Source organism: Amycolatopsis sp. (assembly GCF_035546795.1).
GTDB lineage: Bacteria > Actinomycetota > Actinomycetes > Mycobacteriales > Pseudonocardiaceae > Amycolatopsis_E.
The window spans coordinates 1-98,175 of sequence record NZ_DASZWC010000045.1 but is presented as its reverse complement, the minus strand read 5'-3'; the positions used below and the strand labels follow the sequence as shown (position 1 = coordinate 98,175).

Annotated in this window: 95 protein-coding genes, 2 tRNA genes, 2 pseudogenes and 1 riboswitch; of the genes and pseudogenes, 66 read left to right on the top strand and 33 right to left on the bottom strand. The window is 66.9% G+C overall.

What is annotated here, in order from left to right:
• The first annotated feature begins 6 nt into the window (after nt 1-6).
• Nucleotides 7-1,113, top strand: coding sequence for a 23S rRNA (adenine(2503)-C(2))-methyltransferase RlmN (gene rlmN, locus VHD82_RS25055; protein ID WP_325708719.1), 1,107 nt, complete (start codon nt 7-9; stop codon nt 1,111-1,113).
• A 126-nt stretch (nt 1,114-1,239) separates the two neighbouring features.
• Here rlmN and VHD82_RS25050 read toward each other — a convergent pair whose 3' ends face one another.
• On the bottom strand, nt 1,240-1,500 hold the full coding sequence (locus VHD82_RS25050; RefSeq protein ID WP_325708692.1) for a DUF2631 domain-containing protein: 261 nt from the start codon (nt 1,498-1,500) through the stop codon (nt 1,240-1,242).
• A 93-nt stretch (nt 1,501-1,593) separates the two neighbouring features.
• Between VHD82_RS25050 and dxr the strand changes: the two genes are divergently transcribed.
• Genes dxr through map form a run of 6 tightly spaced genes read left to right on the top strand, consistent with a single transcriptional unit; the run spans nt 1,594 to nt 7,425 of the window.
• Nucleotides 1,594-2,805 (top strand): 1-deoxy-D-xylulose-5-phosphate reductoisomerase, encoded by a 1,212-nt coding sequence (dxr, locus tag VHD82_RS25045; protein ID WP_325708689.1) that lies wholly within the window; start codon nt 1,594-1,596, stop codon nt 2,803-2,805.
• A gap of 3 nt (nt 2,806-2,808) precedes the next feature.
• Nucleotides 2,809-4,035, top strand: a complete 1,227-nt coding sequence (locus VHD82_RS25040) for a site-2 protease family protein (RefSeq protein WP_325708686.1) — start codon at nt 2,809-2,811, stop codon at nt 4,033-4,035.
• 13 nt (nt 4,036-4,048) lie between these two features.
• Complete coding sequence (ispG, locus tag VHD82_RS25035) at nt 4,049-5,200, top strand: flavodoxin-dependent (E)-4-hydroxy-3-methylbut-2-enyl-diphosphate synthase (RefSeq protein ID WP_325708683.1); 1,152 nt, start codon at nt 4,049-4,051, stop codon at nt 5,198-5,200.
• A gap of 9 nt (nt 5,201-5,209) precedes the next feature.
• Nucleotides 5,210-5,638 carry a hypothetical protein gene (locus VHD82_RS25030; RefSeq protein ID WP_325708681.1) on the top strand — a complete coding sequence of 143 codons (429 nt, stop codon included), beginning with the start codon at nt 5,210-5,212 and terminating at the stop codon, nt 5,636-5,638.
• Nucleotides 5,639-5,684: 46 nt separating this feature from the next.
• Nucleotides 5,685-6,539: a GNAT family N-acetyltransferase gene (locus VHD82_RS25025; protein WP_325708678.1), complete on the top strand. Its 855-nt coding sequence runs from the start codon at nt 5,685-5,687 to the stop codon at nt 6,537-6,539.
• A 28-nt stretch (nt 6,540-6,567) separates the two neighbouring features.
• Complete coding sequence (gene map, locus VHD82_RS25020; protein WP_325708676.1) at nt 6,568-7,425, top strand: type I methionyl aminopeptidase; 858 nt, start codon at nt 6,568-6,570, stop codon at nt 7,423-7,425.
• On the opposite strand, the gene VHD82_RS25015 is transcribed toward map, so the two are convergent.
• The gene (locus VHD82_RS25015) at nt 7,394-8,080 is read right to left on the bottom strand and encodes a FadR/GntR family transcriptional regulator (RefSeq protein WP_325708673.1); all 687 of its coding nucleotides are present in this window, start codon (nt 8,078-8,080) and stop codon (nt 7,394-7,396) included. The genes map and VHD82_RS25015 overlap by 32 nt on opposite strands.
• Before the next feature lie 27 nt (nt 8,081-8,107).
• Here VHD82_RS25015 and VHD82_RS25010 point away from each other — a divergent pair, with 27 nt between their 5' ends.
• The gene (locus VHD82_RS25010; protein WP_325708670.1) at nt 8,108-9,322 is read left to right on the top strand and encodes an MFS transporter; all 1,215 of its coding nucleotides are present in this window, start codon (nt 8,108-8,110) and stop codon (nt 9,320-9,322) included.
• On the opposite strand, the gene VHD82_RS25005 is transcribed toward VHD82_RS25010, so the two are convergent.
• Together VHD82_RS25005 and VHD82_RS25000 are read right to left on the bottom strand one after the other, a co-directional pair.
• Nucleotides 9,319-10,743 (bottom strand): mycothione reductase, encoded by a 1,425-nt coding sequence (locus tag VHD82_RS25005; protein WP_325708716.1) that lies wholly within the window; start codon nt 10,741-10,743, stop codon nt 9,319-9,321. The genes VHD82_RS25010 and VHD82_RS25005 overlap by 4 nt on opposite strands.
• A gap of 66 nt (nt 10,744-10,809) precedes the next feature.
• Nucleotides 10,810-11,664, bottom strand: coding sequence for a M15 family metallopeptidase (locus VHD82_RS25000; RefSeq protein WP_414637576.1), 855 nt, complete (start codon nt 11,662-11,664; stop codon nt 10,810-10,812).
• Between the two features lie 153 nt (nt 11,665-11,817).
• On the opposite strand from VHD82_RS25000, the gene VHD82_RS24995 reads away from it, so the two are divergent.
• A complete protein-coding gene (locus VHD82_RS24995; protein WP_325708667.1) occupies nt 11,818-12,657 on the top strand; it encodes a serine protease in 840 nt (279 codons plus the stop codon).
• 9 nt (nt 12,658-12,666) lie between these two features.
• On the top strand, nt 12,667-13,098 hold the full coding sequence (locus VHD82_RS24990; protein WP_325708664.1) for a GNAT family N-acetyltransferase: 432 nt from the start codon (nt 12,667-12,669) through the stop codon (nt 13,096-13,098).
• Here the strand turns inward: VHD82_RS24990 and VHD82_RS24985 are convergent.
• The 3 genes from VHD82_RS24985 to VHD82_RS24975 form a co-directional block, all read right to left on the bottom strand.
• Nucleotides 13,064-14,239, bottom strand: a complete 1,176-nt coding sequence (locus VHD82_RS24985) for an 8-amino-7-oxononanoate synthase (RefSeq protein ID WP_325708661.1) — start codon at nt 14,237-14,239, stop codon at nt 13,064-13,066. The two genes, VHD82_RS24990 and VHD82_RS24985, sit on opposite strands and share 35 nt — an antisense overlap.
• A gap of 85 nt (nt 14,240-14,324) precedes the next feature.
• Nucleotides 14,325-15,701, bottom strand: coding sequence for a DEAD/DEAH box helicase (locus VHD82_RS24980; RefSeq protein WP_325708657.1), 1,377 nt, complete (start codon nt 15,699-15,701; stop codon nt 14,325-14,327).
• 218 nt (nt 15,702-15,919) lie between these two features.
• The gene (locus VHD82_RS24975; RefSeq protein WP_325708654.1) at nt 15,920-16,819 is read right to left on the bottom strand and encodes a serine protein kinase RIO; all 900 of its coding nucleotides are present in this window, start codon (nt 16,817-16,819) and stop codon (nt 15,920-15,922) included.
• 187 nt (nt 16,820-17,006) lie between these two features.
• On the opposite strand from VHD82_RS24975, the gene VHD82_RS24970 reads away from it, so the two are divergent.
• On the top strand, nt 17,007-18,089 hold the full coding sequence (locus tag VHD82_RS24970) for an FAD-dependent oxidoreductase (RefSeq protein ID WP_325708651.1): 1,083 nt from the start codon (nt 17,007-17,009) through the stop codon (nt 18,087-18,089).
• Here VHD82_RS24970 and yaaA read toward each other — a convergent pair.
• Nucleotides 18,076-18,807, bottom strand: coding sequence for a peroxide stress protein YaaA (yaaA, locus tag VHD82_RS24965; RefSeq protein ID WP_325708648.1), 732 nt, complete (start codon nt 18,805-18,807; stop codon nt 18,076-18,078). The genes VHD82_RS24970 and yaaA overlap by 14 nt on opposite strands.
• 17 nt (nt 18,808-18,824) lie before the next feature.
• Here yaaA and VHD82_RS24960 point away from each other — a divergent pair, with 17 nt between their 5' ends.
• The 4 genes and pseudogenes from VHD82_RS24960 to VHD82_RS24945 all read left to right on the top strand — a co-directional run bounded on the left by VHD82_RS24960 (nt 18,825) and on the right by VHD82_RS24945 (nt 22,503).
• Nucleotides 18,825-19,022, top strand: coding sequence for a hypothetical protein (locus VHD82_RS24960; RefSeq protein WP_325708645.1), 198 nt, complete (start codon nt 18,825-18,827; stop codon nt 19,020-19,022).
• Nucleotides 19,023-19,322: 300 nt separating this feature from the next.
• Nucleotides 19,323-20,312, top strand: coding sequence for a PP2C family protein-serine/threonine phosphatase (locus VHD82_RS24955; protein WP_325708642.1), 990 nt, complete (start codon nt 19,323-19,325; stop codon nt 20,310-20,312).
• A 148-nt stretch (nt 20,313-20,460) separates the two neighbouring features.
• Nucleotides 20,461-21,132: pseudogene (locus VHD82_RS24950) on the top strand (sugar-binding domain-containing protein); the annotation flags it as partial.
• A gap of 57 nt (nt 21,133-21,189) precedes the next feature.
• Nucleotides 21,190-22,503: a glycoside hydrolase family 2 TIM barrel-domain containing protein gene (locus tag VHD82_RS24945; RefSeq protein WP_325708710.1), complete on the top strand. Its 1,314-nt coding sequence runs from the start codon at nt 21,190-21,192 to the stop codon at nt 22,501-22,503.
• A 163-nt stretch (nt 22,504-22,666) separates the two neighbouring features.
• Here VHD82_RS24945 and VHD82_RS24940 read toward each other — a convergent pair whose 3' ends face one another.
• Both VHD82_RS24940 and VHD82_RS24935 read right to left on the bottom strand, forming a co-directional pair.
• Entirely contained in the window at nt 22,667-23,047 is a 381-nt protein-coding gene (locus VHD82_RS24940; RefSeq protein WP_325708639.1) for a peptidase inhibitor family I36 protein, read from the bottom strand.
• 184 nt (nt 23,048-23,231) lie between these two features.
• A complete protein-coding gene (locus VHD82_RS24935) occupies nt 23,232-24,305 on the bottom strand; it encodes a LacI family DNA-binding transcriptional regulator (RefSeq protein WP_325708636.1) in 1,074 nt (357 codons plus the stop codon).
• A 70-nt stretch (nt 24,306-24,375) separates the two neighbouring features.
• On the opposite strand from VHD82_RS24935, the gene VHD82_RS24930 reads away from it, so the two are divergent.
• The 8 genes from VHD82_RS24930 to VHD82_RS24895 all read left to right on the top strand — a co-directional run bounded on the left by VHD82_RS24930 (nt 24,376) and on the right by VHD82_RS24895 (nt 39,897).
• Complete coding sequence (locus tag VHD82_RS24930) at nt 24,376-25,551, top strand: MFS transporter (RefSeq protein ID WP_325708707.1); 1,176 nt, start codon at nt 24,376-24,378, stop codon at nt 25,549-25,551.
• A gap of 24 nt (nt 25,552-25,575) precedes the next feature.
• Nucleotides 25,576-27,579 (top strand): bifunctional copper resistance protein CopD/cytochrome c oxidase assembly protein, encoded by a 2,004-nt coding sequence (locus VHD82_RS24925; RefSeq protein ID WP_325708633.1) that lies wholly within the window; start codon nt 25,576-25,578, stop codon nt 27,577-27,579.
• Between the two features lie 119 nt (nt 27,580-27,698).
• On the top strand, nt 27,699-28,163 hold the full coding sequence (locus tag VHD82_RS24920; protein WP_325708630.1) for a single-stranded DNA-binding protein: 465 nt from the start codon (nt 27,699-27,701) through the stop codon (nt 28,161-28,163).
• 119 nt (nt 28,164-28,282) lie between these two features.
• A complete protein-coding gene (ettA, locus tag VHD82_RS24915; RefSeq protein ID WP_325708627.1) occupies nt 28,283-29,959 on the top strand; it encodes an energy-dependent translational throttle protein EttA in 1,677 nt (558 codons plus the stop codon).
• 142 nt (nt 29,960-30,101) lie between these two features.
• Entirely contained in the window at nt 30,102-33,302 is a 3,201-nt protein-coding gene (locus VHD82_RS24910) for a hypothetical protein (protein ID WP_414637575.1), read from the top strand.
• 546 nt (nt 33,303-33,848) lie between these two features.
• Complete coding sequence (locus tag VHD82_RS24905; RefSeq protein ID WP_325708624.1) at nt 33,849-38,825, top strand: NAD-glutamate dehydrogenase; 4,977 nt, start codon at nt 33,849-33,851, stop codon at nt 38,823-38,825.
• 15 nt (nt 38,826-38,840) lie between these two features.
• Nucleotides 38,841-39,248 (top strand): thioesterase family protein, encoded by a 408-nt coding sequence (locus tag VHD82_RS24900; protein WP_325708621.1) that lies wholly within the window; start codon nt 38,841-38,843, stop codon nt 39,246-39,248.
• On the top strand, nt 39,241-39,897 hold the full coding sequence (locus tag VHD82_RS24895; protein WP_325708618.1) for a hypothetical protein: 657 nt from the start codon (nt 39,241-39,243) through the stop codon (nt 39,895-39,897). Before VHD82_RS24900 ends, VHD82_RS24895 begins: the two co-directional genes overlap by 8 nt.
• Here VHD82_RS24895 and VHD82_RS24890 read toward each other — a convergent pair.
• On the bottom strand, nt 39,870-40,847 hold the full coding sequence (locus VHD82_RS24890) for a zinc-binding dehydrogenase (RefSeq protein ID WP_325708615.1): 978 nt from the start codon (nt 40,845-40,847) through the stop codon (nt 39,870-39,872). The two genes, VHD82_RS24895 and VHD82_RS24890, sit on opposite strands and share 28 nt — an antisense overlap.
• 49 nt (nt 40,848-40,896) lie before the next feature.
• Between VHD82_RS24890 and VHD82_RS24885 the strand changes: the two genes are divergently transcribed.
• Nucleotides 40,897-41,508, top strand: coding sequence for a helix-turn-helix domain-containing protein (locus VHD82_RS24885; protein ID WP_325708613.1), 612 nt, complete (start codon nt 40,897-40,899; stop codon nt 41,506-41,508).
• Here VHD82_RS24885 and VHD82_RS24880 read toward each other — a convergent pair.
• From VHD82_RS24880 to VHD82_RS24870, 3 genes are read right to left on the bottom strand one after another with little or no spacing between them, the layout of a single operon-like run.
• Entirely contained in the window at nt 41,505-42,788 is a 1,284-nt protein-coding gene (locus VHD82_RS24880; RefSeq protein WP_325708611.1) for a carboxylesterase/lipase family protein, read from the bottom strand. The two genes, VHD82_RS24885 and VHD82_RS24880, sit on opposite strands and share 4 nt — an antisense overlap.
• Nucleotides 42,785-43,168, bottom strand: a complete 384-nt coding sequence (locus VHD82_RS24875) for a globin (protein ID WP_325708701.1) — start codon at nt 43,166-43,168, stop codon at nt 42,785-42,787. Before VHD82_RS24875 ends, VHD82_RS24880 begins: the two co-directional genes overlap by 4 nt.
• A gap of 25 nt (nt 43,169-43,193) precedes the next feature.
• Nucleotides 43,194-44,180 carry a mechanosensitive ion channel family protein gene (locus tag VHD82_RS24870; RefSeq protein ID WP_325708608.1) on the bottom strand — a complete coding sequence of 329 codons (987 nt, stop codon included), beginning with the start codon at nt 44,178-44,180 and terminating at the stop codon, nt 43,194-43,196.
• A gap of 367 nt (nt 44,181-44,547) precedes the next feature.
• Between VHD82_RS24870 and VHD82_RS24865 the strand changes: the two genes are divergently transcribed.
• The 3 genes from VHD82_RS24865 (at nt 44,548) to VHD82_RS24855 (ending at nt 46,346) form a co-directional block, all read left to right on the top strand.
• Nucleotides 44,548-45,045, top strand: a complete 498-nt coding sequence (locus VHD82_RS24865; protein WP_325708605.1) for an HNH endonuclease — start codon at nt 44,548-44,550, stop codon at nt 45,043-45,045.
• Between the two features lie 595 nt (nt 45,046-45,640).
• Nucleotides 45,641-45,880: a hypothetical protein gene (locus VHD82_RS24860; RefSeq protein WP_325708603.1), complete on the top strand. Its 240-nt coding sequence runs from the start codon at nt 45,641-45,643 to the stop codon at nt 45,878-45,880.
• The gene (locus tag VHD82_RS24855; protein WP_414637574.1) at nt 45,867-46,346 is read left to right on the top strand and encodes a DUF5130 family protein; all 480 of its coding nucleotides are present in this window, start codon (nt 45,867-45,869) and stop codon (nt 46,344-46,346) included. Before VHD82_RS24860 ends, VHD82_RS24855 begins: the two co-directional genes overlap by 14 nt.
• Nucleotides 46,347-46,401: 55 nt before the next feature.
• Here the strand turns inward: VHD82_RS24855 and pepN are convergent, their stop codons facing one another.
• Nucleotides 46,402-48,969 (bottom strand): aminopeptidase N, encoded by a 2,568-nt coding sequence (gene pepN / locus VHD82_RS24850; protein WP_325708600.1) that lies wholly within the window; start codon nt 48,967-48,969, stop codon nt 46,402-46,404.
• A 150-nt stretch (nt 48,970-49,119) separates the two neighbouring features.
• Between pepN and VHD82_RS24845 the strand changes: the two genes are divergently transcribed.
• Nucleotides 49,120-49,731 (top strand): DsbA family protein, encoded by a 612-nt coding sequence (locus VHD82_RS24845; RefSeq protein ID WP_325708598.1) that lies wholly within the window; start codon nt 49,120-49,122, stop codon nt 49,729-49,731.
• On the opposite strand, the gene VHD82_RS24840 is transcribed toward VHD82_RS24845, so the two are convergent.
• Nucleotides 49,724-50,404, bottom strand: coding sequence for an MBL fold metallo-hydrolase (locus VHD82_RS24840; RefSeq protein WP_325708595.1), 681 nt, complete (start codon nt 50,402-50,404; stop codon nt 49,724-49,726). The two genes, VHD82_RS24845 and VHD82_RS24840, sit on opposite strands and share 8 nt — an antisense overlap.
• 27 nt (nt 50,405-50,431) lie before the next feature.
• Here VHD82_RS24840 and VHD82_RS24835 point away from each other — a divergent pair, with 27 nt between their 5' ends.
• Nucleotides 50,432-50,902, top strand: a complete 471-nt coding sequence (locus VHD82_RS24835; RefSeq protein WP_325708592.1) for a ribose-5-phosphate isomerase — start codon at nt 50,432-50,434, stop codon at nt 50,900-50,902.
• The gene (locus VHD82_RS24830) at nt 50,902-51,708 is read left to right on the top strand and encodes an Fpg/Nei family DNA glycosylase (RefSeq protein ID WP_325708588.1); all 807 of its coding nucleotides are present in this window, start codon (nt 50,902-50,904) and stop codon (nt 51,706-51,708) included. The genes VHD82_RS24835 and VHD82_RS24830 overlap by 1 nt, the downstream gene beginning before the upstream one ends.
• Nucleotides 51,709-51,713: 5 nt before the next feature.
• On the opposite strand, the gene VHD82_RS24825 is transcribed toward VHD82_RS24830, so the two are convergent.
• Nucleotides 51,714-52,520, bottom strand: a complete 807-nt coding sequence (locus VHD82_RS24825; protein WP_325708585.1) for a hypothetical protein — start codon at nt 52,518-52,520, stop codon at nt 51,714-51,716.
• 227 nt (nt 52,521-52,747) lie between these two features.
• Here VHD82_RS24825 and VHD82_RS24820 point away from each other — a divergent pair, with 227 nt between their 5' ends.
• The 3 genes from VHD82_RS24820 (at nt 52,748) to VHD82_RS24810 (ending at nt 55,030) form a co-directional block, all read left to right on the top strand.
• Nucleotides 52,748-53,614 (top strand): TIGR03619 family F420-dependent LLM class oxidoreductase, encoded by an 867-nt coding sequence (locus VHD82_RS24820; protein ID WP_325708582.1) that lies wholly within the window; start codon nt 52,748-52,750, stop codon nt 53,612-53,614.
• 10 nt (nt 53,615-53,624) lie between these two features.
• Entirely contained in the window at nt 53,625-54,071 is a 447-nt protein-coding gene (locus VHD82_RS24815; protein ID WP_325708579.1) for a nuclear transport factor 2 family protein, read from the top strand.
• A 659-nt stretch (nt 54,072-54,730) separates the two neighbouring features.
• Entirely contained in the window at nt 54,731-55,030 is a 300-nt protein-coding gene (locus VHD82_RS24810) for a hypothetical protein (RefSeq protein WP_325708576.1), read from the top strand.
• A gap of 24 nt (nt 55,031-55,054) precedes the next feature.
• Here VHD82_RS24810 and VHD82_RS24805 read toward each other — a convergent pair whose 3' ends face one another.
• From VHD82_RS24805 to VHD82_RS24790, 4 genes are all read right to left on the bottom strand, one after another.
• Nucleotides 55,055-55,507, bottom strand: coding sequence for a hypothetical protein (locus tag VHD82_RS24805; RefSeq protein ID WP_325708573.1), 453 nt, complete (start codon nt 55,505-55,507; stop codon nt 55,055-55,057).
• A gap of 118 nt (nt 55,508-55,625) precedes the next feature.
• Nucleotides 55,626-57,935 (bottom strand): AAA family ATPase, encoded by a 2,310-nt coding sequence (locus tag VHD82_RS24800; protein WP_325708570.1) that lies wholly within the window; start codon nt 57,933-57,935, stop codon nt 55,626-55,628.
• A gap of 49 nt (nt 57,936-57,984) precedes the next feature.
• A complete protein-coding gene (locus tag VHD82_RS24795; RefSeq protein WP_325708567.1) occupies nt 57,985-58,284 on the bottom strand; it encodes a hypothetical protein in 300 nt (99 codons plus the stop codon).
• A gap of 121 nt (nt 58,285-58,405) precedes the next feature.
• The gene (locus VHD82_RS24790; RefSeq protein ID WP_325708564.1) at nt 58,406-58,702 is read right to left on the bottom strand and encodes a hypothetical protein; all 297 of its coding nucleotides are present in this window, start codon (nt 58,700-58,702) and stop codon (nt 58,406-58,408) included.
• Nucleotides 58,703-59,023: 321 nt separating this feature from the next.
• On the opposite strand from VHD82_RS24790, the gene VHD82_RS24785 reads away from it, so the two are divergent.
• The 11 genes from VHD82_RS24785 (at nt 59,024) to VHD82_RS24735 (ending at nt 65,968) form a co-directional block, all read left to right on the top strand.
• Nucleotides 59,024-59,413: a DUF2510 domain-containing protein gene (locus VHD82_RS24785; protein WP_325708561.1), complete on the top strand. Its 390-nt coding sequence runs from the start codon at nt 59,024-59,026 to the stop codon at nt 59,411-59,413.
• A 242-nt stretch (nt 59,414-59,655) separates the two neighbouring features.
• Nucleotides 59,656-60,513, top strand: coding sequence for a hypothetical protein (locus tag VHD82_RS24780; RefSeq protein WP_325708559.1), 858 nt, complete (start codon nt 59,656-59,658; stop codon nt 60,511-60,513).
• 38 nt (nt 60,514-60,551) lie between these two features.
• Nucleotides 60,552-61,478, top strand: coding sequence for a toll/interleukin-1 receptor domain-containing protein (locus VHD82_RS24775; protein WP_325708556.1), 927 nt, complete (start codon nt 60,552-60,554; stop codon nt 61,476-61,478).
• 129 nt (nt 61,479-61,607) lie between these two features.
• Nucleotides 61,608-62,534 (top strand): hypothetical protein, encoded by a 927-nt coding sequence (locus tag VHD82_RS24770; RefSeq protein ID WP_325708553.1) that lies wholly within the window; start codon nt 61,608-61,610, stop codon nt 62,532-62,534.
• A gap of 8 nt (nt 62,535-62,542) precedes the next feature.
• Entirely contained in the window at nt 62,543-62,845 is a 303-nt protein-coding gene (locus VHD82_RS24765) for a 4-fold beta flower protein (protein ID WP_325708549.1), read from the top strand.
• Between the two features lie 239 nt (nt 62,846-63,084).
• The gene (locus VHD82_RS24760; protein WP_325708547.1) at nt 63,085-63,321 is read left to right on the top strand and encodes a hypothetical protein; all 237 of its coding nucleotides are present in this window, start codon (nt 63,085-63,087) and stop codon (nt 63,319-63,321) included.
• A 74-nt stretch (nt 63,322-63,395) separates the two neighbouring features.
• Nucleotides 63,396-63,848 (top strand): DUF6879 family protein, encoded by a 453-nt coding sequence (locus VHD82_RS24755; protein WP_325708545.1) that lies wholly within the window; start codon nt 63,396-63,398, stop codon nt 63,846-63,848.
• Nucleotides 63,817-64,701 carry a helix-turn-helix transcriptional regulator gene (locus VHD82_RS24750; protein WP_325708543.1) on the top strand — a complete coding sequence of 295 codons (885 nt, stop codon included), beginning with the start codon at nt 63,817-63,819 and terminating at the stop codon, nt 64,699-64,701. The genes VHD82_RS24755 and VHD82_RS24750 overlap by 32 nt, the downstream gene beginning before the upstream one ends.
• Before the next feature lie 141 nt (nt 64,702-64,842).
• The gene (locus VHD82_RS24745; protein WP_325708540.1) at nt 64,843-65,088 is read left to right on the top strand and encodes a hypothetical protein; all 246 of its coding nucleotides are present in this window, start codon (nt 64,843-64,845) and stop codon (nt 65,086-65,088) included.
• 302 nt (nt 65,089-65,390) lie between these two features.
• Nucleotides 65,391-65,705 carry a winged helix-turn-helix domain-containing protein gene (locus VHD82_RS24740; protein ID WP_325708537.1) on the top strand — a complete coding sequence of 105 codons (315 nt, stop codon included), beginning with the start codon at nt 65,391-65,393 and terminating at the stop codon, nt 65,703-65,705.
• Nucleotides 65,645-65,968: a hypothetical protein gene (locus VHD82_RS24735; RefSeq protein ID WP_325708534.1), complete on the top strand. Its 324-nt coding sequence runs from the start codon at nt 65,645-65,647 to the stop codon at nt 65,966-65,968. Before VHD82_RS24740 ends, VHD82_RS24735 begins: the two co-directional genes overlap by 61 nt.
• Nucleotides 65,969-66,111: 143 nt before the next feature.
• On the opposite strand, the gene VHD82_RS24730 is transcribed toward VHD82_RS24735, so the two are convergent.
• Nucleotides 66,112-67,140 carry a hypothetical protein gene (locus VHD82_RS24730; protein ID WP_325708531.1) on the bottom strand — a complete coding sequence of 343 codons (1,029 nt, stop codon included), beginning with the start codon at nt 67,138-67,140 and terminating at the stop codon, nt 66,112-66,114.
• Between the two features lie 53 nt (nt 67,141-67,193).
• On the bottom strand, nt 67,194-68,747 hold the full coding sequence (locus tag VHD82_RS24725) for a hypothetical protein (protein WP_325708528.1): 1,554 nt from the start codon (nt 68,745-68,747) through the stop codon (nt 67,194-67,196).
• 124 nt (nt 68,748-68,871) lie between these two features.
• Between VHD82_RS24725 and VHD82_RS24720 the strand changes: the two genes are divergently transcribed.
• The 8 genes from VHD82_RS24720 to VHD82_RS24685 all read left to right on the top strand — a co-directional run bounded on the left by VHD82_RS24720 (nt 68,872) and on the right by VHD82_RS24685 (nt 75,579).
• Nucleotides 68,872-69,210, top strand: coding sequence for a hypothetical protein (locus VHD82_RS24720; protein WP_325708525.1), 339 nt, complete (start codon nt 68,872-68,874; stop codon nt 69,208-69,210).
• A gap of 297 nt (nt 69,211-69,507) precedes the next feature.
• The gene (locus VHD82_RS24715) at nt 69,508-69,636 is read left to right on the top strand and encodes a hypothetical protein (protein WP_325708522.1); all 129 of its coding nucleotides are present in this window, start codon (nt 69,508-69,510) and stop codon (nt 69,634-69,636) included.
• 129 nt (nt 69,637-69,765) lie between these two features.
• The gene (locus tag VHD82_RS24710) at nt 69,766-70,020 is read left to right on the top strand and encodes a hypothetical protein (protein WP_325708519.1); all 255 of its coding nucleotides are present in this window, start codon (nt 69,766-69,768) and stop codon (nt 70,018-70,020) included.
• A 26-nt stretch (nt 70,021-70,046) separates the two neighbouring features.
• Nucleotides 70,047-70,202, top strand: a complete 156-nt coding sequence (locus tag VHD82_RS24705) for a hypothetical protein (protein ID WP_325708516.1) — start codon at nt 70,047-70,049, stop codon at nt 70,200-70,202.
• A 793-nt stretch (nt 70,203-70,995) separates the two neighbouring features.
• Nucleotides 70,996-73,170, top strand: coding sequence for a type IV secretory system conjugative DNA transfer family protein (locus VHD82_RS24700; protein ID WP_325708513.1), 2,175 nt, complete (start codon nt 70,996-70,998; stop codon nt 73,168-73,170).
• Nucleotides 73,171-73,297: 127 nt separating this feature from the next.
• The gene (locus VHD82_RS24695) at nt 73,298-74,107 is read left to right on the top strand and encodes a replication-relaxation family protein (RefSeq protein WP_325708510.1); all 810 of its coding nucleotides are present in this window, start codon (nt 73,298-73,300) and stop codon (nt 74,105-74,107) included.
• Entirely contained in the window at nt 74,104-75,132 is a 1,029-nt protein-coding gene (locus tag VHD82_RS24690; protein WP_325708507.1) for a site-specific DNA-methyltransferase, read from the top strand. The genes VHD82_RS24695 and VHD82_RS24690 overlap by 4 nt, the downstream gene beginning before the upstream one ends.
• Nucleotides 75,133-75,237: 105 nt before the next feature.
• Nucleotides 75,238-75,579 carry a hypothetical protein gene (locus VHD82_RS24685; RefSeq protein WP_325708504.1) on the top strand — a complete coding sequence of 114 codons (342 nt, stop codon included), beginning with the start codon at nt 75,238-75,240 and terminating at the stop codon, nt 75,577-75,579.
• 97 nt (nt 75,580-75,676) lie between these two features.
• Here the strand turns inward: VHD82_RS24685 and VHD82_RS24680 are convergent, their stop codons facing one another.
• On the bottom strand, nt 75,677-75,943 hold the full coding sequence (locus VHD82_RS24680; protein WP_325708501.1) for a hypothetical protein: 267 nt from the start codon (nt 75,941-75,943) through the stop codon (nt 75,677-75,679).
• A gap of 191 nt (nt 75,944-76,134) precedes the next feature.
• On the opposite strand from VHD82_RS24680, the gene VHD82_RS24675 reads away from it, so the two are divergent.
• Both VHD82_RS24675 and VHD82_RS36890 read left to right on the top strand, forming a co-directional pair.
• The gene (locus tag VHD82_RS24675; protein WP_325708498.1) at nt 76,135-76,557 is read left to right on the top strand and encodes a recombinase family protein; all 423 of its coding nucleotides are present in this window, start codon (nt 76,135-76,137) and stop codon (nt 76,555-76,557) included.
• Nucleotides 76,554-77,642: pseudogene (locus VHD82_RS36890) on the top strand (recombinase family protein); the annotation flags it as partial. The gene VHD82_RS24675 and the pseudogene VHD82_RS36890, both read left to right, overlap by 4 nt.
• A gap of 18 nt (nt 77,643-77,660) precedes the next feature.
• On the opposite strand, the gene VHD82_RS24665 reads toward VHD82_RS36890, so the two are convergent.
• Together VHD82_RS24665 and VHD82_RS24660 are read right to left on the bottom strand one after the other, a co-directional pair.
• Nucleotides 77,661-78,023, bottom strand: a complete 363-nt coding sequence (locus tag VHD82_RS24665) for a hypothetical protein (protein WP_325708492.1) — start codon at nt 78,021-78,023, stop codon at nt 77,661-77,663.
• A gap of 313 nt (nt 78,024-78,336) precedes the next feature.
• Nucleotides 78,337-78,413, bottom strand: a tRNA-Pro gene (locus tag VHD82_RS24660).
• A gap of 79 nt (nt 78,414-78,492) precedes the next feature.
• Between VHD82_RS24660 and VHD82_RS24655 the strand changes: the two genes are divergently transcribed.
• A tRNA-Gly gene (locus VHD82_RS24655) sits at nt 78,493-78,566 on the top strand.
• Between the two features lie 122 nt (nt 78,567-78,688).
• Here VHD82_RS24655 and VHD82_RS24650 read toward each other — a convergent pair.
• Entirely contained in the window at nt 78,689-79,099 is a 411-nt protein-coding gene (locus VHD82_RS24650) for a hypothetical protein (protein ID WP_325708489.1), read from the bottom strand.
• Nucleotides 79,100-79,363: 264 nt separating this feature from the next.
• On the opposite strand from VHD82_RS24650, the gene VHD82_RS24645 reads away from it, so the two are divergent.
• From VHD82_RS24645 to VHD82_RS24630, 4 genes are all read left to right on the top strand, one after another.
• Nucleotides 79,364-80,572: a lysozyme gene (locus tag VHD82_RS24645; protein ID WP_325708486.1), complete on the top strand. Its 1,209-nt coding sequence runs from the start codon at nt 79,364-79,366 to the stop codon at nt 80,570-80,572.
• Between the two features lie 580 nt (nt 80,573-81,152).
• Nucleotides 81,153-82,025, top strand: coding sequence for a S8 family serine peptidase (locus VHD82_RS24640; RefSeq protein ID WP_325708483.1), 873 nt, complete (start codon nt 81,153-81,155; stop codon nt 82,023-82,025).
• Nucleotides 82,026-82,240: 215 nt separating this feature from the next.
• Nucleotides 82,241-83,059 (top strand): hypothetical protein, encoded by an 819-nt coding sequence (locus VHD82_RS24635; RefSeq protein WP_325708480.1) that lies wholly within the window; start codon nt 82,241-82,243, stop codon nt 83,057-83,059.
• Between the two features lie 44 nt (nt 83,060-83,103).
• The gene (locus VHD82_RS24630) at nt 83,104-83,358 is read left to right on the top strand and encodes a hypothetical protein (RefSeq protein WP_325708477.1); all 255 of its coding nucleotides are present in this window, start codon (nt 83,104-83,106) and stop codon (nt 83,356-83,358) included.
• 73 nt (nt 83,359-83,431) lie between these two features.
• On the opposite strand, the gene VHD82_RS24625 is transcribed toward VHD82_RS24630, so the two are convergent.
• Complete coding sequence (locus VHD82_RS24625; RefSeq protein ID WP_325708474.1) at nt 83,432-84,196, bottom strand: GntR family transcriptional regulator; 765 nt, start codon at nt 84,194-84,196, stop codon at nt 83,432-83,434.
• Between the two features lie 99 nt (nt 84,197-84,295).
• Here VHD82_RS24625 and VHD82_RS24620 point away from each other — a divergent pair, with 99 nt between their 5' ends.
• Nucleotides 84,296-85,360: a YeiH family protein gene (locus tag VHD82_RS24620; protein ID WP_325708470.1), complete on the top strand. Its 1,065-nt coding sequence runs from the start codon at nt 84,296-84,298 to the stop codon at nt 85,358-85,360.
• 40 nt (nt 85,361-85,400) lie between these two features.
• Here VHD82_RS24620 and VHD82_RS24615 read toward each other — a convergent pair whose 3' ends face one another.
• Nucleotides 85,401-85,976, bottom strand: coding sequence for a TetR/AcrR family transcriptional regulator (locus tag VHD82_RS24615; protein WP_325708467.1), 576 nt, complete (start codon nt 85,974-85,976; stop codon nt 85,401-85,403).
• Nucleotides 85,977-86,040: 64 nt separating this feature from the next.
• Between VHD82_RS24615 and VHD82_RS24610 the strand changes: the two genes are divergently transcribed.
• Nucleotides 86,041-87,009, top strand: a complete 969-nt coding sequence (locus tag VHD82_RS24610; RefSeq protein ID WP_325708464.1) for an SDR family NAD(P)-dependent oxidoreductase — start codon at nt 86,041-86,043, stop codon at nt 87,007-87,009.
• 13 nt (nt 87,010-87,022) lie between these two features.
• On the opposite strand, the gene VHD82_RS24605 is transcribed toward VHD82_RS24610, so the two are convergent.
• Nucleotides 87,023-87,619 carry a TetR/AcrR family transcriptional regulator gene (locus tag VHD82_RS24605; RefSeq protein ID WP_325708461.1) on the bottom strand — a complete coding sequence of 199 codons (597 nt, stop codon included), beginning with the start codon at nt 87,617-87,619 and terminating at the stop codon, nt 87,023-87,025.
• Between the two features lie 128 nt (nt 87,620-87,747).
• Between VHD82_RS24605 and VHD82_RS24600 the strand changes: the two genes are divergently transcribed.
• Nucleotides 87,748-88,512: a class I SAM-dependent methyltransferase gene (locus VHD82_RS24600; RefSeq protein ID WP_325708695.1), complete on the top strand. Its 765-nt coding sequence runs from the start codon at nt 87,748-87,750 to the stop codon at nt 88,510-88,512.
• A gap of 56 nt (nt 88,513-88,568) precedes the next feature.
• Complete coding sequence (locus tag VHD82_RS24595; RefSeq protein WP_325708458.1) at nt 88,569-89,024, top strand: hypothetical protein; 456 nt, start codon at nt 88,569-88,571, stop codon at nt 89,022-89,024.
• Between the two features lie 6 nt (nt 89,025-89,030).
• On the opposite strand, the gene VHD82_RS24590 is transcribed toward VHD82_RS24595, so the two are convergent.
• On the bottom strand, nt 89,031-89,768 hold the full coding sequence (locus VHD82_RS24590) for a DUF899 domain-containing protein (protein ID WP_325708455.1): 738 nt from the start codon (nt 89,766-89,768) through the stop codon (nt 89,031-89,033).
• A 68-nt stretch (nt 89,769-89,836) separates the two neighbouring features.
• Here VHD82_RS24590 and VHD82_RS24585 point away from each other — a divergent pair, with 68 nt between their 5' ends.
• Both VHD82_RS24585 and metH read left to right on the top strand, forming a co-directional pair.
• Nucleotides 89,837-90,286: a GreA/GreB family elongation factor gene (locus VHD82_RS24585; RefSeq protein WP_325708452.1), complete on the top strand. Its 450-nt coding sequence runs from the start codon at nt 89,837-89,839 to the stop codon at nt 90,284-90,286.
• A gap of 60 nt (nt 90,287-90,346) precedes the next feature.
• A riboswitch (S-adenosyl-L-homocysteine riboswitch) is annotated at nt 90,347-90,424 on the top strand.
• Nucleotides 90,425-90,441: 17 nt separating this feature from the next.
• Nucleotides 90,442-94,050, top strand: a complete 3,609-nt coding sequence (gene metH, locus VHD82_RS24580) for a methionine synthase (RefSeq protein ID WP_325708449.1) — start codon at nt 90,442-90,444, stop codon at nt 94,048-94,050.
• Nucleotides 94,051-94,081: 31 nt separating this feature from the next.
• On the opposite strand, the gene VHD82_RS24575 is transcribed toward metH, so the two are convergent.
• Nucleotides 94,082-95,167 carry an epoxide hydrolase gene (locus VHD82_RS24575; protein ID WP_325708446.1) on the bottom strand — a complete coding sequence of 362 codons (1,086 nt, stop codon included), beginning with the start codon at nt 95,165-95,167 and terminating at the stop codon, nt 94,082-94,084.
• Nucleotides 95,168-95,368: 201 nt separating this feature from the next.
• Between VHD82_RS24575 and VHD82_RS24570 the strand changes: the two genes are divergently transcribed.
• Nucleotides 95,369-96,484 carry an NDMA-dependent alcohol dehydrogenase gene (locus VHD82_RS24570; RefSeq protein WP_325708443.1) on the top strand — a complete coding sequence of 372 codons (1,116 nt, stop codon included), beginning with the start codon at nt 95,369-95,371 and terminating at the stop codon, nt 96,482-96,484.
• 36 nt (nt 96,485-96,520) lie between these two features.
• On the opposite strand, the gene VHD82_RS24565 is transcribed toward VHD82_RS24570, so the two are convergent.
• Nucleotides 96,521-98,041: an MFS transporter gene (locus VHD82_RS24565; protein WP_325708440.1), complete on the bottom strand. Its 1,521-nt coding sequence runs from the start codon at nt 98,039-98,041 to the stop codon at nt 96,521-96,523.
• Between the last annotated feature and the right edge of the window lie 134 nt (nt 98,042-98,175).

Here is a 98,175-nt window from a genome sequence, read left to right as displayed (position 1 = left end):
CGGGCTATGACTGCCCTCCCCCTCGTCTTCGAAGCGCCCCGCCGTGGCCTGCCGCCCCGGCATCTTGCCGACCTCACCGTCGCCGAGCGCGCCGAAGCGGTCGCCGAACTCGGTGAGAAGCCGTTCCGTGCCAAGCAGCTGTCGAACCACTACTTCTCCCGGTTGACCGTCGACCCCGAGGCGATGACCGACATCCCGGCGGCCTCGCGGGAGCGGCTGGTCGGCGGGCTGATGCCGCCGCTGCTCACCGAGGTGCGTGCGGTGGCCGCGGACGGGGGCACGACGCGGAAGACGCTGTGGCGTGCCCACGACGGGACGTTGTTGGAGAGCGTGCTGATGCGCTATCCGGACAGGGCCACGCTGTGCATTTCGAGTCAGGCCGGCTGCGGGATGGCGTGCCCGTTCTGCGCGACCGGCCAGGGTGGGCTGGACAGGAACCTCTCCACGGCGGAGATCGTGGACCAGGTGCGCTCGGCGGCCGCGGTGATGCGTGACGGCGCGATGCCGGGCGGGCCGGGCCGGTTGTCGAACATCGTCTTCATGGGGATGGGCGAGCCGCTGGCGAACTACAAGCGCGTGGTGGCCGCGGTGCGCCGGATCACCGACCCCGCGCCCGGTGGCCTGGGGATTTCGCAGCGTTCGGTCACCGTGTCGACGGTGGGCCTGGCGCCGGCGATCCGGAAGCTGGCGGACGAGAAGATGCACGTGCGGCTGGCGGTCTCGCTGCACACGCCGGACGACGAGCTGCGCGACACACTGGTGCCGGTGAACAACCGCTGGTCGGTGAACGAGGTACTCGAAGCGGCGCGGTACTACGCGGATACGAGCGGGCGCCGGGTGTCGATCGAGTATGCGCTGATCCGGGACGTCAACGACCAGCCGTGGCGGGCGGATCTGCTGGCCAAGCGGCTGCGCAAGCACCTGAGCCAGCTGGTGCACGTGAACGTCATCCCGCTGAACCCCACGCCGGGCTCGGAATGGGACGCGTCGCCGAAGCCGGTCGAGCGGGAGTTCGTGCGCCGCGTCAACGCCGGGGGGGTGGCGTGCACGGTGCGCGACACACGCGGCCAGGACATCGCGGCAGCCTGCGGGCAGCTGGCCGCGGAGGGCTGAACCACCGGCGCGGATCTGTTGCTGGTGAACGGATTCCCGGGCGTGTCTATTGTGGACTCAGTTGTCCGCCGGCAGCGAAAGAGCCGCGGACCGACCCGGGCCCGCGGCTCTTCACAGTCTTGACGCTCAGCGCCGCCAGGCGGTGCGCCGCCGCTTGAGGTCGATCAGCAGCAGGATGATCAGGCCGACGCCGAGGCCGATCAGCCACACGTTTTCGGTGTCGTTCTCGTGGTTGTTGTAGATCATCAGGAACAGCACGATCGCGCTGAACCAGCCCGCGATCCGGGTGGCCTTGGGGAACGAGCCGTGCCAGCCCCATTCGGCCGACGGTTCATCGCGGGGATCCACTTCGGCCTTCTGCCGCTTCTCGACCGCCTTGGTAGCCACGGAACACTCCTCCACGCCCTGTATTCACCTGCACTGGGGATAATCCCACATGCGGCGCGAAGCCGCGCCGGGCGGTTCGCGACAATGGGGGTGATGAACACGACTCGCAGCGTTCTCGTCCTCGGTTCCACCGGCTCCATCGGCACGCAGGCCCTGGACGTGGCCGCGCGCAACACCGACCGGTTCCGGATCGCCGGCCTCGCCGCAGGCGGGTCCGATCCGGCGCTGCTGGCCGCGCAGGCGCTGGCGCATCAGGTGGATGCCATCGCCGTGATCAGGCCGACAGTGGTCGAGGACCTGCAGCTGGCGCTGTACGCCGAGGCGCAGAAGCACGGCTACTCAAGCGGTGATTTCCGCCTGCCGCGCATCTTCGCCGGTGCGGGCGCCGTGACGGAGCTCATCGCCGCGGTCCCGGTCGACGTCGTGCTGAACGGGATGCCGGGCTCGCAGGGCCTGGAGCCGACGCTGCGCGCGCTGGAGACGGGCGCGAAGCTGGCGCTGGCGAACAAGGAGTCGCTGATCGCGGGCGGCCCGCTGGTGCTCAAGGCGGCCAAGCCCGGGCAGCTCATCCCGGTCGACTCCGAGCACTCGGCGATGGCGCAGGCGCTGCGCGCCGGTCGCGCCGACGAGGTGGACAGGCTCGTGCTCACCGCGTCCGGCGGGCCGTTCCGCGGCCGTGCCCGCGAGCAGATGACCGACGTCACGGTGGCGGACGCGCTCGCGCATCCCACCTGGTCGATGGGCAAGCTCGTGACGATCAACTCGGCCACCCTGGTCAACAAGGGGCTGGAGCTGATCGAGGCGCATCTGCTCTTCGACGTGCCCTGTGACCGGATCGACGTGGTGGTGCACCCGCAGTCGATCGTGCACTCGATGGCGACCTTCACCGACGGCTCCACGCTGGCCCAGGCCAGCCCGCCGGACATGCGGCTGCCCATCTCGATGGCGCTCGACTGGCCGAACCGGGTGCCCGGCGCCGCGTCCGCGTGCGCCTGGGACAAGGCCACCTCGTGGACGTTCGAACCGCTGGACAGCGAGGCTTTCCCCGCTGTCGAGCTGGCCCGGCACGCCGGTACCGTCGGCGGCCTGCTCCCGGCGGTCTTCAACGCGGCGAACGAGGTGCTGGTCGCCGCTTTCCTGGCGCAGAACACCGGCTTCACGTCCATCGTGGACACTATTGGTGGGGTGCTTCAGGCTGCGGACGAATGGCGCCGGGACCCCCGCGATCTGGAGGACGTGTTCGCCGCGGAGGAGTGGGCCAGAGCTCGCGCGGCCGAGACCATCGGGACAACCGGAAGGAACTAGGGCGTGCTCGCCTACATTTTCGGAGTCGTGCTCTTCGCGCTGGGCATCTGTGTGTCCGTCGCGTTGCACGAGGCGGGACACATGGTCTCGGCGAAGGCCTTCGGCATGAAGGTGCGCCGGTACTTCATCGGTTTCGGTCCCAAGGTCTTCTCCTTCCGCCGCGGCGAGACCGAGTACGGCGTGAAGTGGATCCCGCTCGGCGGTTTCTGCGACATCGCCGGCATGACCGCGCTCGACGAGGTCACCCCGGACGAGGCGCCGCGCGCGATGTGGCGGTACAAGACCTGGAAGCGCACGATCGTGCTGGCCGCCGGTTCGGTCACGCACTTCATCCTCGGCTTCGTCGTGCTGTACCTGATGGCCGTCTCGATGGGCCTGCCCAACGCGCTGATCGGCAAGGCACAGATCGCCACCGTGGCCGACTGCGTGCACAACGCCACCACAGACCAGCAGGTGCTCAACCCCACCTGTCAGCCCGGCGACCTCGCCCCGGCCAAGCAGGGCGGGCTCCAGCCGGGTGACGAGATCGTCGCGGTCGGCGGCACGGCCACCGCCACGTACGCCGACGTCACGGCCAAGATCCAGCCGATGTCGGGCCCGGTCGATTTCGAGGTCAAGCGCAACGGGCAACTGGTGCACCTGACGATCAACGTGGCGCAGGTCGAGCGCCCGGTGACCGACCCGAACAACCCCCAGGGCGCGCCCAAGATCGTCAAGGTGGGCACGATCGGCGTCGGGTTCCCGAGCTACCTGCACTACAACGCGTGGACCGCCCTCGGCGGCGCCGGGATGTTCACCGGCGACATGTTCGCCCAGACCTGGGACAGGCTGCTGGAGTTCCCGGAGCGGATCCCGGCGGTGGTGCACTCGATCTTCGGCGGCGAGCGTGACCCCAACACCCCGGTCAGCGTCGTCGGCGCGAGCCGGATCGGCGGCGAGGCGGTGGAAGCCGGGCTGTGGCCGCTGTTTCTGATCCTGCTGGCGAGCCTGAACTTCTTCATCGGCGTGTTCAACCTGCTGCCGTTGCTCCCGCTCGACGGCGGGCACATCGCGGTCACCTGGTACGAGCGCGTGCGGGACTGGGTGCGCGGGCTGCGCGGCAAGGCCGCGGGCGGCCCGGTCGACTACACCAAGTTGTCGGCCATCACGATGGTGCTGGTGCTGGTGGGTGGCGCAGTAACGCTGCTCACCGTGACGGCTGACATCGTGAACCCGATCCGTCTGCAGTGAGTACGCTGAGGGCGTGAGTGTCGCGCTTGGTATGCCCGCCCTCCCGCCGCCCGTCCTCGCCGAACGCCGCCAGACCAGGCAGCTGATGGTGGGACCGGTCGGTGTCGGCAGCGAGCACCCGATCTCCGTCCAGTCCATGACCACCACCCTGACCTCGGACGTCAACGCCACGCTGCAGCAGATCGCGGAACTGACCGCGGCCGGCTGCGACATCGTGCGCGTGGCCTGCCCGTCCGCCGACGACGCAGAGGCACTGCCCGCGATCGCGAAGAAATCGCAGATCCCGGTCATCGCCGACATCCACTTCCAGCCGAAGTACGTGTTCGCCGCGATCGAGGCCGGCTGTGCCGCGGTCCGGGTGAACCCGGGCAATATCCGCAAGTTCGACGACCAGGTCAAGGAAATCGCGCAGGCCGCGAAGGACCACGGCACGCCGATCCGGATCGGCGTGAACGCCGGTTCGCTCGACAGGCGGCTGCTCGAGAAGTACGGCAAGGCCACGCCCGAAGCGCTGGCCGAGTCGGCGTTGTGGGAAGCGTCGCTGTTCGCCGAGCACGACTTCCACGACATCAAGATCTCGGTCAAGCACAACGACCCGGTGGTCATGGTGCGGGCCTACGAGCTGCTCGCCGAGCAGTGCGACTACCCGCTGCACCTCGGTGTCACCGAGGCGGGCCCGGCCTTCCAGGGCACCATCAAGTCGGCCGTGGCCTTCGGTGCGCTGCTGCGCCAGGGCATCGGCGACACCATCCGCGTGTCGCTGTCCGCGCCGCCGGTCGAAGAGGTCAAGGTCGGCCAGCAGATCCTGCAGTCGCTGAACCTGCGGCCGCGCAAGCTGGAGATCGTGTCCTGCCCGTCCTGCGGTCGCGCCCAGGTGGACGTGTACAAGCTGGCCGACGAGGTGACGGCGGGCCTGGAGGGCATGGAGGTGCCGCTGCGGGTGGCCGTGATGGGCTGCGTGGTGAACGGTCCCGGCGAGGCGCGTGAGGCCGATCTCGGGGTCGCCAGCGGCAACGGCAAGGGGCAGATCTTCGTCAAGGGCGAGGTCATCAAGACCGTGCCCGAGCACCAGATCGTGGAGACCCTGATCGAAGAGGCCATGCGGATCGCGGAGGAGTCCGGGGACGCGGAAGCGAGCGGCCAGCCCACGGTGACGGTCGGCTAGCGCCGGGCGGTGTCCCAGCCGGCTGACTGTCCATCGTGGACTGCCGTCGCGGTACGTCACGCCGACCCGATCCGGACGCCCGGCCGCGCGGAGTTCGCGGCGCCGGTCGGCGGGATGAACCTGAGCCCGGTGATCGGGCAGGACAGGTTCCGGTACCACGTGGAGCTCGATCATCGAGCGTTTCCGGGCCCTGCTCGGGTTTTCCTCGCCGGGCTGTGGAAAAACGAGCCCGTGCCCGAGGTGGGTTGGGGCCGGCAGCGCATGATCCGTGCCGCGGGCCGGGGCCGGGGGCACGCTCGCCGGGAAGCGCCCGGCGTCAGCAGTGTCTGTGTGGTGACCGAGGACGTGGACGCGGTCCATGATGCGGCGCGTGGCGCGGGTGCGGAGGACCCCGAAGGCAATCTCTGGTCCTTCGGCACCTGTCGCGGCGCGCCCTGACCGGGCGGTTTCTCGTTTCCGGGGGGTATCTGGCAATCTGGACGGTGTGTTGCGGCTTGCCGGTGCACGGCTGCTCGGTGATCGGGACTACCCGGCGGTACGTGCCGTTCTCGCGGCTGATCCCGTAGCGAGCTGCATGGTCAGCGCGCGAGTCGAAGTGGCGGGGCTGGATCCGTGGCGCCTCGGCGGGGAGTTGTGGGCCGCCGACTACCGCGGATCGCGGTCCCCGCGGCTTCCCGGGCTCTGCTTCTCGGGCCCGAACCTGATCCCGCTGCGAGGCAACGCGTCGGCGTTGCGGTCGTTCGCCGATCGCGCGCTGCGCAAGCAGCGGGTCTGCTCCTCGTTGGTCGGCCCCTCCGAGCAGGTGCTGGGGCTGTGGGACGAGCTCGCCGCGGAATGGGGCCCCGCCAGGGAAGTCCGCGCCGACCAGCCGCTGATGGCGCTGCAGGGCCAGCCCGCGGTGCCGGTGGACCCGCTGGTGCGGCCGGTTCGCCCGGACGAGCTGGAGCGCTACCTGCCCGCCGCGATCGCCATGTTCATCGAGGAGGTCGGCGTCGACCCGCGTGCCGGCGACGGCGGCGCGAGCTACCGCGCCCGGGTCGCCGAGCTGATCGCCGGCGGCCGCGCGTTCGCCCGGTTCGAGGGTGGGGAAGTGGTGTTCAAGGCCGAGATCGGGGCGATGTCCCGTGACGTCGGGCAGATCCAGGGCGTGTGGGTACATCCCGATCGCCGCAGTCACGGGCTCGGCACGGCGGGCACCGCGTCGGTGGCAAGCCGCCTCATCAATGCCATGGGCCGCACGGCGAGTCTGTACGTGAACTCCTTCAACAGCCCCGCGCTGGCGGCCTACCGGCGGATCGGTTTCCGCCAGGTGGGCCGCTACGCCACGGTGTTGTTCTGAGTTCCGGCCGGAGTCGTAGGCTGGAGGTATGTCCCAGCGTGCTCCGTTGAAGCCTGGCGTGCAGTCGCCGCGCCGTTCCGTCCCCGCCGGCATTCCGCGTCCCGAGTACGTGGACAAGCCGGCGCCCAAGCGGGACAACGGCAACGGCGTACGCAGCCCGGAAATCATCGAGGCGATGCGGGTGGCGAGCAGGATCGCCGCGCAGGCGCTGGAAGAGGGCGGCAAGGCGGTCAAGCCCGGCAATACCACCGACGACGTGGACAAGGTGGTGCACGAGTTCCTGCTCGACCACCACGCGTACCCGTCCACCCTGGGCTACCGGCATTTCCCGAAGTCGTGCTGCACCTCGCTGAACGAGGTGATCTGCCACGGCATCCCGGACTCGACGCTGATCGAGGACGGCGACATCTGCAACATCGACGTCACGGCGTACATCGGCGGCGTGCACGGCGACACGAACGCGACGTACCTCGCGGGCGATGTCTCCGAGGAGGCGCGCTTGCTCGTCGAGCGAACGCACGAGGCCACCATGCGGGCCATCAAGGCGGTGCGGCCAGGCCGTCAGCTCAACGTGATCGGCCGGGTGATCGAGGCCTACGCCAAGCGGTTCGGCTACGGCGTGGTGCGTGACTTCACCGGGCACGGGGTCGGCCCGTCGTTCCACACCGCGCCGACGGTGCTGCACTACGAGGAGCCGTCGGTGACGACGGTGATCGAGCAGGGGATGACCTTCACCATCGAGCCGATGATCACGCTGGGCACCATCGACTACGACGTCTGGGACGACGACTGGACGGTGACCACAAAGGACAAGAAGTGGACCGCCCAGTTCGAGCACACCCTCGTGGTGACGGCTACCGGCGCGGAGATTCTGACTCTGCCCTGAGCAGCCGATCCAGGAAACCGCCGGCCTCGGCCGCCGCTCGTGCGGGGTCGCGGTCGGCGATCGCGTCGAGCAGCCCCTGGTGGCCGATCTCGACCTTCTCTTCGAGGGTGTCGTGCGAGGTCGCGGCCACGCTCGCGCTGACGGCTTCGGTCAGCCCTCGATACAGCTCGGACAGCAGCTTGTTGTGTCCACAGTGGACGACGCAGGTGTGGAACTCGGTGTCCGCGCGGACGAAATCCTCGTGGTTCTTCTCGAGCTGGGCGCGGTCCCGGTCGGCGAGCAGTCCGGTGAGCTTCGTCAGCTCTTCTTCCGTGCGTTCGGTGGCCGCCAGCCGCGCGCCCTCGATTTCCAGGCCGCGCCGCACCTGAAGCACCTCACGTAGCTCCGAGCCGAACAGCCGCCGGATCGCGCCCGACACCTCGCTGGTCGCGCGCACATACGTGCCGTCGCCCTGCCGTACCTCCAGCAGGCCGCTGTGCGCGAGCGCGCGGACCGCTTCGCGCACGGTGTTCCGCCCGACGCCGAGGGTCTCCGCGAGCGCGGGTTCGGTCGGGATGCGCTCGCCCACGACCCATTCGCCTTGGCTGATGGCATCGCGGAGCTGGCCGATCACCTGGTCCACCAGGCCGGCGCGACGTGTCGTGGCTAACGGCACCCGGTTATCCCTTCACCCAATCATCCTATGTCTGTCATAGTAGCGGCTGTGGTCGGAACAGCTGTGAAACACACGCCGCGTGTGCTCGTCGGAAGTGGCCTGCTCGGCCTGGCCGTGGTGCTCGCCGCCGTCAACCTCCGGCCCGCGGTGACCTCCGTCGGCGCGGTGCTGGACGAGATGCGCGATTCGCTCGGCGCCACCTCGACCTGGGCGGGTGCGCTGACCACGGCGCCCGGCCTGTGCTTCGCCGCCGCCGGTTCGGCCGCGCCGTGGGTGGCCAAGCGGATCGGCGTCGCCGGGGCGGTCGGTGCCGCGCTGGCGCTGCTGACCGGCGGACTGATCCTCCGGGTGCTCGACGGACAGCTGGTCGTGCTCGGCGGCACGCTCGTTGCCACCGCCGGGATCGCGCTGGCGAACGTGCTGATCCCCGTGGTGGTCAAGGAATCCTTCACCGCCCGGATCGGGCTGATGACCGGGCTCTACACCGGCGCCCTGCAAGCCGGGGGAGCGCTCGGTTCGGCTGTCACGCCGCCGCTGGCCACCGCGCTCGGCGGCTGGCGGCAAGGGCTGGCCGCCTGGGCCGCGCTGGCCGGGCTCGCGTTGATCGTGTGGCTCGCCGTTGCTCGCACGCGGCCGGGCGTGCCCAGCGGCGAGGGCTCGCCGGAAAGCACCGGGAAATCCTTGCTGCGCAACAAACTGGCGTGGATCGTCACGCTGTTCTTCGGGCTGCAGGCGTGCCTGGCCTACATCGTCATGGGCTGGCTGCCGCAGGTGTTCATCGACGCCGGGGTGAGCCGGGGCGACGCAGGCCTGCTGCTCGGCCTGGTGTCGATCCTCGGACTGCCGGTGAGCCTGATCGTGCCGCCGCTGGCTGCCCGCCGGGGCGGGCAGAGCTGGTGGATCCTGCTGCTCGGCGTGTTCGGCTTCGCCGGAGTGCTAGGCGTGATGCTCGCCCCCGCCGCCGCACCGGTGTTGTGGTCGGTGCTGCTCGGCCTCGGCATGAGTGTGTTCTCTCTCGCCCTGACGACGATCGCACTGCGAGCGCGCACCGGCGGCGACACCGCGCGGCTTTCCGGGATGGCGCAGGGGATCGGCTACCTGCTGGCGGCGCTGGGCCCGTTCCTCTTCGGGCTGCTGCACGATCTGACCGGGGGCTGGACCGTGCCGTTCGTGCTGTTGCTGGCCGCCGTCGTCGGGCAGATGGTGTTCGGGTTCCTAGCCGGCAGGCCCCGCTATATCTAGCGAGCGGCGCGCAGCGTCTCCGTTGAGGGTGGTGGTGGGGAAGCGGCTGGCCTTAGGTTCAGCAGGGCGTTCTCCACCAGTTCCGGCATCGCGGGGTGGATCCAGTACTGGCCGCGCGCCATCGAATGGGCGTCCAGGCCGAAGCTCATCGCCTGGATCAGCGGCTGGATCACGGTGGACGCCTGCGGTCCGATGATGTGCGCGCCCAGCAGTTGCCCGGTCTCCGGGTCGGCGAGCAGCTTCGCGAAACCGGTGGTGTCCTCCATCGCCCAGCCGTAGGCGATCCCGGCGTAGTCCTGAGTGGACGTCACGTAGTTCAGCCCGCGCTTCCTGGCTTCCTGCTCGGTGAGGCCGACGCCGGCGACCTGCGGGGAGCTGAACACCGCGTGCGGCACGAACCGGTGGTCGGCCTCGATCCGGGCGTCCGGATGCAACAGGTTGTGCTGCACCACCCGGGCTTCGTGATTGGCCACGTGCTTGAGCTCGTACGGCGAGGACAGGTCGCCGAGCGCGTAGATGCCCTCGACGGAGGTCTCCTGGTAGTCGTCCACCACTACGTGCCCACTGTCCGATGTGGACACCCCGGTGGCGGCGACGTCGAGCACGTCGGAGTTGGGCGTGCGCCCGGTGGCGATCAGCAGCTGGTCGCCCTCGACCACCTCGCCGTCCGCCAGCTCCAACGCGATCCCGGCGCCGGTTCGCTTGGCGCGCACCGGTTTCCGGTTCAGTCGCAGATCGAACCGGTGGCCGGCCAGCTCGGTGAAGCGGGTGCTGATGTCCTCGTCCTCCGACCGCAGCAGTGCCCCGGACCGCACGACCACCGTGACGTCCACGCTGAAGGACGTGAACACGTGCGCGAACTCGGCGGCGATGTACCCGCCGCCGACGATGACGAGCTTCGAGGGCAGCTCGTCGAGCCGCATGATGGTGTCGGAAGTGTGGTAGCCCGTCTCCGCCAGGCCCTCGATGTCCGGAATGACCGGACGGCCGCCCGCGGCGAGGACGAACTTGTCCGCTGTCAGCGTCTCCGTTCCGCCAGGCAGCGTGACCGTCAGCTCCTTGTGCCCGGTGAAGCGGCCTTCGCCCTCGTACACCGTCACGTTCGCGTTGTCCTCGTGGGACAGCCGGTACTCGCGACCGCCGGCCGCGATCGGGTCGATCCGGCCGAAGATCCGGTCCCGCACGTCGCGCCAGCGGACGTTGAGCAGCTCTTCGTCCACGCCGAGCCTGCTGCTGGCCGACGGGGTGGCGGCGACGTCGGCGGTGTGCACGAACATCTTGGTCGGGATGCAGCCCACGTTCAGGCAGGTACCGCCGAACACGCCCTTCTCGACGATCGCCGTTTTCCAGCCTTTGAACCGCGGGTCGAGAATCGAGTTCCCGGAGCCGGTACCGACGATCACCAGGTCGTAGTGGGGCACTTTGGTCATCCTCCGCGTGGTCGCACTGCCATTCCTGCCAACCCCGGCGCGTCCGGTGTTGTTCCTTCACCCGCCGGTCGCGGTGAAGTGCATGCGGTCGGTCGGACTCTGCCAGGCCCCGCCCCAGCTCCAGCCGATCGCCGCGAAATCACGCACCGTCGCGTCCCCGGCCAGCACCATCCCCGGCCGCTTCCACGAGCGGTCCAGGTAAGCCGAGGCCAGCTCCGGCAGTACCAGATCCCCCTTGGTGTAGGGATTGCAGAACGGGTTCACGTCGATGGCCAGCCCGTAGGCGTGTGCCGACCAGTTCGTCTGCCCGCGCACCGGGCGGCAGACGAAGGCGCTGGTGTTGTTGCCGTCGCCGGTCGGCGGCGCGGACAGCTCTTCGGTGCGCGTGACCCGCATTTCCTCGATCGGGAACCGTGCGGCGAACAGCTCGCCGAAGACTTTCGTCACCGCCTGCGCGACGGTGGCGTTGACCAGCATCTCACCGGTGTGTGCCTTGCCGTCGAAACCCCAGAACGACATGGTCAGGTACCGCAGATCGGTTGACCTCACCGGGCAGGCGGCCTGCCACGTGCTGCGCGCGAGCACGCTCTGCGGCACGGCGTTGATGGTGGCGGCGTACTGGCCGTTCGCGGGCGGCGGGAGGATGTCCGCCGTCGACAGGCTCCGGTTCCGCAGGACGGCGGGGGTGGGTTCGATCTCGCCGAAGCCGTCCTTTCGCAACGGCAGCGGGTGCGCGCCGATCTGCCAGCCCGCGGGCGCGGGAGCGGGTGTTGTCGTGGTGACGGGTGGCGGTGTCGTGGTCGTGGTGACCGGGATGTTCGTGCTGGTGGGAGCCGGGGCAGGCTGGCCGGGCGTGCTGCAGCCGGCGAGGCCGAACAGGGCCGCGAAAGCCACCACTCTCAAGAGATGCACCAGGTCAGCTTGGCAGACCACCCGATCCAGTGACAGCACGCGGCCCGGTGTCTCGACTAGGGTACCTTCGGCTGCACTCTCACGCGCCGGAGTCCTCCGAACGCCGTGCGCGACCTGTTACGAAGCTTTGAGTATCGGTGGAGGGGGAATCCCATGGCGAAACACGCCCGGCGGAGCCGCAAGTTCCGGCTGACTCTCGCGGCGGCCGTCGCGGTCGCCGCGTCGCTGCCGATCGCAGCGGTCGCCGCCACCTCCGGTTCGTCCGGCACCGCGGATTCCGCCACCCAGGCCAGGCCGTACATCGTCGGCGGCGGGCAAGCGTCCATTCAGGACTATCCGTACGCGGTGTACCTGACCGACAGCAAGGGAAATCAGTTCTGCGGCGGCGCGCTGGTCTCCTCCTCCGCGGTGGTGACGGCGGCGCACTGCGCGTCCGCGATGGGTCGCTCCGAGCTGCGCGTGGTCGCCGGCAGGCAGAACGAGTCCAGCAGCGACGGCATCGTCGCGAGGGTCACCGACGTGTGGGTGGAGCCTGGTTTCTCCGACCCTGGCAAGGGTGACGACGTAGCGGTGCTCAGCCTCGACCGGCAGGTGCCCTACCGCGCGGTGGCCCTGCCGGACAGCTCCGACCAGTCGCTCTACCGCGAGGGCACGAACGCCACGGTGGTCGGCTGGGGCCGCACCGCCGACGGCGGCTCGCGCTCGCAGGTGCTGCGCAGCGCGACGGTCCCGGTGGTCAGTGACACCAGTTGCGCGCAGAGCTACAGCAACTACGACGCGAAGAGCATGGTCTGCGCGGGGTATCCGCAGGGCGGCACGGACGCCTGCCAGGGTGACTCCGGCGGCCCGCTCGTCGTGGGAGACACGCTGATCGGCGTGGTGTCCTGGGGCGACGGTTGCGCGAAGCCCGGCAAGCCCGGGGTGTACGCGCGGGCCATCACCTATGCCGACGACATCAAGGCGCAGTCGCAGGGCCGCTCGCTGCTCTGGTAGTCAGGACGTGTGAACGTTCCCGGAACAGAGCTGAGCGCGAGCCGGCTGTACGAAATCCTCCGGCTGCGTGTCGAGGTCTTCGTCATCGAGCAGAACTGCCCCTATCCCGAACTGGACGGCCGGGATCTGCCTGCCGATACGCGGCATTTCTGGATCGACGGCGAACACGGCGTCGACGCGTACCTGCGAGTGCTGACCGAGCCGGGCCGCTACCGGATCGGCCGCGTGGTCACGGCCAAACACGCCCGCGGCCAGGGGCTCGCCGCCCGGTTGATGACGGCCGCGCTCGAGCTGATCGGTGACGCGCCCAGCGTGCTCGACGCGCAGACGTACGCGCAGGGCTTCTACGCGAAGTTCGGGTACGTGCCCGAGGGCGAAGAGTTCGAAGAGGACGGCATCCCGCACATCACGATGTGGCGCCGCTTGGCGCCGAACCGCTGATCACCTTCACCGCATTGTCCACATCGGACTCGGAGAGATCGGCCCTGGCGGTCAGGCGCAGCCGGGAGACCCCGTCGGGCACCGAGGGCGGCCGGAAACAGCCGACCCGCACGCCCTGTTCGGCGCATCGCGCAGCCCACGTCACCGCGTCCTCGGCCGAGGGCGCCTGCACCGAGATGACGGCGGCTCGTGGCTCGCTCACCCGGAAACCGTTGTCCCGCAACTGTTCCGCGATCCGGCCGGCATTCGTCACCACCTTCTCCGGCAGTCCGGGTTCGGACTTCAGCACGCCTAGGGCGGACAGCGCCGCGGCAGCGCTGGACGGTGCGAGCCCGGTGTCGAAGATGAAACTGCGTGCTGTGTCGACCAGGTGCTTGATCACTCGGCGCGGGCCGAGTACGGCGCCGCCCTGCGCCCCGAGTGACTTCGAAAGCGTGATCGTGGTGACCACGTCCGGCTGAGCGCTCAGCCCCGCCGCGTGCACGGCGCCGCGGCCGCCGTCGCCCAGCACGCCGAAACCGTGCGCGTCGTCCACCAGGAGCGCGGCGCCATGGGCGCGGCAGGCGTTCGACAGCTCTTCCAGCGGCGCCAGATCACCGTCCACGGAGAACACCGAATCGGTCACCACGAGCGCCCTGGGCTTCCGGCGGGTCGAGAGCGCGTGTTTGATCGCGGGCACGTCACCGTGGTTCATCGCCACCACGTCCGCGCGCGAGAGACGGCAGCCTTCGATGAGCGAAGCGTGGATGTACTTGTCGGTGACAATGGCGGATTCGGCGCCGGAAAGCGCTGTCACGGCGCCCAGGTTCGCGGTGAACCCGGAGGAGAACACCAGCGCCGCCTGCACTCCGCAGAACCGCGCCAGCTCGTGTTCCAGCTCCGCGTGCAGCTCCGTCGAGCCCGTCACCAGCCGGGAACCGGTCGAGCCCGCGCCCCACCGGAGCGCCGCGGCCGCGGCAGCCCCGGCGACACGCTTGTCCCTGGCCAGCCCGAGGTAGTCGTTACCGGCCAGATCGAGCTCCTTGCTGGTGGCCGGGCGGGGCAGCAGCCTGCGCGTCAGCCCGGCTCCGGACCGCCTGTCCGCCTCGGCGTCCAGCCAGTCGAAAACCTGTTCCGGAGTCGCGTTCTGGGCTGCATCCACCCCCGCATCCTCTCAGTCCCGGCTGCCGCGACGAATGAAGGCCACCGGCACGAGCGTGCCGGTGGCCTTCACCAGGAGCTATCGATCAGTCGCGCGTGCGGCGCGAAGGACCGCGCCCGTCCCGTCGCGGCGGACGCGGGCCGCCGTCACGGTCACGGAAGCCGCCGCCCTGACGGTGCCCGCCGAAGCCGCGCGAACGGCCGCCCTGACGGTCACCACGGTCGCCGCGCGGGCCACGCCGCTGCGGCTCGTGCCGCCGCTCCGGCACCGGCACGCCACTGGGCTCGCGAGCGCCGGTGACCCGGGACAGCTCATCGTCCCACGGGCGGACCGCGGTGGACTCCGCACGCACGCCGGCGCGCTCGGTCATCCGCTTCACGGTGCGGCGCTGGTCGTGCGTGACCAGAGTGACCACGACACCCGACGCCCCGGCGCGCGCGGTGCGGCCGGCACGGTGCAGGTAGTCCTTGTGGTCGGCCGCCGGGTCGACGTGCAGCACCAGGCTGACGTCGTCCACGTGGATACCGCGCGCGGCGACGTCGGTGGCGACCAGCACCGGGGTGTGGCCTTCCTTGAAGTCGGCGAGCACGCGGTTGCGCTGGCCCTGGGTCTTGCCACCGTGCAGCGCACCGGCCGCGACACCCTTGGCCCGCAGCCGCTCGGCCAGCCGGTCCACGTGGTGCTTGGTGCGGACGAACATGATCGTGCGGCCCTCACGGGCGCCGATCTTGGTGATGATGGCCTGCTTGTCCTGGTGGGTCACCTGGAACACGTAGTGGTCCATGGTGTCCACGCTCGCGGTGACCGGCGCGACCGAGTGCTCGACCGGGTCGGTCAGGTAGCGGTCGACAAGCTTCTTGACGTCACCGTCGAGGGTCGCGGAGAACAGCAGCCGCTGCCCGCCCTGCGGGGTGAGGTCGAGGATCTCCCGCACCTGCGGCAGGAAGCCCATGTCGGCCATCTGGTCGGCCTCGTCCAGCGCGATGAAGTTCGTGTCGGAGAGCACGCAGGTGCCCTGGCGCACGTGGTCGGACAGCCGGCCGGGAGTGGCGATCAGCAGGTCGACACCGCGGTTGAGCATCTCGGCCTGACGGTTGAAGGGCATCCCGCCGACGGCGGTGCGGCACCACAGGCCCATGGCCTTGGCCAGCGGGGCGAGCGAGTCGGCCACCTGCATGGCCAGCTCACGGGTGGGCACGAGGACGAGGGCGCGCGGCCGCTTCGGCCGCGCCTTGCCGCCACCGAGCCTGCCCAGCAGGGCGAGGCCGAAGGCCAGCGTCTTGCCCGAGCCGGTCTGGGCCCGGCCCAGCACGTCGCGCCCGGCGAGTGCGTCGGGCAGGGTGGCCGACTGGATCGGGAAGGGGGCGTCGATCCCGGCCTCGCGCAGCGCGTTCAGCAGCGGCTGCGGAAGGTTCAGGTCGGCGAACGAGGTCACCGAAGTGGACTCGAAAGTGATACTCACTAACTGCCTCTCGGACGTGGCACGTCGCAAGGAGGCCCAACTGCCCGCATGGCGCAGGGCGCAGTGTTGTCCTGGGCGTTCTCAGGGACGGACCCGGCGCTTGGCGCGCCGTTGGTGGGTGGATTACCGCGAGCCACGGGAAAGCTGGCTTGGCCGCGAAGAACAACACTCCACGCCGCCGGTTGCGGTCTGTGATCAGTCTACCGGAGTGACCACGTTCACCGGAGACCGGCCCGATCCCGTAACCGTTCCAGCACTTCCGGTAGTTCGACGCGTAGTCCTCGTGCGGTGAACCAGCGGCCGACATTGGCCGCGTCCCGCTCAAGGTACTCCGCTCCGGCCGGGTTCGCGATCACGTCGACGACCTGCGGCAGATCGATGAGCACCACGGAGCCGCGGTGCACCAGCACGTTGTAGGGCGACAGGTCGGCGTGCGCGAGCCCTTCCGCGGCGAGCAGTTCCATCGCCCGCACCAGCTGGAACCACAGGTGTTCCAGCTCTTCGGGATCGGGCCTGAGCTGGGCAAGCCGTGGCGCGGCAACGCCGTCGGCGTCCCCGAGGAACTCCAGCAGCAGCTCGGTTCCGTTGCGCTGCACCGGATACGGCACCGGCGCACCGACCGTCCACAAGCGACTCAACGCGGTGAACTCGGCGACCGCCCACTGCTCGGCGATGAGGTTGCGGCCGAAGGAGGTGCGCCCGGCCATCGCGCGGTTCTCCCGCGAGCGCCGCATCCGGCGGCCTTCGAGGTAACCGGTGTCACGCTGGAACTGGCGATGTTCGGCGGCGCGATAGCGTTTCGCGGCCAGCAGGCAGTCGTGTGTGTTTCCCGGCACACCGCGACGCAGCAGGTGGACATCCGCCTCCTTGCCGGTTTTGAGGAGGCCGAGTTCGGTGTCCACCGCGGCCAGTTCGGTGACCACCCAGTCCGGGCGCGGATGCGGACCGCGTTCGCCGGTGTCCCAGGTCGAGTAACGGTCACCGCCGCCGGGGATTTCCGGTTCGGCATAGGCCGTTTCGCGGAGTTCGGCGAGCCGGGCGCGTTCCTGCTCGGTGATACGGCCACGGCGGGTGTACGGGGTTTCGTCGTCGAAGCGACGACGGGCGCGTTCGCGCATGGTGGGTTCTCCTGGAGAAAATGCCCCACCGGGCGCGGATGAGGCGCGTCAGCCGGCGGGCGGATGGACAAGGAACGCAGGACAGAGCACAAAGACCGTCATCGGGCGTCCTCCTTTCCAACCGGGGAGCACCGATGATGCGGCGGACCGGGATGCGGCGCAACCGAATTACGGCACACTGGCGATCATGCGCGTCATCGTGATCGGATCGGGGATCGCCGGAGCCGCCACCGCCTACCAGATCGTCCGCCGTGGGGCGGAGGTCGTGCTCGTGGAGGCGGAGCGCACGGGGCCGGCGACGGCCGCCGGTGCCGGGATCGTGTGCCCGTGGACTTCTCGTTCGGCTGAGGGCTATCCGGCCGCGTCGCTGGCCGCCGAGTACTACCCGAAGCTGATCGGCGAACTGGCGGAGGACGGCTGGCGGGATTCTTCGTTCGAAGTGGTCGGCGGGATGGTGGTATCCGCCGACGAGGGAGAGCTGACGGAGGCGTACCAACGGGTGTCGGCGCGTGCGGCGGAATCGCCTGCCGCCGGCGAGGTCCGGCGGCTCGATCCCGGCCAGGCGCGCGAACTCTTCCCCGTGCTGGCGCCGGAATTGGGTGCGGTGCACGTCGCCGGCGGCGGCCGCGTGGACGGACGGCAACTGCGCCGCACGCTGTTGTCCGCCGCGGCTGCGCGAGGGGTACAGACCATTCAGGGCACAGCTTCGCTGACCGGCAGTGGGGTCCGTGTGAACGGGGCGGACCTCGCGGCCGACAAGGTGGTCGTGGCGGCCGGAGCGTGGAGCCCGGAGCTCGTGCCGTCCGTGGAGGTGGCTCCGCAGCGCGGGCAGATCAGCCATTTCGGGTTGCCGGGCGTGGAGACCGCGACCTGGCCGGTGGTGCTCCCGGTGTCGAGCCACTACCTGCTGGCGTTCCCCGGCTCTCGTGTGGTGGCAGGTGCCACCAGGGAAACCGGCTCGGGTTTCGACTACCGGATCACCGCGGCCGGGCAGCGGGAGGTGCTCGATCACGCGCTGAGCATCGCCCCAGGGCTGGCGGACGCGACCTTGCTGGAGACCAGAGTGGGCTTCCGGCCGGCCACCCCGGACGGGCTGCCGGTGCTCGGACCGCTGGAAGACCGGCCCGATGTGTTGCTGGCCACCGGATTCGGCCCCGGCGGGCTCACGCTGGCCCCATACGCGGGCGCGCTCATCGCGGCGCTCGCGCTGGGGGAGCGGCCGGAACTGGACCTGACCCCGTACCGGCCAGGGCGGTTCAGTGCTCGGTGACCAGTTTCAGTTCACTCTCGCCGGTGCGCTCGATCGCGAACCCCGCCCGCGACGCGGCGCTGAGTAAACCCTCCACAGTGGACGGTTCGCGGGGCGTCCTGGCGAGCGCGGCGGCGAGCTTGCCCTTGTAGGCCTTGTTGTGGTGGCTGACGACCTTGCCCGCGGGCGTCACCACGCGCACGGTGACGGCGCCGGGGATGCGCGCCAGCGCGGCGTAGGCGCCGGACCGCAGATCCACGACCAGGTCGTCCATGTCGGCGAAAACCGGTTCGAGTACCGGCCGCCACAGGGTGCGAAGCGTGCCGAGGGAAGGCAGTGAGGAGCCGCCGGAGAGCCGGTAAGCGGGGATCCGGTCGGTGGCACGGACGATGCCGAACAGGGCGGACGCGACGGCGAGGCGGCGTCCGGCCTTGGCGAGCTGGCTCTTGGTGAAGCCGCCGATGTCGAGGGCGTCGTAGAGCACGCCGGTGTAGCGCTCGAGAGCGGGCAGCGTGGGTGATGACCACAGCGTGGCGTTGCGTGCCACCTCGTCTTCCTGGCGGGGCGACAGGTCCAGGGCGCGGAGGCTGGCCGGCACGTCGCGGGCGAGGTCCACGAGCGCGTCGGCGAGCTTGCGGCGGACGGGGTTCAGCTCGGCGAAGGAGAGTTCGTCCAGGTTCAGGGCCGGGCCGTCGCCGCCGGGCGCCTTGGTTTCGGAGGGAGGGAGCAACACGAGCACGCCAGCCAGGTTAACCGTTGACGAAATGCGGCTTCCGCCGATTGCCGGACCACGCCCACCGCGAGATCCGTGAACACGAAGCGCGGTGCGGGGTCGATCGCTGGGCCCGGCTCTGCATTCGCTCGTCGGAGGGCACGCTCGACGTCCTGGAGAACCGGCAGGTCCGCGCGCAGCGCGCGGCGGATGTGGATCAAGCCCCGATGATGAGTGCGTGAGGACCCTGTTGGCGGGGTGGTCGCTCATCGTGCCGTCCCGGCGACGTTTCGTGCGGACCGAACCCGTTCCTTCTCGCCCGCGCGGGCTGGTCGCCGTCGGCCGCGCGCCGCCGAGTCGGGTGGTAATCCGGTGCGGTCGTCATGATGGCTTGTGTCCAGCGAAGATCGGTTCCGGAGCGGACGTCCTGCCCAGCTTGACGGCCGCGCGTGATGGGTCATGATCTTGGTTTCCGGGTGCTTCCCCGGTCACCGGGGGTGAGGCCCGTGCCGTGGCTAGGCGGCCACTGCTTTACTTCACTTATGGAACCCAGTGGCTCGCTGACGCTCCGGTACGCCGTCGCCACCGATGTTGGCCAACGACGCGAGGCGAACGAGGACTCGGTTTACACGAGTCCGCGATTGCTTGCCGTGGCCGACGGGATGGGTGGGCATGTCGCCGGGGAGGTCGCCAGCTCGGCTGCGATCGCCGCCATCACCGAGCTCGACCGGAAGCTCGCAGACGCGGATGATGACGCGGACACGCTCGAGCTGCTCGGCGATGCGGTGAGTGACGCCGTCGACAAGCTGACGGAACTGGCGCTGAAGGACCCGCGCCTGCACGGCATGGGCACCACGCTGACGACGTTGCTGTGGGACGGCAGCCGTTTCGGCGTGGCCCAGGTCGGCGACTCGCGCGCGTACCGGCTGCGCGCCGGCGAGCTGGAGCAGATCACCCGTGATCACACCGTGGTCCAGGAGCTCGTCGATCAGGGCCGCATCACGCCGGAGGCGGCGATCACGCACCCGAGCCGTTCGGTGCTGACCCGGGCGCTGCAGAGCGGTGGCGAGGCTGATCCGGACCTGTTCTTCGTCGAGGTGCGCCCCGGGGATCGGTATCTGATCTGTTCGGACGGGCTGTCCGACGTGGTTCCGTTCGAAATCCTCGCCGAGATCCTGGCCGAAGTACCCGAGCCGCCCTCGGTCGTGCAGAAGCTCGTCGAGCTGGCCAATGCCGGCGGCGGGCCGGACAACATCACCTGCGTCGTCGCCGACATCGCCGAGGCCCCCGCCGAGGACGGCGCGGCCGGCCCAGCAGACGCCCCCGAGGAGACAGGCAACCCAACCGGGGTGGATGTTCCGGTCCCGAGCGGGGCCCCGGGTGCGATCAGCTCCACCAAGTCCACCAAGTCCACCAACTCCGCCGAGCCGGCCGACTCGACCGCCGACGACGCCGAAGCGGCGACAGGCGAGGGCACTGCCTCCGGCGAAGCGACTCCAGCGGCGAGCCAAGGTAACAACACCCCGGAGTAACCGGACACCCTTTCCTTCACGGCTTGGCGCCGTCGCCGGCAGTCATGGCAGTCATGGCAGACACGGTCGCCGCGGAGCTGGTTGGCTTCAACGGTTCGCCGGGCTTCGCCGGTTTGCGTAGGGTGCGGACGTACGTGCCAGTTCGACCATGGGCTGCCATTGCCGCCGGACAAGGCGCGAATGCCGTCGAAGCGATTCCGTCGCCGTAAGTCGCAGTAAGGAGTCCAGGATCAAACCGCCGAACCCGCCCGCTGCCGCTGACGTTGACGTCCCCGGCTCCGGCATTCCCCGACCCGGCCGCGACCTCGACCTCGATCTCGACGAAGCGCCGCAGCCGGCGTACGACGCCACGAAAGCCGAGGCCGGGAACCTGTGCCCACGCCCGCAGCTCGTCCGGCCTGGCTGGCGGGATCTGTGTGGACAATGGGGTTTCGCGTTCGACGACGAGAACCGGGGCCGCGCCGAACGCTGGTATGCGGACTTGTCGGCATTTGACCGGACGATCACCGTGCCGTACCCGCCGGAATCCGAACTCTCCGGAGTGCACGCGACAGAGCCACACCCGGTTGTGTGGTACCGCCGTGAATTCGAAGCGCCGCCGATGGTGCCAGGGCACCGTCTCGTCCTGCACTTCGGCGCTGTCGACTACGTGGCTTCCGTCTGGGTCAACGGAATACCGGCCGGTGAACACATCGGTGGACATACTCCTTTCTCGTTGGACATCACAGACTTCCTTCGCGCTGACGGTTCCGCACAGTCCATTGTGGTCCGGGCAGAGGACCGACCGGAGGATCCGGCGCAGCCCCGCGGCAAGCAGGACTGGCGTGCCGAACCCCACGACATCTGGTACCACCGCACCACGGGAATCTGGCAACCGGTGTGGGCCGAGGTGCTGCCCGCACTGCATCTGCGCGAACTCCAGTGGGTGCCGGACATCGCCCACGCCCGGGTCACCTGCGAAGGCGAACTCTGCGCGGTGCCCGGAAACCCGGTGAACGTTCGCGTCGTTCTCCGGCTTGGGGACGAGGTCCTGGCCGAGCAGACAGTCCGCGTCGACGCCGAACGGTTCCGGTTCGATCTCGCGATCCCGGCACTGCGCCACGGACAGGACCGCTTCCGCCTGCTGTGGTCACCGGAACAGCCCACCCTCATAGACGCCACTGTCGAACTGCTGCCCGGCCACGGACCTGCCGATTCGGTCGCCAGCTACCTCGGACTTCGCGACGTCGGGGTGGCTGATGGCCGTTTCTTGCTCAATCACGTGCCGTATTTCCCTCGAATGGCCCTCCAACAGGGTTATTGGCCACAGTCTCAGCTGGCCGCCCCCGGCCCGGAGGCGCTCCGCCGTGAGGCTGAACTCGTCAAGCAACTGGGCTTCAATGGCGTGCGGATACACCAGAAGGCCGAGGATCCGCGGTTCCTCTACTGGTGCGACCGCCTTGGACTGCTGGTCTGGGGCGAGACCGCCAACGCCTACGAGTTCAGCCCGACGGCTGTGGAACGCCTGACCCGCGAATGGCTGGAGATCGTCCGTCGGGATCGAAGTCACCCCAGCATCGTCACCTGGGTCCCGCTCAACGAGAGCTGGGGCGTGCCTGATATCGCGGCCGTCTCCGACCAGGCGCATTTCGCCGGCGCTCTCTACCACCTGACCAAGGCCGTCGACCCGACCAGGCCCGTGATTTCCAACGACGGCTGGGAAATCGCCGATACGGATATCTACGGCGTCCACGATTACGCGCCCATCGGCGCCTCCCTTCTTGCCCGTTATGGTGACGTCGAAGCGGTCCGGCGAACCCTCGCCACCGGACGCCCCGGCGGCAAGCGCCTGGTGCTCGGCGAGATAGTGGCCGGACGTCCGGTGATGCTGACGGAGTTCGGCGGCCTGTCCTACGCCCCTGCCGCGGGCGAGAACTGGTTCGGCTATTCGACCGTCACCGACTCCGGTGATCTACTGCGCAAACTCGATGATCTGGTTTCAGCAGTGCTCGATTCCCCAGCCGTGGCGGGGTTCTGCTATACCCAGCTCACCGATACCGAGCAGGAACGCAACGGCCTGCTCGCCGCCGACCGCACGCCCAAGGCCGACCCGGCGAAGATCCGGGCGATCCTGAACAAGCCGGCGAGGTCGCTGCCTCCTGAAGAGCTCGACGCCTACCGCGATCCGGCGGCATCCGAGTCCGATCGCTGATTCCCTCCTTTCCTTGTGAGAAGCCCGCGGGTGCGCGGATGTCGGGGCGGGAGCGCACCCGCGGGCCGGGGCCGTCCACAGGGAAGAACGGCCCATCAAGGCGGCCGTCACCGGACTCGATGTCCCCAGGAGCGATGCGGCCGCCTGGCTTGGCGGTGCTGGATCAGGCCATGTCCCAGATCTTCACTGCTCGCACCACGAAGGGAGCATGAGGCACGTAGGTGCCATGGCCGGGATACGTGGTGAAATCGCCTTCGGTGGTGCATTCGGTGCTCTGATAGACCGTCACGTCACGGTCCAGCAGGTTCACGAACGACTTCCCGGACATTCCGTCGGGCAAGGCGATGCATTCCTCCGGGTTGGCCGTGCGCAGATCCAGCTGCTGCAGCGTGGCGCCGTAGTTCTCGGCGCTCCACAAGCAGAATTCCCCTTGCTGGCAGGCGGATTCCGGGCCTCCCTGGTCGGCCTGCGCGATCCCGGATGTGCCGAGAAAACCCAGTGCGGCGAGCACGAGCAGCCGCGGTAGATACGCACGAACATTCATGTTTCTTTCTCCCCTGGAAACGGTGATGCGGCTCGTTCGTGCCGCTGTCACCAAGAATGACGGCTCGGCGCGGGATTGTCATTAGGGATTTTTACTTCTGTGGATAAGTAGTTTTCGCTCGCTCGATCGGGGAAGAGTTATCCACAGTTTCCGGAAAGCGCTTGCCCGTGTCTGACCGATTCTGCTATCGGGCGGGCGCGGTTGATCCGCGTACGACGAGTTCGACGTCCAAAGTGGTCGGTGCGGGCGGCCGGCGCCCGGCGAGCAGCCGCAGCGCGAGCTCGCCCGCCAACCGTCCCTTGCGGACCAGATCCTGGTGTACTGTCGTCAGCGGTGGCTCGCCCCAGCGAGCCGCCGGGGTGTCGTCGAAGCCCACAATGGACAGATCTCCCGGTACCTCGATCCCGCGCTGTCTCGCCGCGGTGATCGCGGCGAGCGCGAGTTCGTCCGACATGCACAAGAGAGCGGTCGGGCGTGGTTCGCGGTCGAGCAGCCCTCCGGCGCCGGTCATCGCGTCCTCCCTGGAAAGCCCGGACGCTTCCCAGACGGGCACGGTCTCGGCTGGAATCCCTGCTGCCGCAAGGGTTTCCAGATAGCCGGCCAGTCGTTCGCGATTGTCGAGGAACTGGCTGAGCGCGGCTTCGACGGAACTGAGCGGCCCGCCGCGCGGAGTGGAAAGGCATTGCGCGGAAAGGATTCCGAACCGTCGATGCCCGAGTTCGACCAGGTGCCTGGCGGCCGCGACGGCACCGCCGCGGTCGTCGGTGCCGACCCGGGCCGAGCCTGGCACGATCGGCTGGTCGATGACGACCAAGGGCAGACCCCGCTGCCGCACCGCACGCAGAGCGGGCGCTCCGTCCGCGAGTGAGTAGGCGACGGCGAGATCTGCTTGTGCGGCCAGCACGCGATCCGCGCGTGGGCCGCCGCCGTCGCCGCCCGGCAGGAGAAGCAGGGCGTGTCCCTCCTGGTCGACGGTCGCGGCCAGGGCGTCGAGGGTGATGGACAAGGCCGGATCTGAGAACGCCGCCGACAGACCGGTGTCGAGCATGAAGGCGATGGCCCCGGTGCGTTGGGTGGCGAGGCTGCGGGCTATCGGGTTGGGGCCGGTATAGCCGAGGCGCTCGGCAACCCGGAGCACTTCTTCGCGTGTTTCGGCCGACAGCTGGTCCGGCCGGTTATACGCGTTGGACACCGTCGCGCGAGAGACGCCGACGGCATCGGCAACGTCGTCGAGCGTCGGGCGGCGCCGGGGTGTCATCGGCACAGCTTAAAACACGGTGGACTTTCTGAAGCGCTTAAGTCATTGTGGGGTAAGGAGGTGTCAGATGGTGGGGGACCGGACGGCGGTGTTCGTCGTATTCGCGGTCAACGGCGCCGTGTACGGCTCGTGGGCGCCGCGCGTGCCAGCGCTGGCCGAGCGGCTGCACGCCGCTCCGGGTTCGCTCGGGCTGGCTCTGCTCGGAGCGAGCATCGGCATGGTCATCGCCGGTTCGCTCGCGGGCAGGCTTGCCGAGCGCTTCGGTTCGCGGGCGGTCATGATCGCTTCCACCGTGGTGTCCTGCGTGATCCTGCCGTTCGTCGGAGCCGCGGACTCTGTCGCCACGCTGGGAGTGGTGCTGTTCGGGCTGGGCGCTTCGGTCGGGACGCTCGATGTGTCGATGAACATCGGGGCGGTGGTCGTCGAACGCCGCATCGGCCGCGCGATCATGCCCCTGTTCCACGCCGGGTTCAGCTTCGGCGGGTTGCTCGCCTCCGCCGCAGCCGGGCTTGCCGCCGCCCACGCCTGGTCGCCGCCGCGGCAGTTCCTGGTCGCCGCGGGCATAGTCCTGATCGCGCTGCTGGTGGTGATGAGAGGACTGCCGCGAGCGGGGCCGCGCTCCGCGGAGGCCGAACTCCAGCCGCGGGTCGCGTTGGTGAAGAGGCCGGTGCTGTGGCTGCTGGCCGCGATCGCCCTGTGCTCGGCGGTCGCGGAAGGCGCGAGTTCGGATTGGTCGGCGCTGCTGTTGGTGACGTCACAGGGGGCGAGCCAAGGCGCGGCCGCGCTGGCTTTCTCGGTGTTCTCCCTGACCATGGCGGTGACCCGGCTCGGCGGGGCGTGGATGCAGAACAGGTTCGGGCCCACCAGAACGCTCGTCGTGGGTGCGGCGCTCGCCGGAGCCGGTCTCGTTGTCGCGGCTGTCGTGCCGGTCGCCGCGCTCGCGTTTGCCGGCTTCGGATTGGCTGGGGTCGGCCTGGCCGCGTCGTTCCCGGTCGCGCTGAGCCTCGCGGGTGCGGCAGGTCAGCGGGGAGACGGCGGTGGAGGCGAGCGTGAGATCGCGTTCGTCACCAGCATCGCTTACTGTGGCTTCCTCGCCGGGCCACCGGTCATCGGTGGGATAGCGCAGCTGACATCACTGCCGGCGTCCTTCGTAGTGGTCGGTCTGCTGGCCGCGCTGATCGCTCCGGCGGCCGTCGGCGCAGGTCGCGCACGTCACCGTGAGCTCACCGCGGGCACGACCATGTAGCGGGCCAGGCATACCCTCGTAGCCGTGGAGTCCGACGTTTCCTCCCGGCGAAAGGTCAGCGTGCTGCCGCTCCTGGCGGTGAGCGTGGTGCTTGCCGCCGTGATCGCAGTGGTGCTGGTCGCCTTGTCCGGCGGGACCAGCTATGTGATCGCAGGTCTGCCTGACCCGGGGGCGTTGACGCACTACGGCCTTGGTGTTGTCCGTGTGCTGGCCGATGCGGCCTCGGTGGTCTGTGCCGGTTCGTTGTTGCTGGCTGCTTTCCTGGTTCCTCCGCAGGCGTCCGGCACGGTCGCGCGAGACGGGTACGCGGCGCTCCGCACGGCTGGAGTAGCTGCTTGGGTCTGGTTTGCCGCGGCGATTCTTTCGGTGTTCTTCACCGCGGCGGACGGAGCGGGCAAACCGGTCACCGAAGTGTTCGCTCCCGCCGTCTTCCTTGATCTCATCGATGCGATCGAGCAGCCGAAGGCATGGCTGATCACCGCGGCGATCGCGCTCCTGCTTGCCTTGGGGTGCAGGCTGGCGCTGTCGTGGGGTTGGACAGCCGTGTTGTTCTTCGTGGCAGTGCTGGGCTTGGTGCCGGTCGCGGTCACCGGGCACTCCGCGAGCGGTGGTTCGCACGACATGGCGACCAACAGCCTGCTTTATCACCTGGTCGCCGCCTCCATCTGGGTCGGCGGTCTGTTCGCCCTGCTCGCCCACGGCTGGCGCCGCGGTGAGCACCTGAAGCTTGCGGCCGGCCGGTTTTCGAAGATCGCCTTGGTCTGCTGGGTCGTGATGGCCGTGTCCGGCGTGATCAACGCGCTGGTGCGAATCAAGCTCGGGGATCTGCTGACGACGGACTACGGCCTGCTGGTGATCGCGAAGGTCGTGGCCCTGCTGGTGCTCGGTGTCTTCGGCCAGCAGCAGCGCACTCGCGGCGTGCGGGATCTCGTCGATGGCAAGGGCGGCGGGCAGTTGCTGCGGCTCGCCGCAGTCGAGTTGCTGATCATGTTCGTGACCATCGGTATCGCGACGGCGCTCGCGCGCACGCCACCGCCCGAAGACGCGGTCACCCAGCCCTCGACCATCGAGTTGCTGATCGGCTACAACCTGCCCGGTCCGCCGACGGTGCTGAGGCTGCTGTTCAGCTGGCGTTTCGATCTGATCTACGGCACCGCGGCGATCGTGCTGGCGGGGCTGTACATCGTCGGCGTGCGGCGGCTGCGCCGGCGCGGCGACAACTGGCCTGTAGGGCGAACCGTCTCCTGGCTGCTCGGTTGTTTCGTGCTGCTGTTGGCCACTTCGTCGGGACTGGGCAAGTACTCCCCGGCGATGTTCAGCGTGCACATGGGCGTCCACATGCTGTTGTCGATGGTGGTCCCGGTGTTGTTCGTGCTGGGCGGGCCGGTGACGCTGGCGCTGCGCGCGCTTGCCCCGGCCGGTAAGGGTTCCCCACCGGGGCCCCGGGAGTGGATCCTGGCGTTCGTCCGGTCGCCGTTGGCGAAGGTGCTCACTCATCCGGTGGTAGCACTGCTGCTTTTCGTCGGCTCCTTCTACGTTCTGTATTTCTCCGGCCTGTTCGACACCGCGCTGAACTATCACTGGGCACACCTTGTGATGAATGCGCATTTCCTGCTGTCGGGCTACGTCTTCTACTGGCCGGTGATCGGAATCGACCCGGCGCCACGGCGGCTACCGCATCTGGGCAGGCTCGGCATGATGTTCGCCGCCATGCCGTTCCACGCGTTTTTCGGTGTGATCCTGATGTCGAAGCAGACGATCATCGGCGAAACCTTTTACCAGCAGCTGAACCTGCCGTGGGTCACCGATCTGCTCTCGGATCAGCGCCTCGGCGGCGGCATAGCCTGGGCGGCCGGCGAAGTGCCAGTACTGCTGGTATTGATCGCGCTGCTGGTGCAATGGGCGCGCGCGGATGAGCGTGAGGCCAAACGGAACGACCGCCGCGAGGATGCGACCGGTGACGCGGATCTGGCTGCCTACAACGCGATGCTCAAACAGATGGCGGATCAGGGCCGGCGCCGTCCCTGACGAGTTATCCACACACCCCCTGTTATCCACAGCCGAAGCAATTGCTTCTTCCCGTACCGTGCTCGCCCCGGCAGGCTGGAACCACGGCGGCAACGAAAGAACACGGGAAGGGTTCCGCGATGGCGATTGGCGAGACTCCGGTGACCTTGGTCGGTACGGTGCTCAGTGACGTGCAGTGCATCCGGGCGGGCGCGCAGCGGCAAGAGCTGGCCACGTTCTGGCTGCGCAGCGACGAACGCCGGTACGACAAAGGAAAGGGGGAATGGGTCGAGGGCAGACATCTGTCGATCCGGGTCAAATGCTGGCGAAGACTCGCGCAGGGGGTGACTTCGGCGATCCGGAAGGGCGACCCGGTGATCGTGTCCGGCCGGTTGTACAGCAACGATCACGGGGAACGGGAACAGCCTCGTGCTGTACCTGAGGTTGAGGCATTGGCGGTCGGGCTGAACCTGGCGTTGTACCCGGCCCCGGTTCAGCAGGCGGGACAGCCTGGGCAAGCACAACGTGAGAAGCACTGGAAAGCTCGGCAACCCGGGCAGCAGAAGCAGCTTGTTACCGTCTCCGAACCGATTGGGGCAGGCTGAGTGACGATGCTCGGAAGGCCGGTCCACACTGTGCGTTCCCGGTGACCGAGGGTTGACTCTGCGTCGTTGGATGGTGACCGGCGTTCGGTCGCGTAACGCTTCGCTCTACGATCGACGTTATGGCCGAGTTCATCTACACCATGAAAAAGGTGCGCAAGACCGTCGGGGACAAGGTCATCCTCGACGATGTCAGCACCGCGTTCTACCCCGGCGCCAAGATCGGTGTCGTGGGTCCGAACGGTGCCGGCAAGTCCACCGTGCTGAAGATCATGGCCGGACTCGATCAGCCGAGCAACGGCGACGCGTTCCTCCAGCCGGGCGCTTCGGTCGGCATCCTCCAGCAGGAGCCCCCGCTGAACGAGGACAAGACGGTGCGGGGCAACGTCGAGGAGGGCCTCGGCGACATCAAGGTGAAGCTCGACCGCTTCAACGCGATCGCCGAGCAGATGGCCACCGACTACAGCGATGAGCTGATGGAGGAGATGGGCCGCCTGCAGGAGGACCTCGACCACGCCGACGCCTGGGAGCTGGATTCCCAGCTGGAACAGGCGATGGACGCGCTGCGTTGCCCGCCGCCGGACGAGCCGGTCACCCACCTTTCCGGTGGGGAGCGGCGCCGGGTCGCGTTGTGCAAGCTCCTGCTGTCCAAACCGGACCTGCTGCTGCTCGACGAGCCCACCAACCACCTGGACGCCGAAAGCGTGCTGTGGCTGGAACAGTTCCTTGGTTCCTACCCGGGCGCGGTCCTTGCGGTCACTCACGACCGGTACTTCCTGGACAACGTCGCCGAATGGATCATGGAGCTCGACCGCGGCCGGGTCGTGGGCTATGAGGGCAACTACTCGACCTACCTGGAAAAGAAGCGCGAACGTCTGGAGGTGCAGGGCAAAAAGGACGCGAAGCTCGCCAAACGGCTGAAGACCGAACTCGACTGGGTCCGCTCCAATGCCAAGGCACGCCAGACGAAGTCCCGCGCCCGTCTGGACCGCTACGAGGAGATGGCCACCGAGGCCGAGCGCAACCGCAAGCTCGACTTCGAGGAGATCCAGATCCCGCCGGGCCCGCGGCTCGGCAACGTGGTGGTCGAGGTCGAGCACCTGCGCAAGGGGTTCGAGGAGCGGCTGCTCATCGACGATCTGTCGTTCGACCTGCCGCGCAACGGCATCGTCGGTGTCATCGGGCCCAACGGCGTCGGGAAGACGACGCTGTTCAAGACCATCGTCGGGTTGGAGCAGCCCGATTCGGGCGAGGTCAAGATCGGCGAGACGGTGAAGCTGTCCTATGTGGACCAGAACCGGTCCGGCATCGACCCGAAGAAGACCGTGTGGGAGGTCGTTTCCGACGGCCTGGACTACATCCACGTCGGGCAGACCGAAATGCCGTCGCGGGCCTACGTTTCGGCGTTCGGCTTCAAGGGGCCGGACCAGCAGAAGCCGGCCGGGGTGCTTTCCGGCGGCGAGCGCAACCGGCTGAACCTGGCGATGACCCTCAAGCAGGGCGGAAACCTGATCCTGCTGGACGAACCGACCAACGACCTGGACGTGGAAACCCTGGGCTCGCTGGAGAACGCACTCGAACAGTTCCCGGGTTGCGCCGTGGTCATCTCACACGACCGGTGGTTCTTGGACAGGGTGGCGACGCACATCCTGGCCTGGGAGGGCGACGACGAGAACCCGGCGAAGTGGTTCTGGTTCGAGGGCAACTTCGAGGGCTATGAGAAGAACAAGATCGACCGCCTGGGAGCGGAAGCGGCCCGGCCCCACCGGGTGACTCACCGCAAGTTGACGCGCGACTGACCCGCGCGCCCGCGAGCACGCTTGAGCCAACACTGAAGCGGAGTCCCGAGTGGTAGCCACGAAGCACATCCGACCCAGCCCGCCCGCCGCGCGCGACGGCTGGGGCGCGGTCGGTACCGGCCAGAACTACGTCATCGACGGCTTGCTGCGGCAGGCTGCCGAGCTGGGTTTGCGCGCGCCGGAACTGACCATGATCCTCGGCGAGCGTGCGGCCGCGCTGGCCGAGGCCGCCGGGTCGGACGAGCTGTGGGTGCGGGCGGAGAGTCTGGTCGTCGCGGCCAGGGTCCGGCTCGGGCTGCGGGCCGAAACCGTCGGGCGTGCCGTCGCAGTACTGCGTGCGACGGAGGCCGTCGGCGACGAGGCGCTGGCGGCTGGGTTGCGAGCGGACCTTGCGCTGTGCGCGCGGAGCGTGGGAGTCCCGCTGACTGGGCTGGCCGTGTTGCGGCCTGTACTCGATCTGACGGATTTCGGCGGCGCGGCCAAGGCGGCGGCCTTGTGCCAGCTGGTCGGTTGCCTGTCCCAGTTCGGGCGCAAGCCCGAGGTCGACAGGGCACTCAACGAAGCGGACCAGCTGTGCCATGGCGACGACACCCTCGACGGTGATGGGCGGTTGCTCAGCCGGGCGCTGCTTCGGGTCGGGATCTCGGCGCACCGGCGTCGTCATTCCGATGTTCTGGGTGCCGCGGACGCGGCACGGACAGGATTGGGTTTCCTGGAGCAGCTCGACGATCCGAGCTGTGATGGGGGCGTGGTCCGCGTGCGTCTCATCCTGCAGTTGGTGTGTTCGCTGCTCGACCGCGGCGACTCCGAGCACGCGCTGGAGATCGCGCGGCAGGTGCTGGATCAGCCCGTGCGGGCGGCGTCCGTCGCGCCCGTCGGATGGCTCCGGATGGCTGTCGCCACAAGGATCCTGTTGCCGTCCGGTTCGGTTGAGGCGGCAGCGGTGATGCTGCGCGACGGCGTGCACAGCACCGAGCGGCACGGGCTGCCCGGGCTGGCAACGCGGCTGTGGGGCGAGCTCGCGCACGTCGAGGAGCGGCTCGGACGGCCGACCGAGGCGATCAAGGCGTTGCGGGAAAGCCGGGCGGCCGAGCACGTCTATACGCGCGCTCGTAGGCAGGCCGTCGGGTTGCTCTCGGGTGAGTTCGGCAATGGCGGGCATGCGGCCGTGGATCTGGACGACATCCTCAGTGCTACGCCACAAAGCGGCGCGCCATTGGCCGGGGCTGTCGGCGCCGAACCGGTTTCGGAGGTGAAGCTCGCCTCCGTGAAGACCGCCGCATCCGCGGAAAGTCGTTTCGCGGGCGGCATCGCGGAGGCCGATGGTGTGCGCGGCACCGACACCCGGTGGAGTACTGATGCCGCGCACGGAGCCGACCACGCGCACGGTGCTGCGGCTACGCGCCCTGCTGAGCCTGCGCGGGGCTCGGATGCCACGCGGGGAACCGGCGCGGTGAATGGGGTCGCACCGTGGGCGCGCGACAGCAAGCTTGCGCGGGTGGCGGTAGATCCGTCCGCGTCGCAGGAGTCTTCTGCGCCACAGGGGCTGTCCGCGACACCGGGTCTGGCTGCAGCACATGAATCGCCTGCGTCGCGTGAATCGACTGCGTCGCGCGAACTGTCTGGGGCATACGAGCCGCCTGCCGCAGATGAATCGCCTGCGCGGCAGGATGCGGCTGTGCCGCAGGACTTGCCGCTGGCGCCTGCGCCGGCGGATGAGCCTTCGCCCAGGATTTCGCTTGTCTTCGATTCAAAAACGGTGAGCGCGCACACCAACGGTGCCGCTCGGAACGGTTCCTCCAACGGGGAGTCGGTGTTGCGGCTGGGGCGCGACACAATGTTCTCGCCACGTACCACGGGCGCGGGGGACCAGCCGGACACGTCGCACGGGGTGAACGGGTCTGGCCCGGCCGGGCTGTCCGGGGAGAGCGGGCCGGACAAGGTGGATGGGTCGCGTTCGGTAGCGGCTGATCACCATGAGGCTGGCTCTGCCGCGGCGGGCGGTCGTGATGCTGGTGCGAATCGTTCCGAGGTGTCCGACGCCGGCAAGCGCGCGGCGCTTGCTGACAGGGCTGCCGATCGGGCGGCGCTTGCCGACAGCGCCGCCGCTGCTGATCGGGCTATCGGCGCCGAAGCCGCTTCGGAAGGCTCCACGGCCGACCGGACCGGCCAGTCGGACGCAGGCCAGGCGGATCCGAGCCGGCCGAAGACACGGCACGACGCCGAGCACGGGTCGGTCGCCGCGCGATCCGTGCTGGATCGGCTCGGTATCTCGACCGGCTCCGGCGGCGGGCGTCGACGGGCGGGTAGCGAAGAGGGCGGCGGTGGTCGCCGGTCGGCGGAACGTTCCGCCGACAGCACGGCACGGGGCGGAGCCGGGGAAAGCGCGCCGACCTTCGCGGGGTCCGGGACGACGGGCCACGCAGACTTCGCGGCTACGACTTCGGCGGGCTCGGGAGCGATAGCCCCCGGAGATTCGGCGGCGACGTCCTCGGCGGGCGCGGGAGCGATAGCCCCCGGAGATTCGGCGACGACTGCAGGCTCGCCAGCGACAGGCCCCGGAGGTTCGGCGGCGACATCCTCGGCGGGCGCGGGAGCGACAGGCCCCGGAGGAACGACAGCCGCCGGAGATTCGGCGGCCACGACTGCGGGTTCGGCAGTGACAGGCCCTGCTCATTCCCCAGCCACGACCGCGGGCTCGGGAGCGACAGCCTCTGCTCAATCTGCGACGACGACCTCCGAGCCTGCCGCCGCCGAACCCGCGAACACGGTGCCGCGCGGCGCGGGGTCTACGAATACTGCGTCGGAGGCCGCCCCACCTGTGGCCAGTGCGCCTGAGGCCGCCCCGCCTGGGGGCACCGAGACGGCAGGCGCCGAGCCTTCGACCACTGCGCGTTCAACGGCCGACTCTTCAAGCGCCGCATCCGAAACCGGCGACGACAAGCCAGCCGACAACGACGGCCCGGCCATCACGCTCAATGAGAACTGGCTGCCACGGTTGAGGTTGCCCCCGTCGCTGGAGCCGTTCGAGGACTTCACCGAGGACGTGCCGCACTCGACGTCGGAGACACACTTCACCAGCACCCCCGTGATCGAGGACGACGGGCTGGGTGAACCGTTCCGTGCGGAGCTTTCGTCCACAATGGACGACGACCTGCCGCCGGACGCCGGGCTGGCCGATCTGCTCGCCCGCGCGCTGGCCGAGCACCAGGCCGGCACGGCGAGCGCCGCCGCGTTGGTCAAACGGCTGGAGAGCCAGGGATCCGACGAACCGCGCCCGGTCAACGGGTACGGCCGCCGCGGCGAGGTCCCGGGCAACGGCCGTCATCGCACGGATGGATAATTCTTGCGCAGGTACGGACGAACGGCCCTAGCGGCTTGATGGACAGGTGGCTTTTGCTCCCGTATGGACGGTCAGCCGTCGCCACCTCCGCCGTGCCCGGTACTTGTATCGGTTCAGATGGTCCAGTCCGGTGCCGCTCCTTCGTCCGCCGCGCCGGCACACCGCGGAATCCCTTTGCGGTGAACCCTTTCCCGGTCACCGCCGCGAGCCCCGTACCCGCTCCCGTACCTGAGATCGCTCCCGTACCCGCCGACCGTCCGCCTGTGGCAACGCGGCAGGGGATAAATCGACCTACCGCGGTCCGGCGCGTTTCGCCCGGCCCCCGCGAAATCGGTTTTTACTCCCATGACACTGTTTCCGGTATCACGGCCGACGGTCAGCCAAGCACGGACGGTGATCTCTTGCCCCAGTGATGTTTGCTTTGGACAGCACCGGAAGCCCGGCCGGTGCGTCCATCTATCGGAAGACACGCCCCGCCTCCACACTAAGGTGGAGAGGTTCGGCGTGGGCCAAGCGTGATCAAGGCTCAGTGGAGAGTTGCCTGAAATGAGCTCGACAGGAGTTTCACCCCGTCTCGAAGCGGTCCCCGGGCGGGAAACCCTTCAACGGCGGCCGACCAGCCCGGAGCAGATCCGGGACGATCTGATCGAAGCCGCCGCCGACCATGCACCGGATATCGCCGATCTGTTGCGCCTCTACTACCGGCACATCCCGGCCGAAGAGATCCTCGGCGACGACCCGGTCGACCTCGTCGGCGCCGTGCGTTCCCATCTCCAGTTCGCCGGACAGCGCGTGCCCGGCAGGCCCGCCGTCCGGCTGCTCAACCCGACCACGGCCGAGGACGGCTGGACCCGCGACGCGACCGTCGTGCAGATCGTCACCGACGACATGCCGTACCTGGTCGATTCGGTCACCGCCAAGCTCGCCCGTGACGGCATCCAGGTGCAGCGGCTGGTGCACCCGATCGTCGTCGTCGAGCGCGACATCACCGGCAAGCTCCTCACGCTCCATCCGACGGCCGACGCCGCCGAGCCCCCGGAGGGCGCGGCCAGCGAGTCGTGGATGTACGTCGAGATCGATCTGATCACCGACCCGAACCGCGCGCGCGAGCTCGACACGCACCTCACCTCGGTGCTCGCCGATGTCCGTGAGGTCGTCGAGGACACCGACAAGATGGCGCAGGCCGCCCTCGAACTGGCCACCGAGCTGGAGACGGCCCCGCCGCCGCTGTCCGCCGAAGAGGTCACCGAGAGCCGTGACCTGCTGCGCTGGCTGGCCGACGGGCATTTCACCTTCCTCGGCTACCGCCGCTACGAGCTCGTCGAGGGCTCGCCCGGTGACGACGAGCCGGCGTTGCGCGCGTCGCTGGCCTCCGGACTCGGCGTGCTGCGGCAGGACAACCTCGCGGCCCGCAGCCTCACCGCCGGGCCGGACACCGCGGCCGACGCCCTGAAACCCGAGCTGCTGGTGCTGACCCAGGCGAGCGCGCCGTCCACCGTGCACCGCCCGGTCTACCCGTACTACGTCGGCGTGAAGACGTTCGACGAGCACGGCTGCGTCACCGGCGAACACCGCTTCCTCGGCATGTTCACCACCAGCGCGCTGCACGAGGACGTGCTCGACATTCCCGTCGTGGCGCGCAAGGTCCGGGACGTCATCCACCGTGCCGGCTACCCGATGGAGTCCTTCTCGGGTCAGCGGATGCTGGAGGTGCTGCAGAACTGGCCGCGCGCGGACCTGTTCTCGGCCGACCGCGACTCCCTCTACTCGACCGCGATCGGCGCGATCACGCTGTCCGACCGGCGCCGGCTGCGGCTGTTCCTGCGCCGCGACACCTACGGCCGCTTCTACTCCTGCCTGGTGTTCCTGCCCCGCGACCGCTACACCACCCGCTCGCGGCTCGCGATGCAGGAGGTGCTGCTCGCCGAGCTCGAGGGCACGCACCTGGAGTACGGCACGCGCGTGGGCGAAACGGCGCTGGCGCAGGTGCACTTCACCGTGCACACCGACCCGGCACGCAAGATCGAGCCGGACACGTTGCGCATCCAGGAACGCCTGAACGCCGCCATGCGCACCTGGGACGACCTGATGGTCGAGGCGATCCTGGTCGAGCGCCGCGAGCGTGCGGGGGAAACCGGCACCCTGCCGGGGCCGCTCGGCGAGGAGTCGGCCACCGAACTCGGCCAGCGCTACGCCGGGGTGTTCGACGAGGCCTACAAAGAAGATTTCACCGCGACCGAAGCGCTCGCGGACCTGCGCCGGCTGGAGTCGCTGACCGGCGAGCAGGACCTCGCGATGTCGTTCTACGTGCCGGCCGACGCCGAGCCGGGGGAGCGGCGCTTCAAGCTGTACCTGCTGGGCGAGGGCGTGACCCTGTCGGCGGTGCTGCCGGTGCTGCAGCGGATGGGCGTCGAGGTCGTGGACGAGCGCCCGTACGACCTGCACCGAGAGGACGGCACGAGATCCTGGGTCTACGACTTCGGGCTGCGCATCGGGCCGCGTGAGCTGGACGAGCTGACCGAAGAGGGGGAGCAGGATCTGCGGGTCCGCTTCCAGGACGCGTTCGCCGCCGCGTGGCGCGGGGACTGCGAGATCGACGGCTTCAACGCGCTCGTGCTGCGCGCGGGCCTGACGTGGCGGCAGGCGTCGGTGCTGCGGGCCTACTCGCGGTACCTGCGGCAGGCGCGGGCGCCGTACTCGCAGGAGTACATCGAAAGCTCCGTGCTGGCGCACACCGACATCGCGACGGCGCTGGTGCGGCTGTTCGAGCACCGTTTCGAGCTGACCACCGATCCGGAGTCCGACGCACAGGCCGACGCGCTGGTCGCCGAGATCTCCGAGATGATCGACGAGGTCACCAGCCTTGACGAGGACCGGATCCTGCGCCGGTTGCTGGCGGTCATCAACGCGACCTTGCGCACCAACTACCGGGTCACCGATGCCGACGGCGCGCCGCGTCCGTACCTGGCGTTCAAGCTGGACCCGCAGGGCGTGCCGGATCTGCCGGAGCCGCGGCCGCGGTTCGAGATCTTCGTGTACTCGCCGCGGGTCGAGGGTGTGCACCTCCGGTTCGGCGCGGTGGCGCGCGGTGGTCTGCGCTGGTCGGACCGGCGGGAGGACTTCCGCACCGAGGTGCTGGGCCTGGTGAAGGCGCAGGCGGTGAAGAACGCCGTGATCGTGCCGGTCGGTGCGAAGGGCGGGTTCGTGGTCAAGCGGCCGCCGGCGCCCACCGGAGACCCGGGCGTGGACCGCGACGCGAACCTCACCGAGGGCATCGCCTGCTACCGCATGTTCATCTCCGGCCTGCTGGACCTGACCGACAACCTCGTCGAGGGCAAGACGGTGCCCGCGCCGCAGGTCGTCCGCTACGACGGGAACGACAACTACCTGGTGGTGGCCGCGGACAAGGGCACCGCGACGTTCTCCGACATCGCCAACGAGGTCTCCGCGAGCTACGGCTTCTGGCTCGGGGACGCGTTCGCCTCCGGCGGTTCGGTCGGCTACGACCACAAGGCCATGGGCATCACCGCCAAGGGCGCGTGGGAGAGCGTGAAGCGCCATTTCCGCGAGTTGGGCGTGGACACCCAGAGCCAGGACTTCACCGTGGTCGGCGTCGGCGACATGGCGGGCGACGTGTTCGGCAACGGGATGCTGCTGTCCGAGCACATCCGGCTGGTGGCCGCCTTCAACCACATGCACATCTTCCTGGACCCCGAGCCTGATGCGGCGTCGTCGTTCCGGGAGCGCAAGCGGTTGTTCGAGCTGCCCCGCTCCTCGTGGGACGACTATGACCGGTCGCTGATCAGCGAGGGTGGCGGGATCTTCTCGCGCAGTGCGAAGACGATCCCGGTCAGTCCGCAGGTCCGCGGCGCGCTGGGGCTGGCCGACGAAGTCACGAACCTGTCCCCGGCCGAGCTGATGCGCGCGATCCTGCTGGCCCCGGTCGACCTGCTGTGGAACGGCGGGATCGGCACCTACGTCAAGGCCGAGACCGAGACGCACGCCGACGCGGGGGACAAGGCCAACGACGCGGTCCGCGTGAACGGCAAGGACTTGCGTGCCAGGGTCGTGGGTGAGGGCGGGAACCTCGGTCTGACCCAGCGCGGCCGGATCGAGTTCGCCAGGGCGGGCGGCAAGATCAACACCGACGCGCTGGACAACTCCGCCGGGGTGGACTGCTCCGACCACGAGGTCAACATCAAGATCCTGCTGGACCACCTGGTCGCCACCGGCGAGCTCGAGCGCGAGCAACGCAACAGCCTGCTGCACGAGATGACCGACGAGGTCGGCGAGCTCGTGCTGGCCGACAACTACCGGCAGAACGCGGTGCTCGGTGTGAGCCGTGCGCACGCCGCGTCGATGCTGTCGGTGCACGAGCGGCTGGTCAGCGCGCTGGAATCCTCGGGCGCGCTGGACCGCAGGCTGGAGTCGCTGCCCGGCAAGGCCGGGTTCCGGGACCTGGAGAAGGCCGGGCAGGGCCTGACCTCACCCGAGCTGGCCACGTTGCTTGCGCACGTGAAGCTCGACCTCAAGGACGAGCTGCTGGCCAGTGAGCTGCCCGACGCCGAGGTGTTCGCGCGCCGGCTGCCGGAGTACTTCCCGAAGCCGCTGCGGGAGCGGTTCACCGATGCCATCGGTGTGCACCCGCTGCGCCGCCAGATCATCAGCACCCTGCTGGTGAACGAGGTGGTCGACGGGGCAGGCGTTTCGTATGCGTACCGGCTGGCCGAGGAAATGAACGCCACGGCCACCGATGCCATCCGCGCGTACACCATCGTCACGCGGGTCTACGACCTCAACTCGTTGTGGGCGGACATCGACGCGCTCGACAACGTCGTGTCCACCGAGGTCGCCGACGCGATGATGCTGGAGTCGCGGCGGTTGCTCGACAGGGCCGCGCGGTGGTTCCTCGCCAACCGGCCGCAGCCGCTGGCTGTCGGCGCGGAGATCTCGCGGTTCGGCAAGGGGGTGGCCTCGCTCGCGCCGCAGCTGACCACGTTGCTGCAGGGCCGGGAGATCGAAGCGGTGCGTGAGCAGGCCGCGCGCCTGATCGAGCAAGGTGTGCCGGAGCCGCTGGCGAACAGGGTCGCGGCCCTGCTCGACGCATACGGGCTGCTGGACATCATCGAAGTGACGGAGCTGGCGGAGCGCGAGGCGCGGGTTTCGGCCGAGCGCAGCCCGCAGGAGACGGCGGAGCTGTACTACGCGCTGTCGGCGCACCTGGATGTGGACGAGCTGCTGACCTCGATCAGCGCGCTGGAACGCGGTAACCGGTGGCATGCGCTCGCTCGGCTTTCGCTGCGGGACGACGTGTACTCGTCGCTGCGGGCGATCAGCCTGGACGCGCTGCGGCACACCGATTCCGAGGACACGCCGGACGAGAAGATCGCCCAGTGGGAGAAGGCGAACGCTTCGCGGCTGTCGCGAGCCAGGGTGGCGCTCGACGAGATCAAGCGATCGGGCAGGCTGGACCTGGCGACGCTGTCCGTGGCGGCGCGGCAGCTCCGGAGCACAGTGAGGTAAACGTTGTATGTGGCGATGGTCCGGCCACGGTGGTCGGACATGGACGTCTTCGGGCACGTGAACCACGCGAAGCTGGTGACGTTGCTCGAAGAGGCCCGCGTTCCCCTGTTGTTCGAGGAGGCGGGCCGGGCCGGGCTCGAGCTCGCCAAGGGGATGGTCGTGGTCAAACTCGCGGTGCACTACCGGGCGCCGATCGTCGTGCACGGTCAGCAGCTCCGGGTCGAGATCTCCCAGCGGGAGCTCAAGGCCGCGGCATTGACCCTCGACTACCGGGTCCACACCGGGCCATCGTCCGACGACAAGCCGGCCGTGGTCGCCGAGACGGTGCTCGCGCCGTATGAGGTGGCCACCGAGCGGCCGCGCCGGTTCACCACCGAGGAGCGGGAGTTCCTCGGCAGGATGCTGGCAGGTGGCGATGACTGAGAGCACGCGGACCTCGACCGAACTCCGCATCGCCGACGGCGCGGACCGCGAAACGCTGGGTGCGTTCGTGGCGCGCGCCGTGCGGCTGGACGGCCAGTGTGCGGTGCGGCTGCGCAATCGCGGCAGCGACGTGGTCGAAGCCTGGGTGGCCACGCCCTTCGAGGTGCTCGCCACGAGGGCGGTGCACGGCGCAGTCGAGCCGGGCGACGTGACCGTCAACGGCAACGAGCTGCTGGCCGCGCTGACGGTCGCCGGTGGCGAGCGGATGGATCCCGGCCCGTCGCGGGATCTGTTGTGGCACGCGGAACTTCCCCCTGCCGGGAATTGGACGGCGGTGGACGAGCTGCCGGTGCGGGTGATCGGGGAGCTGACCGATCGCGGGGTTTCGCTGGCCCGGGAGAACGCCGGGCCGCACGGAACCCCGCCCGCCTCGCTGATGGATCAGACGGTGCTGACCGTCAGCGGGGAAACCCTCGAGGTGAAGATCCCGATGCGCTGCCTGTTCGCCTTGTCCGGTATGGGTTTCGCGGATTCGTCCATCGAGCAGGACGTGGTGCGGGTGAGCGCGACCAGTTCGTGGCTGCGGCTCGATGCGCGCTACGGCGCGGTCGTGCGGCGTCGTCAGGCGCTGTTGCCGTTGCTGTTCTGAGCGGTCGTCAGCACGATCCTGCCGAATACTTCGCCGGCGTCCCATTTCCGGTGCGCCTGCACGGCTTCCTCGAGTGGCAGCACCTCGTGCACCACCGCGCCGAGTTCGCCGCGGCCCGCGGCGGCGAACTGTTCGGTCTGCACGGCACGTCGATCGGCCACGGGCACGGTGTCGGCGCTGAAGGTGGCGAACGACAGCGACTGCTGGAACGCCGCCATCAGCTTCGTGCCGAAGTCGGCCGGCGGCCGGCCGCCCACAACGCCGACGGCGACGAGGCGACCGTTCGGGTTGAGCTTGTCGAAGAAGGAAGGCATGTCCGCGCCGGCGACGATGTCGATGATCACGTCGTAGCCCGCGGCACCTTCGCCCGCGCGATTCAGCACGTGCGTCGCGCCGAGCTTGCGCAAGCGTTCACCGCGCTCGGCGGATGACGTCGTGACGGCCACCGCGCCGGCCCCGCGCAGGGCTGCGAGCTGGACCGTCATGATCCCGATGCTGCCTGCCGCGCCGCGCACCAGCACCGACTCGCCGGGCGCGAAGTGGGCATGGGCAAGGGCGAAATGGGCCACGACGCCGGAGCTGCCGAGCGTCACGGCGTCGGCGGCCGACAGGTTCTCCGGCAAGGGAAGGATTTCGTCGACGGACGCGATCGCCTGCTCGACGTAGCCGCCGCCGGTGCCGGTGAAGCCCCACACGCGCCGACCGAGCCACGACCTGTCGACATCGTCGCCGATCGCCGTCACCGTGCCCGCGACCTCGCTGCCGGGGACAAGCCCTTCCTGGAAACCGTAGGCAGCGAGCGCCCCGCTCCGGACAACGACGTCGACACCGCCGACGCCGATCGCTTCGGTGGCGATCAGCACCTGGCCGCCGACCGGAACGGGCGCCGGGAGGTCGACGACGGCCAGGCCCTCTGGTGGCCCGAACTTCTTGATCGTGACTGCTTTCATGCCTCCGACGTTAATGGACGCAGGCGTCCGTTTAGCTAAAGTGAGAGTGGTGACCGATCAGTTGCCTCACCCGCTGCGCTCCGACGCCCGCGACAACCGCGAGCGAATTCTCGACGCGGCCCGCGCGGTGTTCGCCGCCGAAGGACTGAACGTGCCAATGCGGGAGATCGCCCGCCGCGCCGGGGTCGGCCCCGCCACCCTGTATCGCCGTTTCCCGACCAAGCAGCTGCTGATGACCGAAGCCTTCACGGACCAGATGCGCGCGTGCCAGGCCGTCGTCGACGAGGGGCTCGCCGAGCCGGATCCGTGGCGCGGTTTCTGCCTTGTCATCGAGAAGATCTGCGAACTGCACGCGCGCGACCGTGGCTTCACCGAGGCGTTCATCTCGAACTTCCCCGACGCGGTCGATCTCGCGGCGAACCACGAATACGTGCTGAAGTCGGTCGCCGAACTCGCCCGTCGCGCCAAGAACGCCGGCCACCTGCGCCCGGACTTCGTCCTGGAGGACCTGATCCTGATGATCATGGCCAACCGGGGGATCCAGGCCGCCTCGACGGCCGCCCGCGTCGCGGCTTCGCGCCGCTTCGCCGCATTCGTGATCCAGGCGTTCCAAGCCTCCCCGCAGCACGCGCCGCTCCCGCCGGTGGCAAGGCTCGCTTAGGACCGGAGTAAACGTTCCTTGCTGTCCGGGTCGTCGGCGATCCGGGCCGGCTCGTCGAACAGCATCGTGGTGCGGTTGCCGGGTTCGTATGCGGGCCAAGCGGGTTCGCCGCACACGAAACGGACCCACGCGTCATGCATGGTGGCCGCGATGCCCCGGGCGCGGCCGGTGTCGCGGCCGAGGAACAGCCGGTAGTACGGGTTGTCGAGGTCGTCGAAGACGAGCGGGAGGTCGAGCGCGTGCGCGGCGCCCATTCCCTGCCCCGGCGGGAACGCGCGCCAGTCGAGCCGGTACATCCACACCTGGCCGCCCGCGGCGTGCTGCGCTTCGGCGAACCGGATCGCGGGCAGCCACCAGTCGGTGGCGGTGCGCGCCCGGTCGTCCTCGTCGCCCTTCACCTGGCCCAGTTTGCGGAACAGGTCCATCTCGTCGTGGTTGGTGCCGATAAGCAGGCGCACGTTCGCGGCGCTCCCGGCCGCGACGGCTGCCAGCGGTGGCTCCATCACCACGCGGTAGGGCACCAGCGACTCCGCGCGAGCCGAATACCGTTGCTGCGCCTCGACAATCCGCCTCGCGTCGATTTCGCGGAGTGCGGCGGGATCGGTGAGCTCCAGCTCCGCCAGTATCTCCGCCGCCACCCGGCGCGCGGCCTCCGGTTCGTGCACCAGCGTGCCCACGCCCGTGCCGCTCTGGATGATCGCCTGCTGGAAGAGCCCGTCCGGCGCGGCGAGCAGGTTGCCGACCATCCGTCCGCCGTTGGACTCGCCCGCGAGCGTCACCTGGCCCGGGTCGCCACCGAGCGCTTCGATGTTGGCCTGCACCCAGCGCAGCGCGGCGACCTGGTCCGCGAGCGCGAAATTGGTGTCCGGAAACGCCTCCGGCAGGTACAGCAGGCCCAGCACGCCCAAGCGGTAGGCGACGGTCACGACGACCACGCCGTGCTGGGCGAACCTCGTCGCGTCGTACTCGTTCGGCGAGCCGGTGACCCCGCCACCGCCGTGGATCCACACCAGCACCGGGTGCGGACCGGGCTCCTCCGGCGCATACACGTTCAGGTAAAGGCAGTCCTCGGCGCCGACGAGCCCGCGGCCGAGGATGTCCTGCTGCAGCGAGGGCTGCGCGAACTCCGTGGCGTCGCGCACGCCGTCCCACGGCTCCGGCGGCGCCGGTGCGGCGAACCGTAGCTCGCCCACGGGCGGTGCGGCATAAGGGATTCCCCCGAAGAACCGGATGCCGTCACGGCTGAGACCCCGCAGCCGCCCGCTCGCGATCCGGGTCATACCCAGCTGTTCATCATGCTCTGCGCGGCCATCTCCAGGTACTGCCATAGCTGCTGGTCCAGCTTCTTGGGCAGGCCCGCCTCGTCCACCGCGATCCGCATCGCGCGCAGCCACGCGTCACGCTCGATCGGGCCGATCTTGAATGGCGCGTGACGCATCCGCAGCCGGGGGTGGCCGCGGTTGTCGGAGTAGGTGTGGGGGCCGCCCCAGTACTGCATCAGGAACAGCCGCAGCCGTTCCTCCGCCGGGCCGAGGTCCTGCTCGGGGTACAGCGGCCGGAGGATCTCGTCCTCGGCGACTTCGGCGTAGAACCTGCCGACGATCTTGCGGAACGTCGGTTCACCACCGACGGCCTCGTAGAAGGTCCTGGGGTCTTCGATCGCACCGCTCACTTCGGACACCCCTCTATTGTGCCGTGCCGGTCCCGTTGCCCTGTCCGAGGAACCGGCCCAGCGGCGGTTCGAACCCGGCTTCCTCGAGCGCGGCGATGACGCTGGCGCGCAGCGCGCGCTGCACCGTCCACTGCTTGCCAGGCCGCGTCTTGACCGTCATCCGGATTTCGATGCCTTCCGGTGTGACCTTCTCCACGCCGAGGACCTCCGGCGGCTCCAGCACGTTGGCCGACAGCGGCTCGCCGGCGACCGCCGCGCTCGCCGCGTCCTTGAGCACCACGACGGCGCGGTCCACGTCGGCGGTGTAGCTCAGCGGCACGTCGATCACCGCGTTCGCGTAACCCTGGCTGGAGTTGCCCACCCGGAGCACCTCGCCGTTGCGGACATACCAGACGGTGCCCTTCATGTCGCGCAACGTGGTGATGCGCAGGCCCACGGCCTCCACGGTGCCGCTGGCCTCGCCGATGTCGATCACGTCGCCGACGCCGTACTGGTCCTCGACCATCATGAACATCCCGGACAGGAAGTCCTTGACCAGGTTCTGCGCACCGAACCCGAGCGCCACCCCGACGATCCCGGCGGAGGCGATGATCGGGCCGAGGTTGATCCCCAGCTCGGCCAGCACCTGCATGAAGGCCAGCCCGAAGACGATGAACGACGTGACCGACTTCAGCACCGACCCGATCGTCTTGGCACGCTGGCGGCGGCGTTCAGTGACCGTCGCGCCGAGCAGGTCCGGCGCACGCTCCCGGAGCGGGCGCAGCAACGCGGGCAGCTTCCGGCCGTTGTTGCGCGGGGTGCTGATCCGGTCGATCAGCTTGCGGATCAGCAGCCGGATCAGGAATGCCACGATCAGGATCAGCACGATCTTGATCGGCTTGGCGACGAGCCAGCCCGCGGAGGCCGCGAGCCACTCGTTGTGTGTGATCTGAAACACCTGATAGCACCAGGTGCCCTGCTCATTGATGCAGGCCGGGGTTTCGGAGAGCAACGGGTTCACTTGGGAGCGGTGCCCCTTTCTCGCCGTCGGCGCCCGACTTCACGCGATCGTCGGACAGATGTCACAGGACACGTCTTCTAACACAGGTGCATTTCGGGTGTGATCTGTGGTCGACTATGGCTGCACCGGTGGAGGTGGTCGAGTGCCAGACCGACAACCGATCCCCCTCGGCGCCCCCGACCATTCCGCGGTCGGGTCAGCGCCGGAGGTAGTTCTGCGTGCCTATCCGGGTGGGGCCGCGCCGCCGGGCGCACACCACCCGAGCGGGCCGCCTTCGCGAGGCGGGGGCCGCGGCGCCCGCCCGCCGGGACAGCGTAGAGGTCGGGATCCGGCGACTGGCACGGGCCCCGGCTGGGGCCGCCGACGTGTGCTCCTGCTCAACGCCACCTACGAACCGCTCACGGCGCTGCCGCTGCGGCGGGCCGTGGTGCTGGTGATGTGCGGCAAGGCCGAGGTGGTGCACGGCGATCCGGCGGGGCTGCAGCTGCACGCGGCCACGGTCTCGCTGCCGGTGCCTTCGGTGATCCGGCTGTCCACCTACGTCCGCGTGCCCTACCGCGCGCAGGTGCCGCTGACCAGGGCCGGGCTGATGCATCGCGACCGGTACCGCTGCGCCTACTGCGGCGGCAGGGCCGAGACGATCGACCATGTCATCCCGCGCAGCCGCAAGGGCCCGCACAGCTGGACCAATTGCGTCGCCTGCTGCGCGAAGTGCAATCACCGCAAGGCCGACAAGCTCCTTTCGGAGCTGGGCTGGCATCTGCGGGTGGTACCCACCGCGCCGCACGGTCCGCATTGGCGGCTGCTGGTGCATTCCGGCGACGCCGACCCGTTGTGGCGGCCCTACCTGGGAGTGGCCGCCTAGGCCCTGGACAGACCGGCGCCCCGGCCGCAGCGGCGGCCGGGGCACGCCGACGTCGTCGTCTTCGGTGCTCGCGTGCTCAGCCGGCGGTGACGCGCGTGCCGGAAGTGACTCGTGTGCCGCGCGTGACCCTTGTCCCGCGCGTGACACGGGTGCCGGCGGTGACCCGCGTGCCCCTCGTGACCCTGGTGCCGCGAGTGACGCGGGTGCCACGAGCACAAGTCACCCGAGTACCCCTGGTAACCCGGGTGCCACGAGCCTCAACCGTGTCGATCAGTGACGGAGCGTGGTCGGCGTTGGTCTGAGCGGGGGTAGGGGAGAGGTTCATGATGTGTCCTCCTGGGACCCAGTGCGTTACTGATCGGGATTGGGGAGCGTGGCGCAAGGCCCGTACAGGTGAAAAACTACGAGCATTTGACCCCGGGGACAAGCCGATGGCGCTGGGTGCGGCCGGCTGTACGGTGAGTTGCCATCTTTCGCGGTAGGCGTCTTCGGCCCATCGTGCCAACGGGAACAAGCCGGACGGCGGACGGCGGCCGGTGCGCGACGAGCGGTCCCGGGGTGCCTGTACCACGACCGGGCGGATAGTCTGCCTGGTGTGAACATCGTCGAGACGATCCTGGTCTACGCGCTGATCCCGGCCGCCATCTACGGTGTGGTCGCACTGGTGACGCTGCGCTCGAAGTTCGCCGGGACCCCGCGCTACCGCCCGGGTCAGCCCTGGGAGTACGCGCCCATGTGGTGGAGCGGCAACCCGGAGGGTATCGGTGCGGCGCACCGGCAGGTGACTTCCGGGCAGACCGGAACAGCAGCAGGAGGTGCCCGTGGCAGCTGGTGAACTGGTTCAGCAGGCCGAGCCGGAGGAAGCCGAGTTCGGGGTCGGTGTCTATCCGACCGGACGCCGCTCGGTCGCCAAGATGTACGAGCCCGCTGCTCCGTCCAGCCCATTCACCACCTCGCAACTGGCCCGGCTGGACGAGGCGCTGACGCTGAGCAGTCGCGAGACGGGCATCGACTTCAGTGTGTACCTCGGCGAGCTCGGTTCGGACACGCGCGAGGCGGCGGAGAAGCTGCACGCGTCGATCGGCGAGGGCGCGGGCAACGCGGTCCTCATCGCGGTCTCGCCCGGCGAGCGTGTCGTCGAGGTGGTCACGGGCAGCGAAGCGTTCCAGCGCCTGCCCGACCGCGCGGCGAAGCTGGCCGTGATGAGCATGGTCGCGTCCTTCAAGGAAGGCGACCTCGTCGGCGGCCTTGTGTCGGGCCTGCGGATGCTGTCCGACCAGGCGGGCCACGCGCCCCGGTAGCACTTACGAGAAAGGCCGGCTTCCCCGCGGGGAAGCCGGCCTTTCTCGTTTCCGGTCAGCTCTCGTCGAACTCGCGGGCCGCCAGCGCGCGCACGATCCCCGCGCGGCCTTCGGTGACCAGCCGTCGCAGCGCCGCCGGGCGGTCGCCGGCCAGCCACTCGTCCGCGGCGTCCACAGTGGACTGTTCGATCGCCCAGGACGGGAACAGGCCGAGCACGGTCGGCTGGGCCCGCTCGCTGGAGCGGCGCTGCCACACCTCGTCGACCATCTCGAAGTAGCGGCTCACGTAACCGCCGAGCAGCTCCTTCTGGCCCGGGTGCGAGAACCCGCCGATGATCGCGTTGCTCATCGCGTTCGGCAGCTCGTCGTCGTACACCGCGCGCTGCCACGCCTCGGCCTTGGCGTCCGCCGTCGGGCGCAGCGCCCGCGCGTGCTCGGCGTGCCGTCGACCGGTTGCGGTGTCGTCGCGTGCCAGCTCGGCGTCGATCTCCGTGTCGCCCGCTTTGCCATGCGCCACAAGGGCGTTGAGCAGCCGCCAGCGCAGATCGGCATCGACGGTGAGCCCGTCCAGCGGGGCCGAACCGTCCAGCCAGCCGGCCAGCACCGCCAGCTTCTCGTCGTCGAGTACCGAACCGGCCAGCGAGTTGGCGAACGCCAGCTGGTGGTCCGAGCCGGGCTCCGCGGCACGCGCCAGCTCCAGCAGCCGTGAGGTGAACTCCGGCCAGCCGCGTTCGGCGGCCCAGGACTGCTCGGCATACGAGTTCAGCGCCGTCTGCGCCTGCAGCAGCAGCCGCTGCACCACACCGACCTCTGTCTCGGCGTGGATGCCGCGCGAAACGATCGTGACGAAGTCGCGCGCCTTCAGCTCGGCCTCACGCGTCATCTCCCAGGCCGCCGACCAGCACAGCGTGCGGGGGAGCGGCTCGGTGATGTCGGCGATCCGGTCCACCAGCGTGGTCAGCGAGCCGGTGTCGAGGCGCATCGTGCAGTACGTGAGGTCGTCGTCGTTGACCAGCACCAGTTTCCCGGCCTGCGTGCCGACGAGCTCGGGTACCTCGGTGACCTCGCCCTCCACGTCCAGCTCGACCCGCTTGACGCGTACCAGCTTGCCGGCTGCGTCGTTGCCGTCGTCGTAGACGCCCACCGCGATCCGGTGCGTACGCAGCTCACCGGCACCCGGCTTCGCGCCCGTCTGCACCACCGCGAACTTCGTGAACCGGCCTTCGCCGTCGGTTTCGAAGCGCGGCCGCAGCGAGTTGAGCCCGGTGGTCTCCAGCCACTGCGCGCTCCAGCCGGACAGGTCACGCCCGGACGCCTGCTCCAGCGCGGCCAGCAGATCCGCCAGCGTCGCGTTGCCCCACGCGTGCTTGCCGAAGTACACCCGCAGCCCGGCGAGGAAATTGTCCAGGCCCACGTAGGACACCAGCTGCTTGAGCACGCTCGCGCCCTTGGCGTAGGTGATCCCGTCGAAGTTCACCTCGACCGCCTGCAGGTCGACGATGTCGGCCGCGATCGGGTGCGTGGAGGGCAGCTGGTCCTGCCGGTACGCCCAGGACTTCTCGATGTTGGCGAAGCTGGTCCACGCGTACTCGTACTCGGTGGCCTCGGCCTGCGCCAGCACGCTCGCGAAGGTCGCGAAGGACTCGTTCAGCCACAGGTCGTCCCACCAGCGCATGGTGACCAGGTCGCCGAACCACATGTGCGCCATCTCGTGCAGCAGCGTCTCCGCGCGCCGCTCGTAGGCGTAGCGGGTGACGCGGCTGCGGAAGACGTAGTCCTCCAGGAACGTGACCGCGCCGGCGTTCTCCATCGCGCCCGCGTTGAACTCCGGCACGAACAGCTGGTCGTACTTGGCGAACGGGTACGGGGTGGCGAAAGCCTTGTGGTAGAAGCCGAAACCCTGCTTGGTCTCGGTGAACAGCCGGTCGGCGTCCATGTGCTCGGCCAGCGATCCGCGGCAGTAGATGCCGAGCGGGATCGTGCCGTGCTCGTCGGTGTACTGGTCGTGCCATTCGGCGTACGGGCCGGCGACCAGCGCGACCAGGTACGTGGAAATCCGGTCGGACACGGCGAACACTGTCTTCGTCGCGCCCTCCGGGGTTTTCTCGGTGGACTCGACCGGCGCGTTGGACACCACCTTCCAGTCACTCGGCGCGAACACCGTCAGGCGGTAAGTGGCCTTCAGGTCGGGCTGGTCGAAGCAGGCGAACATCCGCTTCGCGTCCGCTGTCTCGAACTGGGTGTAGAGGTACACGGCGTCGTCGACCGGATCGACGAAGCGGTGCAGGCCTTCGCCGGTGTTCATGTACCGGCAGTCGGCCTCGACGACCAGTTCGTTGGCCGCGGCCAGTCCCGGTAGCGCGACGCCGTCGTCTTCGACGTACCCCGAGACGTCCAGCGCGCTGCCGTTGAGCGTCGCCGAGCGCACCCGCGCGGCGACGATGTCGATCCAGGAACTCTCACCGGCTCGCGAGGCGAACCGGACGGTGGTGGTCGAGTCGAACGTTTTCTCGCCCGGACCACCGTTGCCATCGGTCAGGTCCAGCACGATCTCGTAGGACTCGACTTCCAGCAGCCCGGCGCGCTGCTTGGCTTGATCGCGGGTCAGGTTAGGGGCGGGCACAGGCACCTCGTAGCGCTAGCGGTTGTCGTTTCGGCTATCCGGCTATCCAATCATGTATGGCCTGGGGAACAAGCGTCGTCCGCACGCTGTTGGCCGGGTTGAAGGGTGCTGGCGCACCCGTCCCCGCCAGAAACGCACAGGGAGAGACACATGGCCGCCGAGCCCACACGCGTCGATTTCTACTTCGACCCGGTATGTCCGTTCGCGTGGATCACCTCGCGCTGGATCCTGGAGGTCGAGCAGCACCGCGAGCTGGACCTGCACTTCCGCGTGATGAGCCTCGCCGTGCTCAACGACGGGCGCGACCTGCCGGAGGAGTACCGCCAGCTGCTCGACAAGGCGTGGGGCCCGGTCCGGGTCGCGGTCGCGTTGTCGCAGCTCAAGGGCGAAGACGTGCTCCGCCAGTACTACACGGAATTCGGCACGCGCTACCACAATGGCGGCAACAAGGACATCCCCGCGGTGCTGAAGGAAGCGCTGGAAGCCGTCGGCGCGCCCGCCGAGCTCGCGGACGCCGCGGAGTCCACGGAGTACGACGAGGCGCTGAAGAAGAGCCATCACGAGGGCATGGACCCGGTCGGCATGGACGTCGGCACGCCGACCATCCACATCGACGGGGTCGCGTTCTTCGGCCCGGTGCTGTCGTCGATCCCGCGCGGCGAGGATGCACTCAAGGTGTTCGACGGCGCCCGTGCGCTGGCGAGCTTCCCCGACTTCTTCGAACTGAAGAGGACCCGGACGGGTGAGCTGAACTTCACCTGATCCGGTCGCGCTGGGCGCGCACGAAGGCGGCGTCGACGGGCTCGCCATGCCCCGGCACGATCGTGCCGGGGCGCAGCGCCAGCAGCTTGTCCAGCGCGTGCGGCCACTCGGCGGGATGGGCGTCCGGCCCGACGGCGGGCGGGGCGCCCTGTTCCACGAGGTCGCCGGCGAACACCACGCCGGAATCGGGCACGTGCACGGCCACGTCGTGGTCGGTATGCCCGGGCCCGGGGTGGAGCAAAGTCACCTTGCGTCCGCCAAGGTCCAGCTCCACCCGGTCGGTGAGAAGTTCGGACGGCAGCACGAGTTCCGCTTCCGTGAGCCGCTCGGCGAGTTCCGTTTTCCCTTCGGCACGGAAGCGATCGGCCCACGCGCGGCGGTCGGCTTCGGCCTGGGCCAGCAACGCGTCGCGGCAGCGTTCGTGCGCCCAGACCGGGCAGGGCAGGAACGCTTTTGTGCCGAAGTAGTGGTCGAAATGCGCGTGCGTGAGCACCACGATCCACGGCAGCGCGGTGACCGTACGGATGGCCGCGGCGAACTCCGCGCCGTGCGTTTCGTCGCCGCCGGTGTCGACCACCAGGCAGCGTTCGGCGCCGACCACCAGGCCCAAAGTCTGGTCGAGGTGCTCGTACCTGCGGGCCAGCACGCCGTCGCCGACCTCTGTCCACCGCATACCGCCAAGGATGGCAGACTGCGCAGCGTGCGTGTCTACTTGGGATCCGACCATGCCGGTTTCGAGCTGAAGAACCACCTGGTGAGCTACCTGCGCGAGGCGGGGCACGAGGTGACCGACATCGGCCCGGCCGTCTACGACGCCGCCGACGACTACCCGGCCTTCTGCGTCGAAACGGCGCGCCGGGTGGTGGCCGATGAGGGCAGCCTCGGCATCGTCATCGGCGGCTCCGGCAACGGCGAGCAGATCGCCGCGAACAAGGTGCCCGGCGCCCGCGCCGCGCTGGCCTGGAAGCCGGAGATCGCCGCGCTGGCAAGGGAACACAACCACGCGCAGCTGATCGGCGTCGGCGCCAGGATGCACACCGTGGACGAGGTCAACGCGATCGTCGACACCTTCCTCGCCACCCCGGTCTCCCCGGACGAGCGGCACGCCCGCCGCGTCCAGCAGCTGCTCGACTACGAGCGCACCGGCACCCCGCCCGCGCTGCCCGCCTGATGCCCGAGGGTCACACCCTGCACCGGCTCGCCCGCCTGCACCAGCGGCGCTACGCGGGCGAGCCGGTGGAAGTCTCCAGCCCACAAGGAAAGTTCGCCGCCGAGGCGTCCCTTGTGGACGGACAGGTGTTCGTGAAGGCGGAAGCCTACGGAAAGCACCTGTTCCATCACTATCCGTCCGGCACGGTGCACATCCATCTGGGGCTCTACGGCACCTTCACCGAGGGAAAGCCGCCCGCGCCGGAGCCCGTCGGCCAGGTGCGGATGCGGCTGGCCGGCCGTACACAGTGGACGGACCTGCGCGGCCCGAACCGTTGCGAGCTGCTGAATCCGGATCAGGTCGACGCGATCAAGGCGCGGCTCGGCCCGGATCCGTTGCGCCGCGACGCGAAACCGGAACTGGCCTGGGAGAAGATCTCGCGCTCGCGGACGTCACTGGCGGCGCTGCTGATGGACCAGTCGGTGCTGTGCGGGGTCGGTAACGTGTATCGGGCGGAAGTGCTGTTCCGGCACGGGATCGCGCCGACGCTGCCGGGCAGGTCGCTGGATCCGGTGCTGTGGAAGGAAATCTGGACCGATTTGGTGGCTTTGATGCGCGTCGGCGTGCGCACTGGGCGCATCGACACCGTGGCCGACGAGCATCTGCCGGAGGTGACCGGCCGGGCGCCGCGGCAGGACCGGCACGGTGGCGAGGTCTACGTCTACCGGCGGACCGGACAGCCCTGCCTGGTCTGCGGAACTCCGGTGGCACACCAGGAACTGGCAGGCCGGAACCTCTACTGGTGCCCGGCCTGCCAGCCTTCCTGAGTGGCTCAGAAGTCGAAGTCCCCGCCGCCGCCGAAGTCGCCGAAGCCGCCACCGAAGTCCCCGCCGCCCATGTCCCCGCCGCCGAAATCGTCGCCGCCGCCCATGTCGCCGCCGTCACCACCATCGCCGCCCGGGTCGCCACCGGCGTCGATCGCGTCCTCCTGGCCCGCGTCGTAACCGGACTCCCAGGCCTGTGCGCTCGCGATCCCGCTCATCCCGGAGAACATGGTGCTGAACAACAACATCGAACCCAGCCCCCAGGCGCCGGCGACGAGCGCGGGCTTCCACCACGGCTCGCTGTACCAGCCCTGCGGCACCGGGCGCCCGGCCACGCGGCCGCCGGGGTAGTAGTACGGCGTGTTCGAGCCCGGGTCCGGAGATGCTTCGTAGGTCTGGCCCTCGACGTCGACCTTGCGGTGTTCGCTGACCTTTCCCGCGCGCTCACGCTCCAGTTCCTCAGGCAGCTTCGGACCAGGATCGATGCCCATGGCGGTGCGCGCCGCGCGGACGTAGTAGAGGCCTTCGAGCGCGGTCTCCTTCACGAGCTTGGCCTGCTCGGCCGTTTTGGCCTGTTCGAGCTGCGAGCCCGCGGCGTTGTAGCGCTCGGAGGCGTCGGCCATCGCCTGCTGGGAGGCGATGTCGGTGCCGGTCAGGTTGAGCACCTGGCCGCCGAGGCGCTCGACCAGCCGCCGCGCGTCGGCCTTGGCGTCGTCGAGCTGGCGCTGCCGGTTCTGAGCCTGGGACTTCGCGAAATACGCGACGCCGCCGATGATGATCAGAAGGAGCACGATCAAGGTGATCGCGGTGCCCATCGCTGTCTCCCACGTTTCGAGGTCTTGAACCGGACAACGTGGACACTAGCTCTGAGGTTCCCAGGAAGCGTTCAGTACCCGCACAGCTACTTCCTCGACGAACGTGCCATCCAGCGCAGGGCCTGGCCGATGGTCACCAGATCCGGGCTCGCCGGGCCGGCGGTAAGGTCGACTGGCCGACGCTCCCGCTCTCGACGTAAACTAGAACACGTTATAGTCTCGCGGGCATGAAGTTCAGCATCTCGGTCGCGATGAATCCCCTCGAGCAATTCAGCGAACTCGCGCAGACGGCGGAGGAGTGCGGGTTCTCCTCGGTCGTGCTGCCGGACTCCCTGTTCTATTCGGAGTCGGTGTCCGCGGAGTATCCGTACACGCCCGACGGCAGCCGTTTCTGGAACGCCGAGACCCCGTGGGCCGACCCGCTGGTCGCAGTCGCCGCGATGGGCGCGGTGACCAGTGAAATCGAGTTCTACACCTCGGTGATGAAGCTCGGCTCCCGCAACCCGGTGCTGCTCGCGCGGCAGGTGAACTCGGTCGCGGCGTTCAGCGGCAACCGGTTCGGTCTCGGGCTCGGCGTCGGCTGGTCACCTGAGGAGTTCGAGTGGTGTGGCGCGCCGTATGCCAACCGCGGCAAGCGCGTGGACGAGGCGATCGACGTGCTGCGGCTGATCCTGGACGGCGGGATGGTCGAGTACCACGGCAAGTACTTCGATTTCGACAAGCTGCAGATGAGCCCCACGCTGAGCAAGCGGGTGCCGTTCTACATCGGCGGGCACACCGAGGTGGCGCTGAAGCGGGCCGCGCGGGTCGGCGACGGCTGGTCCAGCGCGATGATGAAGCTGGAGGACTTGAAGACCACGATCGCCCGGTTGCGCGAGCTGCGCGCGGAGTACGGCAAGACCGGGCCGTACGAGTTCCAGGCGGTGTGCATCGACCGGTTCGGGCTAGACGGTTATCGCGAGCAGGCGGAGGTCGGGGTGACCGATGTGGTGACCCAGCCGTGGGTGTTCGACGGGATCGGTTTCGGTGACCCGGTCGGCCCGAAGAAGGACTCGATCAAGAAGTTCGCCGACGAGATCATCACGAAGTTCTAGGAGTTCCCCGATGGGCGTGGATGTTTGCTGGGACACCGCCGCTTCGCAGCCGCCCGCGCGGCTCGCGTCGCTGCGCTCGATGGACGCCGTCGTGCGCGGCGCGAAGGACGAGTGGCTGAAACTGTTCGCCGCGGACGGGGTGATCGAGGACCCGGTCGGGCCGTCGATGTTCGACGAAGAGGGCAAGGGACACCATGGCACGGAAGGGATCTCGGCGTTCTGGGACCTGACGATCGCCAATGTGGAGCGCTTCCAGTTCACGATCCGCGACTCGCACGCGGCGGGTAGCGAGTGCGCCAACGTCGGCACGATCACCACTTACCTGCCCGGCGGTTACCGCGTCGATACCGATGGCGTGTTCGTGTACCGGGTGAACGAGGCTGGCCTGGTCACGTCGATGCGCGCGTTCTGGGAGACGGAGCGCGCGATGGCGACGGCGCGGAAGGCGGACGAGTAAACATCGCGGATACTACGTAAGCGGTGTGTTACCGCCGGTGCGCCTACTTCGCGGGTGCGCCGGCGAAGGCGACCATCCCCGCCCATGCATGGCGATTTGGGTTCTTGCTGGGGCTGGTTGCCGGACACGGACACCGCAGCGACCCACTGGGTCCCGCCGGTGCGGGACTACCACCCGCGCACCGGCCTGCGTTCCCGGTGCGGGCGGCGGTGTCTGCCCTCGGAACGCACACACCATTGGCGGAAGTTGCCGCGGTGCCGGGAGTGTGTGGCGGGTCTGCGGTGAGCTCGCCGGTTCGACCGCGGCCGGGAACGGCGGCGACTCCGGCTTACCGGACCACGTCGGGCGCACCAACGCGAATGTCCGGCCGATGAGCGTGAGCTTGCCGTGCCGACTCGGTCGTCTGATCGTGGCCCTGCCACCGCCTCGAGAGCCCACTCGTCGACGAGCGGCTGGCGACCCGAAAAAGAGGCTAGCTCGCAGGTCAAGACATTCTGGTCGGAGTAGTCGAGGCCCTTACACACCCGCCGAAACCGGCGCGTCGGTTACTGGAGAAGGCGCTGACGTGGGCAAACGATGCGTTGCCGGTGCCTGACCACCCCACCCGTCACCGTTGTCGAACCGCCAAACAGCTCCGTCCAGCCGAGATTGACGAGCTAGTGCGGATCTACCAGCAGGATGACGGTGCCACGGTGTTTAGTCTGGCAAAGCAGTTCGGGATCACAAGGCAGACCGTCGGCCAGCACTTGCGAGCTCGTGGTGTCGACACCACACGGCTCGTCCTCCAGCCCGAGGATGTCGCCCTGGCCATCGAGCTGTACCAGGCCGGCTGGGCCTATGCGCAGATCGCCGAGAAGTTCGGGATGTCGCAGACAGGGTTGCGGGACCGGCTACACCAGGCGGGCTTGCCGAAAGCCGAGCCGTTCGGTCGGCGAGGACGGAATTTAGGCCGCGCCTGACAGCACCACGGAATCTACTCCCAGTTAAGGCGTGCGCCGGTTCGCCTCGCACCGTTTGAACAGGTAGTAGCCCATGACCTGCCCTTTGATGGCAACGTTTTGACCTGAAGACATGAACTTGTCGCGGCTCTCTTGGCCTTGTTCGACGAAAACAAATGAACCGTTGACGAGCTCCCAGCCTTCTTGGCATACAGAGTTGAGCACCGCGACCGGATCGCTCGTCTGCTTTGTGGTGGTACCTCCAACCATCGCCACGATCACAGCCCTCTGGTTCATCACGTCGATAGCATATTGAAACACTTGATCGCCTCGCGCGAAACCTGTCCGAGCCCTCCCCGCAGGAGACCGATTGAAGGCTTCTCGCTCGCGCTGTACTTCCTGGAGCCGCTTGTGCTCAGCTGCCTCACGGCGCTGTCGCTCCTTTGCAGCCTGCTCCGCTGCTACCTCTTCAGGAGTCTTCTTCTTGATTAGTGCCATTAGATCTCCATCAAACCATTTAATTGGGATAAGTAAATCCGACAACCATCGGACATACCATTTTCTATAAAACGTATCCGCTCGGCGAAAATGGTTTACTTCATCTATAATCAACCTACTAGCGTGCAGCCAGAAGAGAATTAGCGTCTACATCGAGCGCTATGCACATTGCTGCGAAGTGATCTCTATCGACGAAATTGATCAGCTCGAAAACGGCGGACAAAGTCGCAACAGCCTCACCGGGATCCACACCCTTTCCAATGTCACCCTCCTCGTTATGAGAATGATGATGCAGAAACCTGACAATCCGCTGACGTGCCGGGTCGTTCACTCCGCTAATCGCAGCTTGAACAGCCCCTTCAAAATCGCCAATTTTATCGGGATATTTGAAACTTAGGAACCCTTCCAGCATCTTGCGGGCAACATTCGGGATGACCGCAATGGCTTCCATTTCCTTAACTGGCGTAGGTTCGTTGAGGCAGCCGGATAAGGCACGGGCCGTTGTCCAGAACAAGTAGTGATACTGCGACCTGATTCGCTTACGAAAATCGTCGTTCGGCCAGGCGGTGAACTTGGGAACACGGACGACTCCACCCGTCGCATCGACAGTTGCCCGCATCCTAACCTCTTGGACCAAGCTTTTTGTACCAAAGCGCTCAACTCGCCCCAGTTGGTTGCTCCAGATGCGGAACAACTCGAAGTTATGTGTCAGTAGTATCAACTGGTGGTCGCTCTGGTGTACCAACTCACTCCATAGGTGAGCAGAGGCGCCCACGAGCACATTACTGTCTAGGCTGGATACAGGGTCGTCGACGACCACGATAAGGTCGTCTCCCTCCGACCTATGCTCGCGCAGGCTGCATAGAAAATACAACAACGAGATAGCGGTCTGCTCGCCCTCACTCAAGGCTAGCGCCGGTTCGCCATTTCGCTCAATCGCATAGCGACCCGCCTCGACGCTGAATGTAAGCTCACTTCTACCTAGGAGTCGGGCCACATTCTCTGTTAACTCCTTGGCCAGCGGCAGAGGATCCTCTGATTGCTGATTCAGCTCTTCAATTTCTCGCTGCAGTCGAGCCCTCTCGGCCTGTTCGCGCTTACTAACTTCGTCAACGTTGCTAATCGATTCGGCAAGTCGGTCATATTCATCCGCACAATCGGCCACGCGGTAGTATTCCACTCGATTAGCCGCAGCTTCACGATTGGCATCGAACTCGGCTGTACGCTTGTTGTGATCCTGGATAATCAACGATATTGGCGCCAGGTTTACTTCGACCGCTCTTCCCGATGGAATTGTCGGCAACTCCGTAAACAGGTTACCTAGCTTAGCTTCGAGTTCCTTTAGCAGTTCCGCAATACGTTGCTGGTACTGACGAACGTCAGCCCTAAATGAGTCGTAGGCTTCTGTGTAGCCGTTCTGGAGACTCTCATAGAAATCTCTTGCCTGGGGCAATCGAGCAACAACCGCAGATATCTCGGCATCAGCGCTCTTCAAGCCACGGATGGCCTCCTCAATAGCCGCCTGCAAAAGCTTGAGGCCTTCATCAAAGTGAAGGTCCAGTTGTCGCCTGCGGTCCTTGGTTAGGACTCCCCCGCAGAACAGGCAGGAGTCGCGCTCCTCGTGGAGTCCTAGACCATGCTGTACCCAATCAGCGCCAGCCGAATTCTCGCGCAGCTCATCGAGAACTTGACTTGTGACCGTACGAGACAGAAGAACTTGCACGCGTTGTTCATGCTCACCGAGATGCAGTAGCCGAGGAGTTAGCACGGGGAGCGAGTCAAGCCGCCTAGCCTTCACTATGTCAAGATCGCCGAGTAGGTCTTGCGATTTTCCAGCAAGAATCGATCGATCACCGCTGAGGAGTTCACGGACTTGGCTTCTGGTATAAACGTTGGTGCCTCGGTACCGGCCACCGAGTTGTTGTAAATCTTCGACGACGCGCTTCGCGCAGTCAGATAGGAGCTTCGTGCGCGCCCCGATATCATTGTTCAGCGTTTGCTTCCGCCTGGGTGCAATAGTGTCAATCTCCGCTATACGGGAATTGTTGCGCGCAATCTTTTCGTCGGCATCGATCTGCCGCTCACCCAATACTAACAGCGGCGGCGTATGACTGGTGCCGTCCTGATGGTCAAAGCGTAGAGTCCGCTGCACATAAGCGCGATTGAAGACCCGGAGTTTTTGCCAGAACGGGTCCGTATCGGCCGTCACACGACGAGAGCCATTCGCACCGTCGGACACCTCTACTTCGAGGCCCGCTTGCGCGGCATGGCCTTCCGCCGCTAACTGCAAAAGCGCTCCCAGTGTGGTTTTACCACTGCCGTTCACGCCGTAGATGAGGTTGACGCGCTTATAACTGGGATCTGAGCGAACAGTACGCCAGTTCATGAAAGAACGGAAGTTGTCAACCTTGACGATTTTACAGAGCATAGACTTGTGGCCAATCTTTTATAATACCGAGGACTATTATGCAAACTATTTACTTTGAGTGCAACGCCACGTACTGTTCGACGTCGAACCCATGTGCTTCAAGCCTGCTCCACGCAATACGGCGTTCTTCATCAGAAGATAATCGTTGGTACTTTGGGCGAAGCACAGTAGCTTCGAGGCTGCGACCAAGCATCTTCTCTTGCCACAGGCGCGTAAAGCCATCTGAAGCACAGGGGCCTCGCAACAAGATTCGCGCGGCGCCGACCCCGCCGTGCAGGGTCACCACCTCAAGGAACTGCTTCGCCCGATAGTTGATCGTCTTCGCAAGATAGCGGTAGCCATCGTACAACTCATCGGTGAACTCGCGACTGAGCTGCGCCAGCTCGCTGTCCTCAAACTGGAAACCTGGTCAAACACGAAATTCCTCACGCCATAGGTATATGATCGACTATTTTCTTTGGCGAGCATCATCACTGCGCAGTGACAATCACGGTCATCAATAGCGCAAAGACCAACGAGATCGATGAGAGCACGACTCCGGCGGTAGCCAAGCCACCATTGGTCGCAACCCGCCGCCGCGCGTAGGACACGCCCACTGACGCCAGCACCAGACCGATCGTTCCCAGCGGATACGCCAGCGCCCAGAGGTACAGGGGCAGCACGGAGAAGACGATCGACACCAACCCGAGGACAAAGCCCGCAGTTCCCAGCCCGTTCCGCGGTTGCGGTATCGGTGGGTAACCCGGGTATTGATAGTAGTAATTCATCGCACCCTAGCAAGCAGAATCCAAAGGAGACGAGCTCTCAGCACCCACACCATCGCCCGGCTTCCACGGTTTGTTACGAACCGTCGTTCCAGAGACGCATTGTGTTGCTGAAACGTCACGAAGATCGTGGCCAGGCAACAATCCCAACCATCAGTTCGTTTCATATCGTCGGATTTGCGCCCAGTATCGGGGTGATTCACCACCTGTCGGTAGCAGCCGACAAACGACCTCATATCCGTAACAGAGCGCCGTCTCCTGACGACAATTACTCACGAGCCTGTCGCGGATCGTCCGCCGGGTCATGTCCTCAAGGAGTCTCTCGTGGGCCTCATCCGCAAGACGTTGATGATCAGCACTGCCGGTGCAGTACGTGGCAGCAGTAAGAAGCAGCGTGTTGCGAAGGCCCAATTGAAGGAGCTTCGGCAGCAAACGCGTATCGCCGCGCAGCAGGCCAAGGCTCAACAGCAGGCGGTTCCGCTGCCAGCAACACCCGCGGCCGGCTGGTATCCCGACCAGGCCACGCCCGGCCTGCTGCGGTACTTCGACGGCCAGCAGTGGAGAACCAGACGGCTCGGACGCAGTGAGATCCGCATGTCTCCCGTCTACCTCCCGGGTGTCAGGTTCACCGAGGCTGCACCAAGCAGGTTTGCCGAAGACGAGCCTGTTGGACGGCGCGGACGAAACCTGTGTGGCCGCAAGCCACTCGCGTGAGACTCACACGGCTCCCGTCGCAACACCTTCGTACTGTTTCCTGACTTGCTCCGCGGCCGGTAGTCGCCACCGAGAGCTATGAGTGGTTACGTCCCGCGTGCGAGCCCGTGACCGCCGAGCGCAGATTTCCAGCCGCTTGCCGTCGTGGCGGGCGACAGTGCTTACAGCGGTGTAACTCTGGTATCGGAGGGTCTGCACCCAGAGATCGGGGCAGTCACGCGAACACCAGATGGAGTATGGGGATGTCGAATGCCGTCACGGCTGCAACCGCGCAAGGTCCGCTAGATCAGGGAGCAAAGTCGCTTACTCTGGCTGATGTCGAGTTGGTTCGTTCGCGGTGGCGTCGAACGCTCGATCATCATGCGCTCGACTCGGTGGGACGTGAGGACTTCGCGACGGGTGGACTCGCCGGGCGCCTTCGCGACCCGTCGGTTCAGGTCCTCCTAATTCCTGCCGACCCCGAGGCCGGTGTCGTGGACTTCGATGCTGATTTATGGTCGTGGCTTGAAGCGCAGCAGACGGTCGAAATCGACGGATGTGCTATCCGGCTCGGTGGTAACCAGAAGTGGCCGACCGCCCACGCCGCGACTGTGGTCAACGGTTACGGCCGGCAGGAGCCGTGGAACAGCTACCTTGGTGTGTATCGCTCAGGTGCCCTGGAACTGGGCCTTGGAACGCGGGGAGGGTGGGAACGAAAAAATCGAGAGGGCGAAAACATTCGTGTTTTCCACCTCATCTCAACAATCACTTATGCCTGGGCGCTCCTCAAGTTCAGCGCAATGCTCTGTGAACGGGTGCCAATTGGGGGTCCGTGGCAGCTGACCGTTGCGGTCCGGCGAACCAACGGAGCCGTGCTCGGCAACCTCGGTGAAGGCTGGGCCGAACCGCATGAGTTCGGGAACTATGTGGGTGCCTGTGTCGACCAGCACCTCCTCTGGCATATGGAGCTGCGGGACGTACCTGGGCCCGGTGAACAGGAGTCGTTGGCGTTGAAGATCGGCGGCCGACTCGAAGACGCCTGGGGCGTGACACAGCGTCGCTATCTGGGGCACCGAGGCGAGTTGGAAGGCCGACTCGACGTTCGGCGCACTGCCGACTAATCGAGTTTTGCAGATTTACCGCATGTTAAACTTAGAAAGTGCAAGAAGTGCTAACTTATGATATTGCGGTCTCGTTTGCCGGTGAACAGCGCGAATATGTTGCGGCGGTGGTTGCTGCAGCAAAAGATCGTGGGCTCAATGTCTTTTACGACAAAAACAAGGGGAACGAGTGGTGGGGTAACAACTTTGTCCGTGAGCAGCGCAAGGTCTACGGTTCGCAGACTCGGTTCTTTGTTCCCTTCATATCGAAGGACTACTTGACCAAGTCCGTGCCGATGGACGAGTTCTCGGCCGCCATGATGACGGCGGTCAAGCAAGGCGATGGCTACATCCTTCCCGTGCTCATGGGTGATGTGCAAGTGCCGCCAGATCTCCTGCACCCGCATATTCATTACCTGCGCAGTGACGACTTCAGTCCGGAGGCGCTAGCGGAGCAACTAGCGCAGCGGGTTGGTGTCGCCGCCTCAATCGGCCAGCAGCCGCGTGACGTCAGTGAGGTTGTCAAGCAGGCATTGTCGTATCGCCTACCCAAGGTGACACCGGCCGACTTCAGCAAATACGACGAGCTGGACGCAACGTTCGAGTATCTGCGGCAGCAGTTTGACCAAGCCTTGCCACAGTTGGCCTCCCTCGGCCTCGTTGGTCGCGCACGAGTCAGCGGTGAAACGCTGAAGGTTCGGATTGAACGCCACGGTGAAACCGCCTATGGCATTGACATTACCAAGGGCGGTTTCACCAGCGACGATCAGCTGAACTTCGTCGTTGGTATGAATCATATGGGTGGTGGCAACAGCAGCAACGGCCACGCCACACCCTACTTCGATCGCGACGCCGGCCAACCGAAACTCAAGATGATGGACTTCTCGGTCTTCGGCTCTATGGGCAGGAGTGATCAGGCATATACGAAGGAAGAACTGTTCCACAAGCTTTGGGACAGCATTGTGGACCGGCTGGAGCGCGTCTGACGGCATGCCGGGGTCCGGAATGAAAGCCTCCAAGGGTTTCGCTAAGCGATTGTAAGCTCTGTCGTATTCCCGTTCCTTACGCTTTCAACGGCACACGGCGGAATGGTGTGGTTGGAGTAAAATAGCTTCATGAAGCGAATATCGACGGAAGCATACCAGGCCCTACGGGCGGCTTTGCCGGTAATTACCTGGAACAAACGTCCGTTCGAGACCTACTTACGCACAGCGTTGCGGGAACATCCCGCTTTGCTTGTCGGCCTAAACTTTAGTGATACCAAACGGAACGTATCAGATCAGCTAATTGATACGCTCATAACTCACGAAGACAAGTATCAAGAAGTAACACTTCAGTTGATGCTCGAACTGGCAAGTATGACGAAGTTTCCGAACATCGAACAAATTAAGGACGAGGCTGACCGCAAACTCCGTCTGCAGGAGGCGTTCGATGCTGTTGCTGGCCTCAAGTCTGTAACCGAGCAGTACTCCGGTCGACTCGCCGAGAAAGAGCGTCAAGAGGCCGCCCGAAAAGCTGAGGCCGATCAAGCTGCAGCGATCCGAAAGTTTTCCGATGAGATAGCCAAACTGAAAGACCGCTTCCTCGCGTTGCAACAAGAGGCCGATAAGCACAAACGTGGCTACGCCCTGGAATCGCTACTCGCCGACTTGTTTCTCTTGTATGATCTTGAGCCGCGTCTGGCGTACAGCCTTGATCTAGAGCAGATCGATGGCTCGTTCAGTTTCGATACCGACGACTACATCATCGAAGCTCGCTGGCGCGAAGCCCTCGCCGACCGCGGGGACGGCGATATTTTCAAGGCCAAGGTCTTGTCGAAGGGAAAAAATGCGATGGGCCTGTTCGTGAGCATTAAAGGCTACACCGTAAACTTCATCAAGCGCTTCGAGGAGTCCACGCCGTTTATTACGATGGACGGCTCGGACTTGTACATGGTTTTGGATGGGCGAATCCGTCTTGACGACTTGCTTCGCGCCAAGAAGCGGCACGCCAACGATACGGGGTCGTGCCACCTTCCGGCCACAACCTATCTAACTGCTTAGGAGCGACGATGATGACGAACTACATCTATAACAGTAAAGGAACGGCGGTAGCGTACGTGCAGGGCCGCTTCGTCTACTCGATGCACGGAAATGCTGTCGGGCAGATAAATCAAGAAACGCACGTGCACAGGTTGTCAGGTCAGTATGTAGGCGAGCTCCATAAAGACATGATCGTCGATAAGCGTCTTGGCAACCTCGGGAATATCGGAAACCCAGGCAATCCTGGTAATGCGGGAAATCCAGGCAACCCTGGCAACCGTGGTTCAATAAATTATGGGTACCCGGACGTCTCCGCGAAGTTATTGGGTTAGTATGCCGCTCAAGAAGATTCGGACTTCGAGACGGATATGAGTTCTGGCATCCCACCTCTTACTTGACAACAAATGCGCCAGACTATCTGAACACCGTATCTCATAATCGACCGAAAAACGCCTGCGTCCGGTACTTTCCTCCGCCACGGCGCACGGCTTCAGAGTGACTTGACTCACGCGCTCGCCCTGTTCATCATGGACAAGCAATCACAAGCAATTGCTCGCAAGCGGAGGTCAAGATGCACGTCCAGTTCCTCGGCAAGGACCCGGAATCCCAGGTAGACGGGTCGCCAACGCTTTACGCCACTGACCGAACCGACCGGAAGACCTACATCGCCCAGGGGTGGCGCGTGATCGACCCGGAGGCCCTGGCGGAGATCGGTGAGATTCCGGCGCATGAGACGCTCATCGAGATTCCCGAAGAGGTCCTGAAGTACTACGCCCGGCGCTACGTGCAGGAAGCAGGAGACCGCTGAGCCGCTTCATCGAGGCCGGTCCCGCCTTCCGCCAGCTGTTTCACGACTTCCAGCACACGGCTTACCGGCTGGAGTTGCGGGATCAGTACGCCTCACCATACGAAGACGAATCACTGCGCAAGTTCCTGGCCGGTGAACCGGACGATCTGCCCTGGATGCAGTCCTGGCTCGACATGGTGCGGGAAGCCGCCGCTGCAGGCCGCCGTTTCGCGCGTGTCCGGGTCGTCTCCCTGCCGCTGACCGACTACAGCCGCTTCGGTGTCTGGTGTGCCCAGTTCACGGGTGGCGCCGGGGAGGACATCCGCTACCTGCCGCGTCACCAGGCCGGCGACTTGCCGGATGAGGACTACTGGCTGTTCGACTCGCGGTTGTTGGTGCGCCTGCGCTACGACGAGCAGACCACGTTCCTCGGCGGCGACGTGATCGAGGACCCGGCAACCATCGTGGCGCACAACTACTGGCGGGATGCTGCCTGGCATCAGGCAGTACGACGGGATGATTTTGCAGCCCAACAAGGAATCGCGTAGCTCCAGCGTCCATGACGCCCGCGTGGCGCTTGGCAAACGGCTCCGTGAGTTGCGCGTTGAGGCCGGACTGTCCGGCAAGCAGCTCGCGGCGTCGTTGTCGTGGCAAGCCTCGAAAGTCTCGAAGCTCGAGAACGGGCGGCAGACCCCGAGCGACGACGACATCCGCGCCTGGACACGGGCTACGGGCCGCGACGTCGAGACCGACGGGCTACTGGCCTCACTGCACACGCTGGAGGTGCAGTACGCCGAGTGGCGACGCCTGCTCCGCGCCGGTGTCCATAACCGCCAATCCGAGCTCGGCGAGCTGGACCAGCGCACCCGCTTCTTCCGCGTCTTCGAAGCCACCGTCGTTCCCGGACTGCTGCAAACTGCGGAGTACGCCCGCTACCGGTTTGCCGACGCCATCCGCGTGCTGCGGCTGGAGACAGACCTGGACGCCGCAGTCGCGGGTCGCATGAAGCGCCAAGACATGTTCTACCGGCCGGATAAGCGCTTTCACTTCGTGCTCACCGAAGCGGCGCTGCGCTTCCGGCTCTGCCCGCCTGAGGTCATGCTCGGCCAGCTCGACCGCTTGGTGTCGCTGTCGGCGCTGCCGAATGTCAAGCTCGGCATCGTCGGGTTCGAGACGACCTACACCACGGCGCCGTGGCACGGCTTCTGGATCTTTGATGACGACCACGTGGCGGTGGAGACCTACTCGGCCGGGCTGAAACTAGCGCAGCCGCACGAGATCGAGCTATACAGCGGCGTCTTCAAGGAGCTGGCGACGGTCGCGAGTTACGGGCGCGCGGCGCGGAACATCCTGACGCGGGTCATCGACGACGTGGCCGCCGAGGCCACGGATAGCGAGTAATTGCCCGGCCCGACGCGCGTGCGACCAGGTCAAGCAATCTTGAGCAATTTGCTCGCCTTGCGCTCCACCGCGTCCATACGCTCCCCGCCACGATCACCAGAAGGTGCTCGCTCCACTGGACCACGAAGGTGGGTACCGAGGATGCGTGCTACTGCGCCACCGCGGACAGGCGGCGACCAGCAGACCGTGGCGTTGACTGCCGCGCTGTTGTCGGTCGCGGCGAACTTGCCACAGGCGGCCGAAGAGCTTGCCCAGCAGCGGATGCCGCCGGCGCGGCAACGGGTCTTGGCTTCCTTGCTCGCTGAGGTCGGTGCGTTGCTCCACGAACATGCCGACCTAGCCGCCGAACGGGTCGACGTGGAGCCTGGCCCGGCCACGCCGCCGTGACCCGAGTCGCCCTGGCCCGGCCTCGTGTACGTCGGTGTGGTGGCACTCGTTTCGGTGACCTTCGCGGCACGGAGGGTGCGACAGCGGCGGCAAGCACGCCAGCTGCGCGGCCCGGTCGCGGTCCTGGTGCACCGCATTGAGCAGGAACGACTGACGCAGTCCACTGACCGGCTGCGATCTTGCGTGCCGGGACTTCCGGCCGGATGGCGATGGCCTGCCCGCGACGCCGACCGGGGCGCTACCCCGCCACCAAACAGGGAGAAACCGTGATTGACTTTCAGCCTGACGAAACCATCGGCTACGTGTACGAACAGATGGCCAGCCATCTCGGCGCACGGATCAAGTCGGGCGAACTGGTGCCGGGGCAGCCGCTGCCGTCAGAACGCCGGCTGGCCGAGGAGTATGACGTCTCGCTGGGGACTGCCCGGCACGCCACCCGGCTGCTGCGCTTCCGCGGCCTGGTCGTGACTATTCCTGCCAGAGGCACCTACGTCACCCGCCGTCGCTCACTGCCGACCTTTTCCGACATCCCGACTCACCTGAAGGAACACCGGCCATGCCCCGACCCACTGACAAGGACTACCTCCAGCAATACGAACGCACCAACCTCCTACTGATCAGGCTCCGGGACACGCTGGAAGAACTCGACGAGTGTCTGGAGGACGCCGACAACATCGTGCGGGCCGACATGACCGGACTGCACGAGTTCGCCGAGCACGATGAACGGGACTTCCTGCAACACCTGGCCATCGCGGGCACTCACCTGCGCGGCAGCGAGCGGGTGTTGTCGGGGTACCGGGTGGACTTGGGGAAGGCTATGGCGCATGAGGGGGTTGAAATACCGGAGAACGGCTTGACCGAATATCGGGACGAGCCGTAAGCCGAAATCTAGCTAATGCCTTCCCATGTTTGATGGCCCTATAAACAAATCAGCACGGAGATACCGGGACGGACACTACTAGTCGTCACTTTCAGGGGCCGAGACGCGCAACGACACCGAGCACCGACGGTCCTTGGCTCTTATTACTGTTTCGGGGCAAGCGTCCCCTCCCACGCACACATACAACTGGAAAACGAGCTTGCGTAGACGGGACTACGCGCTACCGGGTCAGGGAATTTCGTGGGATCGACGCCCAACGCTGCCGCATCGGCTCGGGCCGTTGGGGTGTTCCAGCCGGAGACAACGAAACCGGGGTAAGTGCAACCGTCATCACAGTTGGGATGTACGGTCATCGACTGCGCGATCTTGGCACGAATTTCCTCTTGGTTGAGATAGGGCATCTCGGTCGCTTGCCAGAAACGTTGCGCAGTACCTCCAAAACGGGAGAGCGTCAACAAGTCGTTCATGGCAAGCGCCTCATACACCTGCCATACGAGAATGGGATTTTCGACTGGGCGCCCTCGGTCGTCGGTTAACATGGGCTCAGCTTGACCAGCAGCAGGCGGTTGCGTTAGAACTGATCCACCATTGATTCCGTTAATAATTTGGAGGGCTAGCTTCGTTAGCGGAGAGCCGATTGTATCGGTTGTGTACAACCCACCGGAAAGAGGATCTGGCCGGTAGACAAGTGTCAAGATGGAATCGACATTCTGTTGCGGGGCCGTAAGGGCGATGTTCGTGTCCTTGAATCTTGCGTACATCGTTGCGCTGCCCGCATCCCAAACCCGGGGAACGCCGTTATTGTTGTCTTTTCGGTACGCGGAGTTTCCTTGGAGTTCAGCGAACTTGTCGATGCCGTTTTGCATCGCGACACTGACGGCAACGTCAACGACATCGGCCGGGGCGGCTCCGAGGCCGGTGAGCTGACAACGAGCGCTTTGGCCCTCATTGGGTGGTGCCGGAGTAGACAGCACTGCTGCGCCATCTGTGCCCGTCAAGAACGATGCCGCAGCCTGGCTGTCGATGTAGGCGCACAGTCCGTTCGCTGGCAGCGGATGGGCAGCAGGGGCGTTCGCGGTGGGCGTGACATGGCTTCCTGCACTACAAGCTGTCGATATCAGCAACATGGCGCAGACGCTCCAGCCAAGCGCGACCGTCCGGTGACGACGCATACGCTGCTCCCTTGCTGAGACTTGGCTCGGGCAATACGGGACGTGGCTGCGCCTCAGTACCCCCTGTATGTAGCTGGATCGACTGTCACGAACGAGTCGTTACCGGCCGGACTGGCGACACCGCCGCCGTACACCGCCCGGTAGCTCGCAAATCGCGGGCTCATGGTCGCGCTGTCCTCGACGGTAGCCGTGACCTCGAACGGCTTCCCGTGGTCATCAACTGTCTCTGTAACCGCGCCGTTCGGCGTGTCCACCAGGAGCTCGAACGAAAACCGGCAGTCCTGATGGCTGGTAGTGGCGTCGACAAGCAACGTCGTGTTCTCGCCGGGGGCAAGGTCGATGTGGTGGCCGTTCCCCTTCTCGCCAAAGTAGGCTCCGGCCGGCTTGCCGCCCACGTATGCTTTCGCGACCGGGAATTGCTCATCGAGGTCAACTGCCAGGTTCAGGTCGTTGCTGGGGCCTGCGGGTGGCGAGTACAGCAGCGTCCCGGTCAGCGGCGCCTGGCACTGTTTCACCACTTGCAGGTCGCTGATCGTCACTGTGCTTTGCGCGTTGCTGCGGAGGTCGATGCTCAAACGCGCGTCATCCGGGGTCACCCCGCCATGCCCCAGTACCCAATTCGTGTATCCCGACCCGTTGCCGTTGAGGCCGTTGAGGGACGCGAGGTCGATGGCCGAGAACTGCACCTTGTTTGGAAAGACGAAGCTCCAGCCAGCCGGGCCGCTCCCGTCTCGCACATATGACACCGATCCGACGTGGACCGGCCCGGTGTCGGATGAAGCGGCTGGTTGGGCAGAGGCGGCAATAGAGCCACCTGCACCGGTAGGGGGCATCGACTGAGAACTCTCGTCTTTGACCGGCACGATCCACCAGACGATTGCAGCGGCCGACAAGGCCATGGCGGCGATAGCTACTTTGCGCCTCCAGATAGACCACCAACTCTTTTTGGCCAAAGCGACGCTCGGTAGAAAGTCGACGTTCGGCGTCGTCCCATGAACATCTACGGGCGAATGTGGTGCACTTTTCTCAGGCCGTTCGCCAGGCGAACCTTGCCCGTCCAATTGCAGGACGGCACGCACATCCGCTGGCTCGGCTGATGGCTCGTCGGTCTCGGCGGCACCGTCGTCACGGGGAAACGGTTCTCCCGGAGCAAAATCCTGCCACTCTTTCCATAATGCACCAGCGATGTGATCGTAGACTTTCTTCGTGTAGCCAATAACTGCGTTCTTTGATCTACTGAGATTGCGCGGTGGATCACTGATATTCGGAAGTTTCTGACTCTTCCGAAAATTCTTATCGAGACACGATTGTCGTTCACCATACCCGAATGACCGCTTTTCGGTTAACGGTGAAATGTTAAAACTAAGACGGCCTGCAAGAGCGAGAAGTCTCTGCGTAGAATCATCCGGGGTGCTATCGATCATTCGCTCGAACTTTGGGAATACAGCTTTTCGCGCGGCCTGGTCGTCAACTTGAGAGTCAATACCCCATAACCGACGCAATCCTTCGCCAAGGCTTGTCGCTAGCTCTCGACGCTGGAGACCTGTCCCTTTTGCGAGGTCTTCCACTTTTGCCCTGATCGCAGCCCAGTCCTCATCCTCAGCCATACGTGTCGCCCTACTCGCCAAAGCTGTACCTAGTGCATACCTCGCACCACCGGGTGGACGCGTTACAGCCACAGCTCATATTTTCTTTTGCAAATATCGGCAGATTGTCGTTTAATGAAAATATATGAATGAAAGACATGACCATACGCCTAAATCAATTGAAGGAGGTGACGCTTTTGACCCATACGCATCTCTAACCCCTGAAGAGGTTGAAGAGCAGATCAGGGCGCAAACTGGCCATCTTTCTCTAGAAGAAATTGAGGAGCAGATCAGAGAACGGCAGCAGTTTGGCGCCCTGACTTTAGAGGAAGTAGAGGAAGAAATCAAAGCACGAAGTGACCACCCGTCCTTCGAAGGGGGTGAAGAGGAGTTAGCTCAACCTAGGCCGGCCGGGCAAACTAAATCCAATCGTGAACACTCAGACCCTGACATCGACGACAATGGCAGGAGTGAGCGTCCTTGATCAAACGACCCGGCTAGTCAAGTCAGCGTCAGACCCCCGGCTGCTCCTGACCGGCCACCACTCAGACCTCTGTCCCTTGTTTGGTACTCGGTTGGTACACTTTTCATCTTGCTATTTCCGCAGGTCAGAACGGTTGTGGCGTGTCAGATCCGTACCAATACGGCACCATTCCTGGCAATTCCTCCTAGTTCGGCAATTGGCGTTCTGGCAGGCTCATTGTTGTCCCCGAAGACAGTATCCCGCAGCGCGGATCGTTGAGGGACGTGTTGTTTCATAAATCAATGAAGGGCGGCCCTCATGGGTACTGCGATCACTATCGCGGCACTTGCCGGACTGTTCTTGGTGCTGATGCTCGTACTGTTTGGTCTTCTGGCTGGCTGGACGATTGCGCGGCACTTCGAACGGGACCGCAAGAACCAGAAGTAGCGCATCAAGCGCCGCTTTCTGGCTAAGGAGGTGAGATAGACGTTGAGAGTGCGCGGCAGGTAGTAGCTGCCGCGCACTTTTCGACGATACCTCATGCCCTATCGGCTACTCAAACCATCTAAAGGAGGTTTGGATTACGTGCGTAACGGTATCGGCGCGGCAGTCGGACGCGTCCTCGGAGTCGTGGCTGGGCTTCTGGTCTTCGGACTGGGCCTCAAGTTGCTGGCTGCACTGCTCAGCCCGGTCTTGCCACCGGAACTGCTGCACATTCTGTCGGGTGGCTGGGACCTGCTGTTCAGCCTGGTCGGCGGCGCGTGGCCGGCGATCGGCGCCATCTTCATCCTCGCAGTCCTCGGCTTGGTTGTCCTCGGCCGAAGGCGCTAACCATTCCCAGAAAGGAGGCCGTCAGAATGTTTTTCGTCCTCTTCATGCTCCTGCTGTTCTTCGGGCCGTTCGGCCTCGTGCTCATAGGCGCGGCCACGGTGTCGGCCTTGCTGACCTACGGTCTGCCGATCGTAGGTGTGCTACTCCTGATCTGGCTCATCTGCGCAGTTATCTCGCGCTGAATCGCAACGCTCTCTTCTAATTCTTCGGCTCAACCATGAATTCGCGGAACGGGAGAACCATGTCCATGTCACGCTGTACTCGCAAGCAGTTGGTCGGAAAATTCGAGGAAAACCTCACCATTTCACGCCGCGATTGGCAGGTCCGTGATCTGCGGCGACAGCTCCGGAGACAGTGGCGGCTCGGCCTGCCGGAGTCAAAGTTGGTTTAGCTGTAGCAAAGTGGGTGGGCGGCTTACGGCCGCCCACCCACTGACACCCCAGGTTTGCTGGATAATTCTCAAGTAAATTCGTGACAACCGTCTGGTGCGTTGCCAGAGGTCGCAGGCTGCCGATCGCTGTTGTGGAATCAGGTTGACAGTGTTTGCAGCGGCCGACGTGTGCCAGATAATAAGTTTCGGACCGAGTGCGGGTCTCAGGTGTGTCTGCCAGAAAGAATTTTGCAGCTCTTCTGGCCGCTTACCTGGAACCATTACCCGGTCCCGGTCTAACTTCCTCGAAAACAACAGGAAGTCTCTACATTACACCAAAATTCGCACCTTGCTGTCAAGGCAGCAAGGTTTGTGGTGCCGTAGCGACCCTCCTGCGTTTTCGGGCGAGCATCGAAAGGGGGTTTGTTTGCTATGGCCGAAAAACCACAGAACCGTCCCGTCATCGTGACGGGAACGGAGGAACGCGCCCATCCGGCGCTTCAGAAATTGGCGAGGGCTTGCCTCACCCTGGCCCGTCTGCGGCCGGGCATGAGTACGTCCGAGCTACAAGACGTACCGAATCCTCCGGCCGGGGAGGCAACCTCATGACGGCTTGGAGTTGGTGCGAGGTGTTTCTGCCCCAGGGAATGTCGCTTTCCGAGAGCACGGCCGTTACCCGCGTGCTGGTCGGGCGGCCGCGGTTCGGGTTGCTCGGACTGCAACCCCTGGTGGTCTTTGAGCTTTGGCTGTACCGGGGCCGGGTGCGCTGGTTGGTGGGTATGGATGAGCGCATCGCGAGCGTCTTGCCCGCCGAGTTCCAGGCTCAGTGCCCAGGCCTGGTCATCGTGCCCGTTGAAGACCCACGACGACCGATTCCCGTAACGGGCCGAGAACTGCGCTTCCGCAGTCTGGCCTGGCCGATGCGGCTGGATGTCGCCGAGGGCGTGACGGCGGCACTCGTGCGCCACCATGCCGATCTGCGTAAGGACGAAGCGGTCGTCCTCCAATGGTGCGTCGGGCCGAGCCAGGTGCGTACCGACTATCCCGCCCGGCAGAGACCGCTCGACGTCCTAGGCTTCACCGAACCGCCGGAGCCGGACGCCAGCGACCAGCAGGCCTGGCGACGCAAGCTGACCGAGCCTCTCTACGGCGTACGCGGTCGCGTTGGTGCCTACGCCGACGGTCCTCGCCGGGCCGCCGGGCTGACCCGGCCGGTGTTTTCCGCCCTGCAGTTGGCAAATGTGGCTCACGCTCGCGTGCAGACGTCGCCGCAGTCTTCGCAGATCGCCGGTCAAATCACACGGATCATGGGTAGAGCTCGCACGTGGTCAAGCACGATCAACGCCGCCGAGCTCGCGGTGCTGATCGGCTGGAATGTCGGCGACACCGCGGTTCCCGGACAGCGTGGCAGCTTCGCACCGCCACCACCGGTCCTCTGTACCCCAGCCAGCGGGAAACAGTCAGGCATCCGCACGCTGGGCACCAGTGCCCATGCCGCGAGTAAGGCGGCGACGGTATCGCTGCCGTGGCCGAGCTACAGCGCCAACATGCTAGTCATCGGGCCGACCGGAGTTGGTAAGTCGACGCTGTTGGCCCGGTGGGCGCTCGACGAAGCCGCCGCCGGACGTTCGGTGATCGTCATCGAGCCCAAAGGTGATCTTGTCCGGGATATCCTCGCCCGCTTGCCGCAACACCGTCATGATGACGTGGTAGTCATCGATCCGGGTATCAGCGACGGCACAGCTGTCACCGGGATCAATCCCCTGGCAGGACCGCGCCAAGACGCCGAACGCCGGGCCGACTCGCTGCTGCACGTCTTCCGGGAACTGTTCGGAAGCGCCATCGGAGCCCGCAGCGCCGATACCTTGCTCCACAGTTTGATCCTGGCAGCAAGGCTTCAAGATGGGACATTAACGGACGTCCTGCCGATCCTGACCATGCCAGGCTTCCGCCGTCGCGTCGTGCAGCAGGTCGGCGACCCGCTCGTGATCGGGCCGTGGGTGCAGTGGTTCGACGGACTCAGCGAGCAGCAACGCGGGCAGATCGTCGCGCCAGTGGCGAACAAACTTCGGGCCGTCTCTGCCAGACCTAACCTGCGGCATCTTTTCGCGCAACCACAACCAAAATTCGCGCTGGACGACGTTTTTGCACGGCCCCGCGTGGTGCTCGTAAATGTCAATTCCGGTGCCGTTGGCCCTGAGGCTGCCGCGATGATTAGCAGCATCCTGCTGAACCAGCTCTGGGAAGGTATCCAACGACAGATGACTCGCCCGGCTGTCCAGCGACGTCCGGTGTCCCTCATCGTCGATGAGTGGCAAACGGCGACCGCAGGTCTTGACTTCGCGGACGTTCTGGCGCGCAGCCGAGGCGCCCGGACCTCGTTCACGCTGGCGAACCAGAACCTCGACCAGCTGAGTCCGACGTTGCGTGCCGCCGCCCTGGCTAACGCGCGGTCCCGAGTGATCTTCCGGCCGGCCGAGGGCGACGGCCGGGCACTGGCAGCGGTGCTCGGCGAGAACGTCACGACTGAGGACTTGAGCGGGCTTCCGGCCTACCGCGCGGTTGCCCGCGTATTGGTTGATGCGCGCCCATCGGACGCCTTCGAAGTCGCTACTCCAGCGCTCGGCCCGTTGAGCACCGACCCGGATGCCCTGCGGCGGGTCAGTATCGCGCGTTACGGCCGTGACCCGCAGGAGCTGGATAACGCCATCCTCGAGCGCTGGCAGGGCGAGCAACCACCACCGGATCTACCAATCGGTATCCGGAGGAAGCAGCCATGACCGGGGGCACGCGGGCTACCGCCCGCCCTACCGGTCGGCCTGCCGGTCGCGTCGAGACCGCACGTTGTCGACCAGCGGTCAGGGGGCGGCAGCGCCATCGACACTCCAGCGTTGCTGGAGGTCTGCATTGACGGCGCGGGCTCGGGCGGTCGCCGCCCGGCTCAGTCCCCGTGATTTTGCTGTTCTGGCCAGCCTCCAGGAGTTCCGGCTCATGACTGGCTCGCAGCTCCGACGCCTGCATTTCCCCGGCACGCACCTACCGACGCAAGCACGGAAGTGTCGGGCTGCACTGCAACGGCTGACCCAGCACCGCGTTGTTGTCCGGCTGCACCGACGCGTCGGCGGCATCCGCGCCGGATCGGAAGGCTACGTGTATGGCTTGTCCGGGCTTGGGCACGCCGTGCTCGACCTTGACCAGCCGGGTATTCGGCGGCATCGCAGCGTCATCGACACCAAACCTGCGTTCGCCGACCACGTCTTAGCGGTCGCGGAGCTGGCCGTCCGACTCGGCGAACTCGCGCTGGTCGGTGCCTGCACCATTGAGGAGCTACGCGCCGAACCTGGCTGCTGGCGCTGGTTTGCCGGTATCGGCGGTGGCAGACGCGTCCTGAAACCCGACGCGTTCGTACGTTTGTCTATTGAGGACTACGAGTTGACGGCGTTCATCGAGCAGGACATGAACACCGAGTCTCTGCGGGTCATTGAGACCAAACTCAAGGTCTACATCGACTACTGGCACAGCGGCACCGAACAGCACCACTCCGGGGTCTTTCCCCGCGTCTGGTGGCTCGTGACGCACATCGCCCGGCTCCAAGCGATCGCCGCTGTGATCGAACGCCTGCCACAGTCCGCACGCGGACTGTTCACCGTCGCGCTCAGCAACGACGCGCCCCACCTACTTACGCAACTTCCCAGCACTGAAGGAGGTGCCCGATGAGCAACGCCAACTCCTTACCCCGCAAGCACATTCTCATCGGGGACGTCCGTGAACAGCTGGCCGAACTGCCCGACTCCTCGGTGAACTGCGTCATCACCAGCCCGCCGTACTTTGCTTTGCGGGACTACGGCCACGAAAACCAAATCGGCGCTGAAGCAGACGTGGAGGCATGGGCCGCCGAGATCGCCAGCGTCTGCATGGAGCTGGGCCGCATCCTCAGGCCGGATGGCGCGCTCTGGCTCAACCTCGGCGACGGCTACGCGAGGCACCCCCACGAAGGCGCGCCCAAGAAGAGCCTGCTGCTCGGCCCGCAACGCGTCGCCCTGCGCATGACCCGTGCCGGATGGCTACTCCGGAACCAGATCATCTGGGCGAAGAAGAACCCCATGCCGTCGAGCGTTAACGACCGGCTCACCAATACGCACGAGTTCGTGTACTTCTTCACGCGTCAGCCGCGCTACTACTTCGACCTCGACAGCATCCGACAACCCACCTCCGGCGCCCCGCCGACCAAGGTACGGAAGCACAGCACCAACTACCCGCCTCGCGCCGCCGTGCCTTCGCTCGGCAACGGCCAGACTCCGCGCGTCGATCTCAACCGCGGCCTCGCCGGACTCAAAGCAGCCGGACGCGACAGTCACCCGCTCGGCAAGAACCCCGGCGATGTCTGGGAAACCGCCACCGCGAGCTATCGAGGAGCCCACTTCGCGACGTTCCCCATCGACCTGATCCGTAAGCCGTTGCTCGCCACCTGCCCCGAAAGGGTATGCACCCACTGCCAGACACCGTGGCGACGTGCCGAACAGATCATCGACGGCCGGAAACTCGCCACCGGTCCTTTGCGGACGGCCTGTGGCTGCCGCGCGGACTGGCGGCCCGGTGTCGTACTTGACCCCTTCATGGGGTCGGGCACCGTCGCCCTTGCTGCCGAAGCCCACAGCCGCGACTGGATCGGGATCGAGCTGAACCCCGACTACGCCACGCTCGCCGAAGCTCGGCTCGCCGCTCAGCGCCGTGCGCGATGAAAGCTGGCAGACCACCGCTACCCGGTGGCCTGTGGTCGCCCACTTCCATGCGTCTGCGCCGCAGACCAGTGCACGATCACACCACACCGAGGAGGAAGATCGGTCATGACTGATCCGACCGGCAAGAACGGCACGAAAACGCTCGGCGTCAAGCTGCCGCCTGAACTGCACGCCCAGTTCACGCTGGTGGCCCAGCTCGATGAGATCAGCCTGAATGTGGCGGTCCTGCGAGCTGTCGAGCAATACGTGGCGACCAAACAGTCCGAACCCAACTTCGCCCAGCGCGCCGCCGGGGCCCTGGCCGAAATCGAACGCGAAGCCGCCGAACGGCGGGCCGCGATCGAGGGACTGTTCGGTAACACGGCCGTGCCGAAGCCCGAGGGCACCGCCGACGAGACGTCGAAGGCCAAGCCCACTCGGAACCGCCGCAGCTCCACCGAGGAGTAGCGGCACAACCCCAACGGTCACAGGAAGCGTTTCGAGCGCTGCAAGCCCTCCGCTTCCTGTGACCTTTTACTCCCCGAAGGGAGGTCACCCATGCTGCCTACTGCCGTCGTTTCCGCAGCTGTCGCAAGTCGGCCTCGGCGCTTAGCGCGTCCTCGTCCGGCGCAAGTGGCGTGTCCGCCGACAGTTCGCGGGCTGCTCGCCACAGACGGACTATCTCGACCGCCAGTTGCGGACGGCGCGCGGCGATGAACGCGATATTGAAGCCGACCGCATCAACGTTAGCGCCATGCACGCTTGAAGAAACTCCCGTCGGAGAATCCGAGCGCATCGCCAGCTTAGAGACTCTTGTTTTTCCGTACTGCATAACAATACTCCGTTTAACTTGTACTTCAGGTATAACACAACCCGCCGACCTGCTGCAAATTCCGCAGCACACATGTCACCGAAGAAAACAGCGTGAAATAACCGGGAGGACAGCCTGTCCTTTCTTGGCACCGTTCGGAAATGCTGAAAAAATCGATACATAAAGGAGGAAACCAAGAAGGGAGATAATAAATGCAGGAAAGAGTGCGCCGCGACAAGGCGGCAGCCGCCTACATACGGGTCGCCTCACAGCACCCGGAGGACGCGGGAGCCGTCCAGCACCAGCGGGCGGGCTGCGACCGCATCGCGGCCAAACGTGGCCTTACCATCGTGCGCGAATACGTTGACCAGGGTTGTCCCGCAGAATTGGAACGTCAGCAGCACCTGCTCCAGCTGCTGCGCGACCTCGGCCGGGATCAAGACGTGGCCTCCGTGGTTATCTGGGACTACTCGCGGCTGGCAAGTGACCTGGAACAGCTGCAGGCCATTATTGACTGGATACGTAACTGCGGCGCGGAGGTCATCACCATGACCGGCGTCGAAGCCGCGAGTCGATTCATAACAGAACACGACCAAGAATACATGAATGAGCGTGAGAGGAGGACACACAAATGAACACGCCACTGGACACCCGTAGCAACCGTCAAACGGCACTGGAAGCCGTCCGCCGCAAGCCGTCCCGCCGTAGCGGTAAACCGCCAACCGAACCGGAACCGGGAACCTTGCCCGTGGCGTTCATTTACCTGCGCGTGAGCACCAAAGAGCAAGCCCGCACCGGCGGTGGCGCGGAGGGCTACTCGATTCCCGCCCAGCGCGACGCCTGCCGGGCGAAAGCCGCCCAATTAGGCGCGGTCGTCCATGAGGAGTACGTCGACGCCGGAGAGTCAGCGCGTTCAGCCGACCGCGACGACTTGCAGCGGATGCTGCGTGACGTCAAGAAAGTCGCGCCGGATTACGTCATCGTCCACAAGATCGACCGCCTGGCCCGCAACCGGGCTGACGACATCGCGATCAACCTGACGCTGCAAAAACACGGCGTGAAGCTCGTGTCCTGCACAGAGAACATCGACGACACACCCAGTGGCCGATTGCTCTACGGGCTGCTTGCCGAGCTCGCCCAGTTCTATTCCGGCAACCTTGCCCAAGAGGTCATGAAGGGCCTCATCCGCAAGGCGGAAGAAGGCGGTACGCCCTTCCGTGCTCCGCTCGGCTATCTCAACCGCCGCGAGATGCGCGACGGGGCTGACTACTCCTGGGTCGAACTCGATACCGAGCGTGCCGAGATCATCCGGTGGTGCTTTGAGCAGTACGCCAGCGGCGAATGGTCCGGCCCCGACCTGACTCTCGCCGCTCAGGCCAAGGGGCTCACCAATCGACCCCGTGGCGGCGTACCGAGCAAGCCGCTCGGACTGACCGGGATCTATCACCTGCTGCAGAACCCGTACTACATGGGCGTCGTCTCCTACCGAGGCATCCATTACGAGGGCAGGCACCAGCCCCTCGTTGAACCGGAAACCTGGCTCGCCTGCCAAGACGTGCTCGCCTCGCACCGGTACGGCGAGAAGGACCGCGTCCACCCCCATTACCTGCGGGGCACCATCTTCTGCTCGGACTGCGGCGGCCGACTGGTCTACTCCGAGCAGAAGGGCAACGGCGGCACCTACGCGTACTTCTGGTGTGTGAAGCGCAAGACCAAGATCAACAACTGCACCCGGCGGTCAATGCGCGTCGATCTTGTCGAAGACGCTGTGGTCGACTTCTACGGTCGTTTCCAGTTCCATCCGACCTACGCCGCGCAGATCCAAGCCGCGGTCCGGGACGAGCTGGCCAGCCAGCGAGCGGAAGCCAGCCGCAGTCTCCGCCGAGCCACCAAACGCAAGGACCAGGCCGAAGCCGCGCGTCAGAAGCTCCTGCACGCCCACTACGCCGGCGCTGTTCCGCAAGACCTGCTGGCGGCTGAGATGCAACGCTTCACGCGCGAACTCAAGGAAGCCGACCTGGAGATCCAGGCAGCCAGGAGCACGAGTACAGACATCGAAGCCACGCTGGAAGCTGCCCTGCGAGCGGCGACGAACTGCCACGCCGCCTACGCCCAGGCGCCCGGACACATCCGCAAGCAGATCAATCAGGGGTTCTTCGAGAAGCTCTATATCGGGGAGGACGGCAGCGTGGAACGGGCCGAGTTCACCGAGCCATTCCGGGCGCTGCGAGGGGCCAGTCAGCCCGCTAGTACCGCAGCCGGAGCTGAGTCAGAGGCCACGTCCGGCGGAGGTTTGGACGAAGGTTCGCCGCAAGCGGCGAGCTGCGGCGATGCCATCGGGATAACAGAAAGCGACCATGCGGACACGACGGGTGGTCATGCGCGCATGGTCGCTGGTGTGAATGTGTTACGTATGGTCGGGATGACAGGATTTGAACCTGCGACCCTCCGCTCCCAAAGCGGATGCGCTACCAAGCTGCGCCACATCCCGGTCACCCCTCGGCGGGGCGGTGCGATCACTCTAGCGTGACCCGCTAAACTACTCGCGCGCCCGGGGTTCCTGGGCGCGCGCGGGCGTAGCTCAATGGTAGAGCCCCAGTCTTCCAAACTGGCTACGCGGGTTCGATTCCCGTCGCCCGCTCCAGCAGGAACATGCAGGTCAGCGGCACAATCCGGGCAGTAGTTCTCGATCTTGAGGGCTACCGCTCGCTGCATTCTTGCCATTAGCTGACCTCCGCAAGCACGCCCGCAGCGCCGTCGTCAGGCTCATCGTCGCCGTCCGTCCGCCTCACCTCCCTGCAGCAGCTCGACTCGGTCCGCGATCTGCTGATCCCGAACGCTGGTTGCGTGCTGGCAGACCAACGCCGCCCGGACGGTGATCTGCCCCATCCGCTGCATCAGCTCACGGGTGGTGGCCGCCAGTGGGAGCACCAGAACCTGCCCCCGCTGACCCAGCCGTCCCGTGTGGTGCTCAACGCCGCTGCCGCGGCGCGGTTCGCGACCGTGCTTGTCGCCGGCGGCACAGCCGAGGGAGATCGCGTCGCCTACGTCGGGCTCAACAGTTCCGCGTTCCTCGTCACGATGCTCGCCGCGTTCGATTTTCCACGACGGCGACACCGCCGTTGCCGACCTGGGTACCGGCAAGTGGCGCAACCAGACCACCGGCGTCGCGGGCACAGTTCCCGTCCTGCCCGGTCTCGTGCTGGAAATCGTGGCCAGTGCGGGAGTCCTGCCCCGGCTCGCCGCGCAGGGCTACCTGCCCGCGTCGCCGCTGGTCCGTCCCATACCACCGCCACGGGTGAGATCCCCCGATTGCCCGGCACGGCCGATGTCGCCCTGAACTGCGAAAACACCCTTTATAACACGTGCCCCAGCAACATCAATGGTTTACAGGAATCCCGCGTGTCACACACACTCGGTCGCGACATGGGGAGGGATGACATGGCCGCGATCGAGAAAACACTGCTCCGAGGTTGCTTCGGGCTGGCGGCGCTGGCCGTCCTGGCGTTCGCCGCCGCACCGGGGGCCGCCGCGGACAGCGGGCAGGTGCCGGGCATGGACGTCTCCAGCCATCAGGGCAACGTGGACTGGCCGGCGGCGTGGACGGCGGGCGCGCGCTTCGCCTACATCAAGGCCACGCAGGGCACGGACTACCGCAACCCGTATTTCGCCCAGCAGTACAACGGTTCCTACCAGGTCGGCATGATCCGCGGTGCCTACCACTTCGCGACCCCCGACACCTCCGGCGGCATCGCGCAGGCCGACTACTTCGTCGCGCATGGCGGCGGCTGGACTGCGGACGGCAAGACGCTCCCGCCGATGCTCGACATCGAATACAACCCCGACGGCCCGACCTGCTACGGGCTCAGCCCAGCCGCGATGACCGGCTGGATCCGTTCGTTCTCCGAGGAAGTACACGCGAAAACGAGCCGCTGGCCGATGCTGTACACGACCACGGACTGGTGGAAGACGTGCACCGGCAATTCCGCGGAGTTCGGTGACACGCATCCGCTGTTCATCGCGCGCTACGCGGACAACCCGGGCACGCTGCCCGACGGCTGGCGGTACTACAGCATGTGGCAGTACTCGGACTCCGGGAACAAGCCCGGCGACCAGGACACCTTCAACGGCTCGATGGAGCAGCTGGTCCGCTTCGCCGGTGGCGACGGGGCCCGGTCGGCGCCCACCACGACCCCGAGCCCCACACCATCGTCGACTACCACGCCGAAGTCGACCACGACGACTCCGACGACTCCGACGACTCCGAAACCGACCACGACCACGACCGCCCGCGCGGACCTCGCCACCCCGTCGAGCACCACCACGACCACCACGCCGCCGAGCAGCACCGAGGCGCAGCCCGTGCAGATCAACGGCCTCGTGTGGGCGGGTCCCCGGAACACCGATCCGCCGCCGCCGTCGTTGCGTGCCAACGACAACTCCGATGAACTGGTCGCCCAGGTCTATCCGGCCGCCCAGCACCAGTCCACTTCGGACACACTGATACCGTCCACGGCGCCGTCACAAGAAGCCGTGCACCCGCTCGCGCACACGGGCGTCCAGACCGGCCGCATCGTGGTCTTCGGCGCCGCGCTCCTCGTGCTCGGCGCGATCCTCACTTACCTGGCCCGGATCATCGTCCGGCGTTAGCGCCCGACCTGCAGACGTGGGACCCACCACAGCATCGAAACCTTGTCCGCAACAGCCTCGCCCTGTGCCCGGCCGGCGTTCGGGATCGTCGGGGTTGGGGCCGACGGCCTCGACGCTGTGTTCGTCGGGTGCGATGAGGCGGACGTCGGCGCCAGGATGACGATCGCCGCCCTCCGCGAGCGCCGCCCACCAGGCGTCCATCGTGGCCTCGGACGCCTTGACGTCCACCTCGTTCTCGTCCGCGACCAACCGGGCGGCGAAAGAGCCTCCGGGTCGTAGCCGCTGGCGACCGCAGCTCCCACGAACGACCCCGCCGGCACACTGACCTCCCACGCGATGTTTTCCGTACCGCGTTCACCCTCTGGGTGACGAGCGAAGACGGCGCAGCCGACCTGGACAGCATGATCGACCAGGCCTACGCGGCGACCGGCCGGCCGGTGAACGGTCGACGGGCGCCGAAACAGACGGACAGCTCGTGTTCGTCCATTCGGGGTGTTTCCGGGCAATCCTCACGACTCCCGTAATGACCGGACCTCCCGAACCGACTCAGGAATGCGTCCTGACTGGACGGAGGTCGGTTATGACGAAGGCACTCGCGCACGACGAGGTCGCGCCCGGGCCCGTCGAGCGCGTCGGACTGCCGCCCCTCATGGCCCTGACAGCCGGTCGCTCCGACCTCGTAATCGGGCTGCTGGACGGGCCCGTCTCACTCGACCATCCCGGCCTCGACGCCCGCAACATCCGGGTCGTGCCTGGATTCGACGCCCCCACTGACGCGTCGGCGAACCACGGGACCTTCGTCGCCGGCATTCTGTCCGGCCGTCGCGACGGGACAGCCCCGGCGATCGCCCCGGCCTGCGTGCTGTTGGTCCGTCCGGTCTTCACCGGGGAGCTACCGAGCACGTCGCCCGCCAACCTGGCGACGGCATTGATCGACTGTGTGGACGCCGGAGCGCGGATCGTCAACCTGAGCGCCGCCGAGTCCGGCACGTCCGTGGGCGAGGGCACCGAACTGGCCGATGCGCTCGATTATGCCGTACGCAACGGAGTTCTGATCGTCGCCGCGGCCGGTAATCGCAGCGTCCTCGGCGGTTCCGCCCTGGTGAGCCATCCGTGGGTCATTCCGGTCGCGACGCCCGCGGGCGACGACCGGTCCACTTTGGGCCGTTCGATCGGCCGGGGCCTGGCCGTGCCCGACAACGAGGTCTTCAGCCTTTCGCCGGACGGCGGCACCACTGTTATGGCAGGCACCAGCGTCGCCGCGCCGTTCGTCACGGGTGCCGCCGCGCTGCTGTGGTCACTGTTCCCGGCCGCGACGGCCGCGGAAGTCAGATTCGCGTTGCTGTCCCCAGGCGGCGCAACGCGCCGGCGGGTGGTGCCCCCATTGCTCGACGCCTGGGGCGCGTACCCGATTTTGCGGGAAATGGTCAACGAAAGGAGCGTCAGGCCGTGAATTCACCGAACGACTCGACAAATGCCCGTCATCGGGTCCACCTTCCCGGTTTCACGGCGGATGCCGAGACAGGTTTGGGTGACGTCGTCAAGCAGGCTACTTCGTTGCTGGGAATCAAACCCTGCGGATCCTGTCTCGAGCGGGCCGAGCGGCTCAACCGCTGGATGGTTTTGTCCGGCCGCCGGTGACGCCGGCCCGTCGAAATGAGATAAGTCATGGAAGAAACCGCCACCGTCGCCCCCGCGGACGCGGGGCGCCCGCCTTTCGTCTACGCACTCGGAAAGGTCGAGCCCCGTTTCCCGAGCCTGGCCGTGGAAAAGGAGTTCGCCCAGGCGAGCGGCCGTTATTCGACGTCCGGGCTGACCGACAGGCAGGTACTGCGCACGCTGATCACCGATCGGCAGAACCGTTACCTGGCCCGGCTTCTGTGCTGGGTGTTCTCGGTCGAAGGGGTCGAATGCTACATCGTCCGGCCGCGCGATCCGTCCGATTTCGAATTGCTGGCCGACGCGGTCCGTGACGAGCCGCGACGTGATGATCTGGACGTCGTCATCGGGACTCTGGGCCCCATTGCCCCGCCCGAGGTCTGCAACGGGCTCGCTTTGCCGACCCTCGTTTTCGACCAGATCTATTCGTTCGACCGTGATTCGCTGGTGGACGCGATCCCGCGCCCGGATTCGGTGCCCGAGGACCGGGCCGACGGGTTCCGCCGGGCCGCCGGAGAGCTGTTCGACCGGATCATGCAGATGGCCGACAACGCCGGCGCCACGGACGAGCATCGCGCCCTCAACTATCTCGCGGTGCGCTACCCGGCGATCTACAGCGCGGCCGCGGAGGCGAACGAGCGCAACGTTTCGCTGACCGGCGTGCAGGTGCTGCCGTCGCGGCTCAGCGGGGCGCGCAAGATCGTCGAAGTGGTGTTCACCTACACCCACCGCCAGACCGACGTCACGGAAAAGCGGTTCGTCCGCGTGGACGTGACCGAGGAGTTCATGTTCCTCGCAGGCAAGCTGTCCGACTATTTCGATCGATGAGAATCCAGCAGAGAACGGTGAATCCCGTGTCCTACACAGCAAGAATGCCCGAATACACCGCCGAGGACTCCCTGCGCCCGGCGTCGAGGTCGTACTACACGCGAAGCCACTACGGCTACGGCGCCGCGGGGCCCCGGATCGTGGCGGCGCAACGGAAGGTCGAAACGAAGACCCAGTTCGTGTGCTCGGGAGCGCACTGCGCCTGCAGCGGCTACTCGGACTGCTGGGACTGCTTCGTCGACGGCTGGTGCACAGGCCCGTGCACCTGCGACGGAGCGGGAGGCACCTGCATCTGCTAGTCACAACCGTCAGTGCGGACCGGCCGTTTGCAGTCTTGCGGCCGGTTATCTCCCGGCTATGGCGTGTAAGCGCTTATTTCGGCCGCGAGCCCACGAGCCGATAGCCGGCCTTGCCGGAGAACTCGGCGGTGAGCGCGAACCGGTCGCCGCGCACCAGGGTGTGGCGCCATTCGATCGGCGTGCCGGAGGCGCTGCCCAGTCGCGAGATCGACAGGGCCGCGGCCTGCTCGTCGCACCGTAGCTGCACGCGCTCGGCCACCGTCGGGATCACGGCGCGGATCTGTTCCTGACCGTGGTCGAGCCGCAGCCCGGTCCGCCGGTGCAGTTCCTGATACAGACCCGTGTGCTGGAAGTCGGCCTCCAGCAAGGGTTTCGCCACCGACGCAGGTAACCAGACGCGGTCCAGCGCCAGCGGTTCGTCCCCGGCGAGGCGAAGACGTTCGAGGTACAGCAGCGGGGCGGAACCTTCCAGCTCCAGCCGTTCCGCGACCACGGCGTCGGCGCGAAGGTCGAGGGTGCGCACGACGCTGTACTGCTCCAGGCCCGCTGCCTCGACGGCGGCGAAGAGGCTGTAGAGCGCTCCGACCGGCTGGGTGATCTCGGCCGGAGGAGCGACGCGTGGCTGCCGGCCGCGAGCGGCGACGAGAACACCGTCGGCGCGCAGTTGCCGCAGAGCCTGCCGGACTGTCTGCCGGCTCACGCCGTACTCCTCGGCGATCGCGAGCTCACCCGGGAAGCGCGAAGCGAACTCGCCGTCGTCGATGCGGCGCAGCAACTGTCGCTGCAACTGTTGCCACAACGGTGCTCCGCCGTCGCGGTCCAGCTGATCGACCTTCACCCGCCTCGCCTCCGGCTGCCGACCCTACCCAGGGCACCCTCCTTGGCAAATGTACGCACCGGGTCTATCGTAAATGTCCGTACATTAGGAGGTGGCGTGGTGACAGTCCAAAGCACGGCCGCGCGGCCACTGGGCGTGCGGGCCGGGGCGCTCATGCGGCGCGCGCCTGGTCTGGCGGTCGCGGTTGTCGTGGCCGCCGTCGCCACGGTCGCCGGGAAGTTCGTGCCGATTGTCGGGGGACCGGTGTTCGGGATCGTGCTCGGCGCGGTCGCGGGCGCGGTCGTGCCGGAGTTGCGCGCGGACAGATGGAGCGCGGGGTATGAGGTCGCGTCGAAACACGTGCTGCAGCTGTCGATCGTGGTCCTCGGCACCGGCCTGTCCCTGCGGCAGGTCGTCGAGGTCGGCGGCAGCTCCTTGCCGGTCATGCTGGGCACGCTCGCTGTCGCTCTCGGCGGGGCGTGGCTGCTGGGCCGGCTGTTTGGTGTCCGCGGTGACACGCAGACGCTGATCGGGGTCGGCACCGGGATCTGCGGCGCGTCCGCGATCGCCGCGACGAGTGCGGTCATCAAGCCGAAACAGGCCGAAGTCGCTTACGCGGTGGGCACGATCTTCACCTTCAACATCGCCGCCGTCCTGCTGTTCCCGCCGCTGGGCCACCTGCTGGGCATGAGCCCGCACTCGTTCGGGCTGTGGGCGGGCACGGCGATCAACGACACGTCGTCGGTGGTGGCCGCTTCGTTCGCCTACGGGGGAGACGCAGGCGCGTACGGGATCGTGGTCAAGCTGACCCGCACGCTGACGCTCATCCCGATCGTGACCGTGCTCGCCTTCCTGTCCGCCCGCCGGGAGACCCGCATCACCGCCGCCGGCCGCCGGTTTCGCTTGCGGCACATGCCATGGCGCAAGATCGTGCCGCTGTTCCTGATCGGCTTCCTGGCCGCCGCGGCACTGGACACCATCGGCGCGATCCCCGCGTCATGGCACGCGTCACTCTCCACGGCGGGCACATTCCTGATAACCACCGCACTCGCCGGGATCGGGCTTTCCTTGCGGCTGAAAGACATGCGCGCCGCTGGTAGCCGGCCACTGCTGCTGGGCGCCTGCCTGTGGGTGGCCGTCGCGGCCGCCAGCCTCGGGCTGCAGGCGCTGACCCGCACCCTCTGACCGGCCCCTCGAGCTTTTCGTCAGGGCGGCGGGGTTTTCGTCAACTGGACGCGCTTTCGAGCGCGGGCAGGAAAAGATCCACGCCGACGGTCATTCGCGCGACGAAGTCGATGCGGGTGTTCACTTCGTGTTTGATGCCTCCTGCGGTGCTCAGTAGTGTCCGGGCCATGTCCTCGGCCACGCTCGCGCGCCTGGACGGCAGTTCGGCCGCGACGGCAGCGGTCACGATCTCCAGGAAACGTTTCGGGTAGTCGGCGACAACAGGGCCCAGCAGCTCCGGGTTGGTCTCGATGAGGACGGCCACCTCCTTCGCCATCGAGCCGACGTAACGACCGGTCCACAGGTCGAACGCCTCGATCAGCCGATCCCGCAGCGGGCGCTCGGTATCGGCCAAGGCCCGCTCGGCGGCCTCGACGTCGCCGTCGAGGGCATACGTGACGGCGTCGCGGAACAGGTTCTGCTTCGAGGTGAACAAGAAGTACAGCCCGGGGCGGGAGATGTCCGCGGCCCGCGCGACATCCTCCATCGATGTCTTCTTGTACCCGTAGCGGGCGAACGTTTCGAGAGCGGACTTCAGGACATGTTCTCGCCGACTGCTCTCATCCGGCTCGCTCACGGTGTCAGCATAGCACCGACCATGCGGACTAGACAAACTACGCTGATTCCGTATAGTGAGTCTGGTGACTGCATCTCAGCGATTGATCGAAACCCGGTTCGGCGCGGGCAGTACCGCGGACGACGTGGTGGCGGAGCTCGACCTCACCGGCGTCCGCGCTGTCGTGACCGGCGCGTCGTCGGGGCTCGGCGTGGAGACGGCTCGCTCCCTCGCGCGTGCCGGCGCCGAGGTCACCCTCGCCGTCCGCAACACCGGCGCCGGCGCGAAGGCGGCCGAGGACGTCGCGGAGTCGGCCAAGGGCAAGGTCCACGTCCGCGCGCTGGACCTCGTCGACAGGTCCTCCATCGCCGGGTTCGTTGAGCGGTGGGCCGGGCCGCTGCACATCCTGATCAACAACGCCGGTGCCGTCGTCAGCAACCTGGCCCGGACCCCGGAGGGGTGGGAATTCCAGTTCGCCACAAACCACCTGGGCCATTTCGCGCTGAGTCTCGGCCTGCGCCAGGCCCTCGCCGAAGGAGCTCGTGAGCGGGGCGAGGCCCGCATCGTCTCGCTCAGCTCCACGGCACACATGAGGTCGCCGGTCGTGTTCGACGACATCCACTTCGAGCGCCGCGAATACGACCCTCAGGCCGCGTATTCGCAGTCGAAGACAGCCAACTCACTCTTCGCGGTCGAAGCCACGCGCCGCTGGGCCACCGACGGCATTTTCGCCAACGCGGTCAATCCCGGCGGCGTTTCCACCGGCCTGCAAAGAGATTTCACCCAGAAGCAGAAGGACTACCTGGCCGCGGCCGAGGCATCCGGGGCCTTCGCCTACAAGACCGCTCAGCAAGGAGCCGCCACCACCCTCGTCGCGGCGGTCGCCCCCGAATTCGCCCGGACCGGCGGCCACTACCTCGATGACTGCCGCGAGGCTCACACCGTTGGCGACGACGCGGATTTGTTCGAGAACAGCCACGGTGTCAAGGAATGGGCGCTCGATCCCGACGCCGCCCGGAAGCTGTGGGGCGTCTCTCTGGACCTCGTCCGATGAGCCCGTTGACGGTTCACAACAGGCGTCGCTGGAGGACGTCGGCGAGGACGGTGTTCACGATCGTTTTGACGGCGCTGGCATCCGGCGGCGGGGTTTTCCGGTCCGCGAACAGGAGGTGGCCGGCGCCGATCAGGGCGGGCGCGAGCGCGCTGGTGTCGGCGTCGGCGGCGATACGGCCCAGTTCGCATTCATCGGTGAGATATGCGGCGATCATCGCGGCCGCCTCGGTCAGGATCGGGATGCCATGGCCGTTCTGGCGTAGCCGCGCGCGCAGGTCGTCGCGGAAGATGACGAGGCCGACGATCCCGACGGCGACCGGGTCGAACAGGTTCAGCAACGCGTCGGTGACATTGCCGTCCACCGTCCCCGTCCCGGCGGCCCCGCGCAGCGCGGCCGTCCGGCCCTCGAGCCGGTCGACGCGGGTTTGCACGAGTTCGGCGAGGAAGGCGTCGAAGTCGGCGAAATGCCGGTGCAGCACGCCCTTCGCGCAGTCGGCCTCGGTGGTGACGGCGCGGCTGGTCAGCGCGCTCGGCCCGTCCCGGCGCAGGATGCGCTCGGCCGCGTCGAACAGCTGGTTGCGCGCGTCGCGCAGGTGCACCCCGGTCGGCATACCGTCCATTCTCCTTTTCGCGCACCGCGAACGACGACCTGGTTGGATAGTGGGCGAACGCCCACTAAAGTGGGCGCATGACCACTTTACCGTCAGGCCCGCTTCCGGAATCGCACAAAGCCAGGCAGATGGCGGAATCGTTCGGGATCGACGCCGAGCGCTACGACCGGGCGCGGCCCGCCTATCCACAGGAGCTGGTGGACCGGATCGTCGCCGCCAGCCCTGGACCCGAGCTGCTCGATATCGGCTGCGGGACCGGGATCCAAGCGCGGCAGTTCCAGGCTGCCGGCTGCCGCGTGCTCGGTGTCGACCCCGACGTGCGGATGGCCGAGTTCGCGCGCCGCCGCGGGGTCGAGGTCGAGGTTGCCAAGATCGAGGACTGGGAGCCGGCCGGGCGTACCTTCGATGCCGTCGTCGCCGGGCAGGCGTGGCACTGGGTGGATCCGGTCGCGGGCGCGGCCATGGCGGCGCAGGTGCTGCGGCCCGGTGGGCTGCTGGCGGTGTTCGCGCACGCCTTCATCCCGCCGGCCGAGGTGTCGGACGCCTTCAACGCGGTCTACCGGCGGGTGGTGCCAGACTCGCCGTTCGGGGCGCAGCCGGAGCGCAACACGAGCGATCTGCACCAGGCTATGTTCGCGAAGTTTGCCGATGGATTCCGTGCGGCGCAAGGGTTCGGCGAGCCGGAGCAGTGGCGGTTCGTGTGGGAAAGGCGCTACACGCGCGAGGAGTGGCTGGACCTGTTGCCCACCACCGGCGGACTCACCCGGCTCGCGCCCGATCAGCTGGCGGAGATACTCGATGAGGTAGGTGTGGCCCTTGACAAGATCGGCGGTGGCTTCACGACGTCGTTCACAACGCTCGCGGTAGTGGCGGTGCGCGGCCAACAGCGGTAGCCGAGAGGTAACCGGCGCGGGCGAGACTCCAGGGCACGCGACCCTCGGAGGAGCGCATGAAACCGAAAAGAATTCTCACCGCCATCGTCACGACCTTGGTCGCGTTCGGCTGGAGCGCGTTCACGGCCCCGGCCGCGAACGCGTCCTATCCCGAAGTGCTGCACGTACGAGTGCAGTGGCTGACCAATCATCCCCAGTTCGGCGGGGATCCCAGCGCCTTCAGCAGATCCATCACGCTGGCCGCAGGCTGCTACCACTGGAACCTGTGGTGGGCCGGGAGCGAGGTCTACCCCCGCAACCTCTACCTGGCCGCCGACACCTACACCTGGGAGGAAGACCTCACCCCCTGGACCGATTCCCTCTATCGCCAAGGTGCGTCCTTGTCCACGCCCGGCGGCCGGTTCGCCCACAACCCGTACGACGCGTGGTTCCTCCAGGGCGCGCCCGACAGCTACTCGCAGGTGGCCTGGGGCTCGTCATTGTTGTGGTACAGCAGCGGACCCAGCTGCTGAGCCTGCTCAGTACTCGTCGTGGCGGCGGAGCCAGCCCATCGGCGCGTCGTCGCCGCGGCGCGGCTCGGGTTCCCACGCTTCCTGGCGGCCGCGCGCGGTCAGGTCGAGCCAGTTGTAGGTGCCGTTGAGCAGATCGATCCCGCGCGCGAAACAGGAGTATGTATGGAAGATCCGCTCGTCCTGGCGGAGGAACGCGCTGACGCCCATCTCCTCACCGGTCCAGCCGACCCAGGCCGGGTTCTCCCGTTCCAACCGCGCCTGATCCTTGTAGTTGTATTCGACGGGCGCGACGGCCGGGTCGAGGGTGACGTGGAAGTCGTAGTTGAACTGGCTGCCAAAGGAGGAGTACCAGGGAATCGTCCAGCCCGTCCGCTGCCGGTAGCGCTCCAGCTTCTCCAGTGGCGCCCGCGAAATCACCGCGAACGAGGTGTCGCGGGCATGGAGGTGGCTGAGGTGGCCGACGTTGTCGATCCAGAACGAGCACGACGGGCAGCCTTCGTCCGCGTCGGGCTCGAACATGAAGTGGTAGATCAACAACTGGCCCCGGCCCTCGAACAGATCGAGCAGGCTTACCCGGCCGGCACGCCCTTCGAAGGAGTACTCCGTCGAAATCTCGACCATCGGCAGGCGTCTCCTGGCCGCGTTCACCTCGTCGCGCAGCCGGGTCAGCTCCCGCTCCCGCGCGAGCAGTTCCCGCCGCGCCACCTCCCATTGCGGACGTGTGGTGATTTCGGGAAGCTCCATCCAGCGGAGGCTACCGGCGTTTCGGCTGCCGGGCCGTGGGTAAGCGCTCAACGACGGAAGGAGCGGCCGTGACGTCTCCCGAATCCCGTGCCCGGTTGGAAGAGGAGCTCGCCGATCTGCGCCGGCGCCGTGCGGAGCTGGCCGCGCGGGTCGTGCCGGACCCCGACGTCGGTGACCGAGGGGACGCCGGGCTGACGCTGGAGTTCGACGACGAAGCCACCGACGGGCTCAACCTCGTGGACGCGCGGATCGAGGCGATCACCACACTCCTGGCCGGGGGCTCCGAAGCCGGCGACGGCACGGTCGCCAAGCTTCGCTTCGAAGACGGTACCGAGCAGACGGTCCGCACGGTGGCCATCGCGGAAGAGACCGTGCCAGGGCAGGAAGACGGCACGGTCACCACCGACAGCCCGCTCGGCAAGGCGCTGGCCGGGCGCCAGGCGGGCGACACGATCACCTACTCGACCCCGGGTGGCGAGGTGCGCGCGGAGATCGTCGACATCCGCCGGTCGAGCTGACTCGTTCCACGATCCGGAATGCGCCTTGGTGCCCGCGGGCCCGATCCCATACCTTGGTAGGTAGCCGAGAGGCGCTGCAACGGACCTGGGTCCGCCACGCTCGGCCGTATCGAACCGCAACAAGGGCGCCTCCCAAGACGAATGGGAGGACGCCGGTGAACGCGATCGCGAAGCTTCGGGAGATCCTCGAGCACCGGGTAGCGGTGCTCGACGGCGCGTGGGGCACCATGCTGCAGGGCGCCGGGCTGACCCCCGAGGACTACCGCGGGGACGTGGTGGCCGATCACCCGCGCGACGTCACCGGCGACCCCGACCTGCTCAACCTCACCAGGCCCGACGTCATCCTCGACGTGCACCGGCAGTACCTCGCCGCGGGCGCGGACATCACCACCACCAACACCTTCACCGCCACCAGCATCGGTCAGGCCGACTACGGCCTGCAGCACCTGGTGCGGGAGATGAACGTGCGCGGCGCCCGGCTCGCGCGCCAGGCCGCGGACGAGGCGGGCGGGAAGTTCGTCGCCGGTTCGATCGGGCCGCTCAACGTGACGCTCTCGCTGTCGCCGAAGGTCGACGAGCCGGCCTACCGCGCGGTCACCTTCGACGAGGTGCGCGAGGCCTACGCCGAGCAGATCTCCGCGCTCGCCGAAGGCGGCGTGGATCTGCTGCTGATCGAGACCATCTTCGACACCCTCAACGCCAAGGCCGCGATCGCCGCCGCCCGCGAAGTCGCCCCGCACCTGCCGTTGTGGATCTCGGTGACCATCGTCGACCTCTCCGGCCGCACCCTGTCCGGGCAGACTGTGGAGGCGTTCTGGAGCGCGATCGAGCACGCGGACCCGTTCGTCGTCGGGGTCAACTGCTCGCTCGGCGCGGCCGAGATGCGCCCGCATGTCGAGCAGCTGTCGCGGCTGGCGGGCACGTATGTCGCGTGCCACCCCAACGCGGGTTTGCCCAACGCGTTCGGCGGCTACGACCAGACGCCGCAGGAAACCGCGCAAATGCTCGGCGAGTTCGCCGGCACCGGGCTGGTCAACATCGTGGGCGGCTGCTGCGGCACCGGCCCCGGGCACATCGCCGAGATCGCGCGGGCGGTGTCGGGGACAGCGCCGCGCGAAGTCCCGGCGCGGCGCACGCACAGCCGGTTCAGCGGCCTGGAGCCCTTCGAGATCGGGGCCGACACCGGGTTCGTCATGATCGGTGAGCGCACCAACGTGACGGGCTCGGCGAAGTTCCGGCGGCTCATCGAGTCCGACGACTACCAGGCCGCCGTGGACGTCGCGCTGGACCAGGTGCGCGGCGGGGCGAACCTGCTCGACGTGAACATGGACGCCGACCTGCTGGAAAGCGAGCAGGCCATGACGACGTTCCTGAACCTGATCGCCACCGAGCCCGAGGTCGCCCGCATCCCGATCATGATCGACAGCTCGCGGTGGAGCGTGCTGGAGGCCGGGCTCAAATGCGTGCAGGGCAAGGGCGTGGTCAACTCGATCAGTCTCAAGGAAGGCGAGGAGCCGTTCCTGCGGCAGGCGCGGCGCATCCGGGACTACGGCGCCGGAGTCGTCGTGATGGCCTTCGACGAGCAGGGGCAGGCCGACACCGCCGACCGCAAGGTCTCGATCTGCGGCCGTGCCTACGACCTGCTCACGAAGGAAGTGGGTTTCCCGCCCGAGGACATCGTTTTCGACCCGAACGTGCTCGCCGTCGCCACCGGCATCAGCGAGCACAACGGTTACGCGAAGGCGTTCATCGAGGCGCTGCCGAGGATCAAGGAGCGGTGTCCCGGCGCGCGCACCAGCGGCGGTATCTCGAACCTGTCGTTTTCCTTCCGTGGCAACAACGTCGTGCGGGAGGCGATGCATTCGGCGTTCCTGCTCCACGCGGTGCGGGCGGGGCTGGACATGGGCATCGTCAACGCCGGGCAGCTCGCCGTCTACGAGGACATCCCGGCCGACCTGCTGGAGCTCGTCGAGGACGTGCTGTTCGACCGCCGCGAGGACGCCACCGACAGGCTGGTTACGTTCGCCGACACGGTCAGCGGGAGCGGGCGCAAGCGCACGGTCGACCTGTCGTGGCGGGAAGCGCCGGTGGAGGAGCGGCTGCGGCACGCGCTCGTGCACGGGATCGTCGACTACATCGAGGACGACACCGAGGAGGCCCGGGTCTCTCGCGCGCGGCCGCTCGAAGTGATCGAAGGCCCGCTGATGGACGGGATGAAGACCGTCGGCGACCTGTTCGGCGCGGGCAAGATGTTCCTGCCGCAGGTGGTGAAGAGCGCGCGGGTGATGAAGCGTTCGGTCGCGTACCTGGAACCGTTCATGGAGGCGGAAAAGGAGCAGCTGCGGGCCTCCGGCGTGGTCCAGGAGGACCGGGGCCAGGGCAAGATCGTGCTCGCGACGGTGAAGGGCGACGTGCACGACATCGGCAAGAACATCGTCGGGGTGGTACTGGGCTGCAACAACTACGAGGTGATCGACCTCGGCGTGATGGTGCCCACGGCGTCCATTTTGGACACAGCAATCGCCGAAAACGCCGATGCCATCGGGCTTTCCGGGCTGATCACCCCGTCGCTGGACGAGATGGTGAACGTCGCGAAGGAAATGCAGCGGCGCGGGCTGAAGCTGCCGCTGCTGATCGGCGGCGCCACCACGTCCCGGCAGCACACCGCCGTCCGCATCGCCCCGGCGTACGACTCGACGACGGTGCACGTGCTCGACGCGTCCCGGGTCGTCGGCGTGGTGTCGGACCTGCTCGACCCCGACCGTGCCGCGAAGCTCGACGACGCGAACCGGGCCGAGCAGGAACGCCTGCGGGAGCAGCACGCCAAGAAGCATCGCCGCCCGATGCTGACCCTGGAACAGGCGCGGGCCAACCGGGAGCAGGTGTCCTTCGACGAGCTGCCGGTCCCGTCGTTCACCGGAGTGCGCAAGGTCGAGCCCACGCTGCCGGAGCTGCGCGAGATGATCGACTGGCAGTTCCTGTTCCTGGCGTGGGAACTGAAGGGCAAGTACCCCGCGATCCTCGACCAGCCGGTCGCGCGTGAACTGTTCGACGACGCGAACACGTTGCTGGACCAGATCATCGCGGACGGCAGTATGCAGGCCCGCGGCGCCTACGGCTTCTGGGAAGCGCACAGCGAAGGCGACGACATCGTGCTGGGCAACGGGGTGCGGTTCCCGATGCTGCGGCAGCAAACGTCCAAACCGGACGGACGCGCGAACCGTTGCCTCGCCGACTACATCGCCCCGGCCGGCGATCACCTCGGCGGTTTCGCGGTGACCGTGCACGGTGCCGACGAGCTGGCGCGGCACTACGAGGAACAGAACGACGACTACAAGGCGATCATGGTCAAGGCGCTGGCCGACCGGCTCGCGGAGGCCTTCGCCGAGTACATCCACCTGGAGGCCCGGCGCGAGTGGTTCGAACCGGACGCGCAGCCGCTGCTGGCAGACCTGCACGCCGAGCGCTTCCGCGGCATCCGGCCGGCGCTGGGCTATCCGGCCAGCCCCGACCACAGCCAGAAGCGTGAGCTTTTCGACCTGCTCGGCTCGGAGTCGCTGGGCATCGGCCTGACGGAGTCGTTCGCGATGACCCCGGCGGCGAGCGTCAGCGGGCTGATCTTCGCGCACCCGGAGTCGCGGTACTTCACCGTCGGCAGGCTCGGCCGCGACCAGATCGAGGACTACGTCCCGCGCCGCGGCCTGTCGCAGACCGAGGTGGAGAAGTGGCTGCGGCCGAACCTGGACTACGAACCCGACGCGTGAGCCGCCTCCGGCCATCCGGGAAGCGGGGTTCCTACCCGGCGTACTTGATGTGGTTGAGGAAGAAATCCCGGACGTCCCCGGCGAGCAGGCCGGGGACCTCCATCGCGGCGAAGTGGCCGCCGCGGTCGAACTCCGACCAGTGCCGGATGTCGTAGAGCCGCTCGGCAAGTGGGCGCACCGACTGTGTGATGTCGTGCGGGAACACCGCCACACCAAGGGGAACCGGGCACGGCTCGCTCTGCCGCGGAGTGTCGTGGTGCAGTCGCCCGGACGAAGCCGCCGTGGCGGTCAGCCAGTACAGCGAGATGTCGGTGAGCATCCGGTCGTCACTGATCGGCGAGCGAGGGTCCGTCCACTGGGCGAACCGCTCGGCGATCCAGGCCAGCTGGCCGACGGGCGAGTCGACGATCGCGTAGCCGATGGTCTGCGGGGTGGCGGCCAGCAAAGCCTGGTACGGCGGCCGGTTCGCCATGAGCTTCCGGACTTTGTCCAGCCGCGCTTCGTCCGCGTCGGACAGTTCGACGGCGGGGTCCGGCCGGGTCGGCAGGTAGTTGACGTGCACACCGACGACGTGTTCGGGCGCCACCGCGCCGAGCGCGGTCGAGATGCCCGAGCCGAAGTCGCCGCCCTGCGCGCCGTAGCGCTCGTACCCGAGACGGCGCATCAGCTCTGCCCAGGCCCGCGCGATCCGGTGGATGTCCCAGCCGCGCTCGTGGGTCGGGCCGGAGAAGCCGTACCCGGGGATGGAGGGGATGACCAGGTGGAAGTCCTGCGACAGCGGCTCGATCACGTCGAGGAACTCCAGGAAGGAACCGGGCCAGCCGTGTGTCAGGACCAGCGCGAGCGCGTCGGGTTTCGGTGACTGGACGTGCACGAAGTGGATGTGCTGGCCGTCGATCTCGGTGGTGTAATGCGGCAGTTCGTTCAGCTCGGCCTCGTGTCTGCGCCAGTCGTAGCCGGTGCGCCAGTATTCGGCCAGCTCCTTGAGTCGCGCGAGCGGGAAGCCGTAGTCCCACCCGGCATCGGCGACCTCGTTGGGCCAGCGGGTGCGGGCGAGCCGATCGGTCAGGTCGTCGAGGTCGGCCTGGGGGATGTCGATGCGGAACGGCTTGATCATGGTCAGGACTCCCGGAGTGATTCATTCGTTGAGCTAACGTTTATATGACTAACGATACCATAATCATTGGCCGCACTAACGAACTCGGGAAGCAACCCGCGCCACCGAGCCTCTTGCCTTCTCGGCCGCTCTGCGCTTGACTGAAACTAGAACCTGTTCTAGAGATGGGACGAGCAACGTCGAACATGGAGGTGGGCAACGATGCGAACCCGTGCGGCCGCGCTGCTCGAGCAACCGGGCAAATGGCAGATCGTGGACGTCGAACTGGACGAGCCGGGCCAGAACGAGGTGCGGGTCCGGTTCCACGCGGCCGGGCTGTGTCACTCCGACGACCACGCGACGACGGGGGACATGCCGACCCCCCACCTGCCGCTGATCGGCGGGCACGAGGGCGCGGGCGTCGTCGAGGCGGTCGGGCCCGGGGTGCGGAACCTGGCGGTCGGCGACCACGTCGTGGCGCAGTTCGTGCCCTCCTGCGGTCGCTGCGAGGCCTGCTCCTCGGGCCGCGGGAACCTCTGTGACCTGGGCATGTACGCGCTGACCGGGTCGATGACCGACGGCACCTACCGGGCGCACCTCGACGGCGCGGACGTGGCGCAGATGACGATGGTCGGCACCTTCGCCGAGCACGCCATTGTGCCCGAGTTTTCGGTGACCAAGGTCGATGACGATCTCCCGTTCCACGTCGCGGCGCTGCTGTCCTGCGGCGTCCCGACCGGCTGGGGCTCGGCCGAGTACGCGGCGGAGGTCAAGGCCGGCGACGTCGTCATCGTGATGGGCGTCGGCGGCGTGGGCATCAACGCGGTGCAGGGCGCCAACGCGCGCGGCGCGGCGTACGTCATCGCCGTCGATCCGGTCGCGTTCAAGCGTGAGAAGGCGCTGGAACTCGGTGCCACGCATGCGTTCGCCGGGCTCGACGAGGCGGCGGACTTCGCCCGCTCGGTCACCAACGGCCAGGGCGCGCACTCGGCGATCGTCACCGTCGGCGTCACCACCGGCGACCACGTGGCGCAGGCGATCAACGCCATCGGCAAGTTCGGCACGGTCGTGGTGACCGGGATCGGCAACGTGGCCGACGAGGGCCTGCCGACCAACCTGTGGGCGCTGTCGATGATGCAGAAACGCGTCCAGGGCGTCATTTTCGGCATGGGCACGCCCTCGTTCGAGATCACCAGGCTCGCCCGGATGTACAAGGCCGGCAAGCTCAAGCTCGACGAGCTGATCACGACCACCTACAAGCTGGACGAGATCAACCAGGCCTACGCCGACATGCACGCCGGACGCAACATCCGTGGCGTCATCCTGCACGACACCTGAGCCACCCGGCCGCGGCCCTTCGGCGCCGCGGCCGGCTCAGGCCCGGCGGCGGATGCAGGCGACGGCCACGATGCCCACCGCCACGATCCCGGCCAGCGCCAGCAACCCGTTCCACATGCCGTCGGTGAACGCCACCCGCGCGGCCTCCACGAGCTGACCGCCGGCCGGGCCGGACTGCTGCGCCACCGCCAGCGCGCCCGCGAGTGAGCCCCCCGCGATTTCCTTGGCGGCAAGGGGAAGCGCGGCCGTCGCCGTCGCGATGGAGGACGTGTAGGTGGCTGAAAGCACGCTGCCGGCGAGCGCGATGCCCAGTGCCGCACCGATTTCCCGCGTAGCGTCGTTGACAGCCGACGCCACGCCGTACTTGTCCGGCGGCACGTTGTCGAGGATTGCGCTCGTGGCCGCCGGCGCGGTGAGGCCGAGGCCGCCGCCCAGCACGCAGGCCGCGATGGCGAGCTCGGGGTAATGACTGTGCGCGCCGAGCGCGCCGAGCAACAGCACCCCGGCGATCACGATCAGCAGCCCGGTCCAGGTGACCGTGCGCAGCCCGAACCTGCGTGTGAGGTGGGCCGACGCCATCGACAGCGGGAACAGCGACACCGCGATCGGCCACAGCACCAGGCCCGACTTCAACGGCGGATAGCCCTGGACGAGCTGAAGGTATTGCGCCAGCGCGAAAAGTGAGCCGAACGCGGCGGTGAACTGCACGGTGACCGAGACAGCGCCGGTGGCGAACGCGTGGTTGGTGAACAGCCGGACGTCCAGCAGCGGCGCCGCCTGGCGCGACTCGAACCAGGCGAAGACAGCGCCCAGCACCAGCCCGGCGATGATCGTGCCGAGCACGACCGCGCTCGACCAGCCGAGGTCCGCGGCGCGCAGGATCCCGAACACCAGCGAGCCGATCGCCAGCGCGCTCAGCAGCGCGCCCACGACGTCGAACCGGCGAGGGACCCGCTCCCGCGACGTCGGCACGGTGTAGCAGGCGGCCGCCATCAGCACCGCCAGCACCGCCGGGCCCACGAACACCGAATGCCACGAGAAATGCTGCAGCAGCAGACCCGCGATGATGAGCCCGCCCAGCCCGCCGAGCCCGGCCACCGCCGCCCAGATGCCGATGGCCCGGCCGCGCCGTTCCGGGGGGAAGCTCGCATTGATGATCGACAGTGTCGCGGGCATGATCATCGCCGAGCCCAGTCCGGTCACCGCCCTGGCCGAGATCAGCCACACCGGCGAAGCCGTGAACAGCGGCGCGACGCAGCTGAGCGCGAACACCACCAGCCCGATCACCAGCACCCCGCGCCGGCCGTATCGGTCACCCAGCGCGCCCGCCGGCAGCACGAGCGCGGCGAGCACCAGCGTGTACACGTCGACAATCCAGGTCTGTTGAGCCTGGCTCACGCTCGTTTCGGCGGCCAGCGCGGGCAAGGCGGTGTTGACGATGGTGACCATCGCGATGACCAGACCCACCGCGGAGCACATCAGCCCGACCGTCCACGCCCGGCGCGCGGGGGACAGTGGCGGGGTCGCGGCGGTGTCGAGCTGGGAACCTGCGGTCACTAGTGCACCCTCTTCCGTGCAGGCCCGCCAAGGGGGCTTGTGGTAGGAACTAGGCGGAAGCCGGGGTGACGGCCTTGTGCGGTCGCCCTTCGTGGGCTTGCATGACACTGCCGCCCCCGGCTTCCCCGGGACCG

Bases quoted from the DNA above. Each gene is read 5' to 3' on its own strand.
- VHD82_RS24900 (WP_325708621.1), top strand. From the start codon at position 38,841: ATGGTCCGGCCACGGTGGTCGGACATGGACGTCTTCGGGCACGTGAAC.
- VHD82_RS24735 (WP_325708534.1), top strand. From the start codon at position 65,645: ATGCCCCGACCCACTGACAAGGACTACCTCCAGCAATACGAACGCACC.
- VHD82_RS24955 (WP_325708642.1), top strand. From the start codon at position 19,323: ATGGAACCCAGTGGCTCGCTGACGCTCCGGTACGCCGTCGCCACCGAT.
- VHD82_RS24570 (WP_325708443.1), top strand. From the start codon at position 95,369: ATGCGAACCCGTGCGGCCGCGCTGCTCGAGCAACCGGGCAAATGGCAG.
- VHD82_RS24815 (WP_325708579.1), top strand. From the start codon at position 53,625: ATGGGCGTGGATGTTTGCTGGGACACCGCCGCTTCGCAGCCGCCCGCG.
- VHD82_RS24635 (WP_325708480.1), top strand. From the start codon at position 82,241: ATGGAAGAAACCGCCACCGTCGCCCCCGCGGACGCGGGGCGCCCGCCT.
- VHD82_RS24760 (WP_325708547.1), top strand. From the start codon at position 63,085: ATGCACGTCCAGTTCCTCGGCAAGGACCCGGAATCCCAGGTAGACGGG.
- VHD82_RS24595 (WP_325708458.1), top strand. From the start codon at position 88,569: ATGAAACCGAAAAGAATTCTCACCGCCATCGTCACGACCTTGGTCGCG.
- VHD82_RS24640 (WP_325708483.1), top strand. From the start codon at position 81,153: ATGACGAAGGCACTCGCGCACGACGAGGTCGCGCCCGGGCCCGTCGAG.
- dxr (WP_325708689.1), top strand. From the start codon at position 1,594: ATGAACACGACTCGCAGCGTTCTCGTCCTCGGTTCCACCGGCTCCATC.
- VHD82_RS24825 (WP_325708585.1), bottom strand. From the start codon at position 52,520: ATGGGCACCGCGATCACCTTGATCGTGCTCCTTCTGATCATCATCGGC.
- VHD82_RS24805 (WP_325708573.1), bottom strand. From the start codon at position 55,507: ATGGCACTAATCAAGAAGAAGACTCCTGAAGAGGTAGCAGCGGAGCAG.
- VHD82_RS24940 (WP_325708639.1), bottom strand. From the start codon at position 23,047: ATGAATGTTCGTGCGTATCTACCGCGGCTGCTCGTGCTCGCCGCACTG.
- VHD82_RS24725 (WP_325708528.1), bottom strand. From the start codon at position 68,747: ATGGCTGAGGATGAGGACTGGGCTGCGATCAGGGCAAAAGTGGAAGAC.
- VHD82_RS24685 (WP_325708504.1), top strand. From the start codon at position 75,238: ATGACTGATCCGACCGGCAAGAACGGCACGAAAACGCTCGGCGTCAAG.
- VHD82_RS24575 (WP_325708446.1), bottom strand. From the start codon at position 95,167: ATGATCAAGCCGTTCCGCATCGACATCCCCCAGGCCGACCTCGACGAC.
- ettA (WP_325708627.1), top strand. From the start codon at position 28,283: ATGGCCGAGTTCATCTACACCATGAAAAAGGTGCGCAAGACCGTCGGG.
- VHD82_RS24745 (WP_325708540.1), top strand. From the start codon at position 64,843: ATGCGTGCTACTGCGCCACCGCGGACAGGCGGCGACCAGCAGACCGTG.
- VHD82_RS25010 (WP_325708670.1), top strand. From the start codon at position 8,108: ATGTCTGTCATAGTAGCGGCTGTGGTCGGAACAGCTGTGAAACACACG.
- VHD82_RS24750 (WP_325708543.1), top strand. From the start codon at position 63,817: ATGATTTTGCAGCCCAACAAGGAATCGCGTAGCTCCAGCGTCCATGAC.
- VHD82_RS24765 (WP_325708549.1), top strand. From the start codon at position 62,543: ATGATGACGAACTACATCTATAACAGTAAAGGAACGGCGGTAGCGTAC.
- VHD82_RS24730 (WP_325708531.1), bottom strand. From the start codon at position 67,140: ATGCGTCGTCACCGGACGGTCGCGCTTGGCTGGAGCGTCTGCGCCATG.
- map (WP_325708676.1), top strand. From the start codon at position 6,568: ATGTCCCAGCGTGCTCCGTTGAAGCCTGGCGTGCAGTCGCCGCGCCGT.
- VHD82_RS24920 (WP_325708630.1), top strand. From the start codon at position 27,699: ATGGCGATTGGCGAGACTCCGGTGACCTTGGTCGGTACGGTGCTCAGT.
- rlmN (WP_325708719.1), top strand. From the start codon at position 7: ATGACTGCCCTCCCCCTCGTCTTCGAAGCGCCCCGCCGTGGCCTGCCG.
- VHD82_RS24645 (WP_325708486.1), top strand. From the start codon at position 79,364: ATGGCCGCGATCGAGAAAACACTGCTCCGAGGTTGCTTCGGGCTGGCG.
- VHD82_RS24690 (WP_325708507.1), top strand. From the start codon at position 74,104: ATGAGCAACGCCAACTCCTTACCCCGCAAGCACATTCTCATCGGGGAC.
- VHD82_RS24880 (WP_325708611.1), bottom strand. From the start codon at position 42,788: ATGACCCGGATCGCGAGCGGGCGGCTGCGGGGTCTCAGCCGTGACGGC.
- VHD82_RS24590 (WP_325708455.1), bottom strand. From the start codon at position 89,768: ATGGAGCTTCCCGAAATCACCACACGTCCGCAATGGGAGGTGGCGCGG.
- VHD82_RS24975 (WP_325708654.1), bottom strand. From the start codon at position 16,819: ATGCGCGAACGCGCCCGTCGTCGCTTCGACGACGAAACCCCGTACACC.
- VHD82_RS24935 (WP_325708636.1), bottom strand. From the start codon at position 24,305: ATGACACCCCGGCGCCGCCCGACGCTCGACGACGTTGCCGATGCCGTC.
- VHD82_RS24605 (WP_325708461.1), bottom strand. From the start codon at position 87,619: ATGCCGACCGGGGTGCACCTGCGCGACGCGCGCAACCAGCTGTTCGAC.
- VHD82_RS24630 (WP_325708477.1), top strand. From the start codon at position 83,104: ATGCCCGAATACACCGCCGAGGACTCCCTGCGCCCGGCGTCGAGGTCG.
- VHD82_RS24970 (WP_325708651.1), top strand. From the start codon at position 17,007: ATGCGCGTCATCGTGATCGGATCGGGGATCGCCGGAGCCGCCACCGCC.
- VHD82_RS24720 (WP_325708525.1), top strand. From the start codon at position 68,872: ATGAATGAAAGACATGACCATACGCCTAAATCAATTGAAGGAGGTGAC.
- VHD82_RS24895 (WP_325708618.1), top strand. From the start codon at position 39,241: ATGACTGAGAGCACGCGGACCTCGACCGAACTCCGCATCGCCGACGGC.
- VHD82_RS24790 (WP_325708564.1), bottom strand. From the start codon at position 58,702: ATGAATTACTACTATCAATACCCGGGTTACCCACCGATACCGCAACCG.
- VHD82_RS24715 (WP_325708522.1), top strand. From the start codon at position 69,508: ATGGGTACTGCGATCACTATCGCGGCACTTGCCGGACTGTTCTTGGTG.
- VHD82_RS24770 (WP_325708553.1), top strand. From the start codon at position 61,608: ATGAAGCGAATATCGACGGAAGCATACCAGGCCCTACGGGCGGCTTTG.
- VHD82_RS24600 (WP_325708695.1), top strand. From the start codon at position 87,748: ATGGCGGAATCGTTCGGGATCGACGCCGAGCGCTACGACCGGGCGCGG.
- VHD82_RS24995 (WP_325708667.1), top strand. From the start codon at position 11,818: ATGGCGAAACACGCCCGGCGGAGCCGCAAGTTCCGGCTGACTCTCGCG.
- VHD82_RS24820 (WP_325708582.1), top strand. From the start codon at position 52,748: ATGAAGTTCAGCATCTCGGTCGCGATGAATCCCCTCGAGCAATTCAGC.
- VHD82_RS24840 (WP_325708595.1), bottom strand. From the start codon at position 50,404: ATGCGGTGGACAGAGGTCGGCGACGGCGTGCTGGCCCGCAGGTACGAG.
- VHD82_RS24700 (WP_325708513.1), top strand. From the start codon at position 70,996: ATGACGGCTTGGAGTTGGTGCGAGGTGTTTCTGCCCCAGGGAATGTCG.
- VHD82_RS24830 (WP_325708588.1), top strand. From the start codon at position 50,902: ATGCCCGAGGGTCACACCCTGCACCGGCTCGCCCGCCTGCACCAGCGG.
- VHD82_RS24905 (WP_325708624.1), top strand. From the start codon at position 33,849: ATGAGCTCGACAGGAGTTTCACCCCGTCTCGAAGCGGTCCCCGGGCGG.
- VHD82_RS24680 (WP_325708501.1), bottom strand. From the start codon at position 75,943: ATGCAGTACGGAAAAACAAGAGTCTCTAAGCTGGCGATGCGCTCGGAT.
- VHD82_RS24800 (WP_325708570.1), bottom strand. From the start codon at position 57,935: ATGCTCTGTAAAATCGTCAAGGTTGACAACTTCCGTTCTTTCATGAAC.
- VHD82_RS24890 (WP_325708615.1), bottom strand. From the start codon at position 40,847: ATGAAAGCAGTCACGATCAAGAAGTTCGGGCCACCAGAGGGCCTGGCC.
- VHD82_RS24705 (WP_325708516.1), top strand. From the start codon at position 70,047: ATGTTTTTCGTCCTCTTCATGCTCCTGCTGTTCTTCGGGCCGTTCGGC.
- VHD82_RS24675 (WP_325708498.1), top strand. From the start codon at position 76,135: ATGCAGGAAAGAGTGCGCCGCGACAAGGCGGCAGCCGCCTACATACGG.
- VHD82_RS24780 (WP_325708559.1), top strand. From the start codon at position 59,656: ATGTCGAATGCCGTCACGGCTGCAACCGCGCAAGGTCCGCTAGATCAG.
- VHD82_RS24845 (WP_325708598.1), top strand. From the start codon at position 49,120: ATGGCCGCCGAGCCCACACGCGTCGATTTCTACTTCGACCCGGTATGT.